At 61.1% G+C, this 112,628-nt stretch carries 112 protein-coding genes, 1 tRNA gene, 1 other RNA gene and 1 pseudogene (2 of these 115 only partly in view); 51 read left to right on the forward strand and 64 right to left on the reverse strand.

Features of this window, described 5'->3' with window-relative positions; genetic code table 11:
- The 16 genes from ELH03_RS17435 to ELH03_RS17505 form a co-directional block, all read right to left on the reverse strand.
- On the reverse strand, nt 1–260 hold the start of the coding sequence (locus ELH03_RS17435) for a hypothetical protein (RefSeq protein WP_130806727.1). It extends 1,681 nt beyond the left edge of the window; only the first 260 of its 1,941 coding nucleotides appear in the window; it begins with the start codon at nt 258–260; the stop codon falls past the left edge of the window.
- Nucleotides 248–2,440 carry a phage tail tip lysozyme gene (locus ELH03_RS37455; RefSeq protein WP_165447338.1) on the reverse strand — a complete coding sequence of 731 codons (2,193 nt, stop codon included), beginning with the start codon at nt 2,438–2,440 and terminating at the stop codon, nt 248–250. Before ELH03_RS37455 ends, ELH03_RS17435 begins: the two co-directional genes overlap by 13 nt.
- Nucleotides 2,440–3,441: a tail fiber domain-containing protein gene (locus ELH03_RS17445; RefSeq protein ID WP_130806729.1), complete on the reverse strand. Its 1,002-nt coding sequence runs from the start codon at nt 3,439–3,441 to the stop codon at nt 2,440–2,442. Before ELH03_RS17445 ends, ELH03_RS37455 begins: the two co-directional genes overlap by 1 nt.
- Entirely contained in the window at nt 3,416–3,823 is a 408-nt protein-coding gene (locus tag ELH03_RS17450) for a GNAT family N-acetyltransferase (protein WP_130806731.1), read from the reverse strand. Before ELH03_RS17450 ends, ELH03_RS17445 begins: the two co-directional genes overlap by 26 nt.
- Nucleotides 3,820–5,643, reverse strand: a complete 1,824-nt coding sequence (locus ELH03_RS17455) for a hypothetical protein (protein ID WP_130806733.1) — start codon at nt 5,641–5,643, stop codon at nt 3,820–3,822. Before ELH03_RS17455 ends, ELH03_RS17450 begins: the two co-directional genes overlap by 4 nt.
- Complete coding sequence (locus tag ELH03_RS17460) at nt 5,640–6,338, reverse strand: phage adaptor protein (RefSeq protein ID WP_130806734.1); 699 nt, start codon at nt 6,336–6,338, stop codon at nt 5,640–5,642. Before ELH03_RS17460 ends, ELH03_RS17455 begins: the two co-directional genes overlap by 4 nt.
- A 15-nt stretch (nt 6,339–6,353) precedes the next feature.
- Complete coding sequence (locus ELH03_RS17465; protein WP_130806736.1) at nt 6,354–6,917, reverse strand: hypothetical protein; 564 nt, start codon at nt 6,915–6,917, stop codon at nt 6,354–6,356.
- 60 nt (nt 6,918–6,977) lie between these two features.
- A complete protein-coding gene (locus ELH03_RS37460) occupies nt 6,978–7,142 on the reverse strand; it encodes a hypothetical protein (RefSeq protein ID WP_165422103.1) in 165 nt (54 codons plus the stop codon).
- 10 nt (nt 7,143–7,152) lie between these two features.
- The gene (locus ELH03_RS17470) at nt 7,153–7,938 is read right to left on the reverse strand and encodes a hypothetical protein (protein WP_130806737.1); all 786 of its coding nucleotides are present in this window, start codon (nt 7,936–7,938) and stop codon (nt 7,153–7,155) included.
- 22 nt (nt 7,939–7,960) lie between these two features.
- On the reverse strand, nt 7,961–8,935 hold the full coding sequence (locus ELH03_RS17475) for a phage major capsid protein (protein WP_130806739.1): 975 nt from the start codon (nt 8,933–8,935) through the stop codon (nt 7,961–7,963).
- A 16-nt stretch (nt 8,936–8,951) separates the two neighbouring features.
- Nucleotides 8,952–10,022, reverse strand: a complete 1,071-nt coding sequence (locus ELH03_RS17480; protein WP_130806741.1) for a hypothetical protein — start codon at nt 10,020–10,022, stop codon at nt 8,952–8,954.
- A gap of 35 nt (nt 10,023–10,057) precedes the next feature.
- Nucleotides 10,058–10,369, reverse strand: coding sequence for a hypothetical protein (locus ELH03_RS17485; protein ID WP_130806743.1), 312 nt, complete (start codon nt 10,367–10,369; stop codon nt 10,058–10,060).
- A gap of 11 nt (nt 10,370–10,380) precedes the next feature.
- Nucleotides 10,381–12,450: a hypothetical protein gene (locus ELH03_RS17490; RefSeq protein ID WP_130806745.1), complete on the reverse strand. Its 2,070-nt coding sequence runs from the start codon at nt 12,448–12,450 to the stop codon at nt 10,381–10,383.
- Nucleotides 12,450–14,021: a terminase large subunit gene (locus ELH03_RS17495; RefSeq protein ID WP_130806747.1), complete on the reverse strand. Its 1,572-nt coding sequence runs from the start codon at nt 14,019–14,021 to the stop codon at nt 12,450–12,452. Before ELH03_RS17495 ends, ELH03_RS17490 begins: the two co-directional genes overlap by 1 nt.
- Nucleotides 13,987–14,460, reverse strand: coding sequence for a terminase small subunit-like protein (locus ELH03_RS17500; RefSeq protein WP_130806748.1), 474 nt, complete (start codon nt 14,458–14,460; stop codon nt 13,987–13,989). Before ELH03_RS17500 ends, ELH03_RS17495 begins: the two co-directional genes overlap by 35 nt.
- 114 nt (nt 14,461–14,574) lie before the next feature.
- Nucleotides 14,575–14,811, reverse strand: a complete 237-nt coding sequence (locus ELH03_RS17505) for a spike base protein, RCAP_Rcc01079 family (protein ID WP_130749698.1) — start codon at nt 14,809–14,811, stop codon at nt 14,575–14,577.
- Between the two features lie 91 nt (nt 14,812–14,902).
- Between ELH03_RS17505 and ELH03_RS17510 the strand changes: the two genes are divergently transcribed.
- Complete coding sequence (locus tag ELH03_RS17510) at nt 14,903–15,388, forward strand: hypothetical protein (protein WP_130806750.1); 486 nt, start codon at nt 14,903–14,905, stop codon at nt 15,386–15,388.
- Nucleotides 15,389–15,417: 29 nt separating this feature from the next.
- Here ELH03_RS17510 and ELH03_RS17515 read toward each other — a convergent pair whose 3' ends face one another.
- Complete coding sequence (locus ELH03_RS17515) at nt 15,418–16,209, reverse strand: hypothetical protein (protein ID WP_130806752.1); 792 nt, start codon at nt 16,207–16,209, stop codon at nt 15,418–15,420.
- A 211-nt stretch (nt 16,210–16,420) separates the two neighbouring features.
- Here ELH03_RS17515 and ELH03_RS38605 point away from each other — a divergent pair, with 211 nt between their 5' ends.
- Nucleotides 16,421–16,555 carry a YHYH domain-containing protein gene (locus tag ELH03_RS38605; RefSeq protein ID WP_130806754.1) on the forward strand — a complete coding sequence of 45 codons (135 nt, stop codon included), beginning with the start codon at nt 16,421–16,423 and terminating at the stop codon, nt 16,553–16,555.
- 275 nt (nt 16,556–16,830) lie between these two features.
- Here ELH03_RS38605 and ELH03_RS17525 read toward each other — a convergent pair whose 3' ends face one another.
- Entirely contained in the window at nt 16,831–17,379 is a 549-nt protein-coding gene (locus ELH03_RS17525; RefSeq protein ID WP_130806756.1) for a hypothetical protein, read from the reverse strand.
- Between the two features lie 20 nt (nt 17,380–17,399).
- The gene (locus tag ELH03_RS17530; RefSeq protein ID WP_245511844.1) at nt 17,400–18,983 is read right to left on the reverse strand and encodes a bifunctional DNA primase/helicase; all 1,584 of its coding nucleotides are present in this window, start codon (nt 18,981–18,983) and stop codon (nt 17,400–17,402) included.
- On the opposite strand from ELH03_RS17530, the gene ELH03_RS37465 reads away from it, so the two are divergent.
- Nucleotides 18,973–19,203 (forward strand): hypothetical protein, encoded by a 231-nt coding sequence (locus ELH03_RS37465; protein WP_165447334.1) that lies wholly within the window; start codon nt 18,973–18,975, stop codon nt 19,201–19,203. The two genes, ELH03_RS17530 and ELH03_RS37465, sit on opposite strands and share 11 nt — an antisense overlap.
- Here the strand turns inward: ELH03_RS37465 and ELH03_RS17535 are convergent.
- Entirely contained in the window at nt 19,176–19,949 is a 774-nt protein-coding gene (locus tag ELH03_RS17535; RefSeq protein WP_130806758.1) for a DUF1376 domain-containing protein, read from the reverse strand. The genes ELH03_RS37465 and ELH03_RS17535 overlap by 28 nt on opposite strands.
- A 225-nt stretch (nt 19,950–20,174) precedes the next feature.
- A complete protein-coding gene (locus ELH03_RS17540; protein WP_130806760.1) occupies nt 20,175–20,513 on the reverse strand; it encodes a hypothetical protein in 339 nt (112 codons plus the stop codon).
- A 51-nt stretch (nt 20,514–20,564) separates the two neighbouring features.
- Here ELH03_RS17540 and ELH03_RS17545 point away from each other — a divergent pair, with 51 nt between their 5' ends.
- On the forward strand, nt 20,565–21,209 hold the full coding sequence (locus ELH03_RS17545) for a S24 family peptidase (protein ID WP_130806762.1): 645 nt from the start codon (nt 20,565–20,567) through the stop codon (nt 21,207–21,209).
- A gap of 137 nt (nt 21,210–21,346) precedes the next feature.
- On the opposite strand, the gene ELH03_RS17550 is transcribed toward ELH03_RS17545, so the two are convergent.
- The gene (locus tag ELH03_RS17550) at nt 21,347–21,706 is read right to left on the reverse strand and encodes an Arc family DNA-binding protein (RefSeq protein WP_197730643.1); all 360 of its coding nucleotides are present in this window, start codon (nt 21,704–21,706) and stop codon (nt 21,347–21,349) included.
- Between the two features lie 138 nt (nt 21,707–21,844).
- On the opposite strand from ELH03_RS17550, the gene ELH03_RS17555 reads away from it, so the two are divergent.
- The 8 genes from ELH03_RS17555 to ELH03_RS17590 all read left to right on the forward strand — a co-directional run bounded on the left by ELH03_RS17555 (nt 21,845) and on the right by ELH03_RS17590 (nt 27,000).
- Nucleotides 21,845–21,994, forward strand: a complete 150-nt coding sequence (locus ELH03_RS17555; protein WP_130806799.1) for an Arc family DNA-binding protein — start codon at nt 21,845–21,847, stop codon at nt 21,992–21,994.
- 100 nt (nt 21,995–22,094) lie between these two features.
- Nucleotides 22,095–22,424, forward strand: a complete 330-nt coding sequence (locus ELH03_RS17560) for a hypothetical protein (protein WP_130806764.1) — start codon at nt 22,095–22,097, stop codon at nt 22,422–22,424.
- Nucleotides 22,425–22,479: 55 nt separating this feature from the next.
- Nucleotides 22,480–22,788, forward strand: a complete 309-nt coding sequence (locus tag ELH03_RS17565; RefSeq protein ID WP_130806766.1) for a hypothetical protein — start codon at nt 22,480–22,482, stop codon at nt 22,786–22,788.
- Nucleotides 22,785–23,048, forward strand: a complete 264-nt coding sequence (locus tag ELH03_RS17570) for a hypothetical protein (RefSeq protein WP_130806768.1) — start codon at nt 22,785–22,787, stop codon at nt 23,046–23,048. Before ELH03_RS17565 ends, ELH03_RS17570 begins: the two co-directional genes overlap by 4 nt.
- Nucleotides 23,041–23,703, forward strand: coding sequence for a hypothetical protein (locus ELH03_RS17575; RefSeq protein WP_130806770.1), 663 nt, complete (start codon nt 23,041–23,043; stop codon nt 23,701–23,703). Before ELH03_RS17570 ends, ELH03_RS17575 begins: the two co-directional genes overlap by 8 nt.
- Before the next feature lie 128 nt (nt 23,704–23,831).
- A complete protein-coding gene (locus ELH03_RS17580) occupies nt 23,832–25,454 on the forward strand; it encodes a recombinase family protein (protein ID WP_130806771.1) in 1,623 nt (540 codons plus the stop codon).
- 802 nt (nt 25,455–26,256) lie between these two features.
- On the forward strand, nt 26,257–26,571 hold the full coding sequence (locus tag ELH03_RS17585) for an HNH endonuclease (protein WP_128402986.1): 315 nt from the start codon (nt 26,257–26,259) through the stop codon (nt 26,569–26,571).
- A gap of 114 nt (nt 26,572–26,685) precedes the next feature.
- Entirely contained in the window at nt 26,686–27,000 is a 315-nt protein-coding gene (locus tag ELH03_RS17590; protein ID WP_128402987.1) for a hypothetical protein, read from the forward strand.
- 71 nt (nt 27,001–27,071) lie between these two features.
- On the opposite strand, the gene ELH03_RS17595 is transcribed toward ELH03_RS17590, so the two are convergent.
- The 4 genes from ELH03_RS17595 to ELH03_RS17610 all read right to left on the reverse strand — a co-directional run bounded on the left by ELH03_RS17595 (nt 27,072) and on the right by ELH03_RS17610 (nt 31,664).
- Nucleotides 27,072–27,428 carry a hypothetical protein gene (locus ELH03_RS17595; RefSeq protein ID WP_128411996.1) on the reverse strand — a complete coding sequence of 119 codons (357 nt, stop codon included), beginning with the start codon at nt 27,426–27,428 and terminating at the stop codon, nt 27,072–27,074.
- Between the two features lie 222 nt (nt 27,429–27,650).
- Nucleotides 27,651–27,727, reverse strand: a tRNA-Met gene (locus tag ELH03_RS17600).
- A gap of 135 nt (nt 27,728–27,862) precedes the next feature.
- Nucleotides 27,863–29,062, reverse strand: a complete 1,200-nt coding sequence (gene mnmA, locus ELH03_RS17605) for a tRNA 2-thiouridine(34) synthase MnmA (protein ID WP_128411997.1) — start codon at nt 29,060–29,062, stop codon at nt 27,863–27,865.
- A gap of 448 nt (nt 29,063–29,510) precedes the next feature.
- Complete coding sequence (locus ELH03_RS17610) at nt 29,511–31,664, reverse strand: putative bifunctional diguanylate cyclase/phosphodiesterase (protein ID WP_128402990.1); 2,154 nt, start codon at nt 31,662–31,664, stop codon at nt 29,511–29,513.
- 163 nt (nt 31,665–31,827) lie between these two features.
- Here ELH03_RS17610 and ELH03_RS17615 point away from each other — a divergent pair, with 163 nt between their 5' ends.
- A complete protein-coding gene (locus ELH03_RS17615; RefSeq protein WP_128402991.1) occupies nt 31,828–32,091 on the forward strand; it encodes a hypothetical protein in 264 nt (87 codons plus the stop codon).
- A 158-nt stretch (nt 32,092–32,249) separates the two neighbouring features.
- On the opposite strand, the gene serA is transcribed toward ELH03_RS17615, so the two are convergent.
- The 14 genes from serA to ybgC form a co-directional block, all read right to left on the reverse strand.
- Complete coding sequence (gene serA, locus ELH03_RS17620; RefSeq protein WP_128402992.1) at nt 32,250–33,845, reverse strand: phosphoglycerate dehydrogenase; 1,596 nt, start codon at nt 33,843–33,845, stop codon at nt 32,250–32,252.
- Nucleotides 33,846–33,927: 82 nt separating this feature from the next.
- Nucleotides 33,928–35,106, reverse strand: a complete 1,179-nt coding sequence (locus ELH03_RS17625) for a phosphoserine transaminase (protein WP_128411998.1) — start codon at nt 35,104–35,106, stop codon at nt 33,928–33,930.
- A 189-nt stretch (nt 35,107–35,295) separates the two neighbouring features.
- Nucleotides 35,296–36,132 carry an outer membrane protein gene (locus tag ELH03_RS17635; protein ID WP_130766539.1) on the reverse strand — a complete coding sequence of 279 codons (837 nt, stop codon included), beginning with the start codon at nt 36,130–36,132 and terminating at the stop codon, nt 35,296–35,298.
- 263 nt (nt 36,133–36,395) lie between these two features.
- Nucleotides 36,396–37,748: a phosphoglucosamine mutase gene (glmM, locus tag ELH03_RS17640; RefSeq protein WP_018068990.1), complete on the reverse strand. Its 1,353-nt coding sequence runs from the start codon at nt 37,746–37,748 to the stop codon at nt 36,396–36,398.
- Nucleotides 37,749–37,989: 241 nt separating this feature from the next.
- Entirely contained in the window at nt 37,990–39,921 is a 1,932-nt protein-coding gene (gene ftsH, locus ELH03_RS17645) for an ATP-dependent zinc metalloprotease FtsH (protein WP_017989342.1), read from the reverse strand.
- 96 nt (nt 39,922–40,017) lie between these two features.
- Entirely contained in the window at nt 40,018–41,421 is a 1,404-nt protein-coding gene (tilS, locus tag ELH03_RS17650; RefSeq protein ID WP_130766540.1) for a tRNA lysidine(34) synthetase TilS, read from the reverse strand.
- A gap of 11 nt (nt 41,422–41,432) precedes the next feature.
- Complete coding sequence (gene ybgF / locus ELH03_RS17655) at nt 41,433–42,419, reverse strand: tol-pal system protein YbgF (protein WP_130766541.1); 987 nt, start codon at nt 42,417–42,419, stop codon at nt 41,433–41,435.
- 162 nt (nt 42,420–42,581) lie between these two features.
- Nucleotides 42,582–43,115 carry a peptidoglycan-associated lipoprotein Pal gene (pal, locus tag ELH03_RS17660; RefSeq protein WP_027683223.1) on the reverse strand — a complete coding sequence of 178 codons (534 nt, stop codon included), beginning with the start codon at nt 43,113–43,115 and terminating at the stop codon, nt 42,582–42,584.
- A gap of 152 nt (nt 43,116–43,267) precedes the next feature.
- Nucleotides 43,268–44,578 (reverse strand): Tol-Pal system beta propeller repeat protein TolB, encoded by a 1,311-nt coding sequence (gene tolB, locus ELH03_RS17665; RefSeq protein ID WP_130766542.1) that lies wholly within the window; start codon nt 44,576–44,578, stop codon nt 43,268–43,270.
- Between the two features lie 22 nt (nt 44,579–44,600).
- Nucleotides 44,601–45,047 carry a cell envelope integrity protein TolA gene (tolA, locus tag ELH03_RS17670; protein WP_128403000.1) on the reverse strand — a complete coding sequence of 149 codons (447 nt, stop codon included), beginning with the start codon at nt 45,045–45,047 and terminating at the stop codon, nt 44,601–44,603.
- Nucleotides 45,048–46,184, reverse strand: coding sequence for a cell envelope integrity protein TolA (gene tolA / locus ELH03_RS17675; protein WP_128403001.1), 1,137 nt, complete (start codon nt 46,182–46,184; stop codon nt 45,048–45,050).
- Nucleotides 46,185–46,192: 8 nt separating this feature from the next.
- Nucleotides 46,193–46,648: a protein TolR gene (tolR, locus tag ELH03_RS17680; protein WP_003542730.1), complete on the reverse strand. Its 456-nt coding sequence runs from the start codon at nt 46,646–46,648 to the stop codon at nt 46,193–46,195.
- Nucleotides 46,649–46,666: 18 nt separating this feature from the next.
- On the reverse strand, nt 46,667–47,386 hold the full coding sequence (gene tolQ / locus ELH03_RS17685; RefSeq protein WP_003552507.1) for a protein TolQ: 720 nt from the start codon (nt 47,384–47,386) through the stop codon (nt 46,667–46,669).
- A gap of 376 nt (nt 47,387–47,762) precedes the next feature.
- The gene (gene ybgC / locus ELH03_RS17690) at nt 47,763–48,218 is read right to left on the reverse strand and encodes a tol-pal system-associated acyl-CoA thioesterase (protein ID WP_012485098.1); all 456 of its coding nucleotides are present in this window, start codon (nt 48,216–48,218) and stop codon (nt 47,763–47,765) included.
- 119 nt (nt 48,219–48,337) lie between these two features.
- On the opposite strand from ybgC, the gene ELH03_RS17695 reads away from it, so the two are divergent.
- The 7 genes from ELH03_RS17695 to ELH03_RS17725 all read left to right on the forward strand — a co-directional run bounded on the left by ELH03_RS17695 (nt 48,338) and on the right by ELH03_RS17725 (nt 54,872).
- On the forward strand, nt 48,338–49,558 hold the full coding sequence (locus tag ELH03_RS17695) for an NAD-dependent epimerase/dehydratase family protein (RefSeq protein ID WP_128403002.1): 1,221 nt from the start codon (nt 48,338–48,340) through the stop codon (nt 49,556–49,558).
- A 267-nt stretch (nt 49,559–49,825) separates the two neighbouring features.
- The gene (locus tag ELH03_RS17700) at nt 49,826–50,650 is read left to right on the forward strand and encodes a glycosyltransferase (protein WP_128412040.1); all 825 of its coding nucleotides are present in this window, start codon (nt 49,826–49,828) and stop codon (nt 50,648–50,650) included.
- Entirely contained in the window at nt 50,647–51,564 is a 918-nt protein-coding gene (locus tag ELH03_RS17705; RefSeq protein WP_128403003.1) for an NAD-dependent epimerase/dehydratase family protein, read from the forward strand. Before ELH03_RS17700 ends, ELH03_RS17705 begins: the two co-directional genes overlap by 4 nt.
- 59 nt (nt 51,565–51,623) lie before the next feature.
- Nucleotides 51,624–52,331 carry a hypothetical protein gene (locus ELH03_RS17710; RefSeq protein ID WP_128403004.1) on the forward strand — a complete coding sequence of 236 codons (708 nt, stop codon included), beginning with the start codon at nt 51,624–51,626 and terminating at the stop codon, nt 52,329–52,331.
- 117 nt (nt 52,332–52,448) lie between these two features.
- Nucleotides 52,449–53,036: a 5-formyltetrahydrofolate cyclo-ligase gene (locus ELH03_RS17715; protein WP_027683214.1), complete on the forward strand. Its 588-nt coding sequence runs from the start codon at nt 52,449–52,451 to the stop codon at nt 53,034–53,036.
- 3 nt (nt 53,037–53,039) lie between these two features.
- On the forward strand, nt 53,040–53,864 hold the full coding sequence (locus ELH03_RS17720; RefSeq protein WP_011653409.1) for a TIGR00282 family metallophosphoesterase: 825 nt from the start codon (nt 53,040–53,042) through the stop codon (nt 53,862–53,864).
- 162 nt (nt 53,865–54,026) lie between these two features.
- Nucleotides 54,027–54,872: an MBL fold metallo-hydrolase gene (locus ELH03_RS17725; RefSeq protein WP_128403005.1), complete on the forward strand. Its 846-nt coding sequence runs from the start codon at nt 54,027–54,029 to the stop codon at nt 54,870–54,872.
- A 137-nt stretch (nt 54,873–55,009) separates the two neighbouring features.
- On the opposite strand, the gene ELH03_RS17730 is transcribed toward ELH03_RS17725, so the two are convergent.
- Nucleotides 55,010–55,513: a pyridoxamine 5'-phosphate oxidase family protein gene (locus ELH03_RS17730; RefSeq protein WP_018445919.1), complete on the reverse strand. Its 504-nt coding sequence runs from the start codon at nt 55,511–55,513 to the stop codon at nt 55,010–55,012.
- Nucleotides 55,514–55,654: 141 nt separating this feature from the next.
- Between ELH03_RS17730 and ELH03_RS17735 the strand changes: the two genes are divergently transcribed.
- Nucleotides 55,655–56,401, forward strand: a complete 747-nt coding sequence (locus tag ELH03_RS17735; RefSeq protein WP_003552534.1) for a YebC/PmpR family DNA-binding transcriptional regulator — start codon at nt 55,655–55,657, stop codon at nt 56,399–56,401.
- An 89-nt stretch (nt 56,402–56,490) separates the two neighbouring features.
- Here the strand turns inward: ELH03_RS17735 and ELH03_RS17740 are convergent, their stop codons facing one another.
- Both ELH03_RS17740 and ELH03_RS17745 read right to left on the reverse strand, forming a co-directional pair.
- Nucleotides 56,491–57,492 (reverse strand): LLM class flavin-dependent oxidoreductase, encoded by a 1,002-nt coding sequence (locus ELH03_RS17740; RefSeq protein WP_128403006.1) that lies wholly within the window; start codon nt 57,490–57,492, stop codon nt 56,491–56,493.
- Between the two features lie 126 nt (nt 57,493–57,618).
- Nucleotides 57,619–59,934, reverse strand: a complete 2,316-nt coding sequence (locus tag ELH03_RS17745; RefSeq protein WP_130766544.1) for a methyl-accepting chemotaxis protein — start codon at nt 59,932–59,934, stop codon at nt 57,619–57,621.
- A 244-nt stretch (nt 59,935–60,178) separates the two neighbouring features.
- Between ELH03_RS17745 and ruvC the strand changes: the two genes are divergently transcribed.
- The 6 genes from ruvC (at nt 60,179) to ELH03_RS17775 (ending at nt 64,542) form a co-directional block, all read left to right on the forward strand.
- Complete coding sequence (gene ruvC, locus ELH03_RS17750; protein WP_128403662.1) at nt 60,179–60,688, forward strand: crossover junction endodeoxyribonuclease RuvC; 510 nt, start codon at nt 60,179–60,181, stop codon at nt 60,686–60,688.
- Nucleotides 60,689–60,730: 42 nt separating this feature from the next.
- The gene (gene ruvA, locus ELH03_RS17755) at nt 60,731–61,345 is read left to right on the forward strand and encodes a Holliday junction branch migration protein RuvA (protein WP_128403663.1); all 615 of its coding nucleotides are present in this window, start codon (nt 60,731–60,733) and stop codon (nt 61,343–61,345) included.
- 83 nt (nt 61,346–61,428) lie between these two features.
- Nucleotides 61,429–62,469: a Holliday junction branch migration DNA helicase RuvB gene (ruvB, locus tag ELH03_RS17760; RefSeq protein WP_003552548.1), complete on the forward strand. Its 1,041-nt coding sequence runs from the start codon at nt 61,429–61,431 to the stop codon at nt 62,467–62,469.
- The gene (locus tag ELH03_RS17765; protein ID WP_128403664.1) at nt 62,470–63,372 is read left to right on the forward strand and encodes a metallophosphoesterase; all 903 of its coding nucleotides are present in this window, start codon (nt 62,470–62,472) and stop codon (nt 63,370–63,372) included.
- Between the two features lie 6 nt (nt 63,373–63,378).
- Complete coding sequence (locus ELH03_RS17770; protein WP_128403665.1) at nt 63,379–63,891, forward strand: NUDIX hydrolase; 513 nt, start codon at nt 63,379–63,381, stop codon at nt 63,889–63,891.
- An 87-nt stretch (nt 63,892–63,978) separates the two neighbouring features.
- Complete coding sequence (locus ELH03_RS17775) at nt 63,979–64,542, forward strand: DinB family protein (RefSeq protein WP_130659284.1); 564 nt, start codon at nt 63,979–63,981, stop codon at nt 64,540–64,542.
- A gap of 50 nt (nt 64,543–64,592) precedes the next feature.
- Here ELH03_RS17775 and ELH03_RS17780 read toward each other — a convergent pair whose 3' ends face one another.
- Nucleotides 64,593–65,975, reverse strand: coding sequence for a virulence factor family protein (locus tag ELH03_RS17780; protein ID WP_128403667.1), 1,383 nt, complete (start codon nt 65,973–65,975; stop codon nt 64,593–64,595).
- Nucleotides 65,972–68,575: a bifunctional lysylphosphatidylglycerol flippase/synthetase MprF gene (gene mprF / locus ELH03_RS17785; protein ID WP_128403668.1), complete on the reverse strand. Its 2,604-nt coding sequence runs from the start codon at nt 68,573–68,575 to the stop codon at nt 65,972–65,974. Before mprF ends, ELH03_RS17780 begins: the two co-directional genes overlap by 4 nt.
- 237 nt (nt 68,576–68,812) lie before the next feature.
- Here mprF and ELH03_RS17790 point away from each other — a divergent pair, with 237 nt between their 5' ends.
- Nucleotides 68,813–69,190 carry a DoxX family protein gene (locus ELH03_RS17790; RefSeq protein ID WP_065278036.1) on the forward strand — a complete coding sequence of 126 codons (378 nt, stop codon included), beginning with the start codon at nt 68,813–68,815 and terminating at the stop codon, nt 69,188–69,190.
- Nucleotides 69,191–69,196: 6 nt separating this feature from the next.
- Here the strand turns inward: ELH03_RS17790 and ELH03_RS17795 are convergent, their stop codons facing one another.
- The gene (locus tag ELH03_RS17795) at nt 69,197–71,254 is read right to left on the reverse strand and encodes a mechanosensitive ion channel family protein (protein ID WP_497006778.1); all 2,058 of its coding nucleotides are present in this window, start codon (nt 71,252–71,254) and stop codon (nt 69,197–69,199) included.
- On the opposite strand from ELH03_RS17795, the gene ELH03_RS37975 reads away from it, so the two are divergent.
- Nucleotides 71,145–71,414, forward strand: a complete 270-nt coding sequence (locus ELH03_RS37975) for a hypothetical protein (protein ID WP_233942496.1) — start codon at nt 71,145–71,147, stop codon at nt 71,412–71,414. The genes ELH03_RS17795 and ELH03_RS37975 overlap by 110 nt on opposite strands.
- A gap of 102 nt (nt 71,415–71,516) precedes the next feature.
- Here the strand turns inward: ELH03_RS37975 and gnd are convergent, their stop codons facing one another.
- Nucleotides 71,517–72,548 carry a phosphogluconate dehydrogenase (NAD(+)-dependent, decarboxylating) gene (gene gnd / locus ELH03_RS17800; RefSeq protein WP_130766546.1) on the reverse strand — a complete coding sequence of 344 codons (1,032 nt, stop codon included), beginning with the start codon at nt 72,546–72,548 and terminating at the stop codon, nt 71,517–71,519.
- Nucleotides 72,549–72,681: 133 nt separating this feature from the next.
- Nucleotides 72,682–73,164: an SRPBCC domain-containing protein gene (locus ELH03_RS17805; protein ID WP_018481020.1), complete on the reverse strand. Its 483-nt coding sequence runs from the start codon at nt 73,162–73,164 to the stop codon at nt 72,682–72,684.
- Between the two features lie 70 nt (nt 73,165–73,234).
- Between ELH03_RS17805 and ELH03_RS17810 the strand changes: the two genes are divergently transcribed.
- The 4 genes and pseudogenes from ELH03_RS17810 (at nt 73,235) to ELH03_RS17825 (ending at nt 76,993) form a co-directional block, all read left to right on the forward strand.
- Complete coding sequence (locus ELH03_RS17810) at nt 73,235–73,567, forward strand: ArsR/SmtB family transcription factor (protein ID WP_128403672.1); 333 nt, start codon at nt 73,235–73,237, stop codon at nt 73,565–73,567.
- A gap of 76 nt (nt 73,568–73,643) precedes the next feature.
- Nucleotides 73,644–74,179 (forward strand): annotated as a pseudogene (locus tag ELH03_RS17815) (helix-turn-helix transcriptional regulator).
- A gap of 97 nt (nt 74,180–74,276) precedes the next feature.
- Nucleotides 74,277–75,260 (forward strand): NAD-dependent epimerase/dehydratase family protein, encoded by a 984-nt coding sequence (locus ELH03_RS17820; RefSeq protein WP_130766547.1) that lies wholly within the window; start codon nt 74,277–74,279, stop codon nt 75,258–75,260.
- A 245-nt stretch (nt 75,261–75,505) separates the two neighbouring features.
- A complete protein-coding gene (locus ELH03_RS17825) occupies nt 75,506–76,993 on the forward strand; it encodes an esterase-like activity of phytase family protein (protein ID WP_130766548.1) in 1,488 nt (495 codons plus the stop codon).
- A 183-nt stretch (nt 76,994–77,176) separates the two neighbouring features.
- Here ELH03_RS17825 and ssrS read toward each other — a convergent pair.
- The 3 genes from ssrS to ELH03_RS17840 form a co-directional block, all read right to left on the reverse strand.
- Nucleotides 77,177–77,335: non-coding RNA, 6S RNA (ssrS, locus tag ELH03_RS17830), on the reverse strand.
- A 69-nt stretch (nt 77,336–77,404) separates the two neighbouring features.
- Nucleotides 77,405–77,782, reverse strand: coding sequence for a cell division protein ZapA (locus ELH03_RS17835; protein WP_128403676.1), 378 nt, complete (start codon nt 77,780–77,782; stop codon nt 77,405–77,407).
- A gap of 14 nt (nt 77,783–77,796) precedes the next feature.
- Nucleotides 77,797–78,072, reverse strand: a complete 276-nt coding sequence (locus ELH03_RS17840) for a DUF4164 domain-containing protein (protein ID WP_012758879.1) — start codon at nt 78,070–78,072, stop codon at nt 77,797–77,799.
- 333 nt (nt 78,073–78,405) lie between these two features.
- Between ELH03_RS17840 and tkt the strand changes: the two genes are divergently transcribed.
- The 8 genes from tkt to ELH03_RS17880 all read left to right on the forward strand — a co-directional run bounded on the left by tkt (nt 78,406) and on the right by ELH03_RS17880 (nt 88,538).
- The gene (gene tkt / locus ELH03_RS17845) at nt 78,406–80,379 is read left to right on the forward strand and encodes a transketolase (RefSeq protein ID WP_128403677.1); all 1,974 of its coding nucleotides are present in this window, start codon (nt 78,406–78,408) and stop codon (nt 80,377–80,379) included.
- An 82-nt stretch (nt 80,380–80,461) separates the two neighbouring features.
- Nucleotides 80,462–81,472, forward strand: coding sequence for a type I glyceraldehyde-3-phosphate dehydrogenase (gene gap / locus ELH03_RS17850; protein ID WP_026188518.1), 1,011 nt, complete (start codon nt 80,462–80,464; stop codon nt 81,470–81,472).
- Nucleotides 81,473–81,718: 246 nt separating this feature from the next.
- A complete protein-coding gene (locus ELH03_RS17855; protein ID WP_003552580.1) occupies nt 81,719–82,033 on the forward strand; it encodes a hypothetical protein in 315 nt (104 codons plus the stop codon).
- Nucleotides 82,034–82,299: 266 nt separating this feature from the next.
- Nucleotides 82,300–82,479, forward strand: coding sequence for a hypothetical protein (locus ELH03_RS17860; protein ID WP_128403678.1), 180 nt, complete (start codon nt 82,300–82,302; stop codon nt 82,477–82,479).
- A 493-nt stretch (nt 82,480–82,972) separates the two neighbouring features.
- Nucleotides 82,973–84,847 carry a potassium/proton antiporter gene (locus ELH03_RS17865; protein WP_128403679.1) on the forward strand — a complete coding sequence of 625 codons (1,875 nt, stop codon included), beginning with the start codon at nt 82,973–82,975 and terminating at the stop codon, nt 84,845–84,847.
- 70 nt (nt 84,848–84,917) lie between these two features.
- Complete coding sequence (locus ELH03_RS17870; protein ID WP_197729999.1) at nt 84,918–86,123, forward strand: phosphoglycerate kinase; 1,206 nt, start codon at nt 84,918–84,920, stop codon at nt 86,121–86,123.
- A gap of 323 nt (nt 86,124–86,446) precedes the next feature.
- On the forward strand, nt 86,447–87,472 hold the full coding sequence (locus tag ELH03_RS17875) for a class I fructose-bisphosphate aldolase (RefSeq protein WP_128403681.1): 1,026 nt from the start codon (nt 86,447–86,449) through the stop codon (nt 87,470–87,472).
- A gap of 157 nt (nt 87,473–87,629) precedes the next feature.
- Complete coding sequence (locus tag ELH03_RS17880; RefSeq protein ID WP_128403682.1) at nt 87,630–88,538, forward strand: PhzF family phenazine biosynthesis protein; 909 nt, start codon at nt 87,630–87,632, stop codon at nt 88,536–88,538.
- 47 nt (nt 88,539–88,585) lie between these two features.
- Here ELH03_RS17880 and ELH03_RS37470 read toward each other — a convergent pair whose 3' ends face one another.
- Entirely contained in the window at nt 88,586–88,750 is a 165-nt protein-coding gene (locus tag ELH03_RS37470) for a hypothetical protein (protein ID WP_164902126.1), read from the reverse strand.
- A gap of 172 nt (nt 88,751–88,922) precedes the next feature.
- On the opposite strand from ELH03_RS37470, the gene ELH03_RS17885 reads away from it, so the two are divergent.
- The 3 genes from ELH03_RS17885 to rcdA all read left to right on the forward strand — a co-directional run bounded on the left by ELH03_RS17885 (nt 88,923) and on the right by rcdA (nt 91,516).
- A complete protein-coding gene (locus ELH03_RS17885) occupies nt 88,923–90,221 on the forward strand; it encodes an MFS transporter (protein WP_128403683.1) in 1,299 nt (432 codons plus the stop codon).
- Between the two features lie 196 nt (nt 90,222–90,417).
- Nucleotides 90,418–90,609 carry a DUF1192 domain-containing protein gene (locus ELH03_RS17890; RefSeq protein ID WP_018243477.1) on the forward strand — a complete coding sequence of 64 codons (192 nt, stop codon included), beginning with the start codon at nt 90,418–90,420 and terminating at the stop codon, nt 90,607–90,609.
- A 391-nt stretch (nt 90,610–91,000) separates the two neighbouring features.
- Entirely contained in the window at nt 91,001–91,516 is a 516-nt protein-coding gene (gene rcdA, locus ELH03_RS17895; protein WP_128403685.1) for a protease adaptor protein RcdA, read from the forward strand.
- 187 nt (nt 91,517–91,703) lie between these two features.
- On the opposite strand, the gene rpmE is transcribed toward rcdA, so the two are convergent.
- Entirely contained in the window at nt 91,704–91,925 is a 222-nt protein-coding gene (gene rpmE / locus ELH03_RS17900) for a 50S ribosomal protein L31 (protein WP_003542805.1), read from the reverse strand.
- Between the two features lie 193 nt (nt 91,926–92,118).
- Here rpmE and ELH03_RS17905 point away from each other — a divergent pair, with 193 nt between their 5' ends.
- The 5 genes from ELH03_RS17905 (at nt 92,119) to ELH03_RS17925 (ending at nt 97,412) form a co-directional block, all read left to right on the forward strand.
- Nucleotides 92,119–93,921 (forward strand): ABC transporter transmembrane domain-containing protein, encoded by a 1,803-nt coding sequence (locus ELH03_RS17905; RefSeq protein WP_128412014.1) that lies wholly within the window; start codon nt 92,119–92,121, stop codon nt 93,919–93,921.
- A gap of 143 nt (nt 93,922–94,064) precedes the next feature.
- Nucleotides 94,065–95,057 (forward strand): Bug family tripartite tricarboxylate transporter substrate binding protein, encoded by a 993-nt coding sequence (locus ELH03_RS17910; protein ID WP_130766550.1) that lies wholly within the window; start codon nt 94,065–94,067, stop codon nt 95,055–95,057.
- 286 nt (nt 95,058–95,343) lie between these two features.
- Nucleotides 95,344–95,532, forward strand: coding sequence for a YegP family protein (locus ELH03_RS17915; RefSeq protein WP_017968150.1), 189 nt, complete (start codon nt 95,344–95,346; stop codon nt 95,530–95,532).
- 268 nt (nt 95,533–95,800) lie between these two features.
- Nucleotides 95,801–96,139, forward strand: coding sequence for a YciI family protein (locus tag ELH03_RS17920; RefSeq protein WP_105007303.1), 339 nt, complete (start codon nt 95,801–95,803; stop codon nt 96,137–96,139).
- A 7-nt stretch (nt 96,140–96,146) separates the two neighbouring features.
- On the forward strand, nt 96,147–97,412 hold the full coding sequence (locus ELH03_RS17925; RefSeq protein ID WP_130766551.1) for an RNA polymerase sigma factor: 1,266 nt from the start codon (nt 96,147–96,149) through the stop codon (nt 97,410–97,412).
- Between the two features lie 84 nt (nt 97,413–97,496).
- Here ELH03_RS17925 and ELH03_RS17930 read toward each other — a convergent pair whose 3' ends face one another.
- The 3 genes from ELH03_RS17930 to ELH03_RS17940 all read right to left on the reverse strand — a co-directional run bounded on the left by ELH03_RS17930 (nt 97,497) and on the right by ELH03_RS17940 (nt 100,547).
- Entirely contained in the window at nt 97,497–98,528 is a 1,032-nt protein-coding gene (locus ELH03_RS17930) for a peptidoglycan -binding protein (protein WP_018481040.1), read from the reverse strand.
- A 3-nt stretch (nt 98,529–98,531) separates the two neighbouring features.
- A complete protein-coding gene (locus ELH03_RS17935; RefSeq protein WP_130766552.1) occupies nt 98,532–99,635 on the reverse strand; it encodes a MotA/TolQ/ExbB proton channel family protein in 1,104 nt (367 codons plus the stop codon).
- Nucleotides 99,636–99,746: 111 nt separating this feature from the next.
- A complete protein-coding gene (locus ELH03_RS17940) occupies nt 99,747–100,547 on the reverse strand; it encodes an inositol monophosphatase family protein (protein ID WP_128405633.1) in 801 nt (266 codons plus the stop codon).
- A 218-nt stretch (nt 100,548–100,765) separates the two neighbouring features.
- Here ELH03_RS17940 and ELH03_RS17945 point away from each other — a divergent pair, with 218 nt between their 5' ends.
- The gene (locus ELH03_RS17945) at nt 100,766–101,344 is read left to right on the forward strand and encodes a TetR/AcrR family transcriptional regulator (RefSeq protein WP_128412017.1); all 579 of its coding nucleotides are present in this window, start codon (nt 100,766–100,768) and stop codon (nt 101,342–101,344) included.
- 74 nt (nt 101,345–101,418) lie between these two features.
- On the forward strand, nt 101,419–102,159 hold the full coding sequence (locus ELH03_RS17950) for a 3-oxoacyl-ACP reductase family protein (protein WP_130766553.1): 741 nt from the start codon (nt 101,419–101,421) through the stop codon (nt 102,157–102,159).
- 82 nt (nt 102,160–102,241) lie between these two features.
- On the opposite strand, the gene ELH03_RS17955 is transcribed toward ELH03_RS17950, so the two are convergent.
- From ELH03_RS17955 to ELH03_RS17990, 8 genes are all read right to left on the reverse strand, one after another.
- Nucleotides 102,242–103,339 (reverse strand): protein-glutamate methylesterase/protein-glutamine glutaminase, encoded by a 1,098-nt coding sequence (locus tag ELH03_RS17955; RefSeq protein ID WP_130766554.1) that lies wholly within the window; start codon nt 103,337–103,339, stop codon nt 102,242–102,244.
- Between the two features lie 60 nt (nt 103,340–103,399).
- The gene (locus ELH03_RS17960; protein WP_130766555.1) at nt 103,400–104,257 is read right to left on the reverse strand and encodes a CheR family methyltransferase; all 858 of its coding nucleotides are present in this window, start codon (nt 104,255–104,257) and stop codon (nt 103,400–103,402) included.
- A 29-nt stretch (nt 104,258–104,286) separates the two neighbouring features.
- On the reverse strand, nt 104,287–104,769 hold the full coding sequence (locus ELH03_RS17965) for a chemotaxis protein CheW (RefSeq protein WP_018072866.1): 483 nt from the start codon (nt 104,767–104,769) through the stop codon (nt 104,287–104,289).
- The gene (locus ELH03_RS17970; RefSeq protein ID WP_128412020.1) at nt 104,766–106,574 is read right to left on the reverse strand and encodes a methyl-accepting chemotaxis protein; all 1,809 of its coding nucleotides are present in this window, start codon (nt 106,572–106,574) and stop codon (nt 104,766–104,768) included. Before ELH03_RS17970 ends, ELH03_RS17965 begins: the two co-directional genes overlap by 4 nt.
- Nucleotides 106,575–106,734: 160 nt before the next feature.
- Nucleotides 106,735–108,657, reverse strand: coding sequence for a HAMP domain-containing methyl-accepting chemotaxis protein (locus tag ELH03_RS17975; RefSeq protein ID WP_128412021.1), 1,923 nt, complete (start codon nt 108,655–108,657; stop codon nt 106,735–106,737).
- Between the two features lie 265 nt (nt 108,658–108,922).
- Nucleotides 108,923–110,629: a methyl-accepting chemotaxis protein gene (locus ELH03_RS17980; RefSeq protein ID WP_130766556.1), complete on the reverse strand. Its 1,707-nt coding sequence runs from the start codon at nt 110,627–110,629 to the stop codon at nt 108,923–108,925.
- A 33-nt stretch (nt 110,630–110,662) separates the two neighbouring features.
- Nucleotides 110,663–111,175 (reverse strand): chemotaxis protein CheW, encoded by a 513-nt coding sequence (locus ELH03_RS17985; protein WP_018243494.1) that lies wholly within the window; start codon nt 111,173–111,175, stop codon nt 110,663–110,665.
- Nucleotides 111,172–112,628: the 3' portion of a chemotaxis protein CheA gene (locus tag ELH03_RS17990; RefSeq protein WP_130766557.1), read on the reverse strand. 586 nt of this gene lie beyond the right edge of the window; 1,457 of the gene's 2,043 nt are visible here — the last part of the coding sequence; its start codon lies off the right edge, out of view; the stop codon is at nt 111,172–111,174. Before ELH03_RS17990 ends, ELH03_RS17985 begins: the two co-directional genes overlap by 4 nt.

Consider the following 112,628-nt stretch of genomic DNA (forward strand, 5'->3'; position numbering starts at 1 on the left):
TCATGGATGCGATCCATGACCTGATCATAGGTCTCGTCCGAGAATGCCGCGAGTGTTGCTCCTGCAGCTCGCTCCGTCCAGTCGCGGATGATCGGCCCAGCGATAGGAATACCTTCGAGGAGTCCCCCGGCACCTGTTCTGGCGACTGAAATGGCGTCGTCTGCCGGTAGGCCTTGAGGCTGCTGCGGCTGCCTCTGAAGCCTCAGCCGCGCGGCTGCGATTGCCAGAGCCTGCTGCTGTTCGGGTGTCATTTCTGCCATAGCTTACGCTCCGCGGGTGTCATCGCGCCCCATACATCAGCTGGGATACCTTCCGGAGGCGCGCCCACATTCGCCGCCGGCGGCGGGCTCAGATTTGGCACTTCCGCAATATCGCCAAGTGTCGGCAGCACGTCTGCCTCGTTCATGCCGCGCCGGCCGATGATGCCCCGATACTGGGACATGTCGTTGTCCAACGCGCCGCGGTAGGCAGACATGCGGCTCCGCGCCTCATTGAGGATTGCCATTCTCGTTGCGGGCTCGAGCCGAGATCCACCGTTGACGCTGTTGATCGCGCCCTGCAGCCAGTCGGGCAGGCTCGAGGTATTGTTGACCATCACCATCTCGCCCTCACGGACCACCGAGTTCGGATCCATGATCTTGCCGAGGCCGTAGACGAGGTTCAGGTCGGATGCTTTCGAGTCCGTCTTCGCCGTGTCGACCATCGACGAATAAGAGGGAAGCGCCTGTTGATAGCTCTTGTAGGTTGGGAGGTTCTGGATTTCCTTCCGGAGGTTCGACACATCTTCCGGCTTGTAGCCGGTGCCCTGGTAGACGACGCGCTCCTGCCCTGGGCTGAAGAGTGTTTCGCCAGACTGCACGACCATCGGCTTGTTCTTTTCAAAGTCGAATTTATCCCGGTTGAGATCGACGTCTGCCTCATCTTTCGCGGTGAGTGTGTTCCGGTTTGCCTGCTCCTGCCGGAATTTTTCTCTTTCGAAGTCAAGCTTTGCCTGATCGGCCGGCGACATTTCCGACCGGTAGACAGGCGAGAGGGTGCCCGTTCTCGGGTCGGTCCGCAGGACGGTTCCGTCCGGAAGGACCTGAAACCCGTATTCCGGCGGTTTCATCAGGGTTTGTAGCGACTGCGCCGCCATTGCCTTCACCTGCGGCGACGCGTTCGGGTTCATCATCGCCTTGACGAGGGCTTGCGCGCGCGGGTCCGCCATAGGATTTGCTGCTTGCTGAGGAGAAGCACCGTTCAATGCTTGGGCAAGACGCGCCGGGGCTGGCTGCTGCTGATCAACAGGAGGCACACTGGCGACGTTCGGCGTCGGGCCGACCGTGGACGTGGGCAAAGACGACAACGCAGCCTGCGGGACTCCCTGTGTCGGCATGGGCTGCGCCGGAGCGGATGCGCGCATCTGGCCCGCCACGCCAGGCATGGGGATGCCGATCGACGGATCGAGGCTTGCGACGTCGCCGTGAGTGCCAGCTTGCGGCATGGGAGGTGCGTCAGGGCGCGGCGCTAACATTGGATCGGTATAGCCAGGCTGCGGAGCAGGCGCGGAAGGATTGACCGGCGGCGGCTGGATCGGCGATGCGGGCAGATCGAGGCTTGCTTCTTCTGCGCCGCCAGTCGCACCCTGAAAACGCGGCAGGTACGAATTTGCTAGAGAAAGGCGATGGGCAGCGTTCGGATTCCCCGGCTGGTCATAGCCCTTGAATGCCCATGCGTTGTTCATAATCTGCTGCGCTTCGGCAACGCTCTTGGCATTATTCAACTTTGCTATGAGACCAGGATTTTCCTGAAGGAAGAACTGGGCTTGCTGTTGAGGCGTGCCGTTAGTTCCACCGGCAAACTTTTGCAGGTTGGCGAGGCGAGGACCATTCCACGACATGATGCCACCTGCGTCATTGGCGCCATCGTTCCAAGTCCTGCCTACATTAGCCGGAGAAAATCCACTCTCTGCCTGTCCTGTCGCGGCAATAGCTGCAAGGCCATAGGGGTTCGTGACGGCGAGCTTTTGCCCATTAACATCATACCCACTTTTGACGGTATCGATGAAGCCGCTCGAAACGTCATTGTCGGTGAGCTTTGTCGGGGGAATGTTGCCGCCTGCATCAGCGGATGGCATCGAAGAGCCGGTAGCGCCGGGATTTGCCGCCTTGTTACCGCCGAAGATCGACGACAGGAACCCGGCCGGCTTCTCAGGCAGGGTGTAGGGTTGGCCAGTGATTGCGGAGATGAGCTGCGCGTCGGCGGCGCTCTGCAGCTCGCCCTGCTTGCGGACCGCGAGGCCACCCATCAGCGCCTGCGCCATGCGCGCGGCACCTTCCCAAGGCGATTGAATGGGGCTGGTGTCAGTGCCCTGCTGAAGCATCGCTGCAGCGAGACGCTTGCGCGCGTCGGTGACACTTTCCTGCGATTGGCCGGTGTCCCCACCGAAGATGAAACCCATCACAGAACCTCCGCGTAATTGACCATCTTGAAGCCGCCAGGACCTTCTGCGACGGCCTCAGGGAAGATACGCTCGACCTCATCGGCCATGACGCCAACCTGCCGGCCGCCGCCGAAGACATATTCGTATTCGTGGATTGGGATGCCCGCTTCCGTGACGCCGATTTGATGAACGTCGCGCTTCAGCCGGCGATCGGACATTGCCCAACCGCCAAGCAGAGCAGAGCCCAATCCGAATAGTCCGCCCATCGCAGCATTCGACTTCGACACCTGCGAATTGTAAGCACCCATCTGCTGATTGTAGTTTTCGTTGATGAGGCCAGCTTGGTCGACCGTGGGCAACTGCGTTGTCGGCGAATTGACGTAGCTAGGCTGATTGACCTGAGACCCAGACATCAACGCCGAAATCTCGTTCAGCGGCTGGTTTCGCTCGGTCAAGATCGAGTTCTGAGCGTTGGAATACATGTCGCCTAGATATTGGTCGGAGGCGGCCTGCTTGCGCGTGCTGAAGTCACGCAGCGCATTGTTATAGGCGGCCGAGCCCATCGAGATGCCCTTGTCGGCGAGGCTCTGATCAAGGCTTGCCTGATCGCGGTCCCACTGGTTGTCGAAGCCGGACTGCCAGTGATCGTTGACGTATTTGTCGACATTGCCGGCGCTCAGATCGACATTGGTGCCGAGGATGCCGGAAATCTTGCCGGTCTGCTGGTTGGCGAGTTTGGAAAGCCCGAGCTGCGTCTGTTGCGTCTGATCATAGATCGCCTGGTTCTGCGGCGAATAGCTCTGATATGCCGAATAGGTCGGCAGTTGGTAGCTCTTGCCGTTCTGGTCGGTCATCGTCTGGTAGCCGCTGACCTTGTATTCCAGCGAACCGTCCGGCGTGTACTGGTTGGTGTGGCTCAAGCCCGCATTGGCGATGGCGGTGTCCACGTTCGTCGCTGTCTGCGCCGCCGCGGTCTGCGTCGGGTCGGGTGCTTTAGGTGCCTTCGGCGTGGAGACCATAGGGAAAGTCCTCTTTCAAAATTCCATAGAGCAGCGCGTCGCAGTCGCCGAAGTAAGCCGTCTGCCGCCCTTCCAGGCGTGCGCCGAGCCTTTCGAGCGCCTGCTGGGCAGCGATGTTGTCAGCGCGCGTCCTGAACGTTGCTCGCCGGCAGCCAAGTTGGTCGACGACATATCGGAAGGCTGCCCGCATTAAAGTTGCCGACAGGCGATCGGCAGCGAGCGAGACCTCGACATCGTGTTCGGTCCAGACGTTGAAAACGTAACCGGCGATGATCCGGCCGCGCTCGATCTGGGCCATGGCCGTAAACGGCGGATGGAACGTCACTCCGATCTTGCCACCTACCCATGCCGCGATATCCTGGCAGGGCTCGGTGACGATCAAATCGGAGCGCCTTTCTCATAGAGAACCGAACCACCGACGACGGCCGCTTCAGATACTGACCCAGAAGAACCCGAGATCAGCGCCCGGATCGTCGGCGCGAGCGCCGAGCCGGCGCCACCTGCTGACGCAAATTTCCGAACGACCGCTGTACCGGGGAATTTCGAGACACCCCAAATCGCAGAGCCCCATTTTGCCGCCGCATTGTTTTCGATGGCCGACAGAAGCGCTGTCGGTATCTTCGTCTGGTAGTCGAACGACATGCCGGCATACATCAGCGTCGAAACACCGATCTGCGCCGTCACCCCGATCAGCTTCGAAAATTTGGTCGCCAAGTCTTCGCCGTAGCGGTTCCATGCCCCGACCAGGAGGGCGTCGATCGCCGCGCCGTTGTCATTTGCCCCTACTTCTGCTTCGTAAACTCTCCCGTCGGCCGCTCCGAAAAACAGCCGGTCCTGCCAGTTTCCCCAGCAGGAGGCGGGAAGCCCGACGAAGCGGCACCATGCCCCGGTTTCCGTGTTCATGACGTACTGATATGGCCCAAGAGACGACGGCAGGTTGACGATTGCCATCTGGCGAGCCGGGAAGCTCGAAAGCTGCCATTCGTCCGACGTGGTGCCGGCCGTCGCCACTGTCTCGCGCCAGGTTGGTCCAATCTTCGCTGTGATGGCTCCCAAGCTTGTTGCACCCCGATCGAGCTGCACGGCCTTGGTGATCGGCACAATGCCATCGGTCGTCATGATCGCCAGATCGGCGCCGACAGACAAAAAGCAGCGATCGGTTCCGAGCGGACGCCCGAGCTTGAACGTGCCGAGCAATCCCCAGTTCGTTGAACTGGACGGATCGGAACCCTGATAGACGATGATCTCGCCCTCGGAGGACATCAGCACCAGGCACTGCTGCAGGCCGGTGGAGACAGGGATGGTCCAGACACCGATCCCGACCAGCGTGCCGCCGTATTTCATGTTGCCGCCGACCGGCAGAACCGTCGCCGTGCCGCTGACGGCATCGGTGGCGAGATACCAGACGTTTGTCGAGTTCTTCTCGATGAACCAGAGTCGCGAGCGATATGCCGTCACGGCGATCAGCAGCGACGAATCCGGAATGCCGGTGATCATCGTCGACGAGACATAGGGCGTGGCCACCGCGCCAGTTTCCAACTGAGCATTGGTCACCGAACCGGCCACGGTGAGCGTCAACGTGCCGGCTGTCGGCGTGAACGTCAGCGTAACGCGGTTGCCAACGCCCGTCCCGTTCAACACGCCTGCGAAGGCGCCAGAAAGCGTTACAGAGCCGGTCCCGAAGAAGCTCAGAGTATACTGGACCGCCTTCACCGATACGTTCTGTGTGGCGAGAGTTGCCGTGCCGACTAGAATGTTGTTCGTCCACGTCGTGCCGTTGTAGAGCAGCGGCAGATCGACGCCGTTGACGAGGCGAAGATATTCCTGGCCGGCCGGGTTGGTGTATTGCTGGACTGACCATCGTGCACTGGTTAGGCCAGACACGACTGCTGCCCCCACGACACCGCCGGCCGTCACGTCGAAAATCTTGGCCCCGGCGGCGGCAAACAGACGATTGCTCACCCCGACATATGGGATGATCGTCTGCACGTTGGCAGCGAGACCCGTTGCGAAGGCGAAATTGCCATAGCGGGCGCGGACCCGGTTGGCCTCGGGAAAAAAGTTGTCGAGCTGGAAAGCAGCGTCTTTCGGCATGTCCGCCATCTCGACGTCGGTTCGCCAGCCCCCAGTGGGCGCGATCCAGTCTTTGCTTGGCGAAACGCGGCCGGTGCGCCCGTTCGGAGGGATGGGTTTTCTGGTCATACCGTGATGATGCCGGGCCAGTAATTGTCAGGGACTTCGCCGCGGTTCGGCATCGACAGGCTTATTGGCTGCGCGGCGCGATCGGCACCAACGGCAGCCTCTTTCGCACGCTCATAGTTTTCGAGCTCTTCGCCGTAGTCCAGCCCCTTCGCCCGCTTCCAGCGCCAGATCAGCGAAAGCTCGAGAAGGTCTTCGGAGAAACGAGCCGTATCGGTATCGTTCGACCAGTTTTCGGCATATGTCGTGCCGCCGTTGACCGCGATCCAGTATTTCGAGACGTACTCGTAGCGCAGTGTTTCACCGACATCATTCGGGAAGAACGCCAGCTTGCCGCCAAGCATGCGGTAGATCTGCGGGACCGGGTTGGAATTGAGGATGGTGTTCCGCTCCCAGGTCTGCGGCTCGACAGGGCCATTGAGCTGCCAGAGGCGGGATGTGTTCCAGACCACCGAATTGGCGGCGAAGCGCTGAAAGTCGACGGGCGGCTCGGCAGGCTCAGGGATTGCTCCGGTCGCCGCGAAATTCCTTGTGGTCGTCAGCACAGACCAATCATGATCTTTCAGCAGGTCCTTTCCCGCGCGATACGACAGGATCTGCAATTGCCTTATCTGTGGATCCGCAGACGACATGACGGCCGTCGGCGGATCGAGGTCGATTTCCGCGCATACGTTCTGGATGATGGTCAGGAGCGACATGCGCGGTTCTCCGGCTTAGGCAGCTGCGCGGCCGCGGCCACCCTGGCGTTCTTTTTCCATCGCCTCGAAGCGCGAGGCCATGTCCTTCATCTGATCCTGCAGGCGGCCGACTTCGTCCTTGAGACGCTCGTTCTCAGCGGCAAAGGCCGAAGCGGCTCGCGAGTCCTGCGCGGATGCAAGATAGCCCTGCGCCGCGGCGACCAGTTCGTTCGCGCCCATACCGATCTTCTGCTTGGCGGTGTCCGAGAGCGCGGCAAGCTGCTCAACGGTATAGATGTTGATCGCTTCCAGTTCCTTGATCTGGCTGGGCTTCAGGAAGGCCCATTGCGCCAGTGGAGTGCCGACAAGCTGCTCGCGAGCCTCTGCGCCCTCCTTGAACCGCTTATAGGCGTCAGAAAAGCGGAGTTTGTCGTTCTCCGTTACCTCGCGGTAGACTTCGGTGTGCTTGTCGCCGGCGATGAAGATGCGCACAAATTCCCTATCGGCGAAGATCGGGCGCCCTTCCTTCTCCGTCAGAAAGCTCTGCTCGACCGGTTCGAGGCTGAAGGAGGCATAAATTCCGGTGTTGCTGTCGGCCATGGTGCTGTCTCGCTGTTGATGGCGGGGAAAGGAAACGGGCGCCGGAGCGCCCGCCGTTTATCACTTGCTGGTGTCGGTCGACTTTGCGGGAGCTGCCTTCTTGGCGGCCGGCGGCTCGACCTTCTCGGCGATCATCAGAATGAGTTCCTCAATCACCGGGGAGATGTCGCGGCCGGCCTCGCGGTCGGCGGCGATTTTCTTGTGAAGATCATCCTTCAGGGACATGACAGCCTCCTTAGTTCACCTTCGACAGGAAGGGACGCATCAGCGTTGCTTCGAGCACGCCCGTTGCGGTGATGGTGATCCCTGTACCGTTCGCCGTGGCGTTGGCCGAGAGCGTGATGCTCTGGATGACGTTGTTCGGCGTGTAGGTGATGCCGCTGATAGTCGTGCCGCCGGGGATACCGGTGCCAGAGACAGCCGCACCGATGAACGGGCCTGCATTCGCGCTGAGACCGCCCAAGCTCGTCAGAACAGCCGAACCGTTTACAGTGGTTGCCGTAAACGTCTGATTGGCCGCCGCGAAATTGACGTTCGCGATAGCCTTGGTAGTTGCCGTGGCAGAGGCCGGAGCATTTGCGAGGCCTGCTGTCGTTGTGGTTTCGGCAACCACAAGGGCTGCGGTCGCCGTGGAGATCAGAGCCGGAGCCTGGCCATTGCGCTGCAGCCAGATGTAGTAAGTGCCAGCGGCGAGCGTGATGGCACCGATCGGGCCACCCGTGATGGTCGGGGGCTGGGCAGCACCCGAGAAGACGCCGCAACGCTGGCCGACGACGGCAGCCGCCGTGGTCAGCAGCGAGGCGACATAATCCTTGGTCCACTGGAACCACTGGCCAGGCTGAAGGGTGGTCTGCGAGGCCAGCACGAGCTGGCAATAGACCCATTCGGATTCGCGGTCCCCGCCGGCGACGGCGCCGAGGGAGAAGTTCGGGCCCGGAATACCGGAGCCGGAAACGATCGGGCCTTCGACGACGAACGGGTTCGCGCCAAGACGATCGGACTGGATTGTTGCGACCGACATTTGCTTTTCCTTTCGTTGACGATCAGGCGAACAACACGCCCTGCAGGAAGGCGTTGTTCATGGTGAGGTTGCCGGCGAAGCCCATGAGCTGCACGAAGGCGTCCTGGTTGGTGTTCATGCGCTCGTCGCCGATCGGAGCCATGTCGCGGTCGCGGTGCGGGCGGTAGAACAGATACTTGGTGTTCAGGAAGAACATCTGGTTGAGAGGCGCACCGCCGCCGAAGCCGCCATCGAAGATCACGTCGGCGCCCATGTACTGGAGCGACTGGAAGCCGGCCATGCCCTTGTCCGCCGAGGTGATGCGCTGGATTGCCTGCAGCGATTCCCAGTAGAGGCGGAAGAAGTTGTTGTCGGCGACAACAAGATCAGGCGCGTCGGAGCCGCGAACGCAGGACATGTAGAGCCGGTTCATGTAGCTCTGGATGTTGGCGTTCGAGGCGGCGGCACCACCGTCGGCCGAGGCCGAGAATTTCTGGTTGCGCCAGAAACCCCAGGTGGCGCGCGAAATGCCGCCGACGGTGCCAGACGTCGGAGAGGTCGAGACCAAGAGCTGCAGGCCGCCGATCTGACGCCCGCCATCGGCCGTGCCATCGGAATAGCAGTCGAGCGCGATGTTGTTCTTCAGCGTGGTTTCGGCGTTCTCGATGCGCTGCTCAAGCAGATCGAGGATCGCATCCTCGCCTGAGTTCTGCAGCTGTTCGAGGCCGGACATCGAGACGGCGACCGCGGCCTGCTTGAGGTCGTATTCGGCAGCCGTGATGACGTCGGAGGGCTGGACGTTGAGGATATCGTAGCCGGAATAGCGCTTGAAGGTGCTGTTTTCCTGGTACTGCAGTTCCTGAACGATGGTGCGGCCGCCGGAGATGGGCTTCTTGCGGCCGCGGCTGTTGAGACGAGAGAGAAGACCATTGTTCTTCGTCACGTCATCGGCGACCGTGCCGCTGCGGTTGCGCAGCGTCGTGGTCACGATTTCAGAGAGATTTGGCGAGATTGCCATGGATCACTTCCTTTGATCACACCTGACCGCGCGCAGCGTGCATAGCGCTGCGAAGCGAGTCGCGGATGGAGGTTGGTTGGTCGGCCGCCACGCCACGGGTCGGACCCGGTGCCGATGAGCCGGAGATGGAGCGAGATGCCTTGCGGGCTTGATCGGCCGCGGCGGCTCTCTGTGCATTCGGATCGATCGCGGGCTGCGCAGTCTGGCTGATCAACTGCTGACGAATGTCCGGACGCATCCAGCATGCGGCGTCGTAGGCGTCCTTGAGGTTCACTGCTCGCCCTGCGCTGATGAGGGCGATCATGTCGTCGAGAACGGCTTCGGCGTGCACGTTTGCTGGGTCGGAAATGAAGGCATTGACCTGAGTTTCAGTGTCTCGCTTCCGAAGTACCTGTTCAACAGTGGCCTCGACGTTGACGGGCTGAGGGCGCGGCTGTTGCTGTGCCTGCCGCGGCTGGCGCTGCAGGATTTGTTCCGTCTGACCATTGACGAGGGCTGAGAGGTTTACTCCGGCCATCTTGGCGACGTGAATAACTGTGTTGACGGGATCGCGGATAAGCGACTGTTCCCAGTCGATCGCCTTTCGCATGACATCGGCATGTGTCGTGCCGGCCTGCCTTACGATAGGCGTGAACTCCTCGAGCCCCTTGTAGTCCTGGAGAACACGGAAGCCGTTATCGACCTCCTGCTCTCTCTTCGAAATGGCTGCCTGCACCTCGGGTGGAAGCGCTCCGAACTGGGCCTTTGCCTCTGGCGCCCAGCCAGGCGGGACGCGGTGCGTGGTCGGGGTCTGCTGCTCTGCCGCCTGGGCTGGTGCCTGGGTAGCTTGCTGGGCTGCTGGAGCAGCGCCGCCGGCTGCGGCCGTCTTGTCTGCCGCTGCCTGTGGGGAGGCTGTATTCTTGTCTGCCTCCTTCGGGGCAAAGCGACCGTGTTCGTCGCGCTGTCGATCCGGGCTGCTGGACGCCGAGACGTTACCGTCAGCGCTGTCGATCGCAGCTCTGAGGCTGTCGCGGATGCTGATCGGCTTTTCGGCGGACGTGCCGAGGTCTTCGCTGCCGTTGCCGGCCTCGTTAATCAGGTCTTCCATGTCGGATGTTTCCTATTTCGGGGATTGATGCCCGTTCAGGCGTTGTATTCGGCGTGAACTCGCCGCAGTTCGTTCCGGATCGCCTTTCGATCCGTCTTCGGCGTCTCGATCGGCTGAGGCTTTTCATTGCCGATCTCGACCACGCCGGCCGCCCGGTAGGCGGAACGCAGCTTGGCCTTCGAAGTGTAATGCTGGCCGTCATGCATCGACTGGATATCGATGCTGTCGCTGACGAAATGCGGCGCCGGCAGATCCGACTGCGCAAGGTTCTGAACCGGCATGCAGTTGTGCGGCCATTTGTCGAGCTGGTGCCAGCCGCCGCAGACGCGGCAGTATCGTTCTCTCATGCTTCCCTCGTTCACTGGTAGGCTGGCGGCTGCTGCTGGAACTGCTGGAGTGCCTGCGCCGCCATGTCGCTGCGCGCCTGCTCCACCGTGGTCTGGTGCTCGATTTGCGCTTGGGCCACGCTGAGCTGGGCCTTCTTTTCCTCGGCGCCGGCCTTCACCTGTGCCGCCTTCAGATTGATCATCTGCTCGGGCGTGGGCTCCGGCGGAGGCTTGGGAGCGGTCGCGGATTGCGATAGCTGCGCACCTACCTGCTCCAGTGTGTTTTCGAGCTGGCGCCCTGCCCTGAAGCCGCGCGCGGCAAACAGCAGCGTCTCGACCATCACAGGCACCAGCACCGGCGTCTGCTGCGCTATTACGCCGGCCTGCTGCATGAAGCTGCCGACCATCTGCACGAATTCCATGCGGCGTTGCTTCTCCGCATCCTCGTCCGGCTCGATCGTCGAATCCGTCTCGATGTCGATCCGGAAGCCGCGCACACTGTCATTGCGGAGCAGTTGCACGACTTCGTCGATTGTCGGCTGCTCCATCATCTTCTGCATTTCAGGCGGCAACTGGGGAGGCTGCGGCGGTGGCGCCGGCTGACCCATCTGCTGAGCGCGCATTGCTGCCTGCTGCTGCGCCATCTGCTGCTGTTGCATCTGCATCTCGACCTGCTGCTTCTGCGCTGCGGTCGGGAGCTGGATACCGCTGACGAGCATCAACGTCTCCGGCTGGAACTGATCGCAGATGATCTCGCCGGCGAGGTTGACGATATCGCGCGCAAACCGTGCGAGTTCGGCCTGGCGGTCGCGAATGCGGATAGAACCCCACTGGCTTTTGATCCGCTGCGCCGTAGCCGTCTCCGACGCCTGGGTATCGCCCCGCACGATGTCCGAGATACCGGTGATCTGGTAGACATCCTCGACCAACTGCTTGCGCACCTCGATGCAAGCCACGATGACCTTCTGAACCTGATCGATTGGGAGCGTCACGATAGCGTTCGATCCGCCCTTATCGGTGAACGCGGCCCACTCAGGGATCGGCACCATCACCGTGTCATTGTCAGGCCGCATGGCCTTTTCGATGGCCGGGGATACCGAGCCATCACCGGACGGATAGAACACCTTCAGGCGGAGCTGATCGGTCAGCTTGTTGATGCGCTTCGTCAGAACGTCGATTTCGTCGCATTGGCCCTGGTAATAGACGTAGTCAGGCACCGGGATAAGCGAGCTGGTCGACAGTGTTCCGAATGCCGGCCGCGGGCACGGAAAGAAGCGCGCCAACTTCAGCGGCGGCTCCGATACCTCCAGAGCCACGGGCGAACCCTCGGCGATCCAGACGGTATAATTCTCGCTCTTGCACCAGATTTCCCAGACGTACGTCTTACCCTCGTTCTGAGCGCGTTCGGTCTGGTTGGTCCCGTGATTGGAGCCGGCGCCGTTTGCGGCGAGGCTTGCTCGTCCCTCTGGAAAGCGCTTGTCGAATTCCTCGTCTGTCATGGGCACGCGGCGCGCCACCCACGTTACATCCTTCCAGCGGCGAGCAGGCGAATGCAGGAAGTCCGACCAGTGGACGTAATCCATGCAGACCCGTTCATCGGTGATCTGTTCGGCTGGCGAGCCGCCGATATCCGCACCTGGAGCATTCGAAGGTTCTACGCCTATATCGAGCGGCTCGAAATCCGCTTCATACCGCAGCCACACCGTGCCGCGAGCGCAGAGCAGGAAGTCGTCGCGCACCGCCCGCATGAGGGAATCGAGATCCGCGTCATCCGCGGCGAACGCAAGATTGCGCTCGACCAGTTCCGACGCCATGCGCGCTACCGGCTGTGAATCCTTGAACCTACGCTCGACGACCGGCTGCGGCAACCGTGCATAAACCGCCGGCTGCAGAACTGAGACGTTCGCCCAAAGCATCGGGAACCGACGTTTCGCGCTCTGTTGGTCCGCCTGCTGCAGGTAGATCTTCTCAATCTTCGTGCAGCGATCCACCCATGACTTGAAATACCGCTGCCCGCGCTCAAGCTCCTGCTGCCAGTGCGCGCCGACCTTTGCCAAGTCGTACTGTTCACCGGCCGGCAATGTTGCGGCTTCGTCATCCATCAAACTTGCTCGCTATAGGTCGGTGTGGAGTTGACGAAATCGTTGAACGTCATGGTCTGGAACGTCGGTAGAGGTTTCGGTTGTGGCTTCAGCGGCTCCGCGGCCAGGCCCGTGAAGATGATCGCAAGGCCACCGAAAGCGTCGGCGCCGTGCGAAGCCCAATTGTGCAGGGGTACGTCGCGGAAAACGCTCAGATCCTCATCCCATTCTTTTCGGTAGTTCCTCAGGCACTTGATGCCTTGAGTGCATCCAGCCTGGTCGAACTCGATCTTTGCCAGAATTCGCCTGGTGCCGTTGATGCGGTCGTGAACATAGGCGCGCTCGATCTTGCGGACCGTTCCCAGGTTTCTCGCCTTGACCTCCGCAAGCATCACCTCGATGCGTGTTAGGCCGCCGCGGGTCCACTCCCTGACGCGGATGTCGTGCGGCATGTTGTGGACGCCATAGACATAGCCATGCTCGGCGCCGCGCCGCTCCAGCTCGTCGAGCATGCCGTCCATGCCGGTGCCGGTGTGCTCGAAATAACCGATCATTCGGACCCGGCTCGGCAGCACCTGGAACAGCCAGACGCTATTCGTGTCATCCATGCCAATGTCGGATATCGTGTGGACAGGGTAGCCGGCCACATGCGGATAGATGCCTATGCGGTCCTCGGCATCGGCCACCGCCATCTGATCCGAATAGTATGCGCCCTCAACGCTGGCTTCGAACGCTTCCGCCGGCGATGACGGATATTCACGCTTCATGTCGCCAAGCTGCGTTTCCGCTTTCTTGACGTACCAAGCCTTTTGGCGGTCCGTCAGTTCGATGCCTTGATCGGCCAGAGTGCGAAAGTACTTCGCGAACGCTTCGGTGATGATGACGCCCTCGGGCGCGATCGAATACTGCGGTTCCTTCCACCATGGGAAGAAATGGAATTTGAAGTCGAGCTCCGTCAGCTTCGACGATTGACGCTGCTTGACCTGGGCGTCTTCGCAGAGAGTGTAGAAATGACCTTCCTGCCCTTCTGCAGTGCTCTCGACGAAAACGAGCTGGCCGGCCTGCACTGTGTTCAGCGCACCCGTCCTGACTTCCCTCGCCTTGTCCGGGTACTTGGCGCAGAGCTTCCCGTACTCTGAGATATGAAGGTACTGCAGCGTGCCCGACCGCAGCGAGGTGCCTACGCGGATGCTAGAGTTATTCCCCAACAACAGTTCCGTCTGGTTATCCCTCACGATCGGGATCGCATCGCGGATACCCTCGGGCAGGTTGTCGTAAGGGTATTTCACCTTGTCTCGAAAGATGGTCTGCGCATCGCCCAAGGTGTGAGCAATCGTGCCCGCGCGAATGTCTCGATTGAAAACGCACGCGTCGAGCATGAAGATCTGGATAAACGTGGTCAGCCCGAGCTGGCGCGCCTTCAGCAGCACATTCAGATAGTGCATCTGCTCAAAGAACGTCATCTGAGCCCAGTTCATTTCGAACCGGACCCGTTTGCCTTCCTTGTCCGTGATCCAGTAGAGATTATTCAGACGCCAGCGCCAGTCCGAAAACTGATCAACTGCCGCTTGGAAGTCCGCGGGTCTTGCCATTGATAGCTTCCAGCAGCTGCGACACCTCGCCGGTCACGCCGTGTTCCAGCTCGACCTTGGCGCCATACTTTTTCGGCTTCAGCTTCTCGGCAATCCATTGCCGGGTTCCGATGCGGAGTTGCGAGCGCCTGATGGCTTCCCCGTTCTCCTGCCAGCCGGTCGTTTCACCGTCGGCGTTCTTCTTTTCCATCCAGTCGTTCGTGCCGTCGTCGGCAATCTCGACCATCTCGTCGACGAAGCCGTCGGCCTGGATTTCGCGCGCCTGCGCATACTTGGTCCGAAAAGCGTTCTTGTCGTCATCAGCCAGCCAAGCAAGCACTGTCGACTTTGCCGGCATGGCCTCATCCCTGCAGATCGATCGAAGGCTTTCGCCATCAGCGATGCGCTCACAGATGATGTCAGCAAGTGCCGTGGTGTACTTCGTCGGTCTGCCTGTCATGGTCCCCTGCCTTCTGATCGGCTGGATGCGTGGTGTTAAAGATGGGCTGCGATACCTTGGCGGCGCTACCCTGTATCCCGATCTCGTTCAGCGGGACGTTCTTGCCGCTGTCCATCAGAACAACGCGATGATGTTGGAAGCCGTGGTTCCGGTCAGCGCCACAATGGCCGCATGAACCGGGAGGATTGTTCCGGCCGGCACGCTCTTGAAGATGACAGGATCCATGTCCCGACGCGGCGCAATGGCAACATCGCCCGCCGTGCCGATATAAAGCGCGCGTGCACCGACAATGGCGGTATCGTTCGGGGTTACTGCGGTCGCTCGAGAAGCGGGAGCGATTGAGGGGTCCATTTTGGCACTCCGTCAGTATTGGTAAGGACTCGACTTTTAGTTGAAACAGTGTCTGTAATTATGTGCAGGGGAACTAGGAGGGGATCATTCGATGAACAATCAGTTTGTTTTTTTCGCAAGTAGCATTTGCCTTGCTGCGGGATCAGCGTTCTGTTTTATGCCCGCCGCGAGATATTGGCGTCAGATAGCCGTCGGGGGGTTCGGAGGAATCCTGGTCGTCATGGGCGTCGTTTTAATGACGACGTTCAAATGGACGGAGGTTGCAATCAAGATTAGCGGCCTCGAACTCAAAATCGCAGACGCAGAAAAAAGAGCCAATACCGCTCAACTGGCCCTTAGCGAACGGGATGCGTCTCTTGCCGGGGTCGTTGCAGCAGCAAGCAAGGATGGCCAGGCTAAGACCCTAGACGCGTTCTTCACCAAACTCGACAATGATCAGCAACAGCCGGTCACGACCGAATTCGTCGGCAAAGCGAAGCAGGCTTTGGAAGACGCAGGACTAGCTATTGTTCCCGCATCGACCATTCCTGACACCATGGTTTATCAAAAGCCGATAAATCCACCTCAGGGCGGCTAGTGAGTTGACCATAATAGCTGCGTCCATCGTCAATCAGTATCCGGGCGGATTACTTCCGTCACCTCCAGGACCCGATACATTGCCGGCTTCCCGCCTGCAGATCGGACTTCGACGTTAACCTGGAATACGCAATCGAACGGATTCTCATGGATGTCCAAGACGCGCCTTTTGGCTTCTTCAGTAGAGAACTGAAGCTTAACGGGCTTCGGATGAACACTCTCGATAATCCCCCGATCGCCAGATTTGGCCGCTGCTGCATTCTTTACCTGCTCCAGGACCATCAGCTGATCTGTCAGGAATTGAGAAGATGGCAACTGAGGGCCGAGGAAGCGAGATACACCGTTCTGAAGGGCGTTCGCTTCCATCCCGCCAATTTGGAAGTGGTTATGAACGTGAACAATCCCACCTTCCATTACATTCATGTTCATCTGCGAGCCGAAGTCTTTGGCTACCGGCTCAACAAATTGTGCAATGTACGTGGCTTGACGCGTCGTTGGCGCGGAGGCCGGCGCGAGCGTTTCCCGTCCTAAGAAGAAATTCACAAGATCGTTTGTGCTTGCGACGAAGCCGGCGAAGACTTCGGCATGCTCCATTATCCACTGCGCTTGCTGGGCAACCGCGATGAGATCCGCGATCACGCTGCCCGATCTGATTTCCTTCACATAAAGACGAAGGTTATCGGGACGCGGATCTCCCGTTCTGACATTAGCGTAATCCTTGAAGGATTCAGCCAGAGCTGTGAAGCTCGTCGTCAGATCAACGAGTTCAATCGGCTTGGTATTGTTGAATTCGATTCTAAGCATGGGATCATCTAGTTCCATCGGCGCGCCCTCATTTCGCTTAAGGAAAGCGCACAATCTAAGATTTGCCAATAGGAAGAACGCACTTCTGCTCAGAGCGGATTGCTGCTTATCCGCGTCGACCGGGCCGTTTACCTTGTCCACACAAATGAACACTTGTAGTTGAAAACAGCTCGACTGCGATACACGCCCATGCTCTACTGCGCGTGTAAAGGGATGGGGAACTCAACCAATGAAAACCATTAGAATCGCTCTTGCAGCGACCGTAATCGCATTGTCAGCAGCGAGCGCTTTTGCACATGGCGGTGGCCTCGATAAAAATGGCTGCCATACCAACCACAAGACAGGCGACTATCACTGCCACTGAAATCACCTTTAATCCGGCGTGGGGAACGCAATGGGAAATTTCCTGGGGTTTCTGCTCCTGATCGGCATTATGGCCGGCTGGCTGAATCATCTTTACGTCTGCTTTACCGAACAGATGTGGGGATTCCTAATAGCCGGGGCCATCTTCTTCCCAGTGGGAGTGGTCCACGGTTGGGGCCTGTGGCTCGGATTTTGGTGAGCAGCTGCGTGTCCGACTTGCGCAAATCACGACTGTAGATAATCTATACCCGCTTCGTTGTAACGGCGCAAGTAGCGTCAGGCGCTCTTCCGCCTGTCTCCCCGATTTTCATAGCCCCAGTTGCGGGCCATTTCATCGAGCCCATCCTTTAGATAATCTGCAAGCGTTGTGCGCTCCCGATGCGACTTTGCAAGCTCGCCGATCGCATAGCCTTGGCCGGCGACCTTGCTCATGATGTCATAGGCTTTGATGCCGAGGATTTCCCGGCAGCGCTTCAGCTCCTGGCCGGCGCGGATCTGCTGTTCCGTCAGCGGCTCGCGCGAGCCGCCGCCGTCGACCGGCTCGCGGCTGTAGTCGAACGATCCCGCCCCTGCCCCGCCCATGGCCTCATAGAGCGACCTGAAGCGTGTCGCCGCGGCAAGCTGCGCCTCGTTGATCTGCTTCCTGGCAGCAAGCGTGACTATAGCGCTCTCGCGGATATTCATCTGCGCCTGGATCTTCACCGGGTTGGCTCCGACGCCCCGGTGAGCCTTGGAATAGAACGGGTTGTCGATGGTGACCTTTTCGACCTTGATCTTGGGCTTCCATTCCAGTCCGCTCGTCTGCTTCTTGCGCTTTTCAGACATCTTTGTCCCTCGTATCAATTTCAAGATTCGCCGCCGGTAGATCTCTGGCGGTATTGCTGGTGGTCGGCCTGCGCTGCTTTCCAGAGCGGAGCAAAGCCATTCAGAGATCGATAGCCCTCAGTCTCCGGCAGGTATTCCAGCGTCACGTCACCCTTGCGGCCGGACCATGAGAAGCGGGCCTTCTTCACCCAGACCACCGTTTCGTGGAGATCTGGATCGGGGACATCGATGACGACGCCGTGGTCGGGTTTGTTGTACCAGGCTGCCGACCCCTCGATATCGTACAGGGTCGGAGTCCTGGATTCGCCGCCCTTGCCGAGTTCCTTGGTCGGATGTGCGACGACGATCGCCAGCACCCCGTATCTCAGCGCAAACTTACGGATCTGGCGGAGCGCCCGATTTATGTACTGCGTCTCGCTTTCACCCTTCGGCCGGTAATGCTCAACCTCGTTCCATGGATCGATGACCAGAACGCGGATCGAATGCCGCATGACGGCGTCCGCTGCGCGATCGAGAAGCCATTCCAGCGTCATGTCGTCGTCAGCCTCTCCAGTTGGATCGGCATCGATGAAGACGAAGTGCTGCTGAATGAAGACGTCCGCTTCCGCCACGTCGTCGCGCGTCCATTGCTTGGTGCCGAGCCCCGATGCAGCCAGACGGAGCTTGAAGCGCAGCGCCGGCACTGTCGGGATTTCGAACGACGCAACGCCGACGCGCCAGCCGTGTTTGCGGGCGAGGTTGACGCATAGGTTCATGGTCCAGGTGGATTTCCCGTGGCCTGGAATGCCGGTGACAACCATCAGCTCGCCGAGCCAGACCCGGAGATAATCGTCGAGGTCAGGCCATCCTGTCGAATAGGTCACCGGCTCGTCGAGCTCCGGGTAATCCGAGAGCAGATAAATGCCCTTGACGGGGTACGGCTTTGCTTCCGCGATGACGCGAACGACCGCATCCGGTCCATGCCGCATCTTCACGTCGTTCAGGTCTTTGCAGCCCGCCGGATAGGTCAAGAACGAGCATCGAGCGGCGCCGAGGCGCCTGACCAGCTCCGCGGCCAGCCTGCGTCCAGGAGGATCGTTGTCGACCGCCAGAATGAACCGCTTGATGCGCTTGATCCGATGACGGTTGTTGTAGACGAACTCGAATTTCCCTCGGCTGTCGTCGTCGGGAACGGCGTCGTCGAGCTGATCCGGATCTTCCCCATCCCTGACAGGAGGCGCGCCGTCCGGGACGCTGACCGTCGTGTGGAATCCGCAGTCGATCGCCGTCAGTCCGTCGATCTCACCCTCGGTGATGATCAGCGCCTTGTGCCCTTCCTCAAGCGCCGGATCATCCATGCAGTCCGCGTTCCAGAATGTTTTCCGGCCGCCCTTGCGCTGCCAGAACTTCTTGCCTGGCGCCCGGTATTTCTCACCGACGGGCCGGCCGCCGTCGATGAACGGAAAGACGACGATGTTGCCCGCAGCATCCGGTTCGACGGTAGTGCTACCATCAGCGCCGGTGACGGCTTTACCCGTATAGGCTCCGGAAAGAACGGCGACCTGAGGGTCGATCTGCCGGTTTTGGAATGCCAGTGCGCCCGCCGGGCCGAGAATGTTGGTCAAAGAAATCGCCTCCATGGAAGCCGCAATGGTGACAGTTGAACTGGACGCCTTCAGCATCGATCCGGACGGAGAGACAAGGCTCACGCTTGTTGCGCCGGTTCGACGAGCATTTCGGGCAGGTTGTTTTCTGGTTACCGGCGGCGACGCGCCTAAGCTGGATGCCGTTTTCGCGAAGGATCTGATCTATGGTTTTCATATTCGTGGATCAGCCCGCCGTTGACCGCCTCCTCGATCGCGAACCGCTGCGGCAGTGCTGACGCGATCGACCGCCGCTCTTTCTTTTTTCGCCAAAGCCCCGCTGACGGCAGTGAACCACTTCTTGCCCTTGGTGCCCGCCCATTCGTCCAGCGCCCAAAGCTCCGCCTCAAGCGCGACATGCGGGAAGGCTTTCCGCCACTGCTCCAGATTAGCTGCAGTCAACCTGATCGACTGCGCTTCGAAGGCAAAATCCTGAGAAATCGAAGGGGCGACGGCAACAACATCGTCAGATGTTGTTTTATCTTCTATTCCCTTCTCTTCCCTTCCCTTCCCTTCGTGCTCTGTTACAGAGTCAGTGACATTCTCTGTCATAGTGTCTGTCACAGAAGACTGACGTTGAAGTTCTCGCGCCTCCCGAGCTGCCGCAGTGCGCGATTTGTTCATGCGAAGCTTGCCGACAGCCTCTGTGGCAATCTCTATGACAGTGCTGTGCCAGACACGCCCGTCGCGTCGATCCCAGCCCTTGAGGATGTCATCTTTTAGCTCCTCCCACTTTTCCGGCGGGCACATGGCGGCATCGGCCAAAACGTCGTCGTCGTCCTCGATGCTGCCGGCGGGGATTTCATGCCAAGCGCGCATCCAGAGGTTCACCATGTAAAACGCGATTTCCGGATTTCGCTTGCAGCGCAGCCATGCCTTCGACTTGCGAAGGCGCTCGATCTGCAGCGGCATGTATGGCAGCCGTTGCACGTCAAGATCTTCGTTCATCGTGGCGTGATCCTCCTGAGCTACGGGCCTTGTGAGCTGGAAAGATCACGACTTTCCGATCAAGATCGACTGGCGGGGGCGCTGGATCGTTTGTGAAAACGTCAACGAACGCGCGCCAAGCCAAAGCCGCGGCGCGCCCGTCCTGGAAGCTATGGGAGCTATCGGCTCTAATCTTCGCCAGCCGGTAAGTTTCCCAGGTAGCGATTTGCTCTTCGGTCGTCGCCATCAAGCTGGCGCCCGTTCTGGAGATTGGTCCAGCAGCTTTCGAAGACTCACCTCCGCCAGCTTCGCAGTTCGACCGCTATGGGCGAGCCCGCTGCGCCGATCGTGTGCAATCCACGTACCGTCTTCGGTGCAGAGGACATTTAGCCTGTTCGCCTCGGCTTCGTATTCCTCCAGGAAGGCCAGAACCTTTGCGGCCGTCTCAGGCCAGCATCTCCTGCCGTCGCGCAGACGAAGCACGAAGTGAGGATCGTTCAGGGCTCGCAAGCCGATGGTAGTATCCGCGATCGGGACGCGTGCCTGGTAATCGCTGATCAGGTTGAGCAATTCATCTCTGCCCATATGCCGCTCCATTCTGGTCTATAGCCCATTTACCATTAGGCTATAAACCAGATGACGGCAAGGCGCTGTTTGGGCTATAAACCGCAAATGACACAAATTTGGAAAGAGCGACTGGCTAAAGCCCTCGAAGAGAAGGGCCTCAACATGCTGACCGCGTCGAGAATGGCGGGGAAAAGCGACACCTATGTTCGCGATTTGCTAAAGCGCGACAAGGAACCGACCATCGAGAATTTCATCAACCTTGCAAAGGTCGTCGGCAAGCCGGTCTCTTATCTGATAGGCGAGACGGACGAACTGAAGTCAATCATCCCGGTCATGGGGCTGATCGGCGCCGGCGCTGAAGTGATGCCGGACTTTGAGCAGGTGCCCCCGGAAGGACTTGACCAGATTGAGGTTCCCTTTGCGCTTCCAGACGAGATGATCGCTCTTGAGGTCCGCGGCAGCTCGATGCTCCCGGTCTATCGAGACGGCACCGCCATCATAGTTTACCGCCATCAACGCAAACCCCTGGCGAGCTTCTACGGCGAGGATGCGGCAGTTCGAACATCTGACGGCCGGCGCTTTCTGAAAACCATCATGAGGGGCGTCAACGATACCGTGAACCTTTTCTCATGGAACGCTGCCCCCATAGAAGGCGTCCACCTGGAATGGATCGGGGAGATCTTTGCCACAATCCCCAGGTCCTCCCGTCGGTGAAACTCTTACACTGAAAATGTGTCTATAGCCCATTGACATTGTGGGCTATAGACCATTAGCATTGCCTCACCAGTCGATGAGGCAAGCCATGACAGCAACGATGTTCGAGAGCGCAGTTTTGGTAGCTCGCTGTGCTGTCAGTCTTTTTTGTCGGACTTTTCCTTCGTCGCATAGGGATAGAATTTCACAACACCATCCCAAGCCGGGTCGACGGTCCAATGGTGCTTAGTCTTTGCGAAGGCATCGTTCACTGTCGCGATGTAGGCTGCATATCCCTCGTCGTCACTAAATCCAACAAGGGAGTCGAGGAATTCCGCGAGCAGCTTAACGTCCATCGACTTCGGAGGATAAATGGTTTCGAGAGTAGCGACTATCTCAGCGTTCATAGACCGATTGTTTTCATCGGCCACTGCTTTGATGCGATCACGCAAGCCGTCCGGCATGCGCAAAAGAAACTTATCCAACTCGTCATTCGGCGTTTTTGGCGATCTACCCATGATCATCTCCATACTGTCGTTTCGATATAAAGAAAATGATATCGAAACGATATATGTGAGTTGACATTTTTTGATATCGGAACGATATTAACGTTAACGGAGGGTACAGTGAGAGAAAGAAAAAACACCGCCGGGTTGATGGTTCGTCTCCCCGTAGAAATGAAGGCGTTTGTCGCCGATCAGTCGGAGCGAAACGGCAGCTCTCAAAACAGCGAGATCATTCGCTGTATCAGGGAGCGGATGGAAAAGGTCCGGCCGCAGGCGGCTACCGGGACCTCCCCAAACTGAAAACGGCGACCTAACGAGGCTGGAACCTCGATGATCGCCGAATTCGAAAGACTGCCGCCTGGAAGCGGAAATCAACGTCCACACCTTTGGAGATTTGGACATGGGAAGTCATAGCACAAAAAGTGCGACGTCTTCAATCGCCCTTACCGCCCGCAAAATCCACCTGATGGTGGCCGTGGCAGACAGCGCGATCGAACTCGACGCCTACGAAGCGAATGTCGGCACGAAGAAGCAGGTGCTGCGCGAGGCCTACGCCGACTGGAAAGAAACGCACAGCGTCGGTCGCGTCGAGCGAGACAGCGACCAGTGGAAGGCGATGATGAGCGACACCAACGCCGCCTATCAAAACCTCGTCTACGCCAAGAAGAACGAGGCCAACGCGCGCCGCCGTCTCAAGACTGCCGTCCGCAACTTCCGGAACTGCAACTAGCCAGCGACCGGCGCAAATTCGCGCCGATCTCCCAAACATCACTGGAGATACGATCATGCCGAACATGAAAACGGCCGCTGGCGAAGCTATGCCGAAAGTACCGCCTACTGACGCCGAGATCATCGGCGCCTTCAGAAATCTCGAGCACGAGATTTGCTGCCTCAACTATATGGCCGACATCCTTGCCGACCTTCTCGACGATCAACTGGTACCCATGGAGACCAGGGGCAACGAAGCGCTGATGATCATGCTGACCAAACACCAGCTCGAAACTCTGAGCTTTGCCTGGAATGACGTCTCCTTCCGGACGCAGCGAATCCGAGATGCGTTTTACGCCGCCGGTGAAGGGGAGACGATCCGATGAAGCCGACTGCAACCCTAGCACCGGACGAACTCGTCTATGAACTGATCGACCTCGAACACATCCTTGATGCCATCTACGACGTCCTCCACAACATGGAGTACGTGAAGTGCGATGGGAGCCGGAACGTCGAGCTTGATCGCGTTGCGGCCTTGCACCGTATCACCCGCTGCCACGTTGCGCGGATCGCGGATGCAACCCGTCATTTCGATGTTCCCGGCGCCTACGTTCCGGACATCGGCAAGGAGCAGGCCAATGCTTAAGTCTCCGCACCATGCGATCGACCTTTCTTTCATGCGGTTAAAGACCAAAGCGGAACGCGGCGGTGTAGATCATTGGAACGTGGTGACAGCCGGTCCATATTCCGAGCCAAGCAATTACACGCAGGACTACGATACCGGCCGCCGGATTGCTCAAGAACTCCTGAAATACATCGGCAAGCATCCCACCAACGGGAACGCCACCCTGCTTGGCTGCATCACGGTTGACATGATTCAGAAGCAGGTACCGAAGGGTCTGGTTCTCGGATTTATGTCCGCGGTCAATGAGTATGCGATGACCGTTGCTCGCATAGTCGCGGGCAGCACGACTTCAAGCGGCCAGCCGAGTCTTTCGATCACTGAGGCCATCCAAGCCTGGCGCGAAGCCGACAGGAAATTCAGCAACGAAGTGACACTGGATGCCCGCCGCGACCACGACGAACTATGGCAAGCAAAGGAAGACGCTGAGACGGCAATGCTGAAAGAGCCGTGCCGTTCCCTCGACGACATCCGAGCGAAAACAGAAATCGCACTGCGCGACGAAAACGTCTTCGACAGCATCGCCAACTGCACGATCGGCAGCGAACACGCGTTGCGGGTCTTCCTCCGGTCGCTGCTCGGCGAAGAGCCAGGGCCTGTGGATAGCGGGGGGAACTAGCCGATGGCGGCAGAAAGCCCCCTCATCGAACTGGTCAAGGCGCTCGCCAGGAGGCGGGCGCGGCTTGACGCAGTCCCACCAAAGCCCGCTAATGAGAACCTCTCAGAGGAAAAGCAGGCCACAAAACAATGAAACGCGCGGTGATCTACGCTCGCTACTCGACCGACTTGCAAAACGACAAGTCGGTCGAGGATCAATTCAGCCTGTGTCGTGACTTCGCGGCGCGGCTGGGCGCCGACGTGGTAAAACAGTTCTCCGACCGGGCGAAGTCGGGCGCGTCGATGTTCGGACGGCCCGGCCTTGCCGATATGATGACTGCCGCCGAGCGTGGCGACTTCGAAATTCTCATCACCGAATCCACCGACCGCGTATCACGCGATATCGCCGACCTGGCGCATGTCCACAAGGTGCTGAAGTTTCGCAACATCGAAATGCAATGCGTCAACGGCGGCCTCATGGATACCGTTCAGATCGGCATGTACGGCATCGTCGGGCAGATGCAGCGCGAAGAAGGTGCCCGCAAGGTGAAGCGTGGCATGACGGGCGTTGTTCGCTCCGGCCGCAACGCCGGCGGAAAGGCCTACGGATACCGGCCGGTGACCGGGAGAAAGGGCGAGCTGGAAATTGTCGAGCACGAAGCCAATGTCGTTCGCCGGGTTTTCGACATGTACGTCGCCGGCATATCGCCGCGCTCCATCGCCTCTACGTTGAACCACGACGCTGTACCGGCTCCCCGCGGCAAGCAATGGAATGCCTCAACAATTCACGGGAACGATCGACGTGGCAATGGCATCCTGCGAAATCCCCTCTACGTGGGAAAGCTCGTCTGGAATCGTGTTCAGATGGTCAAAGATCCGTCCACCGGCAAACGGGTTTCCCGCGCCAACGACGAAGACAAGGTCGAGACGATCGACGCCCCTCATCTTCGCATCGTCGACGAAGAGTTATTCCAGGCTGCCAGGGATCGTCTTGCTGCGCGGGGTGGCTCTCACGCCCATCACGCGCCAAGGAATAAGCGGCTGCTTTCCGGACTTTTGAAATGCGGTGCATGTGGCGGAGGTCTTGCGACCGTCGGTTCCGATCGCAGCGGCCCGCGCGTCATGTGCAGCACTTATCGCGAATCCCACAGTTGCTCGAACTACGGGAAATATTACGTCGAGAAGATCGAGCGCGACGTCGTCGACCGGTTGCAAAGAATATTCGCTGATACCTCCTACATCGACGCCTACGTCGAGGAATACAGAGCCGAGAGCAAACGGATCGCGACCGACCGGCGGAGCAATCGCGGCGCCAAGGAAAGCGCGCTGGAGAATGTGCAGAGGCAGATCGAGCGCGTGATCGAGCAGGTATCAAAGGGGACGATCGAGGAGGAGGATGTGCTGGCGATCCTCCCCGGCTTAAAAGCCAAGCGAGCCGCGTTGAGAACTGAGCTCGATGCCGAGCACCCGCCTGCCAACGTTATCGAGATCAAGCCAAGAGCGGTCACGAAATTCAAGGAGGATTTGGAAAGCCTCGCGAAGATCCTGGAGGATCGGGCAGCCGAGCCGACGCTGGCAATGGGAACGGCCTTCCGAGAAGTTGTTTCGGGCGTGATAGTTCACCCCCGTATCCCAGGGGAGCCGTATAGCTATGAAATCAAGGGGCTTCTGGCTGGAATCGCCGGACCGGAATTGTCGGCTGTATTGTTGGTAGCGGAGGAGGGATTTGAACCCCCGACACAAGGATTGCCGCCGCATCAAACGCAAGCATAGTAGTGCAGTTCAGCGACGTCGCCGGCCGCGATGATCTCGGTGAGTGGGACAACGCGGCCTTCCAGTTCACGCCGCTGTTTCCGGGCTACTATCAAATCGAGGCTCAGGTGCGTCTTAGTGGTCTTGCGACAACCGATGCGGTTGTGTTGCAAGCAGCTAAGCCAAGCGGCTGGCCAAGAATATCGATGGATTGGGGCGCTCTGACGGAGCGTGCACGCTCAACATATCTGCGGTGCTGTACCTAACGCCGGTCATCGGTGGAACGAGCGACTCTGTTCAGATTGTTGTTGCCCAGTCGCACGCTTCGGCTGTGCCAATCACGACGGTGGCTGCGTACACGAACCTGTCGATCAGGCGGGTTTAGGCGGCGAGAATGGTAAGGGCGGTCGAGAGGCTACCCTTACCTCAAAGATACGAGTGGAGCTGAATTTAATTAGTCTGGAGGCAATAAAGTATGAAGGCGCCTTAGACCGTTTCTTGCGAGGAATCGAGGTTCAAGTTCTGTCAGCCGCGCCGTCAGCACTTGACAGTAATCGCCTATCTCTTGAACGCTCTCAATGTCAGGCCAGATTTCAGGAAAAGGCTTACTAGTCATAGCGAGATAGCTAGTCTCCGCCTGCACCATCGTCCCGAATACAAAGTCATCGGGGTCGGGGATGCCCTTCTTCGCCGTGATGTCTCTAAATATTGATGAAGCGATCGCATGATCGGCTGACCGCTCCAATTACCAAGACCACCACAGCGCCCCACCGCCTCACCAGCGGTGGGTTTTCCGTCGTGGGGTGTGTGCTATGTTGCTCGCATGAAGACGTCAGTGAAACGACGATACATCCTCGTCCTGTTCGCTAAGCAGGAAGGTCGCCGTTGCTATTGCGACAGGCATGTCATCCTTTCCTATCGGTGGCGCGATCAGCAAAGGCCAGACGCGGCCACGATCGAGCACCTGCAACGGCGAGCCGATGGCGGCAGCGATCATCCCGACAATCTCGCGCTGGCCTGCAAAGAGTGCAACGAAGGGCGCCAAGAGCTAGATTGGCTCACGTACCGATCGCTGAAAGGCGGCGAGATCCATGAATACGTGCGATCCGTGGATCAGGGACCGAGGGCAGCGGAATGAGGCTGCATGTCCTAGGTGGCCGGCGCGCCGGCTGGTGTCTTTCTGGAAGCGCGGAGCCGTTCATCGGAGGTTAATGCTAATTAACCCAGAATCGCAGCCTGAAAGGATGCGCCGATGAATATGCTTTTTGCCCCAATTGCAGCCGTGGTCTTGGCTGCATCTTTCGCCCTGCCGCTAAACGCCGCGCCGATCGTGGTGCCGAACGCAGTACATATGCACACGTCCGACGTCGAGCAGGTCAAACACCGTCGCCACGGTAATGGACATGCGTATGGCCACTGGAAGAAACACCGGTACGCCTACCGCGACTGTCGGTATTACGGCTCGTGCTATCGTCCGCGGTATTACAGCAGTCGCGACTATTACGGTTATCGCGACCATTACCCCTATCGCCGGCGGTCAGGTGTGACTGTGTATTTCGATTTTTAGCCGGCAGTCCCAGGGCGGCGACGTTGGCGCCCCACAAGTGCGCCGTCGGCCTCACCAGCCGGCGGTTTTTGCTATTTTTCGCCAGCCGCCCTGTCCATGGACTCGCGCATTGCTTTCACCTGTGCCCTCACCCGTTTGCGAAGACGAATTCGTGCTTGCATATCCTGCAAGTACGCGTCGCCGGGCCTTTGAGTGATCGGAGCGTGGGTCCATTCGTCCAACAGTGCGAACTCATATGATGGATCGTCTTGCTCGGTAACATTAGCAAATAGTGATGGTGCAAAGTCTTCGATTTTCTTGTCTCGAAGGACGCCCGTTTCTTTGATGGCTTCAAAGAGCTTGAACGCCAAATCAAGTGCAGCGCGCGACCGGGCGTCAGCTATAGCCAAATCTGTTTCGAGTTCTTCTACCCTTTGCTCAAGGTTCACAGTCTGCATCCTCCAACGATTTGGGTCTAATGAAGCATATGAGACGAAGGTCCGCCAGCGAACCCGCGCGCCAACGGTGGGTTTTCCGTGTTGCATCCGTGTTGCAAGTAATAAACTGCAACACGTTGAAAACGCTGAAAATGCGATGTTTTCTGTTGCAACATGCAACACGCCAATTTGGTAGGACGTTTCTGATTTAGCTAATCAAATCAGCTATTTGATTGGTAGCGGAGGAGGGATTTGAACCCCCGACACAAGGATTATGATTCCTCTGCTCTGACCTACTGAGCTACTCCGCCACTGGTCAACGATACCCGCTCGCGAAGCGATGCCGGTTCGTGGGATGAGCGGCTTATAAGGTGCGCTTCGGCTTTGTGTCAAGCGCATGATCGAGAAAAACAGTGGGCTTTGCCGGCCGTCGTTACCTATGGGTTTCAGGCGGCCACGGGGCTGGCCAAAAGGGCCTTCAGGCAGGCTTCCGCCGAAGGTTCGCGCTCGGAACGTTCGATGAAGCCGCCGCCGAAGACGCGGGCGTTGTCGCCGGGAGCGGAATAAAGCGCGCAGGCCTGGCCGGGCGCGATGCCCGCCTCGCCGACTGTCAGATCGACATAGGTGCCTGTTGCATCGATATGCAGGACCGCAGGTGCCGGCGCTCGTGTCGAGCGGACCTTGGCGTAGCAGGCAAAGCCCTTGCCGGACGCGGCTTCCGCAAGCGTCTCATCACCCAGCCAGTTGACGTCGCGCAGGTAGACGCGGTGCGTTTCCAGCGCCTCCTTCGGTCCGACGATGACGCGGCGCGAGCGGGCGTCGAGAAAGACGACGTAGAGCGGCTCGCCGGTGGCGATGCCGATGCCGCGGCGCTGGCCGATCGTGAAGTGCAGGATGCCTTCATGGGTGCCGAGCACGCGGCCGTCGAGATGGACGATTTCGCCGGCGAGCGCCGCATTCGGCCTCAACTTGGTGATGACGTCGGAATATTTGCCCTGCGGCACGAAGCAGATGTCCTGGCTGTCGGCCTTCTTGGCAACGACGAGGCCCATCTCTTCGGCGAGCCTGCGGGTCTCGGCCTTCGGCAGGCCGCCCAGGGGAAAGCGGAGATAATCGATCTGTTCCTGCGTCGTGGCGAAGAGGAAGTAGCTCTGGTCGCGGTCGGCGTCGGCCGGGCGGAAAAGCGCGCGGCGGCCGGGATTTTCGGGCGAAGGGTTCGGTCCCGAGCGAATATAGTGGCCGGTCGCCAGCGCATCGGCGCCAAGCTCCTTGGCGGTCGCCAGCAGATCGGCGAATTTGACGGTCTGGTTGCAGGAAACGCAGGGGATAGGCGTTTCGCCCGCCACATAGCTTTCCGCGAAGGGGTTGATCACGGTCTCGCGAAAGCGTTTTTCGTAATCGAGCACGTAATGCGGGATGCCGAGCGTTTCGCAAACGCGGCGCGCATCGTCAATATCCTGGCCGGCGCAGCAGGAGCCGGCGCGGTGAACAGCGGCGCCATGATCGTAAAGCTGCAGCGTAATGCCGAGCACGTCGTAACCCTGCTGTTTGAGAAGGCCAGCGACAACGGATGAATCGACGCCGCCCGACATGGCGACGACGACACGGGTCTCTTCCGGCTTCTTGTCAAAATCCAGTGTGTTCAACGATGGTGCCAATTCTGCGCGGTCACGATCCGCCCTTGCGCTGCAATTGCGGCGGATTGCTGATCTCCGGCGGGATCGGCCGCCGTCTCTCGATGAGGCACCGATATAGAAAGGATTGTCCTTGGGCGCAAGGGGCAGCCTTCGGGCACCGCTATTTCGCATTCCCGCGTGAAGAGAAGGCGCAGCCAAAGCCGCGCCTTGGAAGCGGGGGTGCGGCTCAGGTGCCGATCAGCTTGTTGCAGGCGAATGCAATGCCCGGATTGGCGATGATGGCGGTTACGAGCGCCAGTCCGATCATCGAGAATGAAAAGCGTTTCATAAACATCCTCCTTTCCAGCCCACGACAATTATGCGGCTTCGCCCGCCTTTCTCAAAATGACGAATGCTTGATGGCATCCGGCGGCATGCATTTCCCCGGAGCCACTTCCCAGCTGTCGCTTAAGCGCTTCTATCTGCGTGACGAAGCCGTCTTCAGAGCGCGGCCGTGGATCAGCGCCTCGGCCTCGTGCTGCGGCATCGGCCGGCCGAGCAGATAGCCCTGCACCTCACTGAAACCTTCGGCGCGCAGCTTCTGCAACTGCTCTTCGGTCTCGATCCCTTCGGCCAGCGTCGTCGCGTTGAAGCCGGAACCGATGCCGACGACGGCGCGCACGATGGCGAGATTGCCGGCATCCGTCTCGATGCCCGAAACGAAGCTGCGGTCGAGCTTGATCTTGTCGAAGGGGAAGGATCTGAGATAGCTCAGCGACGAATAACCGGTGCCGAAATCGTCGATGGCGATGCGGACGCCGAGCTCCTTCAATGCGCGCAGCCGCGGCAGGCTTTGGTCGGCATCAGTCAGGAATACGGACTCGGTGATTTCGATTTCAAGCCGGTCGGCATTGAGGCCCGTCTCGTCGAGCGCCGCGACCACGGTCGAAAGCAGGCTCGCATGCCGAAACTGGCTGACGGAGAGATTAATGGCGATCCTCAGATGGGCGGGCCAGCCGGCGGCCGCACGGCAGGCTTCCCGGATCACCCAGTCGCCGATCGGCACGATGAGGCCGGTTTCCTCGGCGAGCGGAATGAATTCCATCGGCGCCACCAGCCCGCGCTTGGGATGGTGCCAGCGGATCAGCGCCTCGAAGCCGCCGATGCCGTCATTGTCGAGCTGCACGATCGGCTGGTAGTGCAGCTCGAACTGGCGCTTCTCCAGCGCCTCCCACAGTTCGGCGGTCATCACGTGCCGGCGCTCGGCGGCAAGCCGCATCTCCGTCTCGTAGAAACGATAGGTCGAGCGCCCACTCTCCTTGGCGGCATAGAGCGCCAGATCCGCATGCCGCATCAGCACATCCGCGCCACCGGCATGGTCGGGCGCCAAGGCGATGCCGACGCTGCAGGTAACATGCTCCCGGGCGCCGTCGAGATCGAAGGCACGGCTCAGCGCCTTGAGCAGCCGTTGCGCAAAACGCCCGGCCCGCTCCGGCTCGCCGAGCTCCAGCACGACGGCGAATTCGTCGCCGCCGAGACGGGCGACGAGATCGCCCTCCTCCGCCAGCTGAAGCAGCCGCTCCGACACCTGGCAAAGCAGCGCGTCGCCAGCGGCATGTCCCTTGCTGTCATTGATATGCTTGAAGTGATCGACGTCGATATAAAGCAGCGCGATCGGGCTGTCGGCGGTCGCCTCGACCGCCCGCCGGTTGATATGTTTGGAAAATGCCGCCCGGTTCGGCAGGCCGGTGAGCGGATCATGCATGGCGAGATGGGCAAGCTTTGCCTCGACGGCGCGCTCCTCCGTCACGTCCTGCGAGATGCCGAGCAGATAACGCGGCGCATGGCCCTCGGGCGTCGGCAGGGCACGCTTGACGGTGCGCAGGAGGCGCGGCGCACCGTCGGCGCGCAGCATGCTCTCCTCGAAGCTGATCGCCGTATTGGCTTCGAAGGCCCGGCGATCCTGCTCGCGGAAGGCGTCTGTCTGACCGGGGGGAAACAGCGCTCGGTCGGTTCGGCCGACCACGTGCTCCGCCCTCATGCCGACGATGTCGCCGCAGGCCTCGTTGAAGAGAACGTAAAGCCCGTCCGCTTCCATGTCCTTGACGAAGACGCCGACCGGCAGGTTGTCGACGATGCTGTCGAGAAGCGAGCGCGTATCGCTGATCTGGCGTCTGGCGGCATTGACCTCGGTGCGGTCCTGCACGATCGCCAGGATTGCGGCCCGGCCCTCGAAACGCACTTCTCGGCCATAGGTCAGCACTTCGAAGGTCTCGCCACTCGCCTTGAGGTGAACCCAACGCTCCGCCTTTTCCATGTCGGTACGGCCGCTGACGGCGTCGATCATCCGTTCCCGCTCATGCTCAGGGCGGATATCTAGAACCGTCATGCGCCGGTATTCGTCCGCGCCGTAGCCGTAAAGTGCTACCGCCGCCTCGTTGACGATGAGAAAGCGCAGCGATGTCGGATCATAGACCCACATCGGCGACGGATGCGTTGCAAACAATGACCGGAAGTCGTCGTTCGGTACTTCGGTCTGCTCGGTCTTCTGCAAGGGGGCCATGGAATTTCGCGTGCGGTTGATGCCGATGTCAGGGGTATACTGAGAAAAGTTAAATAAAATCAGAATCATACTCAGGGTTAAACTTTAGGCTTCCGCCTTCAGAATGTGCAAAGCGGCGGTCTGCCATCACGATCTCGCCCTCGATAAAATAATTTGGGCGTCATGGAACAATTCCGTCGATCGTGCGTTGCGGGCTGATCGATGTCGCATTCGAATTGCTGAGGAGGGTTTCATGGGCAGGTTCGGCACGACGACGGATTACAGCAGAATCAGACATTGGATCGAGGCGCGCGGCGGCCATCCCGCCCGTATCAAGAACGCACCGGACAGCGAAACCGTCCGCGTCGATTTTTCCTCGGAACCGGAAGAGATTTCCTGGGACGAATTCTTTCAGGGCCTCGACGGCAGCAGGCTCGCCTTCCTTCACCGCACGAAGGCTGAAGACGATGCCGCCCGTTTCGGCAAAATCCTCCGCCGGAAACGCCGGCACCACTAATGCATGTCGCCCAAAAGTGTGCAGCGGTTTTGGGATCACGACATGCATCAAATAAAGACTTAAAGCGCGACGCGCTTTAAGATTCATCGGTTCCTGACACGGAAAAAACCCGGCGCCGTTTCCAGCGCCGGGTTTTTCATTTCCTCGTGAGGAAAAACTCAGTCGATATTGAAGGTCAGCGGCTTTGCCTGGCGGATCGCCTGGTTGGCCGTCAACTCAGCCAGCACGGCGTCATCAACCTTGCCGTCGACATAGAGCAGCGCGATGGCGTCACCGCCTTGCTTGTCGCGGCCGAGCTGGAAGTTGGCGATGTTGACGCCAGCAGCACCAAGCGTCGTGCCGATGAAGCCGATCATACCGGGAACGTCTGTATTGGTGATGTAGATCATGTGCGAGCCGACATCGGCATCGAGGTTGATACCCTTGATCTGGATGAAGCGCGGCTTGCCGTCCGAAAACACCGTGCCGGCGACCGAGCGCGTCATGCTTTCGGTGGTCACCGTCAGCTTGATATAGCCGTCGAAGACGCCTGTCTTGTCGCGCTTGACCTCGGAAAGAACGATGCCCTTTTCCTTGATCATGATCGGCGCCGAAACCATGTTGACGTCGGCGACCTGCGGACGGATGAGGCCGGCGAGCACAGCACTCGTCAGCGCCCGCGTGTTCATGTTGGCGGTGATGCCGTCATAGAGGATTTCGATTTCCTTGATCGGCTCTTCGGTGACCTGGCCGACGAAAGCGCCGAGAACATCGGCAAGGCGGATGAAGGGCTTCAGGATCGGCGCTTCCTCAGCCGTGATCGACGGCATGTTGATAGCGTTGGAGACCGCACCATTGACGAGGTAGTCCGCCATCTGTTCGGCCACCTGCAAAGCGACGTTCTCCTGCGCCTCAGTCGTCGAGGCGCCGAGATGCGGCGTGCAGACGACGTTCGGCAGGCCGAAGAGCGGGCTTTCCTTGGCTGGCTCGACCTCGAACACGTCGAAGGCGGCACCCGCGACATGGCCCGACTTGATCGCTTCGGCAAGCGCTGCCTCATCGACCAGGCCACCGCGGGCGCAGTTGATGATGCGAACGCCCGGCTTGGTCTTTGCCAGTGCTTCCTTGTTGAGGATGCCGCGCGTCTTGTCGGTCATCGGCACATGCAGCGTGATGAAATCGGCCCGTGCGAAAAGCTCTTCGAGTTCGACCTTGGTGACGCCCATCTCCTCGGCGCGCTCCTTGGACAGGAACGGATCGTAAGCGACGACGTGCATCTTGAGGCCGATGGCGCGGGCACAGACGATCGAGCCGATATTGCCGGCACCGATGACGCCGAGCGTCTTGCCGGTGATCTCGACGCCCATGAATTTCGACTTCTCCCACTTGCCGGCCTGCGTCGAGGTATCGGCCGCCGGAAGCTGGCGGGCGACGGCGAACATCAGCGCGATGGCGTGTTCGGCTGTCGTGATCGAGTTGCCGAAGGGCGTGTTCATGACGATGATGCCGCGGCGCGAAGCGGCCGGGATATCGACATTGTCGACGCCGATGCCGGCACGGCCGACGACCTTGAGGTTCGTCGCCCCCTCGATGATCTTTTCCGTCACCTTGGTGGCGGAGCGGATGGCCAGGCCATCATACTTGCCGATGACTTCGAGCAGACGGTCTTTGTCCTTGCCGAGCTGCGGTTCGAAATCGACTTCGACGCCGCGGTCGCGGAAGATCTGGACGGCGGTTTCCGACAATTCGTCGGATACGAGAACGCGAGGTGCCATGAGGGCCTCCTTCAAAAGTGTTCAGCGATGGATGAATCAGGAATGCTGGGCTCCGCCCTGTGGCGGAGCCGATGCGATCACCTCAGGCGGCAGCCTGATTAAGCTGCGCCTTCTGCGTTTCGAAGGCCCAGGAAAGCCAGGGCATCAGCTTCTGCATGTCGGATGCCTCGATCGTGGCGCCGGCCCAGATACGCAGGCCGGACGGCGCGTCGCGGTAGTGGCCGACGTCATAGGCGACACCTTCCTTTTCCAGGAGGCCGACCAGAGCCTTGGCGAAATTCGCCTGGCCGTCGTCGTCGAGAGCTGCGATGTCCTTGTCGACGATCTTCAGGCAGACGGAGGTGTTGGAGGCCGTCTCCGCCTTGACGGCGAGATTGGCGATCCAGTCGTTTGCCGCAACGAAATCGTGGATGACCTTGGCATTGGCATCGGCACGGGCGATCAGCCCCTTGAGGCCGCCGAGCTGCTTGGCCCAGACAAGCGCATCGATATAGTCCTCGACGCAGAGCATCGAAGGCGTGTTGATCGTCTCGCCCTGGAAGATACCTTCCGTCAGCTTGCCGCCCGAGGTCATGCGGAAGATCTTCGGCAGCGGCCATGCCGGCGTGTAGGTGACCACACGCTCGACGGCGCGCGGCGAGAGAATGATGACACCGTGGGCACCCTCGCCGCCCAGAACCTTCTGCCAGGAGAAGGTGACGACGTCGAGCTTGGCGAAATCGAGTTCCTGTGCGAAAGCGGCCGAGGTGGCGTCGCAGATCGTCAGGCCCTTGCGGTCGGCCGGGATGAAATCGGCATTCGGAACGCGCACGCCCGAGGTGGTGCCGTTCCAGGTGAAGACGACGTCGCGGTCGAAATCGACGGCGGAAAGATCGGGAAGCTCGCCGTAACCGGCTTCGAGCTTGCGCACATCCTTGAGCTTCAGCTGCTTCACGACATCGGTGACCCAGCCGGCGCCGAAGCTTTCCCAGGCGAGCATGTCGACGCCGCGTTCGCCGAGCAGCGACCAGAGCGCCATTTCGACGGCGCCGGTGTCGGATGCCGGAACGATGCCGATGCGGTAGTCCGCCGGCACTTCAAGAATTTCACGGGTAAGGTCGATGGCCTGCTTGAGCTTGGTCTTGCCGACCTTCGCGCGGTGCGAACGGCCAAGGGCCGCGTCGGAAAGGGCTTCGAGCGACCAACCGGGGCGCTTCGAGCAAGGGCCAGAAGAAAAATGGGTATTGTGCGGACGGATGTCCGGCTTTGCGGTCTTCGCCATGATGCTATCCTCTCAGATAGAAAGCCCTTCGTTGGGGAAGGGTGTCCCGCCGCCGTGTGTATGGATCTGGCGCGTCATAGTCAAGATCGAAGTGTCGCGGGCGGAACATATTTTGCCGCAGGGCGGTAGGGCCGCAAAACGAAAAAGCCGCCCGGTTGGGGGCGGCTTTCAGATGTCTGGGGATTGGACTTACTTGTAGACAGGCTGCTGCAGCGGGATTTCCGGCGGCGGTTCGTAGCTCGCCTGGGCGCAGCCGCCGAAGAGATAGCGGGCGCCGACGCGGGCCTCGTGGGCGCTCAGACCCTTGTCGCGGCCCGGGCCGCCATTTTCGGCATAGCCGAACATGTTGCCGCCATCGATATGCAGGTAACGGTAGCCGACATCGGCCTTGATGTTGCAGGTCACGTCGATCGAAGCGCCGGCCATGAGGGCGTAGGTGAAGCGCCAGTTGCCCTTGCCGCCGTGGGTGACCTGGTCGTCGCAGAAGCTGCCGTCATCGGCGCAGGCGACGTTGCGCAGGTTCTTCCATTTCACGTAGGAACCACCGATACCGGCGCCGACATAGGGCGTGACGTAGCCGTAGGTGCCAAGATCGACATAGGCGTTGGCGAGCAGCGTATAGGCTGTCAGCGAAGAGCGGTCGCTCGAGGTGCAGTCCACCAGCGGAAAGCCGCACTGCCCGACTGTCGAGCCCTTGAAATCCGCCTGGGTGAGATAGTCGAAGGTCAGATCGGTGCGCAGGTAGCTGTTGATCTGATAACCGACACCGCCGCCGACCGTCCATGCGTCGTCCAGGTCGGCACGGTCGAAATCGACTTCCGTGGCGTTGCTGCCCTGGAAATAGCGGGCGCCGCGCAGATCGGTGAAGGCATAACCGACATCGCCGCGTAGATACCAGCCGGTCGCTTCGGTGACCGTCACCTCGGGCGGCTGCTCCGGGATAGGCTCGGCAGGGGCGAGGTCCGCGGAATAGGCGTTTGTCGCGATCAACAATGCGGCGAAGATGCCGGACAAGCTTCTTTTCATGGATCCCACTCCAAAATCCGTTGCGTCGGCAGGCTCAGTCGCTGCCAATCTGGTACGCTTCGTATGGATAATGAATGGGAAACGTTAAAAGCTGCTTAACCACGAATATTTACCTTGATGCCAGGCATCAAGGCGGCCCGAAACATAGATCGGTTTGGATCATGGGGATGGCTTGGCCGCGACGATCAGCTCAAAATAGTCAGCATGCATAACGAAAAAGCCGGCGCTTGCGCACCGGCTCTTGAAATTCCGTCCCTAAAAAATCAGGCGGCGGTCCGGACGTTCGAGATCGTGCCGATCAGCTCGTTGACGATGCGCTCGATCTGAGCGCGATCGTCGCCCTCGGCCATGACGCGGATCAGCGGCTCGGTGCCCGAGGGGCGGATGACGAGGCGGCCATTCCTGGCGAGTTCGGCTTCGGCATCGGCGATCGCCTTCTGCACCTGGATATCCTCCAGCGGCTTGCCGCCACTGATACGGACATTGCGCAGGAGCTGCGGCACCGGCTCGAAGCGGCGGCAGACCTCGCTGACGGTCCGGCCGGTGCGCTTGACCGCGGCCAGGATCTGCAGCGCCGCGACGAGACCGTCGCCGGTCGTGCCGTAATCCGAAAGCACGATATGGCCGGACTGCTCGCCGCCGACATTGTAATTGTGCTGGCGCATATGCTCGACGACGTAGCGGTCGCCGACCCGTGTGCGGGCAAGCGCCATGCCGCGCTCATCGAGGAAGCGCTCGAGGCCGAGATTGGACATCACGGTGGCGACGATGCCGTTGCCGCGCAGCTGCTGGCTCTCGGCCCAGCTTTCGGCGATGACGGCCATCAGCTGGTCGCCGTCGACGATCGAACCGTTCTCGTCGACGATGATAACGCGGTCCGCGTCACCGTCGAGCGCGATACCGATATCGGCGCGAACCTCGTCGACCTTCTTCTGCAGCGCAACGGGGCTGGTGGACCCGCAATTGAGATTGATGTTGGTGCCATTCGGCTCGTTGCCGATGGTGACGACCTCGGCGCCGAGTTCCCAGAGCACGGCGGGTGCCACCTTGTAGGCAGCACCATTGGCACAATCGATCGCGATCCTCAGACCCTGCAACGTCACGTCGCGCGGCAGCGTGCGCTTGGCATGTTCGATATAGCGGTCATGCACCCCGTCGACGCGCTTGGCGCGGCCGATGTCGTCGGATTTGGCAAGCTGGGCATTCAGATCCTTTTCGAGCAGATCCTCGATCTCGGCCTCGATGTCGTCGGACAGCTTGTAACCGTCAGGACCGAAAAGCTTGATGCCGTTATCCTCGTAAGGATTGTGCGACGCCGAGATCATCACGCCGAGATCGGCGCGCAGCGAGCGCGTCAGCATGGCAACAGCAGGTGTCGGGATCGGGCCGAGGATGAAGGCATCGAGACCAGCAGCCGTGAAGCCCGCGACCATGGCGTTCTCAAGCATATAGCCGGAAAGGCGCGTATCCTTGCCGATAACGACGCGATGGCGATGGTTGCCACGGCGGAAGATCGTGCCGGCGGCAATGCCGACCCGCATGGCGAGATCCGGCGTCATCGGGAAGACATTGGATTGGCCGCGAATGCCGTCCGTACCGAAATAGCGTCTTTTCATCTGCACTCCTGCGCTTTCCGCGCGCCATTCAAGGCAGCGCACCGTTCCAAGCGAATCCGGCTTCAGTGAATTGTCGTCAATCCACGAGCGTGATTCATGCTTGCCTCAATTCAGCGGAATGCCACAAAATGCGGCGATCAGCACGTAAATTAGCAAGAAAAATGATTATATCCCGTTACCAATAGAAAAGGCCGGATCTCCCACTTCGGAAATCCGGCCTTGTTCGGGTTAGTGCCGCTGTTCAATGCGGCTGCGGTTCGAGGCCGCCTTCGGGCTCATCACCCTTGGTGGCAGGCCGTGCGCCGGCCTTCGGAACAGCCGAGCCACGGCTCGGCGGCGAATCATCGCCGAGATCGCGAGAAGGCTTTTCACCGCGGATCAGCGCCTTGATCTCCTCGCCGGTCAGCGTCTCGTATTCGAGCAGACCCTCGGCAAGAGCGACGAATTCGTCGTGCTTTTCCGTCAGGATCGTGCGGGCCTGGGTATAGGCTTCGTCAATCAGGCGGCGCACTTCATTGTCGATCTTCTGCGCGGTTGCTTCCGAAACATTCTTCGACTGCGAAACCGAGTGGCCGAGGAAGACTTCCTGCTGGTTCTCGCCATAGGCGACCTGACCAAGCTGATCGGAGAAGCCCCACTGCGTGACCATGGCGCGGGCAAGCTTGGTGGCCTGCTCGATGTCGGAAGAGGCACCCGACGTGATGTTCTCCTTGCCGAAGGTGAGCTCCTCGGCAACGCGGCCGCCCATCATGATGCAAAGACGCGAGACCATCCACTTGTAGCTCATCGAATAGCGATCGCCCTCGGGAAGCTGCATGACCATGCCAAGCGCACGGCCGCGCGGAATGATCGTCGCCTTGTGCAGCGGATCGGCGACGGCGACATTGAGCGCGGTGATGGCGTGTCCGGCCTCATGGTAAGCGGTGAGCTTCTTTTCCGCCTCGGTCATCGCCGAGGAACGGCGCTCGGCGCCCATCATGATCTTGTCCTTGGCGTCCTCGAATTCCTGCATGGTGACGACACGCTTGTTGCGGCGGGCGGCCATCAGGGCGGCTTCGTTGACAAGGTTCATCAGGTCGGCGCCGGAGAAACCGGGCGTGCCGCGGGCGAGAATCTTGAGATCGACGTTCGGCGCCAGCGGAACGTTGCGCGCATGCACCTTGAGGATACGCTCGCGGCCAACGATGTCGGGGTTCGGCACGACGACCTGACGGTCGAAACGGCCGGGACGCAGCAGCGCCGGATCGAGCACGTCGGGGCGGTTGGTGGCGGCGATCAGGATCACGCCTTCATTCGCCTCGAAGCCGTCCATTTCGACCAGCAGCTGGTTCAGCGTCTGCTCGCGTTCGTCGTTGCCGCCGCCGAGACCGGCGCCGCGATGGCGGCCGACGGCATCGATTTCGTCGATGAAGATGATGCAGGGCGCATTCTTCTTAGCCTGCTCGAACATATCACGCACGCGGCTTGCACCGACGCCGACGAACATTTCGACGAAGTCGGAGCCCGAAATGGTGAAGAAGGGCACATTGGCTTCGCCGGCAACCGAGCGAGCGAGCAGCGTCTTGCCGGTGCCCGGAGGGCCGACGAGCAGCACGCCGCGCGGGATCTTGCCGCCGAGACGCTGGAACTTCTGCGGATCACGCAGGAATTCGACGATTTCTTCGAGATCCTGCTTTGCCTCGTCGACACCGGCGACGTCTTCGAAAGTCACGCGGCCATGCGCTTCGGTCAAAAGCTTGGCCTTGGACTTGCCGAAGCCCATCGCGCCGCGTGAGCCGCCTTGCATCTGCCGCATGAAGAACAGCCAGACGCCGAGAATCAGAAGCATCGGCAAAAGCGTGCCGAGATAGCTGAGGAAACCCGAAGAGCCGTCCGTTTCAGGACGGGCGGAAACCAGGACATTCTTCGACTGCAGGCGATCGAGCAGACTGTCGTCGATCACAGGCGAATAGGTCTGGAAGGTGGTGCCATTTTCAACATAGCTTCCGGAGAGACGGTTACCCGTGACCACGACGTCCTTCACGCGGCCCGCATCGACCTCACGCAGAAACTGCGAATAAGGGATTTCGCGGGAGCCCGTCTGCGCCGGCGCCGTCTGAAACATACTGAAAAGGGCGATCAGCAGAAGCGCTATGATCGCCCACAAGGCGAAATTACGTAAGTTAGGGTTCATTGAACTCCCCAGCATGGAACAGCCGCCTCATGGCGACCGTCTTATTCGTTTCTAACATAGGGTTGCGCCGCGCGATTGCCAAGGCGACACCCCAGGTCAGATGGTTTTTCCGTCAATACTTCTTAAAGGCAGCCTCGCATAGGGCGCCGTCGCGAAAACCGCCGAAAGCCTATTGGCAAAGATGAAGTCAAATCGTGTCAAAAAGCGGTCGAAGGGTGCGAAATAGGGTGTTAGTTCGACCATGCGGGCGGATTCCTCAGATAAAAGGCTCTCTTCGGCGGATAACGCCGGCGCCGAAGCGATAGCACGCTTCCATGCGCTCTTGGGAAGGCGCTGCACACACTCCCTCATTCCTGTGTTCGTCACCGGAATCCAATCACCGCGCGTCTCCGCGGTGATTAACTCAATAAAGCGTGAAGTGTCTTGCGTGTGTGCAGCGGCGGCCTGGATTTCAATTGATGCGGCCGACCCATTGCGCGCATAAAACCTGCCATCCCAAACCCCGGCCTCTCCCCGCCGCAATACCAAAGGCGATATCCCCCGGCTCTCGCGCGCCAAATAGAGCCCGTCATGCCGCAGGTCGAAGACTACCCTGCCAGCGGTCATCCGTCCCGGCTTGCTGCCGGTGGCAAATGCAAGGATACGCTCCATATGCCCCCTCCCCGGCGCAAACGGCTGCCCACCGAAAACGGCTGCCAGACGGGCGAGTGCATAATCGAGGACTGCGCGATCCTGCGGCAATCCATCAGGCATCACCTGCCCGAGCAGGCCGCCGTGAAGCCGGAAGTGACGATCCAGCCATTCGGCTCCTCTGGACGACAGTGCCAGCCGCTCCTCCCAAGCCGCGCTAATATCCTTCTCCATACCTGCATCGGCCGAAAGCTGCCGGCGCATCCGCACGCGCTCGTACTTCGTATCCTCGTTGCTGGGATCGTCGATCCACGGCACACCCCGCTCTTTCAGGAAAGCGCGGATATCTGCCCGGGTAGAAAAAAGAAGCGGCCGTAAAATCCAGAAACGCCGGTCAAAGAGCACCGCATCTGCAATACCGCTCGAAACCTGCTCTGTTCGCATCTCGCGCATCTGCAGCGTTTCGCGCTGGTCGTCGAGTGTATGCCCCGTGACGATGAGATCGGCTTTGATGTCTGTGGCGGCGGTCGCAAGCAAGCCATATCGTGCCTCTCGGGCCGCAGCCATGATGCCGGTTTTCGGCTTGTCGCCCTGCCAGATCACGATGGTGTGGGGAATGCCGAGCGATGCGCAGAGGGCTGCGACTTCACGCGCCTCGTCAGCAGAGCCGGCGCGCAACGCATGATCGACGGTTGCAGCGCAAAGGGAAATCTTGAGGTGGGGCACGGCCCTTACGGCTTGATCGAGAAGAAGAAGCAGGCCGGTGGAATCGCTGCCGCCTGATATCGCGACGAGAATGCGCGCAGGCCTTTGAAGCGACGTGAGAAACTGGTGGATCGCCAGTTGAGGCGATGTTGGTTCCGGAGACATTCCGGAAGACCTTAGCAGGCGAGGCGCTTCTGTTCGCTCGCAACCTTGCTTATGACGGCACGCGAAGCCTTCGGATAACGCTTCGAGACTTCGCGCAGCGTCGCACAGGCCGTCTCGGTATTGTCGAGGGCGGCAAGCGACATGCCGAGCTTCAGCAGCATTTCCGGCGCCTTTTCCGATGTCCCGTATTTCTGGTGCGCATTGAGGAAGGTCTTGGCCGCCTCATTGTACTTACCCTGCGAATAAAGCGCTTCGCCGAGCCAGAAATTGGCGTCCGCCGACCGCGCGCTGCTCGGGTAGCGGGTGATGTACTGCGTGAATTCCTGTTCGGCCGTGCTGTAATCGCCGGATAGTACGTGGCCATAGGCGGCCTTGTACTGATCGGCCTCGCTGCCGAGCGAGGCGGTCTGCTGCGGCGTTTTGGTGTTGGCATCGGGAATCGGCCCGGAACCGATTGTGGCATTTTCATCGACGCTTCCGCCGATCGGATTGCCGCTCTGATCGAAATCGATCGAGCCGAGCTCCTTCGGCGGCTGGCCGAGGCCGCTATTCTCAGGCACGCTGGTGGAGGGAGCCGTTTCGGCTCCCTGCGGTGCTTGGATCACCTTGGCGATGTCGTCGCCGCCGGAGGCGGCCGGAGCGGCATCGGTCTCGCTCTTCTTGACAGGAGCCTTGGCGGCACCGCCAGCACCCGTCTTTTCGAGCTGCTGGAAGCGGAATTCATTGTCTTCCTGCTGCTTGCGGATCGTCTCCTGCATCTGCAGAAGCTGAAAGCTCATCTCTTCGATCCGGCCGTTCAACTGCCGCAGCTGCTCTTCGAGCTGCTGCACGCGGACCTCCGCGTCGCCGCTCTGCACTTTGACAACGGGCGGCGCCGCCTGGTTTTCCGCGGATCGGCCGCCGAGATGTAGCCCGAAGAACGAGGCGGAATAGGCCACTCGTTCGCTTCCGGTCACAGCCGCGAGGCACAGCATGCCTGCCACGACAAGTTTCTTCATATGTATCGTCCTGTCCCAGTGATTCTTCGCACCTCGATGGCACGAACAGGAGATTTTTCCAATTGCTTTCAAAAAGCAACGGAGTCTGGCCAAAGTGTGGTCAAAAAGAAAAGGCGGCCCCTGATGGGACCGCCCGTCGAAAAAGCGAACTGTTGCCGGAAGTTACATGCCGGCGCCGCCGAGCACGGTAACCGCGCGGCGGTTCTGCGACCAGCAGGAAATATCGTCGCAGACGGCGACCGGACGTTCCTTGCCGTAGGAAATCGTCTTCAGGCGCTGCGCCGGGACGCCGCGCGAAGCGAGATAGTCCTTGGCGGCAGCCGCACGGCGAGCGCCAAGCGCGAGGTTATATTCGCGCGTGCCGCGTTCGTCGGCATGGCCTTCGACGGTGATCTGGTAGTTCGGGTAGCGACCGAGCCACTGGGCCTGACGGTCGAGCGTCTGCGAAGCATCGGCGCGGATCGACGAGGAGTCGGTATCGAAGAAGATGCGGTCGCCGACATTGACCGTGAAGTCCTGGGCCGAGCCCGGCGTTGCAGCGCCGCCAGCACCGGTGCCGAGGCCGAGGTCGCCGGCGCTGTTCGGCGGCTTCTTGGCGCAGCTTGCGAGCGCGAGGCCGGCGATAAGCGCGATCATGACGGGGTTGCGGGCGAAATTCTGCATGCGGCTCATTGCCGGGGTATGAATTCGGCTCATGGCCGGTCTCCTTGCGATTTCATCAGGGTTTCCGGACAGTAACCGCACTCGGTTAACCGCCCCTCAAAGATTATGGTTAACGATTTGCTGCTTTGTCCCTTGGTCGCTCGGTTCCATGACTTTGGGGCGACAAGAAGGCGGCAGCGCATCGCCTACTCCAGAAGCGGCGACCAGGCCGGGTCGGAACCGTAGGTCGGCGTCTTCACGAGTTGCTCGTTGTAACCGGTCAGATCGATCGAATAGAGCTGCGGACCTCCCGATCCCGCCGCCTGGCGGAAGAACATCAGAACGCGGCCGTTTGGCGCCCAGGTCGGCCCCTCATTGTGGAAGCCGGTTGTCAGGATGCGTTCGCCCGAACCATCCGGCTTCATCACGCCGATCGAGAACTTGCCGCCGGCCTGCTTGGTGAAGGCGATGAGATCGCCGCGCGGCGACCAGACCGGCGTTGAATAGGAGCCGTCGCCGAAGGAAATGCGGGTCTGGCCCGAGCCATCGGCATTCATCACATAAATCTGCGGCTTTCCGCCGCGGTCGCTCTCGAAGCTGACCCGCGCACCATCAGGCGAATAGGAGGGCGAGGTGTCGATCGCCGCCGTCGAGGTCAACCGCGTCGTCGTGCGCGAACGCAGGTCCATCGTATAGATATTGGAATTGGCATCCTGCTGCAGGCTCATGATCACCTTCTGACCATCAGGCGAAAAGCGCGGCGAAAATGTCATGCCGGGGAAATTGCCGACGACTTCGCGCTGCCCGGTTTCGAGCTGCAGCAGATAGACGCGCGGCTGCTGGTTGGCAAAGGACATGTAGGTGACTTCCTGCCGGCTCGGCGAGAAGCGCGGCGTCAGTACGAGATCACTGCCATCCGTCAGCATCCGCACGTTGAAGCCATCCTGATCCATGATCGCCAGCTGGCGCTTGCGCTGCTGCTTGGTGCCGGATTCGGAGACGAAGACGACGCGCGTGTCGAAATAGCCCTCTTCCCCGGTAATCTGCTTGTAGATCGCATCGGCAATGATGTGGGCGACGCGACGCCAGTTCTCCGGCTGCGTATAGAACTGCTGACCAGACATCTGCTGTCCGGCAAAGGTATCCCAGAGGCGGAATTCGGCGCGAAGGCGGCCGTCCGCTTCCTGGGTAACCCGTCCGGTGACCAGCGCTTGCGCGTTAATAACCTTCCAGTCCTCGAAACGTGGCGCAGCGTCGGGATTCGCAATCTTCTCGATGAAGGCGGTCTTGCTGATCGGAGCAAACAGGCCGGAACGCTGCAAGTCCGCGGCAATCACTTGCGAGACCTGGGCGCCCATGTCGCCCTGCAGGAAGTCAGTCACCGCAATCGGCAGCGGCTGGACATTACCCTTGTTGATGTTGATTTCGACGAGCGCGTTCGCTGGCGATGCAACAAGAGCGGCGGCAGCCATGCCGACGGCGACTACGAGCGCGCGGATAAGGGAACACTTGACCATATCAAACAAGCCTTTCAGCATCTTATTGCGTAAGAGCGCTGGTGTCGAAGTTCAAAATAACTTCCTTCCAGGCATCATATTTATCTTTTGGAAGCATCGTAAAAGGAGCTGCGCGACGAACTGCGCGAACGCCGGCATTGGTAATGCTTTTTCGCGTGCTCTCACTACCACCACTGGCCTCCACGTCAGGAACGCCTACGATCTGGCCATCTCTATCAAGCTTTAGATGAATCGTCATACGCACGCTGCCGATGCCTTCCAGCCTGGCATCGATATTGAACTGCCTCTGGATTGCATCTCGCATCGCGACAGCGGTAGCCGAGCTGATAGCGGATGCTTCCTTGCCGCCATTTACCCGATCAACCGTCTCCGCATTTGCTTCGAGCGGCAACGCCAAGCCAATCACGATCCCCATCAGCACCGCACGTATCCCGAAAGACTTCGCGAAATTAGACAGGCTCTTCAGCATCTAAATTCCTAGATCGCTTGGATCGAAGTTGACGACGACTTCGCTCCAGGCATCGTATTTGTCTTTTGGAAGCGACGAGAAAGGAGCCGATTTCATGATGGCGCGATAAGCGCCGCCGGCGAGTGCCCGACGCGTGGATTCGTTATCGCCACCGACCGCCTCGACTTCCGGTTCGCCGACGATGTTGCCGTCCTGATCGAGATTCATATGCACCTTGATGCGAACATCGCTCACGCCTTCCATGCCGGGAATGACAGACCAATTGCCGGCGATGGCGCTCTTCAGCGCATCCATCTCGCTCATCGAAAGCTTGGAGCCGCCATTGCTCTTCTTCGCACCGAGCGATGCCTCCTGCGTCGAGCGCTTAGCCCCGCCTGCTGAAGGATCGGTCTTGTTCAGCAACGCCGCGACCTCATCGGCATTGAAATCGCTCTTCATCGCCGAAGCGGATTTCGCCGTCTCCTGCTTCTGATCAGCCTTCTTCTTTTCGGTCGGCTTCTCGGCGGTCTTCGGCTGATCCGCAGTCTTTTCCGGCGGCTTTTCGACGGGCTTCTGTGGTTCCGGCGGCTTCACCTGCGGCTTGGCGACAGGCGTCGGTACATTGTCCGGCAGCGCCTCGGCATCGGGCTTCGGCGGCTCCTCCGGCTTGGCCTGTTCTTCCGGCGGTTTTTCCTCGGGCTTCGGCGGCGTCACTTCGACAGGCTTCGGCGGGGGAATGGAGGCGACCTCCTTCGGCTGCTCGACTTCCGTTTCCTCCTTGACGATCTCCTTCACCTCATTCGGCTTAGGATCGATCTTCGGCATCGGCTTGTCGCTCGAATTCGCCGCGGCAGCCTCCGTATTGCTGGGCTTGGCGTTCGGCACCGGAGGCGTTTTCAGGTCGACATTGTTGTCGCCGGCATTCTCGGCCGGTTGCGCGATCGGCGGCCGCGTCGTTGGCACAGGCGCGGAAGTCTCCTTCTTCGGAGCCTTCTTGTCGCCTTGCTGCATCTGGGTAATGGATTCCACCGGCACCAGATCGACCGGCATCGCCTCGAAATCCTCCACCTTGAAGGATTCCGGAGCGCCGAGCGACACCATCGCCCAGGTTAGCACCAGGCCGTGCAAAACAGCAGATGTGATGACACTGGCCTTCATTTTGAGCGCTATTGGTCCTTCTTCTGCTGCGTCACAAGGCCGATATTCTTGAAGCCTGCGCCCTGGATACGGGCCATGACGTCGGCAATGACGCCATATGGCGCTGTCGCGTCGCCGCGCACGAAGATGCGTTCATTATAGCCGGTGGTAGCGATCGCCTCGAGCTTGGCGGCGATCTCCGCCGCCGGGATCGGCGTTTCCTGCAGGAACACCTCGCCGTCATTCTTGACGGAGATGGTAATCGGCTGCGTCTCGGAATTCAGCGCCTTGGCCTGCGTTTCCGGCAGGTCGATCGGCACGCCGACGGTCATCATCGGTGCCGCGACCATGAAGATGATCAAAAGCACCAGCATGACGTCGACGAGCGGCGTCACGTTGATTTCGGAGATCACGGCCCTGTTCCGACCGCCACGACGGCGGCGTCCGCCGCCCCCGCCGCCATTGCCTCCAACAGCCATACCCATGTGAGAATACTCCGTTGGTTATTGAGCGGCAGCGCGCGGCTGCAGTTTCTCGTCGATCTGGCGCGAAAGTATGGCGGAGAATTCATCCGCGAAACCTTCCATGCGGCCCGAGAGCTTGCCGGCATCGGCAGAGAACTTGTTATAGGCGATAACGGCAGGGATAGCGGCGACGAGGCCGATCGCGGTGGCAAGCAGCGCTTCGGCGATACCGGGCGCGACAACCGCAAGGTTGGTCGACTTCGAACCGGCAATCGCCTGGAACGAGGTCATGATGCCGACGACCGTGCCGAACAGACCGATGAACGGACCGGCGGAGCCGATGGTCGCGAGCGATCCAAGGCGGGCGCCGAGAAATTCGGTTTCACGGGCGAGCGTCACGTCCATCGCGCGGTCGATACGCATCTGCAGGCCGATCGGCGAGCGGGCGCCGCGTTCGAAGGATTTCTTCCATTCGCGCATGGCGGCCACGAAGATTGCCGCGAGCCCTGTATTGCTGCGCTCCGACAGCGAGCGGTAGAGTTCTTCCAGCGACTGGCCCGACCAGAACACCTGTTCGAACTTGTCGAACTGGCGCCGTGCGCGGCCATAGGCCAGGTATTTGTCGATGACGATCGCCCACGTCCACACCGAGGCCGCGATAAGCCCGAGCATGACGAGCTTGACGACGATGCCGGCCTGCATGAAAAGCGACCAGAGGCTGACGTCCGTCGTTGCTGCTGCCAATCCTACTTGTTCCATTGGTCCAAAATCCCCGAATCCAAACGCCCGGTGCTGGACCGGGCGGCACAAACTGATCTCGCAAGAAGTGTCCGGCGGCCGCCGCCCAAAGCCCTGGTCAAACTTCCAAGCTCATCTTCCGCCTTCTTGCCGTCAAATTTGGTCAAAGGAAGGCGTGCACCGCACAAACTCCGACTTTCCCAGTAAGACACTATTATGGTTAATAGATCGTTAGTGCCGGACTGTGACAGTAAGCCTGTGTTTGGAAGATTTCGTTCCATGGATTACTTGACCGGAGCAAGGTCCGGCTGCCGAAAGAGCGCTCATCCTGCGGCGCGGGAATTCCTTCACATAAAGTTCAAGTTTTGACAAGGTCCGAATTTCAAGCGATGGCGGACTATAGCGGCGTGCTGCCTTCCAGGAATTTCGCCGCCAGTGTTTCCGGCAGCCGCCTCGGCCGCCCCCGGGCGTTGATGACGGCGATGATCACCTTGGCGGCGATCAGCAGCGTCTCGCCCGAGCGGATCTGCTGATTGAGCACCATCTTGGCGCCGCCGGCTTTTTCCGTGTGCGTCAGGATCGTCAGCACATCGTCCATGCGCGCCGGGCTCTTGAAGTCGATCTCCATGCGGTGGACGACGAAAACGAGCCCTTCCTCGTCGGCGCTGACGAGTTCGCGCTGCTCAACGCCGAGACAGCGCAGATAATCGGTGCGGCCGCGCTCCAGGAAATGCAGGTAGCGGGCATGATAGACCAGGCCGGAAAAGTCCGTATCTTCATAATAGACCCGCTGGACGAGGCGGTGTCCGGCTTCCGTCAGCTCTCCCGAAATGGAAAAAGGGCGTTCCGTCATAATTTTCTCCAAACTGAGGTGCCCTGTTTGGCGCAACGCTTCCGGACAGGCAAGCATTGAATGATTGTCACAATTCCTAACTATTCCCGATAATGAGCGACCAATCAGGAGACGATGCGATGAAGATTGCGGTTATGGGCGGAGACGGTTTCATTGGTTGGCCAACCTCGCTGCATCTCTCCGATGCCGGTCACGACGTCCATATCCTCGACAATCTCTCACGCCGCTGGATCGACACCGAACTTGGTGTTCAGTCGCTGACACCGATGGATTCGATCCAGGAGCGCACCCGCATCTGGCATGCCGAAACCGGACGCCGCATCCACTTCAATCTGATCGATCTCGCCAAGGATTACGAACTCCTGAAAAACTGGCTTTCCGAACACCGCCCGGATGCCGTCATCCATTTCGCCGAACAGCGGGCCGCGCCCTATTCGATGAAGAGCGACCGACACAAGAACTACACCGTCAACAACAATGTCAGCGCCACGCACAACCTGCTGAACGCGCTGACGGAACTCAATCTCGATGCCCATCTCATCCATCTCGGCACCATGGGCGTCTACGGCTATTCGACGGTCGGCGCGGCGATCCCCGAAGGTTACCTGCCGGTCGGCATCGAAACCGCCGGCGGCGAGACGGTCAACCAGGAGATCCTCTATCCCTCCAATCCGGGCTCGATCTATCACATGACCAAGTGCCTGGATCAGCTTCTCTTCCAGTTCTATGCTAGGAATGACGGTCTGAGGGTCACCGATCTGCATCAGGGCATCGTCTGGGGCACGCATACCGAGCAGACGCGCCGCCATGCGCAGTTGATCAACCGTTTCGACTACGACGGCGATTATGGCACCGTGCTGAACCGCTTCCTCATCCAGGCGGCGATCGGCTATCCGCTGACGGTGCACGGCACCGGCGGTCAGACCCGTGCTTTCATCCATATCCAGGATTCGGTGCGCTGCATCGAGCTGGCGCTGAAAAATCCGCCGGCGCGCGGCGCCCGCGTCGAGATCTTCAACCAGATGACGGAAACCCACCGGGTGCGCGACCTTGCCGAGATGATCGCCAGGATGAGCGGCGCCAAGATTGCCTGGCTGCCCAACCCGCGCAAGGAAGCCGCAGAGAACGAGCTGATCGTCCGGAACGAAAAATTCCGCGATCTTGGCCTCGACCCGATCACGCTGGAAGCAGGCCTGCTCGGCGAAATCGTCGACGTCGCGAAGAAATTCGCCTATCGCGTCGACCGCGCGCGCGTTCCGGCCGTCTCCGCCTGGACCAAGGACATCGCCGCGACGATCAATCACGATCCGGAAGGCAAGCGGCTGAAATCCGTCTCGTGAGTGCTGAGAGATGACGAAGGCTAGGAAGGCCGCGGCTTGCTCCCTCTTCTCCCCAGCGGGGAGAAGGTGGCCCGTAGGGTCGGATGAGGGGGCCACACGGCACGCCCTTCATTGCCCTTCGCTCGCGCTCAGCGCACTCGCTCCTGTTCTCGCTCGCCCCCTCATCCGCCTGCCGGCACCTTCTCCCCGCTGGGGAGAAGAGACATGCAGCAACGCCTTGCCGTCTCTCCTTCGCCGGAGCAAGATATACCGAGGCAGCGGAACCCGATGAACCGCTCGTCCGTCTTCGCCTACATCACCCTCGTTACCAACGTCGACTACGCCATGGGCGCGACCGCGCTTGCCCGCTCCCTGCGCCGAACCGGCACTAGGGCCGACATCGTCATTCTCCACACCGGCGGCGTCGATGCAGCCGCACTCGTGCCCCTGGAGGCCCTCGACTGCCGCCTGATCGAGGTCGAGCACCTGCCGCTGTCTGCGGCCTTCAACGAACGCCATGCGCGTGGCCAGCTCCATTCGGCAGCCCCTTTCACCAAGGGCCGCAAGCCGGATTTCCATTCGCCGCTCGACAATTTCTGCAAGCTCAGGCTCTGGCAGCTCGTCGAATACCAGCGCTGCGTCTTCATCGATGCCGACGCCCTCGTGTTGAAAAACGTCGACAGGCTCTTCCTCTATCCGGAATTGTCAGCCGCCCCCAATGTCTACGAAAGCCTCGCCGACTTCCGCCGCATGAATTCCGGCGTCTTCGTCGCCACGCCCTCGCATGACACATTCCGGCACATGCTCGAAAGGCTCGACAGGCCGGACGCCTTCTGGCGGCGCACCGATCAGACCTTTCTCGAGACGTTCTTCCCGGATTGGCACGGCCTGCCGGTTTATTTCAACATGCTGCAATATGTATGGTTCACCATGCCGGACCTTTGGGACTGGAAGAGCATTTCGATCCTGCATTACCAGTATGAAAAACCGTGGGAAAAGGATCATCCCAAGGCAGCGCGACTACAACCTTTGATCGATCTGTGGCACCGTTTCTACGATGGCGGCGATGTGCCTGAGATCACGGCGCTGGACAATCCGGAAGGGACAGCATGAAGGTACTGGTATCGGGTGGAACAGGTCTCGTCGGCCGGTATGTCGTCGAGGAACTGCTGGCCGCCGGATATCAGGTGATCGTCGGCGGGCGCCGCGCGCCGCTGCCCCGCCTCTTCTCCCGCCCGGTCGAGTTCGCAGCGCTTTCGCTCGACCCCGACAAGGATCAGATCGACGTCTTCGACGACGCCTATTTCTTCGTCCACGCCGCCTTCAGCCATGTTCCGGGCAAATATCGTGGCGGCGAGGGCGACGATCCGAAGACCTTCCACAGGTTGAACCTCAACGGCACCGTCCGGCTTTTCGAAGCCGCCAAACGCGCCGGCACGCGCCGCTGCGTCTTCCTGTCCAGCCGCGCCGCCTATGGCGAACATCCCGAGGGAACCGAACTGACGGAGACGATGCTGGCCAAGCCTGAAACACTTTACGGCCAGGTCAAGCTCGATGCCGAACGCGCGCTTGACCACCTCTCCACGCCGGGTTTTGCCGGCGTAAGCCTGAGGGCAACCGGCGTCTATGGCGCTCTCTCGCCGAACAAATGGGACGGCCTCATCGCCGATTACCTCGCCGGCCGGCTGGTTGTTGCCCGTCGGGGAACGGAAGTTCACGGCCGCGACCTCGGTCGGGCGGTACGGCTCATGCTGGAAACGGAAAGCACCCGCATCTCCGGCGAGGTCTTCAACGTCTCAGACATGTCGGTCGACACGCGCGATATCCTTTCACCCATCCGTCGCGAGACGGGTTGTCGGCACGCGCTGCCGACCCCTGCCGATAGCGCCGTGCTCAATCCCATGAGCACGGCGAAAATCCGTGCGCTCGGCTGGGCACCCGGCGGAGCGCCTCTCTTCGAGGAGACGATGCGGCAACTGGCCGCCGCGCTTCCCCAATCCCCAAGACACAGGTCCACGCAAGTCTGACGTTGCAGAATGCGCCCGAATTGCAATCGGGGGCCTGATTAAAAATCGGGGGATTGTCCATGCAGGTCGCAACTACGTCTGCCTCCATCATCTTGCGCGGCACGTCTTCGACGGCAGCCGTTTCAATCGGCGGAAACGAGACCGATCAAGGCGTGCTGAAGCTGCAGCGCGCCACCCAGGCGCTGCAGCAGATGCGCCAGACCTTGGCGAACTCGGGAGACGAGGCCAAGGCGAAGGCGCAACGCAAGCTCGAAGAGGCAAAGCAGCAGTTGGAGATGCTGCGCAGCTCCAACATGGCTCCTGAGGTGGTCGCCCGGTTGGCTGCGGAACTAGCGCGCAAGGTCGGCACCGCCGCCTCCGAATTCGCATCGGCTGTCGCGACCCGCAGCCCGGCAACAGCGGTTTCGATGGATGCAACCACGGGTGCAGCGGCCGTCGCAACCAGCGGGGCAGATGCTGCGCTGACGGATAACGCAGGAGAAACTGCGGCCGGCGAGACCGGCTCGCAGGAACCGGACGCTGCCACCAAGGCCCGCAACGCCTATGCGAGCGTCGCCGAGGATGCCCCGAAATTCTCGGGCATTTCGGCCGATGATCGCGAAACGATGGAAGAGTTCAAGGCGGTGGTGCGCGAACTCAAGCAAGTGCTCGACAAGGCGATGCGCGAGTTACGGCAGCAGGACCGGCAGGCCGGAGCCAATGCTGTTCCTGATATGGCAGGCTTCTCCATCGCCGCCACGACAATACCGACAAGCATCGTCATCTGACGATCCGCAGCCGCCGCCGGCGAGGTGTGAAACGCGCGTGATACCGTCGCATCCGGCATTTGCATCGGACATCCAGCCGTCTATGCTCGGGTAAATCTCTCAGAACCGGCAGATCGAATGACCGCGAAAGAATTGAAAGCGCAGCTGCGCAACGAACGGCTGTCCGCACGCGATGCCATCCCCGCCGAGAAACGCGCCTCCAAAAGCCTCGCAATGGCCGAACATGCTGGCGAGGCCGTCGGTTTTGCGCTGGGTACGATCGTCTCCGGCTTCCTGCCGATCCGTTCGGAAGCCGATCTCAGGCCGCTGATGGCGCGCTTTGCCGTGCGTGGAGCGCGACTCTGCGTGCCGGCGATCCTCGATCGGCAGACCATCGTCTTTCGCGAGCTGGCGGAAGGTGCACCCCTCGTCGATACCGGTTTCGGCACGGTCGGCCCCGGCACAGATGCCGCCATTCTTGATCCCGAGATCATGCTGGTGCCGCTTTCGGCCTTCGATGCCCGCGGCCATCGCATCGGCTACGGCGCCGGTCACTACGACCGCGCCATCAGCCGGCTAAGGCAAAAAGGCCTGCATCCGAAGCTAATCGGCATTGCATTCGACTGCCAGGAAGTGGCACATGTGCCCGCTGAGCCGCACGACATAAGCCTGGATGCCATCCTGACAGAAAGCGGCCTTCGCTTTTTTGCCTCTTGGATTGGATAGGGAATGCGGCTGCTTTTTCTGGGTGACATGGTCGGCAAGACGGGACGCACGGCGGTCTGGGACCGTCTTCCCGGCCTGGTTTCCGACCTCAAGCTCGATTTCGTCATCGTCAACGGCGAGAATGCCGCCGGGGGCTTCGGCATCACCGAGGACATCTTTCTGGAAACGATCAATGCCGGCGCCGATGTGGTGACGACAGGCAACCACGTCTGGGACCAGAAAGAAGCCGTCGCTTTTGCCGGCCGGCACGATCAGTTCCTGCGTCCCGCCAACTATCCCCAAGGCACGCCCGGCCGGGGCTCCGGCCTTTTCTATGCCAGGAACGGCGCGCGCGTGCTCGTCGCCAACGTCATGGGCCGGGTCTTCATGCATCCCGAACTCGACGACCCCTTCAAATCGGCGGAGGTCATCCTCGACGCCTGCCCGCTGAAGGAGCAGGCCGATGCGATCATCTTCGATTTCCATGCGGAGGCGACCAGCGAAAAGCAGTGTTTCGGCCATTTCGTCGACGGCCGCGCCAGCTTCGTCGTCGGCACCCACACGCATGTGCCGACGGCCGACGCACAGATCCTGAACGGCGGCACGGCCTATATGTCGGACGCCGGCATGTGCGGCGACTACGACTCCTCTCTCGGCATGGACAAGGAGGAGCCGCTCAACCGCTTCATCTCCAAGATGCCGAAGGGCCGCATGGAAGCCGCGAACGGACCGGCGACGATCTGCGGCGTCGGCGTGGAGATCTCGGATACGACAGGACTTGCAGAAAAGATCGCGCCGCTCCGGCTCGGACCGCGGCTGGCCGAAACGGTGCCGGAGTTCTGGCGGTAACAGGCGACGGGCGCCGTTCAACACGCAATTGTGAGAACCCGCCGTCTGGACCCCTGCGGCCTCATGCCGCATCCTCCCCGCCACTCGCGCATAATCCGGAAATCGGAATTGATTTTCGGGGTTATGCGCCGGTTGAAGGTGATAGAGCGCCGGAGGGGTGGCATGAAGCCGCGATATCTTATCCTCGCTATCGCATGCCTTGCGGCCTTCGCCGCGCCTAATCTTGCCGGGGCACAAGAGCAGCGGCCACCGGTCAGCCAGTGCCAGGCGATCGCGCAAACCATTCCCAAGGTGACCTTCGCAAGCTTTTCCGGCGCCCCACCGCTGATGCCTGCTATCTCCGAGGGCGAGGACGTCAAACTGACCTTCCTCGGCCATTCCACCTTCGAGATCGAGAGCCCGGGCGGCATCGTCATCGCGACCGACTATAATGGATGGTACAGGCCGGCCACGATGCCCGATGTCGTGACCATGAACAAAGCGCACACGACCCACTATACCCTGACCCCCGATCCCGGCATCAAGCATGTGCTGCATGGGTGGAGCGACATTCCGGGCGAAAAGGCCAACATCAATCTCGTCGTCGGCGATGCCTATATCCGCAACGTTACGACGGATATCCGCTTCAGCTACGGCCTCGGCGGCGCGCATGAGAACGGCAACTCCATCTTCATCTTCGAGATCGCCGGCCTGTGCATCGGCCATCTCGGCCACCTGCATTACGAGCTGACGGACGCCCACTATACCGAGATCGGCCGCCTCGACGTCGTCATGGTCCCCGTCGACGGTGGCCTGACGATGGGCGCCGACAGCATGAGCCGCGTCATCAAGCGGCTACGCTCGTCGTTGATCCTGCCGATGCACCGACGCGGCCCGCCGGTCGAAGCCTTCGTCTCGATGTTCGGCAAGGATTTCGACGTCGCCAATGCGCCCGATGCCAGTATCACCGTCTCCATGCGCACCCTGCCAAAAAAGCCGCTGATCTATGTACTGAAGGGCGTACAGTAAAAAGGCCCGGCGGTTTTCCTTCTACAGCGCCGCGCGTCTTTTCAGACGCGCAAAGGACGCTGTAGCACTTTGAATGGCTGCATAATTTCATCCTTAAATCGATTCCGATTTAAGGAATTATGCAGGGGGCCCGCGCGTCAGGCGAACTGCAGGTGACGCTTGATGCCGACATCCGGCATCTTGTCATCGTCGAGATTGGCCTTGGCGATCTCCCAGCCGAATTTCAGCTTGTTGCCCGTGGAAACCCAGATCTCGGCATCGTCGACATGGAGGGACAGCATGGTGAGCTTGGGGTCCTTCTTGCCGCCGTCATACCAGGCCGCGACGATCGAGCTCCAATATTCCTCGATCTTGGAAGGGTCAGGATGCACCTCGATCACACCTGCAAGGCAGGCGTGATAGTCGTGATCCTTGCCGACGACACAGAAATGCGCGCGGCTGCCGGGCTTAATGGCACGCACGATGTCGGCATCGGTCTTGGTGTAGAACCAGATGGTGTTGGTGGTGGGATCGGCATGTGGCGCCATCGGCTGCATGTGCATATCCAGTCCGGAAATTCCGAGCATGCCGGCATGAACATCGTTGACCTGATCCCAGAGCTGACGTGCTGGATGTTCCTGCGCCTCGCTGAGACTTGCCATGATCGTTCCTTTCCGTTGGATGGAGTTCGGTTGAAACGTCATCCCCTCGCCTTTGTTCCGAACTGCTTTTTCCTTGAACGGGTGCCATTTCGCTCTTATAAGGCGGCCCATTCCGAACAATGAGACGTGAACAGGGGTGCCATGGCTGGCCATTCACAGTTTAAAAACATCATGCACCGCAAAGGCCGTCAGGATGCCGTGCGGTCGAAAATGTTCTCCAAGCTTGCGCGCGAAATCACCGTTGCCGCCAAGGCCGGCCTGCCCGACCCGACGATGAACGCCCGCCTTCGCCTGGCGATCCAGAACGCCAAGGCCCAGTCCATGCCGAAGGACAATATCGACCGCGCCATCAAGAAGGCAGCCGGCGCCGACGGCGAAAACTACGACGAAGTCCGCTATGAGGGCTACGGCCCCGGCGGCACGGCGATCATCGTCGAGGCCCTGACCGACAACCGCAACCGCACCGCCTCCAACGTCCGCTCGAGCTTCACCAAGGCCGGCGGCGCTCTCGGCGAAACCGGTTCCGTTTCCTTCTCCTTCGACCATGTCGGCGAAATCACCTACAAGCTTTCCGTCGGCGATGCCGACAAGGTGATGGAAGCCGCGATCGAAGCCGGCGCCGATGACGTCGAGACCGACGAAGACGGCCACTACATCACCTGCGGCTTCGAAGCCCTCGGCGAAGTGGCGAAAGCACTGGAATCGAGCCTCGGCGAAGCCGAAACCGTCAAGGCCGTCTGGCGCGCCCAGAACAACGTGCCGGTGGACGAGGAAAAAGCCCAGTCGCTGCTGAAGCTCATCGACAGCCTGGAAGACGATGACGACGTGCAGAACGTCTATTCCAACTTCGAAGTCTCGGAAGAAGTGCTGGCGAAGCTCTCGGCCTGATCTCCTCAGGCAGGTGTCAAATAAAACCCGGCTGCAACGCCGGGTTTTTTCTTGCCGGTGGCGCCGTCAGAGTGCGCCGTGCGTCGATCCTAAGCGGCCGCCCGCATGAAATTTCCCAGCCCTGCGAATAGTTCCACCGATGTCAGCCGCGCCTCGATGTCGTGGATCGGCATCGAGATGATCACCTCGTCAGCCTGCGTTTCCCGCAGGAACTCCGTCAGTTTCGTCTCGGCCGTCTTTGGTGATCCCACCACGGCATAACGGAGCGTGTGTTCGACATTCATCTTCTCCATCGGCGACCAGAAGTCCCCCATATCGGCCACCGGACGCGGGAACGGGCCGCGGACATTGCGGCGCAGATTGACGAATTGCTGCTGGGCGGAGGTGAAATGGTAGTGCGCCTCCTCGTCCGTTGCCGCCACCGCGCCCATGACGCCGACCATCACATGCGGCTTGTCGAGCGTCGCCGAGGGCTGGAAGCGGTCACGGTAGATCGCGATCGCATCGAGCAGCATGTCGGGCGCGAAATGCGAGGCGAAGGCATAGGGAAGCCCGAGCATGGCGGCGAGCTGGGCGCTGTAGAGACTGGAGCCGAGCAGCCAGATCGGGATATGTGAGCCATTGCCGGGAACTGCAAGGATCGCCTGGTTCTCGACCGGTGTATCGAGGAGTTGCTGCAGTTCGACAACGTCGTTCGGGAAGCTGTTTGCACCGGCCTCGAGGTTGCGCCGCAGTGCCTGTGCCGTGCGCATGTCCGTTCCCGGCGCTCGCCCGAGGCCGAGATCTACGCGGCCGGGGAAGAGCGCCTCCAGCGTGCCGAACTGCTCGGCGATGACGAGCGGCGAATGATTGGGCAACATGATGCCGCCGGAGCCGATGCGGATGCGTTTTGTCGCAGCCCCGACATGGCCGATGACGACGGCGGTGGCAGCGCTGGCGATCCCCGGCATGCCATGATGTTCGGCGAGCCAGAAGCGCTTGTAACCGAACTCCTCGGCCTTCACAGCCATCCGCGCCGAGCCCTCGAGGGACTGGCGCACGGTGCTGCCTTCGGCAACGGGGGAAAGGTCGAGTATGGAGAAGGGAACCATGGGAAACCTGCCGGGCGGTTGAACGATGCCGTCTATGTAGGTTCGCGCCCGCACCATTCCAAACCATGCGCGCAAACAAAAAAGGCCGCGCGAGCGCGACCCTTGTGCAATGTGGAAAGGTGTAGCTTACCGCTGACGGCGCAGCACATGCACCTCGGCTCTCGGCTGGTGATGGCCATGCGGTAGCGTGAAATTGCCGAGCTGGCGGTCCATTTCCAGGGCTTCCGTCGCCAGCCGGTGGATCGCCGCCGTCGTCTCCTCGACCATCGAGGCGTTCTGCTGCGTCATCGTGTCGAGTTCGGCGACGGCGCTATTGATCTCACGCAGCGTGTTGGCCTCCTCGCGGGTCGCACCCATGATCTCGTTGATCTGCCCGTTGATCGCCTCGACATGGGCGCCGATGCCCGTCAGCGCAACGCCCGCTTTTTCCACAAGCGTAACGCCGCTTTCGACCTCATGCGTCGATTTCTGCAGCAGGCTGGAAATCTCCTTGGCCGCACTCGATGAGCGCTGGGCAAGCTCGCGCACTTCCATGGCGACGACGGCGAAGCCCTTGCCGGATTCACCGGCGCGCGCTGCCTCAACACCGGCATTGAGGGCCAGGAGGTTGGTCTGGAAGGCGATGTCGTCGATGACTGAGATGATCGTGTTGATCTGGCGCGAGGAGGCCTGGATTGCCTCCATCGCGGCGATCGTCTCGCGCATGATCTGGCCTGAGCCGGTCGTCTCCTTCTTGGCGTCGCGGGCGATGCGCTCGGCCTGTTCGGCTCGCTCGATCTGCCGGCGGACCGACTGGGTAATGGCGCTGATCGCATTCGCCGTCTCGGTGATCGAGCCGGCCTGGCGCTCGGTGCGCCCGGCAAGTTCGTCGGCGCCGGTGCGCATCTCCTCTGAGCCGGCGCGCACCGCCATCGAGTTGCCGCCGATTGCCGTCATGGTTTCGCTGAGCGTCGCCAGCGCCTCGTTGAAGTTGACGCGCAGGCTTTCGAGCTCGTTCGGGAAACGGGTATCGATCTGGTAGGCGAGATCGCCGTTCGCCAGATGATGCAGGCCCTCGTCTAGCGCCTCGACCACCTGCTGCAGCGTCTTGGCCTCGGCCTCGCGCTCGGCCAGATTCTGCTGGCGGTCGTGCTCGGCCTGCAGGCGCGTCTCTTCGCTGGCGGCTTCGAGCTCGCGGCTTTCGATCAGCGAGTGGCGGAAGCGGTCGAGCGCGTTGGCCATCGTGCCGATCTCATCCTTGCGGTTCAGGCTGTCAATCTCGCTGTCGAGCTTGCCGTCGGCGACCTCGCGGGTGACGCCGGCAAGCCGCGCAAGCGGCGAAAACAGGAAATTGGTGACGAGCCCGGTCGCGATCACCATGACGACGAGCACGCCGATGCCGATCATCGTGAGCAGGGTGGCGATCTCGATCGAGCCGGCATTGAGCTCGCTCAGAAGCACGCTCTCGACCACGAGGAAGCGGTCGCCGCGATAGTCGATGCCGCGGACATAGGCGCGGGCCGCGCCATCCGCCCGGCTGAAATCGGCAACCGTCATCGCCGAACTGGCAAGCGCGCTCTTGATGAAGGTGAAGGGTGTCGCATCGAGGGTCGCAAGCTTGCCGCTCGCGTCGAGACCGACGGCGGAGCCATCGCCGGAGACGATCGCCGCCCGCGCCGTGCTGCCCTGGACGATGCCCTTGGCGAGGATGCCGGTGACGATCTCGTCGCGCACCTTGAAGAGAATGATGCCCTTGGCCGCGCCAAGCTTGACGATCGGCACGGCATAGAAGATCGCCGACTTGCCGCTGCCGGCATCGACACGAAGGCCGGAAAAGCCTGTCGGCGCAGCATCATCGGTCGCCTTGGCGGTATTCTCGATCGCCTTGGCGAAAGCGATGCCGGCGCCGGTCCCCTTCCAGGCATCCGACTTCAGGTTCTCGGCGAAGTCGTCTTCCTTCTTATAGGAATAGAGAACGGTACCCTCGAGATCGACAATCAGCAGATCGCTGAAGGCGGTATCCTCGAGGTCGCGGGCGACTTCGCCCTGCGTCTTCTCGTGGCTCGAATAATAAAAGCCGCTCGGCCCTTCCGGCTTGATGAGCTTCTCGCGCTGGTCGGCGGGGTTGGGGTTGCCTGCTATGAAAACCTTCTTCAGTTCGGCGCGGGCATCGCCCGCGGTCTTCTCGATGGTCTTCCAGCCGCTCTTCAGATTGGTGATCGACATCTGCAGCGCCTCGATGCGCGCGATGGAATTGGCTTGGTTTTCAAGCTGCGTCAGCTGGTCCTGCAGCATGTCGCCGCGAAAAATCAGCACACTTTCCTTGGCCTTCAGCGCCTGCTCGTCGGAAATGCGACTGCTGGCGAAATAGGCAAGCACATCGATGACCGCGATCGACAGCAAGGTCATCAAAATGAACGTGACGATGACCTTGAAGGACAGGGACTGAAATCTCCGAGCCATGTACAACGAACCCCTTCTGAACGCGCCTGCCAGCGCGGGCACGCTGCGCATGCCTGATCAACTGACCTGTAAACAGAACATCGGAGGCTTAACTCTTTGCCAAAAGAAGCCCCTCTTGTGTTTGATGACTAGAATTCAGGCATCTGTTTTAATTCGCGGTAAATGACGCAGCCGAAATCCGGGAGTGTTTTTGTTTTGTTCACATATCGATGGCAGTTATTTCGCAGTCGTTATAGGTTGAACCATGCAAAATACGATTCGCATCGTCGGCATCGATCCCGGGCTTCGCCGCACCGGCTGGGGAATCATCGAGGCATCAGGCAATTCCCTGCGGTTTGTGGCATCTGGAACCGTGACCTCTGATGGAGACATGGACCTTGCATCCCGTCTCTGCCAGCTGCACGACGGCCTGGCGGAGATCGTCCACAGCTATAAGCCGGATGAAGCCGCCGTCGAACAGACCTTCGTCAACAAGGATGCGGTGGCAACCCTGAAGCTTGGCCAGGCCCGTGGCATCGCCATGCTGGTGCCGGCACGTGCCGGACTGCCGGTCTCCGAATATGCCCCGAACGCCGTCAAGAAGGCCGTCATCGGTGTCGGCCATGGCGAAAAGCATCAGATCCACATGATGCTGAAGATCCTGATGCCCAAAGTCGAATTCAAGGGCGACGACGCCGCCGACGCCTTGGCGATCGCCATCTGCCATGCGCACAATCGCGGCAGCAACCGGATGCGACAGGCACTGGCCGGATAATCTATACTTGACTTGTTCCCATCTGCTGAGAGACCCCGACCCATGATCGGCAAGCTGAAAGGCACCATAGACGAGATCGGCGAAGACTATGTGCTCGTCGATGTGCACGGCGTCTGCTACGTCGCCAATTGCTCGGCCCGCACCTTGTCCAAGCTCGGCTCGGCCGGCGAAGCCTGCGTGCTGTTTATCGAAACCTATGTGCGCGAGGACCAGCTGAGGCTCTTCGGCTTCACGACCGCGCTGGAGCGGGAATGGTTCAACCTGCTCCAGAGCGTCCAGGGCGTCGGCGCCAAGGTGGCGCTCGCCGTGCTCTCGACGTTGACGCCAGGCGAGCTCGCCAATGCGATCGCCCTACAGGACCGCGCCGCCGTCTCGCGTGCGCCGGGCGTCGGTCCGAAAGTGGCGATGCGTCTTGTCACCGAGCTCAAGAACCGGGCGCCGGCCTTTGCCGGCGAAGCGATTAATATCGCTCTCAAGCAGGAACTCGGTGAAGGTGTCGCGGCTGCGCCGGTCGCCGATGCGGTGTCCGCACTGACCAACCTTGGCTATTCCCGCGACCAGGCCGCGAATGCGATTGCCGCGGCAATGAAAACGGCAGGCGATGGCGCCGACAGCGCCAAGCTGATCAGGCTGGGATTGAAGGAATTGGCGCGGTGAAAAGCCGGAAAACCGACGATGGGATGTCGAGGCAGCCGTTTTTTGGTGTATTGGTGTGACAGGTTTCAAAACGGAATGAGAGCATGAGCGAACCCGCCCGCCTGATATCGCCGGAAAAGCGGGGCGAAGACCTTGATATCACGTTGCGCCCGCAATCGCTGGACGAGTTCACCGGCCAGGCGGAAGCGCGCGCCAATCTTAAGGTCTTCATCGAGGCGGCGAAAAACCGCGGCGAAGCGCTAGACCATGTGCTCTTCGTCGGTCCGCCCGGCCTCGGCAAGACGACACTGGCGCAGATCATGGCCAAAGAGCTCGGCGTCAACTTTCGCTCGACGTCAGGCCCGGTGATCGCCAAGGCCGGCGATCTCGCCGCCCTGCTCACCAATCTCGAGGAGCGCGACGTGCTCTTCATCGACGAGATCCATCGCCTCAATCCTGCCGTCGAGGAAATCCTCTATCCGGCCATGGAAGATTTCCAGCTCGACCTCATCATCGGGGAAGGCCCTGCCGCTCGCTCGGTGAAGATCGACCTGTCGAAATTCACGCTGGTGGCGGCCACCACCCGCCTTGGCCTGTTGACGACGCCGCTGCGCGACCGCTTTGGCATTCCGGTGCGCCTGAGCTTCTACACCGTCGAGGAGCTGGAACTGATCGTGCGCCGTGGCGCGCGGCTCATGAACCTGCCGATCACCGAAGAGGGCGCCCGCGAGATCGCAAGACGCGCCCGTGGCACCCCGCGCATCGCCGGCCGGCTGTTGCGGCGCGTGCGCGACTTTGCCGAGGTGGCAAGGGCAGAAGCCGTCACCCGCGAGATCGCCGACGAGGCGCTGACCCGCCTGCTGGTCGACAATGTCGGCTTCGACCAGCTCGACAAACGTTACCTCAACATGATCGCCGTCAATTTCGGCGGCGGCCCGGTCGGCATCGAAACCATTGCCGCCGGCCTTTCCGAGCCGCGCGACGCGATCGAAGACATCATCGAGCCTTACATGATCCAGCAGGGTTTCATTCAGCGCACGCCACGCGGCCGTGTTCTGACCGCAATCGCGTGGAAACATCTGGGAATGCAACCACCTAAGGATATGGAGGCTGCTCAGTTCCGACTGTTCCAGGAGGACAATTGAGTGATCACCCGCCGCGGATTTTTCAAGGTTCTCGGCGGCAGTGTCGCAGGCGTCATGTCGCTCGGTGGTTATGCTTTCGCCTATGAACCGCTCGCGCGGCTCGCCATCACCCGCTACCAGCTGACGCCGCCGGGATGGACGCCAGGGCTCAAGCTGCGCGTCGTCGCGCTCGCCGATCTCCATGCCTGTGAACCCTGGATGTCGGCAAGCCGCATTGCCGCGATCTGCCACAGGGCGAATGAACTCGAAGGCGATGTCACCGTCCTGCTCGGCGATTACGCCGCCGGCATGAACATGGTGACGCAGTACGTGCATTCGAGCCAATGGTCGAAGGCGCTCGCTACCTTGCAGGCCCCTCTCGGCGTCCATGCGATCATGGGCAACCACGATTGGTGGGAGGACAGGGCCGCTCAGAAGAACGGCGGGATGGAAACATTCGGACACCGAGCCCTCGCCGACGTGGGCATCCCGGTCTATGGCAACCGCGCCGTTCGGCTCGAAAAGGATGGCCGCGGCTTTTGGCTGGCAGGCCTCGAAGATCAGCTGGCGCTGCTGCCGGGCCGGAAGTGGGGCCGCACGCAGACGCTCGGCCTCGACGATCTCGATGGAACGATGGCTCAGGTGACGGACGATGCGCCCGTCATCCTGCTTGCCCATGAACCCGATATCTTTCCGCGCGTGCCGGAGCGCGTGTCGCTGACGCTATCGGGCCACACCCATGGCGGACAGATCCGTCTCCTCGGCAGTTCACCGATCGTGCCCTCGCGATACGGCAATCGCTACGCCTATGGCCATATGATCGAGCAGGGGCGTAATATCATTGTTTCCGGTGGCCTCGGCTGCTCCATTGCACCGGTCCGCTTCGGCGTACCGCCGGAAATTGTCGTGATCGATCTTGGATAGAATGCCATGACCAAGCGCACTCTCATCCGCCTGAATGCGGGCGCTGAGCGTTTCAACTATCGCATCGCCGGCCTCGGCTTTCGCGATGGCCACGTGCTCGTCCATCGCGCCGTGCATGAGCCCTTCTGGACCTTTCCAGGCGGCAGGGCGGAAATCGGCGAGACGTCGGAGGAAACGCTGAAGCGGGAGATGGTGGAGGAACTGGGCGTCGAAGTCATGGTCTCCCGCCTACTCTGGATCGTCGAGAATTTCTTCCGCTACAAACAACGCGACTGGCATGAACTCGGCCTCTATTATCTGATGGAGATCCCGCCGGAATTCCCCTTCCGGCCGGGCGAAATCATCCATCGGATCGAGGACGGCGACAACTATCTCGAATTCAAATGGGTGCCGGCAACGCGTAATGCCCTGACCGCACTCGACATCCCGCCCTATTTCATCGCCGATGAAATAGAGAGCCTGCCCGTTGCGCCACGTCATCTCGTCTGGCGGGACGGCGATCTCGACGGCAAAGACTGACGCAAGCAATTCAAAGTGCTACAGCGCCGCGCGCCTCAAAAGGCGCGCGGCGCTGTAGCCAAAAACGCTTAAAGAGGAGATGCGCCGATGCCGACCTTCGATCCTGTCAGGCCATTCCGCAAACTTGCCTATAACAACGCCCTTGCCAACCGCCGCCTGCTTCAGGCCTGCGCGACATTGAAGCCCGGCGAATTCGAAGCGCCGCGCACCAGCTTCTTCCCCTCGATCAAGGAAACCTTGAACCACATCATCACAGTCGACTGGTTCTATGTCGATGGCCTGGAAGGCGGCACGCTCGGGCTCAAGGCCTTCGAGGTCGACGAACCATTCGATGACGTTTCCTCGCTGGCTGAAGCGCAGGCGAAGGTCGATCAGCGCCTGGTGGCACTTTGCGAGGCCCTGACGCCGCAGAGGCTCACCTCGACCATCAGCCTCCATCGCGGCGCCCGCATCCAAGAAGAGCGGATGGAAGACGTGCTCGGCCACCTCTTCCAGCATCAGACCCATCATCGCGGCCAGGCGCATGCGATGCTCTCCGGCACCAGCGTCGCTCCGCCGCAACTCGACGAATTCATCGTTGCCGACGATGCGCGGTTTCGCGGCGCAGAACTCACTGCGCTCGGCTGGAACGAAAAAACGCTAATGCGCTGATTTCAAAGTGTTGAAGCGTGCTTAGCGCGTCCTATCGGACACGCTACGCTTTAGTCCTGCAGCCGTCTCTTCAGGCCGTCGATGATCGTCTTCGTGAGAAGGTCGTAATTCTCGTCGAAGTGATGATCGCCGGGCAGTTCGATGACCTCGGCGCCGCTATCTTTCAGCGCCGGACAGGCGACATCGTCATCGTCGTCCTTGCCGTAGATGCATTGCACGAGCTTCGGATCGATGTTCTTCAGATCGCCGACGGGATCGCCTCCCGCCCCTTCCGTCTTCTGGCCGAGCCAGCCGAGAACGGAGATGACGTAGTCGACTTCGTGCGAAAGCGACAGCAGCGACAATTGCGCCACCGCCGATTTTTCGGCTGGCTTGAGGAGCTGGTAGGTGGCGGGCACGACATCGGCACCGAAGGAATAACCGACGAGCAGCACATGCTTCACCTTCCACTGCTTGCGGTAGAAATCGATGATCTTCGAAAGATCGGCGGCTGTCTCCTCCGGCTTGCGCTCCTTCCAGAAATAGTGAAGCGAATCGACGCCGACGACCGGAATACCTTCCTTCTGCAGCGTGCCGCCGACCTCCTTGTCGATGTCGCGCCAGCCGCCGTCGCCGGAATAGATCACCGCCATCGTATCGAAGGCCGGCGTTGCCTCGAGCACAGCCAGCGGCAGGCCGAGCGGGTTGCCGAAGGCACCGGAGGCGGTGACGAGATCGTCGAGCGTATCGGCAAACGCCGTCTGCGCATCGTCGGTGGAATCGCGGATCTCGATCTCGTCATGGGCTTTCTTCAGCGCCTCGGCATGCGCCCGACCATCCTTGTTGGCATCAGGCGTGAAGACGGTAATGATCGGGTCCGGCAGGACGCCGTCGCTGAGGCCATATACGGTGCGTTCGCCGACCACCTGCTTCGACGCCGGCGTGCAAAGCTCCTTGGCAAGCGGAATGCCGGCGGCCGGATTAACGGCAAGTGTCTGGCCGATCGTCGCATCCGGCGTTTGCGCGGCGATCGCCAACGCTAAGGCCCCGCCCTCGCCGATACCGGCGACGATCGGCAGGTGATAGGCGTTGTTGCCGGTCGCGCGCTGCACCTGCTGGCTGAGCGATTCAATGTCCGACACCATGTAGACGCAGCCGTCGTTGAGACTGACGTCGTACCGGCTGAGCGCCTGGATATAGGATGGAAAGTCGACGCCAATGACGACGGCGCCTTCGGCGACCAACCTGTCGGCTTCGGCCTTCTCATAGTCGCCCCAGCCAGCGGCATCCGAGATCAGCATCACCGTGCCCTTCACCTCCCCTTCCGGCAGGAAGATGTGCGGCGACGGGATGAGCCCGGTTTCGAAGCTCTGCGTGGTTTCCTCGGCGGCATCAGCCGGTGCGGCCGCGAGCATGCAGGCGCATGCCGTGGCAAGAAGGATTGTCCTGATCATTTTCTCACTACCCCTTTCAATCCGCCCCCAATCAGAAATGTCGCGTCCATCAACGCGATCATCGGATTGCCCCCTCCAGAGACCGCAAGATAGCGCGGTTGCCAGTGCGGATGAAACTTGGATTTGAATGCCCGAAGGCCTTTGAAGTTATAGAAGCGCTCGCCGTGTTCGAAGACGGTGCTGCCGATGCGGTCCCAGACGGGCGCCGCTTCGCGTTTTGACATGCCGGAGAGAGGCGCCATGCCGAGATTGAAGTGGGTGAAACCCTGCCCTCGCAGATACTCCATGATCTGCACGAAGAGAAAGTCCATCGACCCCTTCGGCGCGTCCAGCGAGAAGCGCATGAGATCGATCGTGCCCTCCTGTCTGGATTCGGTCACGAGGATATTGGCGAAGGCGACGATCCTGCCGTCCTTTTTCAGGATGCCGACCGGCTGCGAGGAGACATAATCGGAATCGAAGGCGCCGAGCGAGAAGCCCTTTTCCTTGGCATTATGATGCTCGAGCCAGGCCGTCGAAACGGCGGCTAGATCATCGATGACGGAAGACACGTCCTGCGGTTCGACGACGGCGAATTCCAACCCGTCGCGCTGAGCGCGGCTTGCTGTCTGGCGAAGGTTCGCCCATTTACCGCCCTTCATCTCGAAGGTCCTGAGATCGGCCACCGCCAGTTCGCCGAGCTTGAAGGCGCGAAGGCCGGCATCGGCGCAATGGGACAGCAGCGCCGGCGATATCTGGTAAAACACGGCCCGGCAGCCGGCGGCACGCGCCGCTTCGACGAAACGCCAGACGAGTTCCTGCACGGCGCGATGGTCGCCGACCGGATCGAACAGCGCGATCCAGGAGCGGCCCTGCCGGCCATACATGATGAAGGCGTCGCCATTTTCCGAGAACATGATGCTCTTGTCGCCCATGCGCACCAGATTGGCGTCGGCATTGCCCTGCTTCATGACGATCTCGACGGCGCGCGCCAGCGCCTCGTCCGTCGCCTGCTCCGGCCGGAAGCTCGCCGGCCGGAGTAGGCTGAAGACGGCGATCGCCGACGAGATGATGGTGATGCCGAGTACGGCGCGTAGCCCGCGCGGCGCCTCGGCCGTGAATTCGAACTGCCACCAGAGCTGGTTGCTGTATTCGACGTCGCGATAGACGAAGAGCAGGATGACGACGGCGCCGACGACGATCACGGCGATCGCCATCAGCCAGGACGCCGTCAGCGCCTGGTTGAGCAGCGAAGCCTGGCGGGTAAAGAGCCGGCGGCTGACGAAGAGCCCGAAAATGAGGAAGGCGAGAAAAGCGGCTTCGACGAGCGCGATCGCTTTCAGCAGCGACAAAGTCAGCGCGGCAAGCGCCGAGAACACGGCAACCCACCAGGCGCCGTCGAGCCGCTGGCCGAGGCCGCGCGCGGCGACGACGAGTGCCAGCCCCAGCAGGCTGGAGAGGAAATGCGCGCCCTCGACCATCGGCAGCGGCAGATAGTTGGAGAGGAATTCGAGGTTCTGGTCCGGCGTCGGCGTGACGCTCGAAAACACCAGCATGACGCCGAGCAGCAGCGCGAGAGCCGACAGCAACTGCGGCATCAGCCGTCCGCCGATGCGCCGCATGCTGGAGGCGGCCGGATGGTCGACGAAACGACGCAACTCCGCCGCCGAGACCGCGAGCACGGCGATCAGCAGCGGCAGCACATGGTAGACCAGCCGGTAGAGCACCAGCGATCCGAGCACGGCGTCGATGTTCACCGCGCTGCCGAGCGAGGCGATGATCACGGTCTCGAACACGCCGAGCCCGGCCGGAACATGGCTGAGCACGCCGAGACCGACGGCGATCGCATAGACGGCGAGGAAGACCGGCCAGCCGATGGCCGTCTGCGGCAGCAGCACATAGAGCACGGACGCCGAGGCGGCGATATCGAAGGCTGTGACCAGGAACTGGCGCGACCAGGTGCGCGAATCCGGCAGGCGGATTGCCACAGGGCCAAGATCGAGCACACGCCCGTCACGGCCGATAATCATCACCGCGCCCAGAATGGCGACGATCGAACCGGCGATCAGCCGCAGAAGGAAGGGGCTCACGCCGACGAGCGGGCCGATCTCGTCTGCGATGACGATGAGGGCGATCGCCGCGACGCCAGCAAGACCCAATCCGAAGGATAGCGTGACGAAGGCGATGATTCGGCCGATATCCTCCGGCGAAAGCCCGAGGCGCGTATAGGCGCGGTAGCGGATCGCGCCGCCCGAAAGCGCGCCGAAACCGGCGGTATTGCCGACGGCATAGGCGCTGAACGCCGTCAGCGCCACATGCGGAAAGGGCAGCTTCTTGCCGATGTACTCGATGGCGTTGAGATCGTAGAAGATCAGCGAGAGAAAACTGAGCGCCGTGAAGAACAGCGCAAGCAGGATCGCGCTCGGCCTGGTCGCCGCCAGCGCACCGACGACGTCGTCATAGCGCACCTCGTTGGTGAGCTGCATAATCGCGTAACCGACGAGGCAGAAGACCACCAGTGACGCGGCTGCCATCAAAGGCGTTCTGTAACGCCTGAAAAGCCCGCGAAAAGAAAACCCGTCCGTTTCTTCCATCTCTTCCAAATTGCCGTGCCCCGACATTCTCGTACCCTGCTGCAACTGCCAGCTTGGCGGGAATCATTTCGAAAGACGTAACATGAGAGGCATATAAGCTCTATGAAGCCATGCCGCTGCTACCCCAGCCCCGCCGCCTGCGCCTCAATCATCCCCAATTGGGGCGAATTTGCGCAGACGGGCGTCGCAGCACATTGCATTTTCGTAAGCTTCGGAAGAGCCTTGCGCTCGACGGAGAGTTGAGACGCGGGAGAACGGTTCGATATGCAGGATGGTCCGGCCTTCGTGATGCTTGCCCTCGGACGTCTGCTGCTGGGCGGCCTCTATGTCGCTGGCGGCATTCATCATTTTTTTGTCATCGTGCCGCTGACCGAGGCGATCGAAACCCGCGGCGTCCCTTTTGCGAAATGGGTACTGGTCTTGGGCAGCATGTTCCAGATCGTCGCCGGCATCCTGCTGATGCTCGGCCTTTTTGTCGCGGCAGCGGCATTCGGTCTCATCATCTTCACGCTGGCCGCCACCGTCATGTTGCTGAATTTCTGGGACATGCAGGGAACGGCGCGCGACAGCGCGATCAATACCTGGAAAACCAACATGGCGATCATCGGCGGCCTGCTGATTGCAGCCGCCGGCGCGATGTGAGGCGGTTCATGCCGCCGGCTCGCCGCCCGCCCGCGCATGCGCGGCGTAGCGCGCGACGGCAGCATCCACCTCCGCGTCGCGGTCGCCCGCCACCTGCACCGTCGGCACGGCGAATTCGATACCGTTTTCCTGGAACGCATTGCGGATCATCGCCAGCGCATTGCGGCGGATGACGAATTGCTCGCCGGGCTTCGTCATCATCGACAGCCGGATTTCGATCGCGAATTCGCCGAACTGCTCGACACCCTTCATCTTCAGCGTCTCGATGATATGAGGACCGAATTCCGGATTTTCGAGCAGCGTCTGGCCGATCTGCTTAATCACCTTCTTCGCCTTGACGAGATCGGTGTCGTATTTGACGTTGAGGCTGATCTTGTCGATCGTCCAATCGCGATTGAGGTTCTTCACCGCGCCGAGTTCGCCGAACGGCACCGTCGTCAGCGGCCCGCGATGATGCCTGAGCTTCACCGAGCGTAGGCTGAAGGCCTCGACCACGCCCTTGTGGCTGCCGCTTTCGATATATTCGCCGATGCGGAAGGCATCGTCCCAGAGATAGAACATGCCGCTGATGACGTCCTTGACGATTGTCTGCGCGCCGAAACCGACCGCGACGCCGACGACACCGGCGCCGGCGATCAGCGGCCCGATCTCGATACCGAGGCCGGAGAGCACCATCAGAACGGCAATGACGGCAATGACGACGGCGAGAATATTGCGGAAGATTGGCAGCAGCGTATGTATCCGTGCGCGTTTGGCCCTTTCCTCGTCCGTTGCTCCGCCATCCACGGATGAATCGAGCAGCTTGCCGTTGATATAGGCCTTGATGACATGCCAGAGCAGATCGGCGGCAAGCAGGATGACGATGCCGCCGATCACGCCGCGCGCGATCTTGTCGATCATCGTTTCACCCGCGGCCATGGTATCGGCACCGACGCCGAGCATATGCCCAAGCCAGATGGCGGCTACGGCAATGATCAGCGCCCGCACGCCGCGGTCGAGCAGCACGGCTGCAATGCGGCGCGTGGCAAGGAAGCTCGCTTCGGTCTGCTGCAGCGATTTTACCGCAATCGTCGAGACCGCAAGCACGCGCGGCAGCAGCAGCACATAAATGCCGAGCCAGAGCAGCCAGTTGAAGCCCGCGACCCAGATACTCCAGAGCAACAGGAAATAGACGGTAAGCGCCCAAGAGGTCCCGTGACCGCGCTTCTCGTCCTTGTGCGGCCGCGACCAGACCGCCTCGATGGCGATCAACAGCAGGCCGATGCCCAGGATGTAGCCGACGAGGAGCCGCACGCTCGGGGAATAACCGAGCGGCTCCATCGACTGGATCACCGCCCAGCCGAAAATAAAATAGATGACGAAAGTCGCGCAGCGCCGATACCAGAAGAATGCGACCGCGCGCGCCGGCATGATCGGATCAGTGATACCCTGCCGTTCCTCCTCCACCCGCGCCAGCCCGATGAGATCGACCAGTACGCCGCCGAGGCAAATCGTGAAGCGCTGGACCACAAGCGCGACAACGCAAACGATCGCGATGCTCTGGCTGACCGGCGGCCAGCTGACGCTGAGAAGAGCAAGCGCCGTCGCCACAGCGAAGATCAGCGCCGGGATGACGCGCGGGGCGAGATGCATGCCCGCCATCTGCGCCGCTTGGCGGCGGCGGCGGAAGGCATAGCGGGCAATGCGCTCGACGATGGTGCCGAGCAGGAAAATCGCCAGAAACTGCGCCACCATGCGCGACCAGCCGGTGGCGGCGATTTCACCGAAGAACAGCGAGGAAGCATGGCCGACCTGCGAGGGCAGCGTCATCGCCGCATCGGAGACCATCGAGACGTGCCGGCGGGCGTGCTGGAGCAGACCTGACAGCACCGACATCTGATCGCTGGCCGCAGAATCGCTCACGGGCGCTGCAGCCATTTGCGTCGACATCCATTGTTTGACCTGAGGAGTCTGCATGAGCTCCATCATCTCACGCACCTCGGCCGGCGGGGTGGCCGCGGCCGGCACTTGCGCTGGCGGCGTCTGGGAAAAGCCAGGCGAAACCGCCGAAAAAAGCGCAAGCAATGCCAGTATGCCGAATATGACGGCCTTCAAGCCCCCTGCCATGCCACGCTCCATGACCGCCTCCAATGAAATGTCGGTCGCTTGTGCAAAGCAGCGCCGACATTTTGCAATGGATACTCGCGACCGTTGCCGCCAGCAAGCAGTAGGAAAACCATACTGATGGCTAGGAAAGGTTAACGTCGCCGCCTCCTCGAAACGAAACGCCGCGCTCGCTATTTCAGGATGACGACTTTGTCGGAACGGTGAGTGAAGTCGCTCGCCTTCAGGGTTTCGTGACCGGTTTTTCCACGTGGCCACCGAAGCCCGCGCGCATCGCCGACAGCACCTTGTTGGCGAATTCGTCATTGTCGCGCGAGGCGAAGCGGCCGTAGAGTGCAGCGCTCAGCACCGGCGTCGGCACGCTTTCGTCGATTGCCGCCATGATCGTCCAGCGGCCTTCGCCGCTGTCCGAGACGCGTCCGGCATATTTCGAAAGTGCGGGATCGGCATGCAGCGCATCGGCCGTGAGATCGAGCAGCCAGGATGTGATGACGCTGCCGCGGCGCCAGACTTCGGCGACATCCTGCAGATTGAAATCATATTGGAAATGTTCCGGATGGGCGAGCGGCGCGGTTTCCGCATCGGCCACGTGCGAGGCGGCGCCGATATTGGCGTGTTTCAGGATATTGATACCTTCGGCATAGGCGGCCATCAGGCCATATTCGATGCCGTTATGCACCATCTTGACGAAATGACCGGCGCCATGTGGACCGCAATGCAGGTAACCCTGCTCCGCAGTGCTGGCCGCAGCCGCTTCGGCACTCCGGTTCGGCGAGGCTTCCGTCTTGCCGACGCCGGGCGCCAGCGTCGCAAAGATCGGGGAAAGGTGCTCGACGATACCCTTCTCGCCGCCGATCATCAGGCAATAACCGCGCTCGAGGCCGAAGACGCCGCCGCTTGTGCCGACATCGACATAGTGGATGCCCTTGGTGATGAGGTCGGCGCCGCGACGAATGTCGTCATGGTAATAAGAGTTTCCGCCGTCAATGACGATATCGCCATTCTCAAGCAGCGGCATCAGGCTCGCCAGCACCTTGTCGACGATCGCCGCCGGCAGCATCAGCCAGATAGCGCGTGGATGGGTGAGCTTCGAGACGAATTCCTGGAGCGAAGTACTGCCGGTCGCACCGAGGCCCGCAAGCTCGGCAACGCTTTCCGGCCTGGCGTCGTAGACGACGCATTCATGACCGCCTCGCATCAAGCGCTGGACCATATAATTGCCCATGCGGCCCAAACCAACCATGCCAAGCTGCATAATGAATCTCCTGGAAACCGAAATGAAGTATCGAATCCGGAAATTAGCACCCGCAGTGTGACAGGCAAGCGAAGTCTCGGTGATATTGACGAATGCGACGATTGTGCCACCGATCCTTGAGACCGACGTCCTGTCAAATGTCCGGCGCGCTGGCCGGCTCACCCTTCATTTCGCTGAGGAACATGCCCTCGCGCAGATTGATGCCATATTCGACGAAAGCCTTCATGCAGCAGAGCATCTGCGTCCAGCCTTCGCAGTTGAGATAGGTGCCGCGCCGGCCGGCATCGTCTTCGCGCCAGCCGGTCTCGGCGATGGTCACCAAGGTGCCGCCGTCTTCCAACGGCTTGAAGTTCATCTCGACCAGCGTCTTGTATCTTGCCTCATCTTCGCCGGTGCCGCCATCCCAGCGCAGCACGATGCGGCTTTCCGGCACCAGTTCGACCACCTCGACCGGCGCATCCTTCCACCAGGTCACCGTCGTGCCCTTCACAAGCGGCGCGCTCGCCCCGCCGATCGTGGTGAAGTAGCTGCTGAGCTTCTTCGGATTGACGACAGCATCGAACACCTCTGCGACGGGACGGCCGATGCGGCCGGAAACGCGGATTCCGAGAGACATGACACTTCTCCTCTTCTCCATTGTGCCTGTTTCCGTTGTGCTTGGCTTCATTATGTTATAAAAACATAACATGTCAAGCGAATCAACCGATGATCCTGTCTTCAAGGCGCTGGCGCATCATCGCCGCCGCGAAATCCTCGACCTGCTCAAGGATGGTGCCCGAACCACAGGGACCCTTTGCGAGATGTTTCCGCAGATGGATCGCTGCACGGTGATGCAGCATCTGAAGGTGCTGGAGGAGGCCGATCTGGTCGTCGCCAGGAAGGAGGGCCGCGAGCGCTGGAACCACCTGAACAGCCTGCCGATCAAGCACATCTATGACCGCTGGATCAGCGCCTATGCCGGCCATGCGCTCTCTATCCTCGACCGGTTGAAAGGCGACCTGGAAGGTCAGCCCGAATAGTGACCCGTCGTCAAACCGCCTTGCCGCCCGGTCCGCTGAAGCCTGATGCTGGCAAAAACGGCACGGGACCAGGCAGATGACAATATCGGGAGCCGGCATACGCCGCATGCGGCTGCTGCGCAGCATGAAGCAGGAACATCTCGCCGAGCTCCTCGGCGTCAACCAGGCGACCGTCTCGCGCTGGGAGCGCAATCAGCTCGCCCTATCACCCGAACAGGCTGTCAAGCTGGAACGGATTTTCGCCTCACCGCGACATGCAGCAGTCGATGCGGCGCTGAAGCGGCTGGTCGAGGATTCTGTCCGGCCGGTGCATCTGATCTGCGACCGCACCCACCGGCTGCTCTCCGCCTCCCGCCCGCGGCAGGCGGAATGGCGGGCGCCGCTCGGCGCCTTTCTCGGCCGCTCTCTGTTCTCCTACGCTTCCGCCGAGATCGCCGTCGCCGAGCACTCGCTGGAGAAGCGCGGCTGGCATGAGGGCAGGCTCTCGTCGCTGACCCTCGATACCGGCGCCAACGGCAATGCGCTGCTGCCGATCGCCGCGGCCGCGTGACCTGGGAAAGGATCATGCTTTCAGATGGCAGCGCCGGCCGCCTCGTCACGACCATCGGCTGAGCCTGCAGCTTTCCTGCATTCCCATGCATAATTTATGCGTTGTCTGGAAACCTTAGTCTTTATAGCGTCCGCCGCCGAACGGTCAGGAGACGATGTGATGACGATACTGGTGACGGGAAGTGCCGGCCATCTCGGCGAGGCGCTGATGCGAACCCTGAGGGCGGAAAGCCGCTGGGTGCGCGGCATCGATATCAAGCCCTCGGCTTTCACCGACATGGTCGGCTCGATCAGTGATCGCGCCTTCGTCCGTCAGGCGATGTCGGGCATCAGCCACGTCATCCATGCCGCGACGCTGCACAAGCCGCATGTAGCGACCCACGGCAATTACGATTTCCTCGACACCAATATCGCCGGCACTCTGCATCTGCTCGAAGAGGCGACCGCCGCAGGCGTCGCAAGCTTCGTCTTCACCAGTACCACCAGCACCTTCGGCGCCGCACTGACGCCGGCCGCCGGCGAACCGGCGGCATGGGTGACCGAGGACGTGCTTCCCGTCGCGAGAAACATCTACGGCGTAACGAAACTCGCCGCCGAAGGCCTGTGCGAACTCTTCGCCCGCAAGTCCGGCCTGCCGGTGGTCATTCTCAGGACGTCGCGTTTCTTTCCCGAAAATGACGACGATCCTGACATTCGCAACGGCTATTCGGCAGAGAATGCCCAGGCCAACGAGCTTCTTCACCGCCGCGTCGATATTAGCGATGTGGTCGACGCCCATCTGCTGGCGCTCGAAAAGGCGCCGGCAATCGGCTTTGGCCGCTACATCGTCTCCGCCACGACGCCGTTTTCGGCAAGTGATCTTGCGGCGATCAGGCACGACGCGCCTCATGTCGTCGAACGACTGTTCCCGGGGGCAGGCGCCCTTTACGCGTCACGCGGCTGGAAAATGTTTCCGGCGCTCGACCGCGTCTATGTCAATGAACGCGCAAGACGGGAACTCAGCTGGCAGCCGCGATATGATTTCCGTTTCATGCTCGATTGCATTCGCGACAACAGGGAGTGGCGAAGTCCCTTGGCACTAAATGTCGGCTCCAAGGGCTACCACGACGAGGTCTTTGCCGAAGGGCCTTATCCGGTCGGATAGAGCCCGAGCTGGAATGCGGACATGCGAAAGCCCGACATCCTCTCCGGCATGGCCTTTTCGTTGAAAAGCGTCATCCAGATATCATGATCCCGTCATAGACCGTCTGCCGGGGATATGGGGCGACGAAATCCAAGGCGTGTTGTGCCATCGGGAAATCGAATCCAGGCCGGGGTGTCATTTGAAGCGGTGTCCAGCCTGCGGGCGGAAGCCGTTTCGAGAGCGCTTTTGACCGAGAGGGTATTTCCATGAAGAATGTCAGACCATACGCATCGCGGCTGTTCGCCGCGGTTCTCGCCGCATCCGCCGCCATTCCGGCCGTCGCAATGGCCGAGAATTCCGCCACCGTCGGTGGCCTCACCTTCGTCAACAAGGGCCTAGTCGGCATCGGGCGTATCCCGGCCAACCAGCGTGACAAATTCGGCGAGACCTTCGGTTCCGGCTCGGGCATGGCACTCGATCCCACCGCCTGGAGCCGCGACGGCGCCAGCTACAAGGGCACACTCTACCTGCTGCCCGACCGCGGTTACAACGCCGTCGGCACCGTCGACTATCGGCCGCGCCTGAACACCATCTCGATAGGCCTGACGCCGACCGCTCTGGGTGCGGCACCCAAAGCCGGCAAGGAACAGTCTGGCGTCGACGCAAAGCTCGTCGATTCCACACTCTTCGTCGATGACAAGGGTGGCGACATGACGGGTCTCGACCCGGAATCTGGCGTCCGCCCCGCTGCCGGTGATTTTCCGCCGCTGCCGCAGGCGACGAACGGCAAGATCGCGCTCGACAATGAAGCCATCATCCGCATGGCCGACGGCACCATGTTCGTCAGCGACGAATACGGCCCTTATATCTATCACTTCTCGGCCGACGGCCACCTGCTGTCTGCCACCCAGCCGCCGAAGGCGCTTCTGCCGACGCGCAAGGGCGCGCTGAGCTTCGCCTCCAACAATCCCGGCCCTGGTGCATCCGCGCCGGACCCGAAGGACCCGGAGACCGGCCGCCAGAACAACCAGGGTCTCGAAGGCATGGCGATGACGCCGGACGGCAAGTTCATCATCGCGGTGCTGCAGTCGGCGGCGCGTCAGGACGGCGGCGATTCCGGCCCGACCCGGCAGAGTACCCGCGCCATGATCTATGACGCCACCGATCCCGATCATCTGAAACTGGTGCACGAATATGTCGTAACGCTGCCGGTCTTCAAGGACGCCAAGGACAAGACGACGATCGCCGCTGAGAGCGAAATCGTCGCCCTGTCCGACAAGACCTTCCTGATGCTCGCCCGCGACAGCGGCAACGGCCAGGGCCTGAAGGGCGACACGTCGCTCTACCGCAAGGTCGGTATCGTCGATGTTTCCACCGCCACCGACGTCGCCGGCAGCGATTTCGATGACGGCAAGCCGATCGCGCCGAAGGGCGTCGTCGATCCCTCGCTGACGCCGGCGACGCTGACGCCTTTCATCGACCTCAACGACAAGGCCGACCTCGCCCGCTTCGGCCTGCACAACGGCGCGCCGAACGACAAGAACAATCTGTCGGAAAAATGGGAAGCCATGGGGCTTGCGAGCGTTCTCGACCCGAACCTGCCGGACGACTACTTCCTGTTCGTCGCCAATGACAACGACTTCTTGACGCAGGATGGTTTCCAGGTGGGTGCAGCCTACAAGGCTGACGGCGGTGCCGACGTCGATACCATGTTCCAGGTCTTTCAGGTCACCCTTCCAGGCCTGAAGAAGTAGTCGCGCACTGAAAAGGGCGGACGCGTTCTGCATAATTCCTTAAATCGGAATCGATTTAAGGATAAAATTATGCAGCAATTTAGAGTGCTACAGCGTCCTTTGCGCGTCTGAAAAGACGCGCGGCGCTGTAGCCGCGCGTTCGCCCGCCATATCCGGGATCCCTGCCGACAATAAAAGGGAAGGGTGCGATCCACGACCACCGATGGATGTTTACGATCCTGGGTGCCTACAAACGTAGGTGGGCGCCGTGTGTCCAGGCCCACGGGCCTGGCCAGGGACAGCTCCCTTTGGATCGAGTATGGCCCCAGGGATTGTGGTTCCTGTCGAGAGGCGCAGACCGCATGGCGATATATAAGGTTGTTTGCGCTGACGCGCCAGTGGCGACGGAAGGCCGCCCCTATTTAGTTGAGATCAATTCAATTCGGGAGCGGACCGGCCATTCAGCTTGTCAGTGATGCCGCGGATGCGGCTCGACACCTCGCTCAGCGCTGCCGCAAGATTTTCTTCGGTCCGGGCGGTCGCGGCAAGCACCGTATCGCGATTGCCGCGCAGCGACTCGAGCTCGGATTCCAATCCGGCGAGGCGGCGCGTCAGTTCGGCAATCTCGTCCACGATCATGATACCGGCCATGACGGTGATCCTGAGATCACCGATTTCCCCGAACTGGTCCTTGAGATGGCCGACATAGCGGTCAAAACGGGTGGCGAGATCGGTCAGGTGATCCTCCTGCCCTTCCTCGCAGGCCATGCGATAGGCCTTGCCGTCGATCGTTACCGTCACCTGCGCCATGCCAACTCTTTCTATCAGCGATCCAGAACTGCACGGATCGTTTCCATCGCCGTCACCAGCCGCCGCGATACCTCACGATTGACCTCTTCCAGCCGGTTGGCACGGAATTCTGCCTGATCGAGCTCCTGCGCCAGCCGGGAGCGGTCGGCGTGCACGCGCCGCACCTCGCCCTCGATCTCGCCCTGCTCGCGCTGCCGCTCGACACGCATGTCGACGGCGTTTTCGAGGCTCGAAATCGCCTGTCTCAATTCGTTGAGCGCTGCTTCCATGGTTTTGCCTGTGGGCATCATGTCTTTCCGATTCCCGCGCAGGATCCGCGAATCGGCACGCCGCGCCGATCCTGCGATTTCAAAAGGATATGCAGCTCGCCGACGGCCCGTCAATAAATCCTGTCACTTGTCCGCCAGCCTATCCTGTGGATGAGCGTTTTCCACATGCTCGTCGTATCAGATTCGTCATTTGTACAATCCCGCGATCAAATGTCAAAAATCGCCACTGCCAGCCCGGATTTGGCCTGCCATTTATTGACTTGCCCGTCCCAACTGCTATGTCTCTGCCGCTTTCACTCGATGGTCTTGGAGGCTCGAGGCCATCCCCCGACACCCGGAACTTGCGGAAAAGCCATGACCTCTCCCGAACAACACGACCGGATGGCGAATGCGATCCGTTTTCTCGCCATGGACGCCGTTGAAAAGGCGAACTCCGGCCACCCGGGCATGCCGATGGGCATGGCTGACGTGGCAACGGTCCTGTTCACCAAATATCTGAAGTTCGATCCGAAGAAGCCGCACTGGCCGAACCGCGATCGCTTCGTGCTGTCGGCCGGCCATGGCTCGATGCTGCTCTATTCGGTGCTGTATCTGACCGGCTATCCTGACATGACGATCGAAGATCTGAAGCAGTTCCGTCAACTCGGTTCGAAGACCGCCGGCCATCCGGAATATGGTCACGCGACCGGCATCGAAACGACGACCGGTCCGCTCGGCCAGGGTATTGCCAATTCTGTTGGCATGGCGATTGCCGAACGCAAGCTGCGCGAGGAGTTCGGTTCCGATCTCCAGGATCACTATACCTATGCGATCTGCGGCGACGGCTGCCTGATGGAGGGTATCAGCCATGAAGCCATCGCGCTCGCCGGCCACCTGAAGCTCAATAAGCTCGTTTTGTTCTGGGACAACAACTCGATCACCATCGACGGCGCCGTGTCGCTGTCGGATTCCACCGATCAGATCGCCCGCTTCAAGGCCGTTCACTGGAACACGATCGAGATTGACGGTCACGATCAGGCCGCCATCGCAGCCGCGATCGAAGCTGCCCACAAGTCCGACCGCCCGACCTTCATCGCCTGCAAGACGATCATCGGCTTTGGCGCCCCGAACAAGCAAGGCACCCACAAGGTTCACGGTAACCCGCTCGGCGCCGAGGAAATCGCTGCCACCCGCAAGGCGCTGAACTGGGAAGCCGAAGCCTTCGTCATCCCGTCGGACGTCCTTGACAGCTGGCGTGCAGCCGGCGCCCGCTCCGTCGAGCTCGTCAAGTCCTGGGAAGACGGCCTCGCCAAGGCTCCGGCCAGGGCCGAGTTCACCCGCCGCATGGCAGGCGAGCTGCCGGAAGGCTTCGACGCCGCAATCAGCGCATACAAGAAGAAGCTCGCCGAGACCAAGCCTACGGTTGCGACCCGCAAGGCTTCGGAAGACGCGCTCGAGGTCATCAACGGCTTCCTGCCGGAAACGCTCGGCGGCTCCGCCGACCTGACGCCGTCGAACAATACCAAGACCAGCCAGATGCATTCGATCACCCCGACGGATTTCGCCGGTCGTTACATGCATTGGGGCATCCGCGAGCACGGCATGGCGTCTGCCATGAACGGCATTGCGCTGCATGGCGGCCTCATCCCCTACAGCGGCGGCTTCCTGATCTTCTCGGATTATTGCCGCCCGCCGATCCGCCTTGCTTCGCTGATGGGCATCCGCGTCATTCACGTCCTGACGCATGACTCGATCGGCGTCGGCGAAGACGGCCCGACGCACCAGCCGGTCGAACAGCTCGCCGGTCTGCGCGCCGTCCCGAATCTGATGGTCTTCCGTCCGGCCGATGCCACGGAAACGGCGGAATGCTGGCAGATCGCCATCAAGACGCACAACCGTCCTTCGGGCCTTGCTCTGACGCGTCAGAACCTGCTCGCAGCCCGCACCGAATACAGCGAAAAGAACCTTTGCGAACAGGGCGCCTATGTGCTCGCCGGCAATGCCGACGCCAAGGTGACGATCTTCGCCTCCGGCTCCGAAGTCGAAATCGCCGTTGCGGCTCGTACGGCGCTCGAAGCCAAGGGCGTCACCGTCCGCGTCGTATCGGTTCCCTGCACGGAACTGTTCTTCGAGCAGCCGGAAGCCTATCGCAAGGAAATCCTCGGCAACTCGCCGGTCAAGATCGCCGTCGAAGCCGCCGTTCGCGAAGGCTGGGATGCGTTCATCGGACCGGAAGGCACCTTCATCGGCATGAAGAGCTTCGGCGCTTCCGGCCCGGTCAAGGAAGTCTACAAGCATTTCGGCATCACCGCCGACGCCGTCGTTGCGGCCGCGGAAGCAAAGCTTTAATGAGGGCGCCTTGAGGCGCTCTCCATCTCCTCAATTCCAGGCCCTCACGTATCGGGCCCTACTCTATCGGGAGTGAATGAACATGACAGTCAAGGTTGCCATCAACGGTTTCGGCCGCATCGGCCGCAACGTCCTTCGCGCCATCGTCGAATCCGGCCGCACCGACATCGAAGTCGTCGCCATCAACGATCTCGGCCCGGTTGAAACCAACGCCCACCTGCTGCGCTACGACTCGATCCACGGCCGCTTCCCGGCAACGGTGAAGGTCGAGGGCGACTCGATCATCGTCGGCAACGGTAAGCCGATCAAGGTCACGGCGATCAAGGATCCGGCAACGCTTCCACACCGCGAACTCGGCGTTGACATCGCGATGGAATGCACCGGCATCTTCACCGCCCGCGACAAGGCTGCGGCTCACCTGACGGCCGGCGCCAAGCGCGTCATCGTCTCGGCGCCCGCCGATGGCGCTGACCTGACGGTCGTCTTCGGCGTCAACCATGACCAGCTCACCAAGGAGCACTTGGTCATCTCCAACGCGTCCTGCACCACCAACTGCCTGGTGCCGGTCGTGAAGGTTCTCGACGACGCCGTCGGCATCGACCACGGCTTCATGACGACCATCCACTCCTACACCGGCGACCAGCCGACGCTCGACACGATGCACAAGGACCTGTATCGCGCCCGTGCGGCCGCCCTTTCCATGATCCCGACCTCGACGGGCGCTGCCAAGGCAGTCGGCCTCGTTCTGCCGCATCTGAAGGGCAAGCTCGACGGCACTTCGATCCGCGTTCCGACCCCGAACGTTTCCGTCGTCGACTTCAAGTTCGTCGCCAAGAAGGCGACCAGCGTTGGCGAAATCAACGAAGCCATCCAGGCTGCTGCAAACGGCAAGCTGAAGGGCATCCTCGGCTACACCGACGAGCCGCTCGTCTCCCGTGACTTCAACCACGACAGCCACTCCTCGATCTTCGCAACCGATCAGACCAAGGTCATGGAAGGCAGCTTCGTGCGCGTCCTGTCCTGGTACGACAACGAGTGGGGCTTCTCCAGCCGCATGTCCGACACAGCAGTCGCTTTCGCCAAGCTCATCTGAGCGCTCTTCAGGCATCGACATGCGAGCGGCCCGGGAAACCGGGCCGCTTTTTGTTGCCGTGCCTCCAAACGAAGCCGCCCTCCGGCATTGGCATCTTTTCGTCCATTGCCCGGATGAGATCTGCTAGAATACGTCACCCTGGACATTCGAAATGCCCAGTTTCCTCGCGCATTGGCCATCGGCCAGGCGTGGCCACGCCAATACCGTGCGGCAGCACTGTCGCCCGCATGAAAATGAGAGAGATGGATGGATTACTTTACCGTTGAAATCGCCGGCCGCGCCGTTGCTAGTTTTCGCTCGGAAAATCACGAGGAAGCGACGCATTTCTTCGAGGCGGAAGACTTTCGCGACGATCTGACCGTCCTGGAATCCGAAGGCAAGCCCCTATGGGACCGCAAAGCGGCCCTGAGCTTACGCAAGGCGACCACCGAGGAAGCAAGCGAAGTCGAGCACGCCTATGAATTCGATGATGATCCCGAACGGACCATCGAGGACGAGTTCGTCGTGTTCCTGGTTCCGGTCGCGGATCTGACCGACGAGGGCGAGGACACAGAAGACTGACCGGCGATCCGGATCTTTTTCCGGTTTCGAAGTCATATCGAAGCGGCGGGTTCGATATGACACCGCCGTTCGCAGGACAGGATGGCGGTGCAGTTGATGCTGCCTCGGGTTCGAATTCGATAGCCGCCCCTGCGCGAAACCATCGTCGACGAATTCCCTGGCCGCAAGGATGGATCACGGGTTGGCAATCCGCTGGCCAAGCGTGCTAGATTGAGGAAATGCACAGCGCTGCCCAATGGCTAAAATGAGCCAAGTGGAGGTGATAAATGGTAGAGGCACAAAAACGCTTGTCCCACACCACCCTCAAACGGCGGCAGCGGTTTCACCCTAAGCGGGACGTCAGACCTTCCGTGCTGGCAAAGGCAAATCGTCTGGTCATCTGGGTTGCCGCGTTCATTGGCCTCTCGTTTCTCGCCATCGTCCTACTTCAGGCAGTGTTGGGATAGCAGAGCAAGGGCCGGCCGCTTTCGCCACAAAACGACAGCCGGCTGCTCTCGCTGGGCGGCCGGCATTTCCTACCCGATATCGAAAAATCTCCGCGTTCATTTTCCGTGCTCTCCGCATCCGCGCCTGCAATCCATTCTTCCCGTCATTGGACAAGGCAAACGGACCGCGTGAACGGAGGAGCGTGTTTTATCCTGTTGCCATTCGCAGATACCGGCAGGAAAAATCCGTGCTTGTCTCTTTTGCCCTGCTCTCGCCTGATTTTCCTATACATTCTTTATAGAGAGTTTCTCCCGTAGCATTCCGTGTCGGTTGGCCGTCCGGCAGCCGTTCAGCAGCATGAAGCAGCATCACGACGAGGTTAAGCCGCAAGGCCTACCCTTCTCTGACGTTTTGCCGTTTACTGATGGATCGCGCGCGTGAGGGAGGGTTTGAAATAAGGCGGATCGGCCGGGGCGGCTGTGTTCGCGAAGCAGTCGATGGAAAGGGGTGGGCATGGAAGCGTTCTATATCGTGGTGCTGGTCTCGACGGCGCTCGTGCTTCTTGCCGCTTTTTCGAGCCTGCTCGCCTTCCGTTTCGGCGCCCCCCTGCTGCTGCTCTTCCTGATGATCGGCCTTGCCGCCGGCGTCGACGGCCTCGGCATCGAGTTCAGCAACAATTACCTTGCCTATATTCTCGGTTCCATTGCGCTGGCCGTGATCCTCTTCGATTCCGGCTTCGGCACGCCGATGCAGGCCTTTCGGCTGGCGGCCGTACCCTCTCTGGCGCTGGCCTCGGTCGGTGTGCTGATCACTGCCTCGCTCTTTGCCTTCGCCGCCATGTGGCTGTTGAACTTCACCTGGCTGGAAGGTCTGCTGCTCGGCTCGATCGTCGCATCGACGGATGCCGCCGCTGTCTTCTTCCTGCTGCGCATCGGCGGCATCAACATCCGCGACAAGGTGCGCTCGACGCTGGAAGTGGAATCCGGCACCAATGACCCGATGGCGATTTTCCTCACCATCGCCCTTGTCGAGGTGCTGGCGAGCGGCGAGCGTTACGCCGGCATCAATATCGGCATGCTCGCCATGTTCGTGCAGCAGATGGGCCTCGGCGTCATTCTCGGCCTGCTCGGCGGCATGATGATCGTGCTGATCGTCAGCAGGCTCGATACCGATCGTGGCCTGACGCCGATCTTCGTGCTGGCGCTCGCTCTTCTCGTCTTCTCCTTCACCGGCGCGGTCGGCGGCAGTGGCTTCCTCGCCGTCTATGTCGCCGGCATCTACGCCGGAAACCGCAAGATGCAGGCGATCGGCACCATCAAACGCTTCCAGGACGGCATGACCTGGCTGGCGCAGATCATCATGTTCCTGGTGCTCGGCCTGCTCGCCACGCCGTCGCAATTCCCTGTCATCATCGTGCCGGCCATCCTGCTCGCCCTCTTTCTGATCTTCGTCGCCCGGCCGTTGGCAGTCTGGCTGTCGCTGCTTCCCTTCGATTACACGCAGCAGGAAATCGGCTTCGTTGCTTGGGTCGGCCTGCGCGGCGCCGTCTCCATCCTGCTTGCCATCATGCCGATCCTCGGCGGGCTCGAGAACGGACAGATCTATTTCAACACCGCCTTCATCATCGTGCTGGTCTCGCTGCTCCTCCAGGGCTGGACGATCAAGCCCGTCGCCAAGAAGCTCGGCCTGATCATTCCGCCGCGCATCGGCGCCGTCGACAAGGTCGAGGTCGACCTGCCTGGGGCGGCCAACCACGAGCTGCTCTCCTACCGCGTCATCAAGGATAGCCCGGTGCTGCGCGGCGAGCGTATTCCGCGCTGGGCGACACCCTCGCTCGTCATCCGCGACGGCAAGTCGATGCGCTACCAATATGCAGGGCGGCTGCGCGAGCACGATCTCGTCTACCTCTTCATCGTGCCCAGCTATTCCCGCCTGCTCGACCGGCTCTTCGCCAGCCGGGCGCCGGTGGATGACGACGATGCCGAATTTTTCGGAGCCTTCGCGCTCTCCCCCGCCCGCCCCGCCGCCGATCTCGACGCCGCCTATGGCCCCGGCCTGCTCAACGAATCCGAAAAGGGCCTGACAATCGCCGAATTGATGCGGCAGCGCCTCGGCGGCAAGGCCGATTATGCCGACCGCGTCCGCCTCGGCTCGATCATCCTCATCGTCCGCGATCTCGACGAGCACGACCACATCACCTCCGTCGGCATGTCGCTCGAAGCAGTCGAACCGGCGATCACCCTGCCGATCTTCATCAATCTCAAGGACATCACCCAGCGCATCCGCGACCGACTGAAGGGACGCCGGATCCGGGAAACCAAGACCTCCGAAAGCACGCCGAAAGCGCCGGCCGGACGCGACGAAGGCACACACGAAAACGGCCGTTGAACGCCTTGCGTCTCGAATGATCCTTGCTATGTTCGGCGCAACTTTCGCCAACCACGACAGGATCCTCCCCATGCCTTCTTTCAAGACCCTCGACGATCTTTCCGACATCCGCGGCAAGCGCGTTCTCGTCCGCGTCGACCTCAACGTCCCGGTGAAAGACGGCAAGGTCACCGATACGACGCGCATCGAGCGTGTGGCGCCGACGATCCTGGAATTGTCCGAAAAGGGTGCCAAGGTGATCCTGCTGGCCCATTTTGGCCGGCCGAAGGAGGGCCCTTCGCCGGAGCTGTCTCTGTCACTGATCGCCCCTTCCGTCGAGGAAGTGCTTGATCATGCCGTGCTGACGGCCTCCGATTGCATTGACGAGGCCGCCGCCTCCGCCATTGCCGTGATGAATGACGGCGATATCCTGCTTCTGGAAAACACCCGCTTCCACAAAGGCGAGGAAAAGAACGACCCCGACTTCACCAAGGCGCTTGCCGCCAACGGCGATATTTATGTCAACGACGCCTTCTCGGCCGCCCACCGCGCCCATGCCTCGACCGAGGGTCTTGCCCACCACCTGCCGGCCTATGCCGGCCGCACCATGCAGGCCGAGCTGGAGGCCCTGGAAAAGGGTCTCGGCGATCCGGCTCGCCCTGTCGTCGCGATCGTCGGCGGCGCCAAGGTCTCGACCAAGATCGACCTCTTGATGAACCTTGTGAAGAAGGTCGATGCGCTCGTCATCGGCGGCGGCATGGCCAATACCTTCATTGCCGCCCGCGGCACCAATGTCGGCAAGTCGCTCTGCGAACATGATCTCGCAGAAACCGCCAAGCAGATCATGATCGAGGCCGCCACCGCCGGCTGCGCCATCATCCTGCCGGAGGATGGTGTGATCGCCCGGGAATTCAAGGCGGGCGCCGCCAACGAGACGGTTGATATCAACGCCATTCCCGCCGATGCCATGGTGCTCGATGTCGGCCCGAAATCCGTCGAGGCCATCAACGCCTGGATCGAGCGCGCTGCAACCCTGGTCTGGAACGGCCCGCTCGGCGCCTTCGAGATCGAACCCTTCGATGCCGCAACCGTCGCTGCCGCGAAATACGCCGCTGGGCGTACTGCGGCCGGCAAGCTCACCTCCGTTGCCGGCGGCGGCGATACGGTCTCGGCGCTCAACCATGCCGGCGTTGCCGACGATTTCACCTATGTTTCGACCGCCGGCGGCGCCTTCCTCGAATGGATGGAAGGCAAAGAGCTTCCCGGCGTCGCGGTCCTCAACGCTGCTGCTGCATAATTCCTTAAATCGGAACCGATTTAAGGACATAATTATGCAGCCATTCAAAGTGCTTCAGCGTCCTTTGCGCGTCTGAAAGACGCGCGGCGCTGTAGGTAGTCCGCAAGACTGATTTCGCAGATTTTACATGTGGATAGACCGCGGAAGAAGAGAAGCTTCTGCGGTCTTTTGCTCAGAGGACGAAAAAAATCCCAACTTTCAAACGATTGAATTGAATTCAATCGTTTCAATGACTTAGCCTTCCATTTTCCTCCCTATAAACTTCTGTTATCCGCGTTCTATATTCCTGAAGTGCCGATGTTTATTGTTGTGGAGAGAACGAAATGAGCGAACGACTGGAAGACATTGCAGTGCAGATGGTTACGGGCGGCCGGGGGCTGCTCGCCGCCGATGAATCGACCTCCACCATCAAGAAGCGTTTCGACGCGATCAATCTCGAATCGACCGAAACCAGCCGGCGCGACTATCGCGAAATGCTCTTCCGCTCCGACGAAGCGATGAAGAAATATATCTCCGGCGTCATCCTCTTCGAAGAGACCCTGTTCCAGAAGGCCGCGGACGGCACGCCTTTCGTTGATATCATCCGCGCTGCCGGCGCCATTCCCGGCATCAAGGTCGATACCGGCGCCAAGCCGATGGCCAAATATCCCGCTGAAACCATCACCGAAGGCCTCGATGGCCTCGGCGAGCGACTTGCCAGATATTATGAAGCCGGCGCCCGCTTCGCCAAGTGGCGTGGCGTCATCGCCATCTCGTCGACCTTGCCGACTCGCGGTTCCGTCCGCGCCAACGCTCAGGCGCTTGCTCGTTATGCCGCACTTTGCCAGGAGGCCGGGATCGTTCCGATCGTCGAGCCGGAATGCCTGATGGACGGCAAACCGGGCGACCACAATATCGACCGCTGCGCCGAAGTAACCGAGTTCACGCTGCGCATCGTCTTCGAGGAACTCGCCGATGCCCGCATCAACCTCGAAGGTATGATCCTGAAGCCGAACATGGTGATCGACGGCAAGAACGCCCGCAAGGCCTCGGTCGCTGAAGTTGCCGAACGCACCGTCAAGGTGTTGAAGGCGACCGTTCCATCAGCCGTTCCCGGCATCGCCTTCCTCTCCGGCGGCCAGACGACCGAAGAAGCAACAGCCCACCTTTCGGCGATCAATGCCACCGGAGACCTGCCCTGGTTCGTCACCTTCTCCTACGGCCGCGCCCTGCAGGACAGCGCGCTCAAGGCCTGGAACGGCAAACAGGAAAACGTCGCCGCCGGCCAGCGCGAATTCACCCACCGCGCCGAGATGAACAGCCTCGCCGCCAAGGGCAACTGGAAGAAGGACCTGGAAAAGGCCGCCTGATTAACAACGCTTAGGACTGGGCAGGGGCGGCAAAAGCAGCGTAGCCGCCCCTGCCCATTCCCTCTCTCCTTCCTCCCATTGTCACGGCGACAAGAAACCGCTTCGTTCCGCGAAAAACCGTGATTACTCATAGCGGCCTGTCACAACAGGAACCGCTATGAACACCCTCTCCTACGTCACCGTCGATGTCTTCACCTCCACCCGCTTCGAGGGCAATCCGCTTGCCGTCATTTCCGATGCCCGCGGTCTGAGCGATGCGGCGATGCAAAAGATCGCCACCGAGTTCAACTATTCCGAAGTCACATTCGTCCTTCCGCCGGAAGACCCTCAGAATTCCGCCCGCGTGCGCATCTTCACCCCGACGATGGAAATACCCTTCGCCGGCCACCCGAACGTCGGCACCGCCTATGTGCTCGGCCAGCAGGCGGAGATCTTCGGCAAGTCGGTCGGCGATACGCTGCGCTTCGAGGAAAAGGCTGGCATCGTCGAAGTCAGCCTGAAACGCAGCGGCGCCGCCATCCGCGCACCGCAGCCACTGGCGATCGGCGATCCCATTGCCGAGGAAACCGTCGCCGGCTGCGTCTCGCTCGACCCTGGCGTCATCGTCAGCACCACCCATGCCCCGGTCTTTGCCTCGGTCGGCCTGAACTTCGCCGTTGCCGAGCTGAACGGGCTCGAAGCGCTGGCCGCCGCCCGCCCGAACCTTGCCGGGTTTCAGGCAGCTGCCGGCCGCCAGACGACGAGCGGCCACGACTTCTCGCTCTTCCTCTATGTCAAGACAGCCGAAAATCCATGGAATATTCGCGCCCGCATGTTCGCGCCGCTCGATAACGTACCCGAAGATCCGGCAACGGGCAGCGCGTCAGCGGCGCTTGGCGCCTATCTCGTCTCGCTTGCGCCGGAGGCCGATATGAACGCCCGCATCACCATTGAACAGGGCGTCGAAATGGGCCGCCGTAGCGTCATCACCCTTGATGTCGTGAAGTCCGGCGGCATCGTCACCGATGTCGTCATCTCGGGAGGCTGCGTTTCCGTCATGCGCGGAGAAATAAGCTTGCAGGATTGACGATCCCGGATCGGATCGTCGCCCCTGGGTTATACGTAATCCAGGGGCTACATCATGAAGTCGCGCGAAAGCAGAGCCAATGCCCAGACGGCGAAAGCGATCAGCGCGATCTTCCAGAAATCCATCCGCCGTCTGAGGCCGGGAAGCCCGAGCGGCTTGATCACCTGTATCGCCATGGCAAGGATGAGCAGCAAGGCTATCAGCTTTGTCATGCTTTATTTTTTCCGTTTTTCGGAATGTCACAGGACGGACATTTTTCCGCGCGAACACAGGATCTCGACACGCCGTAAAGATATTCCGGGGCACAATCAATCATCTTGAGGCTGGGCTGACGCAGGTCCTGCCTTATGTCCATTGCAAATCGCTAAGACCGAGTCTGGGGAAATGAAGAGAAATCTGCTGTCCGTCGCCGCGCTGCTCTTTGGCACACTCTTCCTTTTCATGGGCAACGGCCTGCAGGGCATCCTGCTTCCCGTGCGCGGCAATCTCGAAGGCTACGCGACGACGACGCTCGGCCTGCTCGGCACATCATGGGCGGGGGGCTTCGTCATCGGCTGCCTGGTTGCGCCGAAGATCGTCCGCCGCGTCGGCCATGTGCGTGCTTTTTCGGGCTTCATCTCGATCATCGCCATCATTGCGCTGGTCAGCGGTATCATCATCGATCCGATCTGGTGGGTGGTCCTGCGCGCCGTCACCGGCTTCTCCACCGCCGGCACGTCGATGATCATTGAAAGCTGGCTGAACGAGCGCGCCAGCAACGAGAGCCGCGGCATGATCTTCTCGCTCTATATCGGCATCACACTCATCGGCGTCGTCGGCGGCCAGATGATGATCCCGCTCGAGGATGTGCGCACGCCGGTGCTGTTCATGATCTGCGGCATCTTCTATTGCATCGCCATGCTGCCGACGACGCTGTCGACCGCCGCTTCGCCGCAACCGCTGAAGGCGGTGCGCCTCGACCTGCCGGCGCTCTATCGCAACTCGCCGGTCTCCTGCCTTGGCATCCTGCTCGTTGGCATCGCCAATGGGGCCTACGGCACGCTCGGCGCCGTCTTCGGTGCCGGCGCCGGCCTCTCCGACACCAGCATCGCCGTCATGATGAGCGCCACCATCTTCGCCGGGGCGGTGATGCAGCTGCCGGCCGGCCGGCTTTCCGATCGCATCGACCGACGCTACGTGCTCGCCGCCATGTCGGGCATCGCCGCCCTTGCCGGCCTGTTGATCTTTCTGCTTCACCCGACGTCGCCCGCCTTGCTGATCGGGCTCGTTGTCCTTTACGGCGCCGTGGCAAATACGCTCTATCCGATCGCCGTCGCCCACGCGAACGACTTCGCGGCGTCGGAGGATTTCGTCAAGGTCTCCGGCGGCCTGCTGCTGCTATACGGCATCGGCACGGTGATCGGCCCGACGATCAGCGGTCCCGTCATGTCGGCGATCACCCCGCATGCGCTTTTCCTCGTCACCGCCATCGCCCATGTGCTGATCACCGTTTATGCCATCATCAGGAGCCGCATCCGCGCCGCCGTGCCTGCCAGCGACCGCGACGCCTACACGACGATCCCGACCGGCACCTCGCCGATGCTGACACCGCAAAGCATGTCGCTTGCCGATCGCGGCACCGGCAAACCTCCCGAAACCGGAAAGTCTCCCGAAAGCGGCGATCCTGCTGTAAAGTTCGGCTAGAACAGGATCATTTTAAGCCGGGTCGGCCCAAAATCTGAATCCTGTTCTACATTATATAGTGAGAGCATGATGTCGCCCGAAAACCGCTCACACTCTCCGGCATCATGCTCTGGAGCAATTCCAGCAAAAGTGCGCATCGGTTTTGCGTTCCCGAATTGCGTGAGAAAAGCTATAGGCAGCGAACGGAGGAAGAACCATGAGCTTCATCGATGATGACCGGCCGCAGAAGAAGGTCGCCCACGAGATCGGCGCCGATCTCTCCATGCTTTCGGTCGACGAGTTGAAGGCGCGGGTGGAATTGCTGAAGACGGAGATCGCCCGTCTCGAGGCCGAGGCCGGTCGCAAGGCCTCCGGGCGACAGGCGGCGGAAAGCTTCTTCCGCTCGTAATCTGCTAAAAACCCCGAAAAACAAGGCTATAGGCGGATAAAATAGCCCGCCTCAAGTCTTAATTCGGCACAATGTTAACAAAATATTAAGCTTTATAAGATATTACTATATTCATCCGGATTTTCTCTGGATCTCAGACAGTTTTCCAAGCGGTGAATTGGTCTGATTTTTCTCCCTGTTTTACCTTGAGAGCCGCGTTTGCGGCTCTTCTTTTTCCTATGGCCGGCGCACTTCCACGAAACTGTGGAGATTAACCCTTTCTTAAGAAACGGCTTGCGCATTTGGGCTAATGATACCATCTTAAAGTCATAAAGACCCGGCCTGGAAACTTTTCCGTCGGTGCCGGCGTTACCTGAATATATGTAGCTGCGTGCAAACAGGGACTATTGCGATGTCGGAAGTTGGGTTGAACACGATCAGTTTTGCAGGCCGCGCCGCTGCATCCTCGCAGTTCAAGGGACTTTACGCGGAAGGCATGTCGCTGGTCGAAGAGACTGCCGCCTACCTCGACGGCCAGGGCCGCGCCGCCTCCAAGGTTCTGCCGCGGATGGCCTCGGTTCTCTACGCCGCGGAATCGATGCGTCTGACCACCCGCCTCATGCAGATGGCCTCTTGGCTGCTGTTGCAGCGCGCCGTCAACAATGGCGAAATGTCCCGTGACCAGGTGCTCGCCGAGAAGAACAAGGTTCGCCTCGACGGCTTCAACGTCGACCGCGCCGCACCCGGCTGGGGTGACCTGCCGGAATCCTTCCGCGACCTCGTCGAACGCTCACTGCGTCTGCAGAACCGCATCGCCCTGCTCGACCGCGAGATCTACCGCCCGTCCGAAGCGGTGATCATTCATGATAATCAGAACAGCGTCCAGGCCCAGCTTTCCCTGCTGCAGACCGCCTTCGGCAACAACTGACCGGATCCGCAAGAATTCGATAAAAACCGGCTGCGTCTTACGCGGCCGGTTTTTTGTTGCCGCTGAACACCACCATTCCTACAGCGTCCTTTGCGTGTCTGAAATGACGCGCGGCGCTGTAAGCCATTGCAAACGCAAAAAGCCCGGCGAAACCGGGCTCTCTTCGAATTCCATCGAGCAAAAGCGCTTAGAGGCCGAGACCGCCGAAACGCTTGTTGAACTTGGAGACGCGGCCACCGCGGTCCATGAGCTGCTGGTTGCCGCCGGTCCAGGCCGGATGCGACTTGGAATCGATCTCGAGGTTCATGACAGCGCCCTCCGAACCCCAGGTCGAGCGGGTTTCGTATTCGGTGCCATCGGTCATGACTACCTTGATCATGTGATATTCGGGATGGATGCCTGCCTTCATAACAATCTTCCTGCGATACCGGAGTTCAATTTGCCGCATGCAGTTGCGGCCAACGAACCGATTGAATAAATGAAGCCGCAGTCGTGATGGCTACGGCTTCCCATTAGGATGCGGTGCCTATACATGAAGGACGCCTAGATAACAAGAGCCTACAGGCCGCATTGCGCGGGTCCTGCGGGCGATCGGAGACGATTTGGCAGAGCAGGCACGGGCTGAGGAAAACAAAAGGCGGTCGCTACAGCCGCTCGGCAGGCTGACGCCCTACGTCATGCGTTATCGCGGCATGGTGGCGGGTGCGCTGATGTCGCTGGCGCTTGCCGCCATCACTTCGCTGGCGCTGCCGCTCGCCGTGCGTCGCATGATCGATCATGGCTTCACCCAGTCCGACGGCCGCTTCATCAACAGTTACTTCGCCATGCTGATGGTCATGGCCGTCGTGCTCGCGATCGCAAGCGCGCTGCGCTATTATTTCGTCATCACCATCGGCGAACGCATCGTCGCCGATCTTCGCCGCGATGTCTTTTCCCATGTGACAAGGCTGTCGCCCTCCTTCTTCGACGTCAACCAGTCTGGCGAGATCGTCTCGCGCCTGACCGCCGATACGACGCAGATCAAGTCGGCCGTCGGTGCCACCGCCTCGGTGGCGCTCAGGAACCTCATCCTCTGTATCGGCGCCATGGGCATGATGATCGTCACCTCGCCGAAGCTTTCGAGCCTCGTCATCGGAGCGATCCCGCTGATTGTCTTCCCGCTCGTCGCCTTCGGCCGCTCGGTGCGCAAACGTTCGCGTGCCGCCCAGGATACGCTCGCCGATGCCTCCGCCTTCGCCAACGAGACGATCGCCGCGACCCGCACCGTCCAGGCCTTCAATGGCGAGGATGCCGCGGCGACGCGTTACGGCACCGCCGTCGAATCCGCCTACGAGGCCGCCCGCGCCGCGATCCGCTCGCGCGCGCTGCTGACGGGGATCGCCATCACGCTGATCTTCGGCAGCGTCGTCGCCGTGCTCTGGGTCGGCGCCCATAGCGTGCTTGCCGGCACGCTCTCGGCCGGCACGCTCGGCCAGTTCCTGCTCTATGCCGTCATCTCCGCCGGGTCGCTCGGCGCGCTGTCGGAGGTCTGGGGCGAACTTTCGCAGGCAGCCGGTGCTGCCGACCGGCTGACCGAACTTCTCGATGAAGTCTCGCCGATCACAGCTCCCGCCAGCCCGCAGGCTCTTCCTTCGCCCAGCCACGGTCGCGTCGAATTTTCCGGTGTGCATTTCGCCTATCCCTCGCGCCCCGGCAAATCGGCACTGCATGGCTTAAGCTTCGCCGTCACGCCAGGCGAGACGGTCGCCATCGTCGGCCCTTCCGGTGCCGGCAAGAGCACCGTCTTTTCGCTATTGCTGCGCTTCTACGACCCGCAGCAGGGCAGCGTGAAGATCGACGGTGTCGACGCGCAGCTGACGACGCCCGACGAGCTGCGCCAGCGCATTGCCATCGTGCCGCAGGATGTCACCATTTTTGCCGCCTCGATCCATGACAACATCGCCTTCGGCCGCCCCGGCGCCTCGCGTGACGAGGTCCGCGCCGCAGCCCTTGCCGCGCAGGCCGACGAATTCATCGCCCGGCTGGACCAGGGTTACGAGACCGAGGTTGGCGAACGCGGCATCACGCTCTCCGGCGGCCAGCGCCAGCGCATCGCCATTGCCCGCGCCATCCTGAAGAACGCCCCCGTGCTGCTGCTCGACGAGGCGACCTCGGCGCTTGACGCCGAAAGCGAGACTCTGGTGCAGAAGGCGCTCGACGGTCTGGTGGACGGCCGCACGACGCTCGTCATCGCCCATCGCCTGGCCACCGTGCTGAAAGCCGACCGCATCCTCGTCATGGACCAGGGCCGCGTCGTCGAGGAGGGCACGCATCAGAGCCTGATCCGCCATGGCGGCATCTATGCGCGGCTGGCGCGGCTGCAATTCGACGCCGCCAACGAGGATGTACTCGCTGCGGCGAAATAGCCGGCGCGCACTTCTCCCGCCAATAGCGACTAAAGTCTGAACCCGCTGCGCCTCTCCGCGGTTGTCTTTCGCGCGTCCCGCCCTAACCTCTTCATTCCCCGGGGTGGGGATATTGCTGCTGAAATCCTTGGGAGGAGATAGGAATGGCGCTTTCCGATATAACGCGACGTACGGGCCTTGCGCTCGGTTTCGGTGTGCTTGCGGCCTTTGCCGTCGGTGCGTCTGCCGCTGCTGCGGATTTTCCCGATCGCGCGATCACCATGGTCGTGCCCTTTGCGGCCGGCGGCTCGACCGATGTCGTCGCCCGCATAGTCGCGCAGAAGATGTCGGAGGATCTCGGCCAGCAGGTGATCGTCCAGAACGTCGCCGGCGCCGGCGGCAATCTCGGCGCCGGTAACGTCGCCCGCGCCGAACCGGACGGTTACACCATCCTGATGGGCACGGTGGCGACCCACGCCCTCAATCCGCTGATTCTGAAATCGACCCCCTACGATCCCGAAAAGGATTTCGCGCCGATCTCGCTGCTCGTCGTCGTGCCGAACGTGCTGGTCGTCAATCCGGAATTGCCGGCAAAGACCGTGCAGGAGCTGATCGCCCTGCTGAAAGCCGAGCCCGACAAATACAGCTACGCCTCGTCGGGCAACGGCACGCCGCTACATCTTTCCGGAGAGCTCTTCAAGTCCATGGCCGGCGTCAGCATGCAGCACATTCCCTATAAGGGCGCCGGCCCGGCATTGAACGACGTCATCGGCAACCAGGTGCCGATCATGTTCGACAACCTGCCCTCGTCGTCGAGCCACATCAAGGCCGGCACCCTGCGGGCGCTGGCAGTGACCACGGCCGAGCGCGCGCCCTCCTTCCCCGACGTGCCGACCGTCGCCGAGTCAGGCATTCCAGGTTACGAGACCTATACCTGGAACGCGCTTTTCGCCCCTGCCAAGACGCCGAACGAGGCGGTGATGCGCCTCAACGCCTCGGCTAAAAAGGCGCTTGCCGATCCAGCCGTCGCTGAACGCATGAAGGAATTCAGCGCCACCATTGTCGGCTCGACGCCGGAGGAACTCGCCACCCATGTGAAGGCCGAGCTCGCCAAGTGGGGGCCGGTCGTCAAGGGCGCGAACATCCAGATGGAGTGATGCCGGAGCATGATGCCGAAAAGTGTGAGCGGTTTTCGGATGACATCATGCTCTACGCTTTAATTGAGAACAGGATTCAGATTTTAGGCCGACCCGGCCTGAAATCATCCTGTTCTCGAGGCATAGGCGCTGACGCCCTCATTCGCTTGCACCCAATGGAAACGGTGACAATTGGACGCTAAGCAACCCAATCCTGATTAAGGCAGTGGAAAAGCTCGCCATTTTGATCTAGCCTCCGCTAAGCTGATGGTTGCAATTCAGCGTTTTGGGATTTCGGGAGACATCTATGTATAAATTCGAAGTCTATAAGGATAAGGCCGGCGAGTTCCGCTTCCGCTTCAAGGCATCGAACGGGGAAGCTATGTTCTCGTCTGAGGGCTACAAGGCGAAGGCGTCCGCCATGAGTGCCATCGAATCCATCAAGAAGAACACGCCAAGCGCCGAGGTCGTCGACCAGACGAAGGCCGAGTCCTGAGCAGACCGGCAGCGGCGGCGTGATTGCCGCCCTGCCCTTTCGCACCCTTGAGCAGCGCCGGCGCCCTTGAGCCCGGCCCGCTTGCGATTTTGGGTGCCATTTTTCTTTTTCGTATATTTTTTTTGAAAGCCATGTCGAAACGACCGGTGGCCGCGCCTCATTGTTTCGGAACGGCCGCGCCGCTCCGCCGGGCTTTACGGTTTTCGGGATCTCGATCCCCGCTATCGGCATGCCCGGATCAACGCAACAACGAGATCAGGAGTTTTCCATGCAATATGCTCTCATCATTCGCGAAGCCGCCGAAGATTTCGCCCGCCGCGACGATCCCGCCTATCGCGACGGCTGGGTCGCCTACAGCAAGGCGCTTGCTCAGGCAGGGATCATGACCGGCGGCGCCGGGCTGACCGGCCCGGAAACCGGCACGATCGTGCGCCGCAAAGGCGAGGAACACGATGTTCAGGACGGCCCCTATCCGGAAGGCAAGGAACAGCTCGGCGGCTTCTATCTGATCGACGTCCCCGACATCGACACTGCGCTCGAATGGGCGACCCGCGTCCCGATCTCTGACAAGGGTTCGGTCGAGGTGCGCCCGCGCCTGCAGATGTGAGGCGGCAATGCCGCCCGATGCCGGACGCGCTGCCGAAAAGGTGGCGCGTCAGTCCTACGGCAAGCTGATCGCCTTCCTCGCCGCCCGCTCGCGCGACGTGCCGGCAGCAGAGGATGCATTGTCGGAAGCGCTGGCGTCGGCGCTTCGCGTCTGGCCGGAGCGCGGCATTCCCGGCAATCCGGAAGCCTGGCTGCTGGTGGCCGCGCGCCGCAACCTCATGCAGGCGGCTCGCCACCGCACCGTCGAGGCCAATGCGCAAACGACGATAGCGGTCGCCTTCGAGGAGGCGGAGGAACGCATGAACGAGGCCGGCAACGCCGTCTTTCCCGATGAGCGGCTGAAGCTGCTCTTCGCCTGCACCCATCCCGCCATCGACAACTCCGTGCATACGGCGCTGATGCTGCAGACCGTTCTCGGCATCGAGGCGAGAACCATCGCCCGATCGTTCGTCGTCTCACCGGAGGCGATGAGCCAGCGGCTGGTGCGGGCCAAGATGAAGATCCGCGATGCCGGCATTCCCTTCGCCGTCCCGCCTCGCCCCACCCTGCCAGAGCGGCTTGCGGCGGTGCTCTCGGCTATCTACGCCGCCTACGGTCTCGGCTGGGACGGTCTCGACGGAGAGAACGAACGCCCTTCACTTGCCGGCGAGGCGATCTGGCTCGGCCGCGCGCTTCTGGCGGTGCTGCCGGACGAACCGGAAGCGGTCGGGCTGCTCTCCTTGATGCTTCACTGCGAAGCCCGCCGCAGCGCCCGGCGCGACAGTAGCGGCCGATATGTGCCGCTGGACGAGCAGGATACGGCCGCGTGGAACGCGATCATGATTGCCGAGGCGGATGCACTGCTGCGCAAAGCCGGCGGCTTCGACCGTTTCGGCCCCTTCCAGTGTCAGGCGGCGATCCAGTCCGTGCATGCAGCGCGCCGGCTGTCGGGAACGACCGACTGGCAGGCGCTGACGACACTCTACGCGGCGCTGGTGATGATGAAGCCGACGCTGGGTGCGCGCGTCAGCCAGGCTGCGGTGATCGGCAGGGCCTCGAGCGCCGCTGCCGGGCTGGAGCAGCTCGACAAGCTCGATCCGCGCGACGCGGCAGCCTATCAGCCTTACTGGGCGGTGCGTGCCTATCTTCAGGCGCAGGCCGGCGACAATGCCGCCGCAGCCGACGCCTATATGACCGCGATGGGCCTCAGCGACAGCCCCGCCGTGCGCGATTTCCTCGCCGGCCGCCTGAAGGGCGCGCAGCAGGGAATGTCAGGCCACTGCATAGTTCCCTAAATCGGAATCGATTTAAGGAATTATGCAGCAATTCAAAGTGTTACAGCGTCCTTTGCGCGTCTCAAAAGACGCGCGGCGCTGTAATCATTTCTCGGTCAGCTTCAGCTCGATGCGGCGATTGGTAGAGCGCGCATCCGGCGTATCGCCTGGCGCGATCGGCTGGAACTCGCCGAAGCCGGCGGCAACCAGCCGGTCGGCCGGCACGCCCTGTGCGATCAGGAACTTGACGACCGAAATCGCGCGCGCCGAGGAGAGCTCCCAATTGTCGCGATAGCGACCCGTTCCGGCAAGCGGCACATTGTCGGTATGGCCATCGACCCGCAGCACCCAGTTGATCTCCGGCGGAATTTCCTTGGCAAGATCAAGAAGGGCGGCGGCAAGCTTTGCCATCTCGGTCTGCCCCTCCGGGTTGAGATCGGCACCGCCCGAAGGAAACAGCACCTCCGACTGGAAGACGAACCGGTCTCCGACGATGCGGATATTCTCGCGGTCCGAGAGGATCTCACGCAACCGGCCGAAGAAGTCGGAACGGTAGCGGTTCAACTCCTGCACGCGTGCGGCGAGCGCCACGTTGAGGCGGCTGCCGAGATCGGCGATCTTGGTCTGCGAGACCCGGTCTTTCTCCTCCGACGCCTGAAGGGCTGCTTCGACGGCGGCGATCTGGCTGCGAAGCGCTGATATCTGCTGGTTCAGCAGTTCGACCTGGCTGAGCGCCCGTTCGCTCACCTGCTTCTGCTCGTCGAGCTCCTGCGTCATCGAGCCGATCCGCTTCTGCGCCGCATCTTGGCCACCTGAACCGGCATTCAGCAGCGCCTGCAGCCGCGAACGGTCGCCCTCGGCACTGGCAAGCGAGGCCTGCAGATTGGCGACAGAATCCTGGAGATCCTGGTTGCTGCCCTTTTCGAGCGCGAGAAGTTGCGTCAGCTCGTTGATCTGGCTGTTCAGGCGATTGAGCACCTCATCGCGTCCGGTGATCTCGCGGCTGAGGATGAACTGCCCGACGACGAAGACCGTCAGCAGGAACATGATGGAGATGAGCAGCGTCGACAGCGCATCGACGAAGCCCGGCCAGTAATCCACCGTGCGTTCGCGGCGCCGGTTGCGGGCAAGAGCCATGGCTTACTTGCCCTCGCTCTTTTCTACCTGGCTGGCGCGGTCGCGCATGCGCTCGCCCCTCTCGCCTGCGCGCTCCTGCACGCCGATACGTTCGGCAAGCCGGTCGAGCGTGCGGCGCATTGCCTTCGCCTCGTCCTGCTGTGCCTCAATCCAGTCGCGCAGCATCTGCTGCTCGTTGCGCATGTTCTTGACGAGGCCCTGAATACCTTCGGCAAGGCTCGCCATGGCGGCGACGGAGCGCTGGCTGCCGGCGCCGCCCTCTTCGGAGACCTTGCGCAGATAATCGGAGAGCGCGCGCATGTCGTCCGAGGAAGCGCCGGAAACGGCCTCGAGAGCCGGGGCAAGATCGGAGCCGACATCCGTGACCGAGGAAAGCCAGTTTTCCAGCTCCATGTAGAAGCGGTTTTGCGCGCGACCGGCCTGCAGGTCGAGGAAGCCGAGAATGAGCGAACCGGAAAGGCCGAGCAGCGAGGAGGAGAAGGCCTGGCCCATGCCCGAAAGCGGCGTGGAAAGCCCTTCCTTCAGCGCCGAGAGCACGTCTCCGGTGCCGTTCGAGCCGGCATCAAGGGACTGAATGACAATGCTGATCGAACTGATCGTGCCGATGAGGCCCCAGAAGGTGCCGAGCAGGCCTAGGAAGACCAAGAGGCCGATCAGGTAGCGTGAAACATCGCGCGATTCGTCGAGGCGGGTGGCGATCGAATCGAGGATCGAACGCAGCGCCGTCGTCGACAGCGCCACTGAGGACTTGCGGCTGCCGAGCAGCGCCCGCATTGGCGCAAGCAGCCGCGGATTGCGGTTGACCTTGTCGACGCTGCCAGCGGCGCGGAACGAATTAAACCAGCGCACCTCGGGGCGAAGCGCCAGTACATGGTTGAAAACAAGGATGATTCCGACCCCGAGAACGCCGACGATTAGGCCGTTGAGGCCCGGATTGTGCATGAAGGCGGTTTGCGTCTGCCGGAAGAGGATGGCGGCGATAAAGCCGACGATGACGAGGAAAAGCAGCATCGTCCAGAGGAAGGGCATGGGACTCGAAAGCCTGTTGGCATAAGTGCCAGCCGTCTTTTCGGTGGAGCCGATCTCCGCCACATTCACATTTTCCATAGGGTCGCTGCCTCCGGAGTCATTGCTGGCGGAGACTAGAGCAACATTGTGCCGAATTGAAGTATGCCGGGGCGAAAACCGTGACTTTACAACAGCCAGATTTTCGTTCGGTCACTTGGCGGGAACCGGCCGCTTGACGACTTCGATCAGCGCCTTGTGGATGATCTCGTTGCCGGCGACGATCGCGCCGCTCTCCAGCATCGTTGCGCCACCGTCCCAGTCGGTGGCGAAACCGCCGGCTTCGCGGATGAGCAGGATGCCGGCAGCCATGTCCCACGGCGCAAGCTCCGCTTCCCAGAAACCGTCGAACCGCCCGGCAGCGACATAGGCAAGATCGAGCGTCGGCGAACCCAGACGGCGGATGCCCGCCACTTCGCCCATCACGTGGCGAAGCTCGACCAGGAACTTGCCGTGATTGCGCTTGCCGAGCGCCGGCACGCCGCAGCCGATGACGCAATCCGACAGTGCGCGGCGCGCAGCGACGCGCAGGCGTCGGTCATTGAGGAAGGCGCCGCCACCGCGCTCGGCGGTATAGAGCTCGTCGGTTGCCGGATTGAAGACGACGGCGGCAACGATCTCGCCGTTGCGTTCGAGCGCGATCGAGACAGCAAAGGCCGGGATGCCGTGCAGGAAGTTCGTCGTGCCGTCGAGCGGGTCGACGATCCAGCGATGCGCGCCGTCCGTACCCTTGATTTCCTCGCTTTCCTCACCGAGGAAGCCATAGGTCGGACGCGCCTTGAGCAGCTCTTCCTTGACGATCTTTTCGGCCTTGCGATCGGCGGTGGAAACGAAGTCGCCCGGTCCTTTTACGGAAACCTGCAGGTTCTGCACTTCGCCGAAATCACGCCCCAGCGATTTTCCTGCCTTGAGGGCAGCCTGAACCATGACATTGAGAAGAGCTGAACGGGCCATCGGCGCATTTTTCCTTGGGACTGATACGAGGCGCGCGCGCTGCCAGGGCCGGGAAGTGTCCCTGAACATGCATGACAGGCAGCGCTGCGAAGATTGGCGGCCTCAAGACCACAAAATCAGGGAAATTTCAAGGGGAGGCACGCATGGCTGCCCTGCGGTGCCGGAAACCATTAATTTTATTCTGGACAGATCAGTCCAATAAGAGTAGAAGCCTAGTCATGGCACGACACAAGGAATTCGATCGCGACATCGCCCTTCATGCCGCCATCGGCGTATTTTCCGAGCACGGCTATGAGGGCACTTCGACCGAGGAATTGCTGACGGCGATGAAGATCAGCCGGCAAAGCATGTACGATACCTTCGGCGACAAGCGCGGCCTCTATCTGGAAGCGCTGAAGCGCTACAATGTGGAGAGCATCGACAAGATCATCGCTGATCTTCGCCGCGAAGACCGGCCGATCGAGGCTCTGGAAGGCGCTCTCGTCGCCTTCGCCTCGCGTCCCGCTGCCGAGGCCCGGCGCTGCTGCCTCGGTGTCAGCGCCATCTGTGAATTCGGCCGCACCGATGCCGAGATCGCAGCCCTTGCCGACAGCGCCGGCCACGCGCTTCACGCGGCGATTGAGAGCCTTCTCGCTGAGGCTCGCAGGACCGGAGAACTCGCAACAGATATCGATATCACCGACGCCATCCCGTTTCTCGGCGCTGCTTTGTCGGGCATGAAAGTTAGCGCCCGAAACGGCGCCCCACCCGAGACGCTCCGCGGTATCGCACGCATGGCAATCAGAAGCCTCCGCTGACGAAGGGATAATTCCGAACCGGCCTTTCCATGGACAATTATAGACTGATCAATCCAAAAACAAAGGAAGCATAAATGTCTCAAACCCTTTCCACCAAGATCGCCCTCGTCACCGGCGGCTCGCGCGGCATCGGTGCCGCCATCGTCCGAAGGCTCGCCGCTGACGGCGCCGCCGTCGCCTTCACCTATTCCAGCTCGGAGCACAAGGCGAAGGCGATCGTCGCTGAGCTGGAGGCTGCCGGCGGTAGGGCGCTGGCAATCCGGGCCGACAGCGCCGATGCGAGGGCCGTACAGGATGCCGTCGCGTTGACAGCCGGGCATTTTGGCGGTCTCGACATTCTCGTCAGCAATGCCGGCATTCTCATCCTCAACCCGCTCGACGACTATTCGCTCGAAGATTTCGATCGGATGTTCGCCATTAATGTCCGCGCTGTCTTCGTCGGCATCCAGGCAGCGGCAAGACATATGAAGGAAGGCGGCCGCGTCATCACCATCGGCAGCGTCACCGCCGATCGCAGCGGCTTTCCGACCTCCGCGGTCTATAGTATGACGAATGGCGCGATCGCCTCGATGACCCGCGGCCTCGCCCGCGATCTCGGCCCACGCGGCATCACCGTCAACAACATCCAGCCCGGCCCGACGGCGACCGACATGAACCCCAATGAAGACGATCATGAGCGCCTCAAGCCGCTGATGGCGCTTGGCCGCTTGGGTGAGGACCGCGAGATTGCCGGCCTCGCCGCCTATCTCGCCAGTGCCGAGGCCGCTTTCGTCACCGGCGCCAGCCTGACGATCGACGGCGGTTACCTCGCCTGAATAGAGAGCCTGCAGGGCTACAACCAAAAACCGGCGGCATCCTGCGATACCGCCGGCTTCGGTCTGGCTGTTTAAAGAGGTCCTAGAACTTCTGTTGCGTCATCAGCACTTCACGAGCGATCTGATCGAGCGGCAGGATCCGGTCGACGCCGCCTTTGGCGATCGCCTCCTTCGGCATGCCGAAAACAACGGAACTCGCCTCGTCCTGCGCCACCGTGTAGGCGCCGGCCTCGTGCATTTCCAGCATGCCGCGCGCACCGTCGTCGCCCATGCCGGTCATGATGATGCCCATGGCGTTCGAGCCGGCCGAGCGCGCCGCCGAGCGGAAGAGCACGTCGACGGAAGGCCGGTGTCGCGACACCATCGGCCCGGTCTTCACGCTCACATAGTAGCGCGCACCCTGGCGCTCGAGCAGCATGTGCTTGTCGCCTGGCGCGATCAGCACATGGCCGCGCAGCACCGGATCGCCATCGACGGCTTCCTTGACCTCGACCTCGCAGAGCCCGTTCAGCCGCTTGGCGAAGGCGGCGGTGAATTTCTCAGGCATATGCTGGACGATCACCATGCCAGGCGCATTGGCCGGCAGCTCCTCCAGGAACTCGCGCAGTGCTTCGGTGCCGCCGGTGGAGGCGCCGACGCACACGACCATCTCCGTCGTCTTCGCCATGGCTCGCCCCGTCGGTGGCGGCAGCATCACATCCGCCGTCAGTTTCTTGGCCGGCCCCTCCGCTGAAGCGGAACGGATGGTTCCGGCGGCGCGGCGGACATTGGAAAGCCGTGCATGCGAGGCGCTTTTGACGACTTCGCGAATACGCATCGCATCGTCGGCAAGGCTGTCGGCGGCCCCGATCTTCGATTTCAGAATGACGTCGACGGCACCGGCCTCCAGCGCCTGGATCAGGGTCTCCGAACCCGCTTCCGTCAGCGACGAGCACATCACGACAGGGATCGGCCGCTGCGCCATCAGCTTGCGCAGGAAGGTAATGCCATCCATGCGCGGCATCTCCACGTCGAGCGTGATGACATCGGGGATCTCCTCCTGCAGCTTCCGCGCCGCCATGAAGGGGTCGGATGCGACCGCCATGATCTCGATATCGGGATCCTGCTCCAGCACATGGGTCAGCGTCTGGCGGACGCTGGCGGAATCGTCGATGATGAGAACGCGGATTTTCTTAGCCATGAATGCCTCTAATGCATGCCGTCCAGAAGCGCGCAGCGGTTTTGGGATGACGCGATGCGCTTAGATACGCTGAAACACCGTATTCGAGACCTGCTTCAACGGCAGATCGAAGCCGGTGATCGATTCAGAATGGCCGATGAACATGTAGCCGCCCTTCGCCAGGCAGTCGCAGAGGCGGTTGAGCACGCCGGCCTGAGTCTGCTTGTCGAAGTAGATTAGCACGTTGCGGCAGAAGATGACGTGCATCGCCTCGCCGATCTGGTATTTTTCGTCCATCAGATTCATACGGGCAAAACCAATCTTGCTGCGCAGTTTCGGCGTGATGCGCACCTCCCGCCGATCCGGCTGCTTGGCCGTCAGCACGTATTTGCGCTGTAGATCGCGCGGCACGGGCGCGATGAGGTCTTCCGGGTAGATGCCCCGGCGCGCCGTCTGCAGCACGTCGGTGGAAAGGTCGGTGGCCAGAACGCTGTAGGAGACGTCGTTGCGGCCTTCGGTGAATTCAGCCAGCACCATCGCCATCGTGTAGGGTTCCGCCCCCGTCGAGCAGGCCGAACTCCAGGTGCGGATCGTCCGCACGCCGCTGCTGGCGATCGCCGGCAGCGCTACCGTCTGCAGATAGTCGAAATGCTTGGCTTCGCGGAAGAAGTCGGTCTTATTCGTCGTCACCACGTCGATCAGGTAGACGGTTTCTTGGTCGAGCCCGTCGTGATTGAACAGGAAGTCGCAATAATCGTCGAAGGTCGCATGGTTGGTTGCGCGCAGGCGGCGCCTCAGCCGCCCTTCGAGCATCGTCAGCTTGGTCGGCGGCATCTTGATGCCACTGTAATCGTAGATGAACCGGGCAAGCTTGTCGAAATTGCGCTTGCTGATCCGGTCGCCCGGCAATTGGGTTTCCACCGCTGCTGCCATACTCATAGAACGCAGTACTCCGAGTTGATTCGCGGTCAGGCTGCCGATTGCAGTGCCGAGGCGTCCTCGCGCGACAGCAATCGTGCAAGATCGATGATGACGACGAAGCCGTTTTCACGGCGAACGACGCCGGCGATATAGTCCGAGCGCCAGCGCACGCCGATGTCAGGCGCCGCCTCGATCTGCTCGCGCCGGAACGGCGTGACCTCGAAGACGCGGTCGGCGACGAGGCCAAGCGTCAGCAGCCGGCTTTCCATCGGCACGTCGAGGACGAGCACGCGTGTATGCGGCGTCGGCACCGTCTTCGTCATGCCGAGCTTCAATCGAAGATCGATCGTCGGCACGCCCTGCCCGCGCACGTCGCGCAGGCCGAGCAGATAGTCGGGACCATTCGGAATCTTGAAAGCTTCCGCATAGTCGAGAATTTCCCGTACCACTTCAACCGGCACGGCGAAAATCTCCTCGCCGAGGCTGAAGGTCACGAATTGCGCTTCCAGAGATGTCGTGGCCATGATCATGCGCTTTCCTTGAATTCGGCGTCCCCATCGTCGGGACCGCCCATGGAGAGATCGAGAGCGAAGCCTTTTACCCGCGCCTGCTGGCCGGCAACACTGTTGGCAGCCGGCTTCCTGGTGCTGGGCTTGCGACCGGCGGCCGGCGCCGGGCTGCGGACCGTGACCTTGGCGGCCGGCGTGCGGGACTGGCGATTGCTTGCTGTATCGAGCTTGAAGAAGGCAATCGAAGCCTGCAGCTCTTCCGCTTGGGTCGCGAGCTCTTCCGAGGTCGCCGACATCTGCTCGGAGGCACCGGCATTCTGCTGCGTCACCTTGTCGAGCTGCTGGATCGCTTCGTTGATCTGCGAAGCACCGACATCCTGTTCGCGGCATGCGGCGCTGATCTCGGAGACCAATTCCGCCGTCTTGCGGATATCGGGCACCAGCCGGCCGAGCATGTCGCCGGCTTCCTGAGCGGCCTTGACCGTATCGCCGGACATAGAGCTGATTTCGGCAGCGGCCGACTGGCTGCGTTCGGCAAGCTTGCGCACTTCCGAGGCGACGACCGCAAACCCCTTGCCGTGTTCGCCGGCGCGCGCCGCTTCGACGGCGGCGTTGAGGGCGAGAAGGTCGGTCTGGCGGGCGATTTCCTGGACGATACCGATCTTCTCGGCAATGGTCCGCATCGCCTGTACGGCGCGCGTCACCGCATCACCGCTCATCTCCGCATCCTTGGCCGACTGACGGGCGATCTTCTCGGTCTGGGCGGCGTTATCGGCATTCTGCTTGATGTTGGCGGCCATCTCCTCCATCGAGGCGGAAGCCTCTTCGGCCGAAGCCGCCTGTTCGGTGGCGCCCTGCGACACCTGCTCGGAACTCGAGGACAGCTCCTGGCTGCCGGCCGAGACATTTTCTGCGGCAGCAGCAGCATCGGAGACGACGCCACGCAGGCGCTCGACCATCTGTTCGAGCGCGAGGCCCAGCGTATCCTTGTCGGAGAGCGGCTTCGGAGACACCGTCAGGTCGCCGTTCGCGATCTGGTTGGCGATACCAGCGGTGCTGCGAAGGTTATCCGTCATGACGTTGATCGTGTTGACCAGATCCTTGATCTCGTCGTTGCTGTTGATCTCGACCTTCTGGTTCAGGTCACCGATGGCGACGGCGCTGGCAACGTTCATGATCTTGCGCAGGCCGCTGTTGACGCCGAGCGCGATCCACAGTGCAGCGGCGAACGCGATGACGGAAGCCCCGATAGCGATACCGATCAGCATGTTCTTCGTCGAACTATAAAGAACGTCTGTGTCGTTATCGGCTTGCGTCATCGACTTCTGCTGAAGCGTGACGAGCGTCTCGAAAACATCTTCGAGTTCCATGACGAGAGCGCGAACCTCTCCCGAGGAAAGCGCCGCTGCCGCTGCCCTGTCGCCGCTTTCCTGGATGGAAGCGACTTTGTTGGAGCCCTCACTGAAACGTTTGGCCAACTCGACCAGCCTGTCCCAGGTGGGCTTGCCCTCGGCAGTTGCGAGCTGTTGGCCGCCTGTGGCGAAGACCACCATTTCATCCAGGCTCTTCGCCGAGTTCTGGTAGTCCTTCCTGGCCACTTCGGGATCCATTTCCAGAAGGGCATTCTTCTGCCAGCGAACGGCATTAAGCTCCGCAGTCTTTGCCTCCAGAGCCAGTTCCAGCCTCTTTGCCGGACCCGAAATAAGGTTGCCGACAGCATCGTTCAGGGAACTGAGGCTGATGATTCCATAGACCGCGCTGCCCACCAGCAACAATATGACAAAGCCGAATGCGGCTGCGAGCTTAAGTTTAATCGTAATACGCATCTCAATACACCTCTCCGAGAGCGAAGCAATAAATGTGGACTAGGGGGCGCGGCATCATGCAGCAAAGAAATTCCGGTAGGCGAAGCGTGCGTCGCGGGCCATGCTGGCTGGCCCACGATATTGCGAACGGGAGCGGTTATGCGCTCTCCCCAGGGGAGCGCTATGCGCTCTCCCTAAACTCGTCATCGGCCGTGTCGGGACCGCCCATCGACAGGTCGAGGGCAAACCCTCTCACGCGAGCCTGCTGACCGGCGATCGTATTGGCGGGCGCCTTGCTGACCGGTTTGCGCGGGGCCGCCGGAGCCCGGCTGCGGACGGCGAGTTTTGCGGCCGGCGCGCGATCGCGGCGCCCGCCCGCCATATCGACCTTGAAGAAGGCGATCGACGTCTGCAGTTCTTCGGCCTGGGAGGCAAGTTCCTCGGAAGTTGCCGACATCTGCTCGGAGGCGCCGGCATTCTGCTGCGTCACCTTGTCGAGCTGCTGGATCGCCTCGTTGATCTGGGCAGCACCGATATCCTGTTCGCGGCAGGCGGCGCTGATCTCGGAGACCAGTTCCGCCGTCTTGCGAATGTCGGGCACCAGCCGGCCGAGCATGTCGCCCGCATCCTGGGCGGCCGTCACGGTATCGCTCGACATCGCGCTGATCTCGGCAGCAGCCGACTGGCTGCGTTCGGCAAGCTTGCGCACTTCCGAGGCGACGACCGCAAAACCCTTGCCGTGTTCGCCGGCGCGCGCCGCTTCGACGGCGGCGTTGAGGGCGAGAAGGTCGGTCTGGCGGGCGATTTCCTGGACGATACCGATCTTCTGGGCGATCGTGCGCATGGCTTCGACAGCGCGGGAAACCGCCTCGCCGCTGGCTTCCGCATCCTTGGCCGACTGGCGGGCGATCTTTTCGGTCTGGGCCGCGTTGTCGGCGTTCTGCTTGATGTTGGAGGCCATCTCCTCCATCGAGGCGGAAGCCTCTTCGGCGGAAGCCGCCTGTTCCGTGGCGCCCTGCGACACCTGCTCCGAGCTTGCCGAAAGTTCCTGGCTGCCGGAGGAGACGTTCTCCGCGGCCGAGATCGCGTCAGCGACGACGCCGCGCAGGCGCTCGACCATCTGTTCGAGCGCGAGGCCCAGCGCATCCTTGTCGGAGAGTGGCTTCGGAGACACCGTCAGGTCGCCGTTTGCGATCTGATCGGCGATCCCGGCGGTGGTCCGCAGGTTGGAGATCATGCTCTGCATCGCGATGCCGAGCACATCCTTATCCGAGAGCGGCTTGGCATCGGTGCTGAGGTCGCCCATGGCAATCTGATCGGCAAGGGCTGCCGTGGCGCGCAGATTGGCAGTCATCGTATTGACCGTGTTGATGAGATCCTTGATCTCGTCATTGGTCTTCACGTCGACCGTCTGGTTAAGGTCACCGATTGCGACGGCATTTGCGACGGTTGTGATCTTCCTCAGGCCGTTGTTAATACCGAGCGTGATCCACAGTGCAGCACCGAGCGCCACAAGCACGGCGATGCCGGAAGCAGTACTGAGGATCAGCTTGGTCGAGTTATAAAGATCGGTGTTCGACTGATCGGTCGCCTTCATGCCCTTGCGCTGGATCTCGATGAGTGCGGCAATCGCGTCACCCATGTCGTTGGTCATCGTGCGCAGGTCGCCGAGCGACAGCGCCAATGCGCCGGCTTGATCGCCCCTGGCGTCAAGCTGCTGCAACTCGGCGGATCTGTCGCGGAATTTCGCGCCGATCGTCTGCAGCTTTTCCCAATAGGGTTTGCCTTCCGGCGATGCGATGGCGTGGCCGGCATCGACGGCGTCAAACATGGCCTGCAAGTTCTGGTCGGCCTCCTTGTAGAAACCGGCAGCGGTGTCGGGATCCGTGGAAAGCAGTGCGTTCTTCTGAGCGCGGATGGCGTTGACTTCGGCGACATTGGCGGTCAGTGCCAGTTCCAGGCGGCGCATCGGGCCGTCGATCATCTTGCCGCTGGCGTCGTTCAAGGTGCCGAGGCTCATGCTTCCGTAGATGGCGATGCCGATCAGCAGCAACGTCATGATGCCGAAGGCAAGCCCCAGCTTGAGTTTAATAGTGAAACGCATGTGGTATCCCCTCTATGCGGTCAAAACGAATGGATAGAAACGCGTCCCATCGGCGGGACGTCGAGCTTGAAAGTGATGTGTCTGAAAAGGGGGAAAGCGACTACATTCACTTCCCGGCAGCCGGACATCTATCGATCGCAGCGCCAACGCCTACATGCGTTGGGGGATATTCCCGTCTCGGGCCGCCGGAGCAGCCCGAGGGATCAGTTTGAGGCGAAGGCGCATAAGCGCTTTCCCCGGGACAGCTAGCCTCTCCCAGGAGCGCTTATGCGCTCTCCCTGAAATCGTCGTCGCTGGCGTCCGGACCACCCATCGACATATCGAGAGCAAAGCCCTTGAGACGCTGCTGCTGAGCCGAAATCGTCTGGCCGCGGCCTTGGCTATGGGCCTGCGGGGCAGCCTTGCGGACAGCGGCCGGGGCCTTCACCTTGGCCGAAGCTTTTGGCTGCGCTTTGTGGGCGCCGGGCCGTGCACTGCCTGCCGTATCGACCTTGAAGAAGGCGATCGAGGTCTGCAGTTCCTCCGCCTGGGAAGCGAGTTCCTCGGAGGTTGCCGACATCTGCTCGGAAGCACCGGCATTCTGCTGCGTCACCTTGTCGAGTTGCTGGATCGCTTCATTGATCTGCGAGGCGCCGATATCCTGTTCGCGGCAGGCGGCACTGATCTCGGAGACCAGTTCCGCCGTCTTGCGAATGTCGGGCACCAGCCGGCCGAGCATGTCGCCCGCATCCTGGGCGGCCGTCACGGTATCGCTCGACATCGCGCTGATCTCGGCAGCAGCCGACTGGCTGCGTTCGGCAAGCTTGCGCACTTCCGAGGCGACGACCGCAAAACCCTTGCCGTGTTCGCCGGCGCGCGCCGCTTCGACGGCGGCGTTGAGGGCGAGAAGGTCGGTCTGGCGGGCGATTTCCTGGACGATACCGATCTTCTGGGCGATCGTGCGCATGGCGTCGACGGCGCGCGTCACCGCTTCACCGCTGGCTTCAGCATCCTTGGCCGACTGGCGGGCGATCTTCTCGGTCTGGGCCGCGTTGTCGGCGTTCTGCTTGATGTTGGCGGCCATCTCCTCCATCGAGGCGGAAGCCTCTTCGGCCGAAGCCGCCTGTTCCGTGGCGCCCTGCGACACCTGCTCCGAGCTTGCCGAAAGTTCCTGGCTGCCGGAAGAGACGTTTTCGGCGGCCGACAGTGCGTCGGCGACGACGCCGCGCAGGCGTTCGATCATCGTGTTGACGTTGCCCAGAAGTTCGCCGATTTCGTCATGGCTGGTGATATCGGCCATCTTTGTCAGATCGCCTTCCGACACTTCCCGAACCACGGTGTTGGCACGGCTGAGGCCCTTGCTGATCGTGCTGGCGATCCAGAAGGCGGTAAAGGCAGCAATCAGCAGGGCTACCGCGGCGACCGCAACCATCATTGTCCGTGTCGTCGTGTACTGCGCTTCGGCGCCGTCGTCAGCAGCCTTCATGCGCTGCTTTTCAAGTGCCAGGATCTCACTGAGCGTCGAGTCGATGTCGTTGGCAGCGGCCCGCGCCGTCGTGACGGAGATGGTATTTGCGCCTTCGGAATTGCCGGCCTTCACATATTCGCGGATCTGATCGTCGGCTCCATTGAAGGTTTTGGACAGTTCGGCGATGCGCGCCCAGCGCGCCTTGCCTTCTTCCGTTGCCAGCGCCAGCACCTGGCTGAAGGCGTCGGCGAATTCCTTGCGGGCCTGATTGCCCTTGGCGATTGCCCCGGCCGTCTCGTCTGCGCTGCGGGCGGTGAGCAGGTTCTTCTGCTGGCGGATCGCCTCGAGCTGAGCGATGTTGATCTGCTGCGCGAAATCCAGGCGGGCTGCCGGGCCGGCGAGAAGCTTATCGATCGTGTCGTTCAGCGATCCAAGGCTGAAGACACCGTAAGCGGCGGTGCCCACGAGCATTACAATGATGAAGGTGAACGCGGTCACCAGTTTCGTCTTGATTGTCAGTCGCATGGTCCCCAAACCCCTCGTTGAATTCATCCAGCGTCAATTAGCGGCTCCCGCCGCGTCGTGCCTCGATGAAAAAATCGCCTGCAGATTAGGAAGAATGATGAATTCTCCGCCCCTCTTCACCAGGCAGTTGATGTAGTCGGCGCGCCAGCGCATGCCGATGCTCGGCGGCGCCTCGCTCGCGGACTTTGCAAGTGTCGTCACCTCGTTCACCTTGTCGGTTCTGAGGCCGACGAGCGTCTGCTCGCCCTGCAGGTCGATCTCGATGACGATGATGCGGCTGTCGATTGTTGCCTCTGCTGCTTCCATCCCGAAGGCGAGACGCAGGTCGGCGAGCGGAATGACCTTGCCGCGGAAGTTGATGACGCTGGCGACGAAGGGCTGGCTGCCCGGCACCGCGGTCTCCGGAAGCAGGTCCAGGATTTCCTGGACGATGACCGCTTCCAGCGCGAAGGTTTCGCCATTGAGATCAAAGGTCAGGACCTCGACTTCCTCGGCATAGCTCCAGTGATTGTCGAATCGTTCGGCTGTTGCTGCTGTTGCACTCATCCTGCTACACGCAATTGCGCCTCCTGTTGCTGACCCGCGGCAACCAGGTGCCCGACGTCGAGAATGAGAGCGACGCTGCCGTCGCCGAGAATGGTGGCGCCCGAGAAGGTCGCAACGTTATTGTGCAATTTCGACATCGACTTGATGACCGTCTGGTGGTCGCCGATGATCTGGTCGACGACGAGGCCGACGCGCTCCGTGCCGGTCGAGATGACGACGACCTTCTGATGCACGTCGGGCTTGGTGCCGGTGCGGAAGAGGTCGCGCAGGCGCAGGAACGGCACCAGGCTGTCGCGCAGCGAGATGAAGCTGCGGCCGCGCGAGCGGAGATCTTCCTCGAGCGACAGTTCGAGGCATTCCTCGACCGCCGAGAGCGGGATGACGTAACGGCCGGAACCGACGCGCACCAGCAGGCCGTCGATGATGGCAAGCGTCAGCGGGATGCGCAGCGACACTTCCGAACCCTGTCCCGGCACGCTGACGATGTCGATCGCGCCGCGGAGCGCTTCGACCGTCTTCTTGACCACGTCCATGCCGACGCCGCGGCCGGACAGATTGGTGATCGCTGCTGCCGTCGAGAAGCCGGGGGCGAAGATCAGCTGCAGCAGCTCGGAGTCGGAAAGCGGCTGGCCGGGCTGGATAAGGCCGGAGGATTCGGCCTTGGCGCGAACCCGTTCACGATTGATGCCGCGGCCGTCGTCCTTGATCGAGATGATCACCTCGCCGCCGGCCTGGCGGGCCGAAAGCGTCACCGTCCCGGCTTCGGTCTTGCCGGAGGCAAGGCGATCGGCGGGCGTTTCGAGGCCATGATCGATCGAGTTGCGCACCAGATGCACCAGCGGATCGGCCAGACGCTCGATGACCGTCTTGTCGACTTCGGTGCTCTCGCCCTCCGTCACCAGCTCGATCACCTTGCCGGTCTCGCGGGCGAGATCGTGGACGAGGCGGCGGAAGCGGGAGAAGAGGGTGGCGACCGGCACCATGCGCAACACCATCATCGTGTCGCGCAATTCGCCGGAAAGGCGTTCGATTTCTTCCGAGACGGAGCGCAGCGCGATATCGGCACTGGCGCTGGCGAGCTGGCTGAGGCGCGATTGCGCGATGACGAGCTCGCCGACGCGGTCCATCAACTCATCGAGACGTTCTGCCGGAACGCGGACATTCTCGGCCGCCTTCGCCTGGCTGACGGCGGCGGGCACCTCGCGCTTGGCCGGAACCGCCTCGACAGGACGGAATTCCGGGACGGCGGCGGCCGATGTTGCAGCGACAGGGGCAGCTGCAGCCTTTTCCTCGACCGGAGCGGCGGTTGCCGCTGCCGTGCCGCTGATCTCCTCGACGCTGAGTTCCATATCGTCGAGCACGAAGATGAAGACGTCGTCGATCGCCGAACGGTCCTGCTCGCTGGTCAGCGTCACGTCCCAGGAAATATGGAGCTCCGTCGGAGCCAGTTCGT

The sequence above is a fragment of the Rhizobium beringeri genome, assembly GCF_004306515.1.
Lineage (GTDB): Bacteria > Pseudomonadota > Alphaproteobacteria > Rhizobiales > Rhizobiaceae > Rhizobium > Rhizobium beringeri.

Coding starts and splice junctions, on each gene's coding strand:
- ELH03_RS37455 (WP_165447338.1), bottom strand. CDS start 2,440: ATGGGTTTCATCTTCGGTGGGGACACCGGCCAATCGCAGGAAAGTGTC.
- ELH03_RS17445 (WP_130806729.1), bottom strand. CDS start 3,441: ATGGTCTCCACGCCGAAGGCACCTAAAGCACCCGACCCGACGCAGACC.
- ELH03_RS17455 (WP_130806733.1), bottom strand. CDS start 5,643: ATGACCAGAAAACCCATCCCTCCGAACGGGCGCACCGGCCGCGTTTCG.
- ELH03_RS17460 (WP_130806734.1), bottom strand. CDS start 6,338: ATGTCGCTCCTGACCATCATCCAGAACGTATGCGCGGAAATCGACCTC.
- ELH03_RS17465 (WP_130806736.1), bottom strand. CDS start 6,917: ATGGCCGACAGCAACACCGGAATTTATGCCTCCTTCAGCCTCGAACCG.
- ELH03_RS37460 (WP_165422103.1), bottom strand. CDS start 7,142: ATGTCCCTGAAGGATGATCTTCACAAGAAAATCGCCGCCGACCGCGAG.
- ELH03_RS17470 (WP_130806737.1), bottom strand. CDS start 7,938: ATGTCGGTCGCAACAATCCAGTCCGATCGTCTTGGCGCGAACCCGTTC.
- ELH03_RS17475 (WP_130806739.1), bottom strand. CDS start 8,935: ATGGCAATCTCGCCAAATCTCTCTGAAATCGTGACCACGACGCTGCGC.
- ELH03_RS17480 (WP_130806741.1), bottom strand. CDS start 10,022: ATGGAAGACCTGATTAACGAGGCCGGCAACGGCAGCGAAGACCTCGGC.
- ELH03_RS17485 (WP_130806743.1), bottom strand. CDS start 10,369: ATGAGAGAACGATACTGCCGCGTCTGCGGCGGCTGGCACCAGCTCGAC.
- ELH03_RS17490 (WP_130806745.1), bottom strand. CDS start 12,450: ATGGATGACGAAGCCGCAACATTGCCGGCCGGTGAACAGTACGACTTG.
- ELH03_RS17495 (WP_130806747.1), bottom strand. CDS start 14,021: ATGGCAAGACCCGCGGACTTCCAAGCGGCAGTTGATCAGTTTTCGGAC.
- ELH03_RS17500 (WP_130806748.1), bottom strand. CDS start 14,460: ATGACAGGCAGACCGACGAAGTACACCACGGCACTTGCTGACATCATC.
- ELH03_RS17505 (WP_130749698.1), bottom strand. CDS start 14,811: ATGGACCCCTCAATCGCTCCCGCTTCTCGAGCGACCGCAGTAACCCCG.
- ELH03_RS17510 (WP_130806750.1), top strand. CDS start 14,903: ATGAACAATCAGTTTGTTTTTTTCGCAAGTAGCATTTGCCTTGCTGCG.
- ELH03_RS17515 (WP_130806752.1), bottom strand. CDS start 16,209: ATGGAACTAGATGATCCCATGCTTAGAATCGAATTCAACAATACCAAG.
- ELH03_RS38605 (WP_130806754.1), top strand. CDS start 16,421: ATGAAAACCATTAGAATCGCTCTTGCAGCGACCGTAATCGCATTGTCA.
- ELH03_RS17525 (WP_130806756.1), bottom strand. CDS start 17,379: ATGTCTGAAAAGCGCAAGAAGCAGACGAGCGGACTGGAATGGAAGCCC.
- ELH03_RS37465 (WP_165447334.1), top strand. CDS start 18,973: ATGTTGGTCAAAGAAATCGCCTCCATGGAAGCCGCAATGGTGACAGTT.
- ELH03_RS17535 (WP_130806758.1), bottom strand. CDS start 19,949: ATGAACGAAGATCTTGACGTGCAACGGCTGCCATACATGCCGCTGCAG.
- ELH03_RS17540 (WP_130806760.1), bottom strand. CDS start 20,513: ATGGGCAGAGATGAATTGCTCAACCTGATCAGCGATTACCAGGCACGC.
- ELH03_RS17545 (WP_130806762.1), top strand. CDS start 20,565: ATGACGGCAAGGCGCTGTTTGGGCTATAAACCGCAAATGACACAAATT.
- ELH03_RS17550 (WP_197730643.1), bottom strand. CDS start 21,706: ATGGGTAGATCGCCAAAAACGCCGAATGACGAGTTGGATAAGTTTCTT.
- ELH03_RS17555 (WP_130806799.1), top strand. CDS start 21,845: ATGGTTCGTCTCCCCGTAGAAATGAAGGCGTTTGTCGCCGATCAGTCG.
- ELH03_RS17560 (WP_130806764.1), top strand. CDS start 22,095: ATGGGAAGTCATAGCACAAAAAGTGCGACGTCTTCAATCGCCCTTACC.
- ELH03_RS17565 (WP_130806766.1), top strand. CDS start 22,480: ATGCCGAACATGAAAACGGCCGCTGGCGAAGCTATGCCGAAAGTACCG.
- ELH03_RS17570 (WP_130806768.1), top strand. CDS start 22,785: ATGAAGCCGACTGCAACCCTAGCACCGGACGAACTCGTCTATGAACTG.
- ELH03_RS17575 (WP_130806770.1), top strand. CDS start 23,041: ATGCTTAAGTCTCCGCACCATGCGATCGACCTTTCTTTCATGCGGTTA.
- ELH03_RS17580 (WP_130806771.1), top strand. CDS start 23,832: ATGAAACGCGCGGTGATCTACGCTCGCTACTCGACCGACTTGCAAAAC.
- ELH03_RS17585 (WP_128402986.1), top strand. CDS start 26,257: ATGAAGACGTCAGTGAAACGACGATACATCCTCGTCCTGTTCGCTAAG.
- ELH03_RS17590 (WP_128402987.1), top strand. CDS start 26,686: ATGAATATGCTTTTTGCCCCAATTGCAGCCGTGGTCTTGGCTGCATCT.
- ELH03_RS17610 (WP_128402990.1), bottom strand. CDS start 31,664: ATGATTCTGATTTTATTTAACTTTTCTCAGTATACCCCTGACATCGGC.
- ELH03_RS17615 (WP_128402991.1), top strand. CDS start 31,828: ATGGGCAGGTTCGGCACGACGACGGATTACAGCAGAATCAGACATTGG.
- serA (WP_128402992.1), bottom strand. CDS start 33,845: ATGGCACCTCGCGTTCTCGTATCCGACGAATTGTCGGAAACCGCCGTC.
- ELH03_RS17625 (WP_128411998.1), bottom strand. CDS start 35,106: ATGGCGAAGACCGCAAAGCCGGACATCCGTCCGCACAATACCCATTTT.
- ELH03_RS17635 (WP_130766539.1), bottom strand. CDS start 36,132: ATGAAAAGAAGCTTGTCCGGCATCTTCGCCGCATTGTTGATCGCGACA.
- glmM (WP_018068990.1), bottom strand. CDS start 37,748: ATGAAAAGACGCTATTTCGGTACGGACGGCATTCGCGGCCAATCCAAT.
- ftsH (WP_017989342.1), bottom strand. CDS start 39,921: ATGAACCCTAACTTACGTAATTTCGCCTTGTGGGCGATCATAGCGCTT.
- tilS (WP_130766540.1), bottom strand. CDS start 41,421: ATGTCTCCGGAACCAACATCGCCTCAACTGGCGATCCACCAGTTTCTC.
- ybgF (WP_130766541.1), bottom strand. CDS start 42,419: ATGAAGAAACTTGTCGTGGCAGGCATGCTGTGCCTCGCGGCTGTGACC.
- pal (WP_027683223.1), bottom strand. CDS start 43,115: ATGAGCCGAATTCATACCCCGGCAATGAGCCGCATGCAGAATTTCGCC.
- tolB (WP_130766542.1), bottom strand. CDS start 44,578: ATGGTCAAGTGTTCCCTTATCCGCGCGCTCGTAGTCGCCGTCGGCATG.
- tolA (WP_128403000.1), bottom strand. CDS start 45,047: ATGCTGAAGAGCCTGTCTAATTTCGCGAAGTCTTTCGGGATACGTGCG.
- tolA (WP_128403001.1), bottom strand. CDS start 46,184: ATGAAGGCCAGTGTCATCACATCTGCTGTTTTGCACGGCCTGGTGCTA.
- tolR (WP_003542730.1), bottom strand. CDS start 46,648: ATGGGTATGGCTGTTGGAGGCAATGGCGGCGGGGGCGGCGGACGCCGC.
- tolQ (WP_003552507.1), bottom strand. CDS start 47,386: ATGGAACAAGTAGGATTGGCAGCAGCAACGACGGACGTCAGCCTCTGG.
- ybgC (WP_012485098.1), bottom strand. CDS start 48,218: ATGACGGAACGCCCTTTTTCCATTTCGGGAGAGCTGACGGAAGCCGGA.
- ELH03_RS17695 (WP_128403002.1), top strand. CDS start 48,338: ATGAAGATTGCGGTTATGGGCGGAGACGGTTTCATTGGTTGGCCAACC.
- ELH03_RS17700 (WP_128412040.1), top strand. CDS start 49,826: ATGAACCGCTCGTCCGTCTTCGCCTACATCACCCTCGTTACCAACGTC.
- ELH03_RS17705 (WP_128403003.1), top strand. CDS start 50,647: ATGAAGGTACTGGTATCGGGTGGAACAGGTCTCGTCGGCCGGTATGTC.
- ELH03_RS17710 (WP_128403004.1), top strand. CDS start 51,624: ATGCAGGTCGCAACTACGTCTGCCTCCATCATCTTGCGCGGCACGTCT.
- ELH03_RS17715 (WP_027683214.1), top strand. CDS start 52,449: ATGACCGCGAAAGAATTGAAAGCGCAGCTGCGCAACGAACGGCTGTCC.
- ELH03_RS17720 (WP_011653409.1), top strand. CDS start 53,040: ATGCGGCTGCTTTTTCTGGGTGACATGGTCGGCAAGACGGGACGCACG.
- ELH03_RS17725 (WP_128403005.1), top strand. CDS start 54,027: ATGAAGCCGCGATATCTTATCCTCGCTATCGCATGCCTTGCGGCCTTC.
- ELH03_RS17730 (WP_018445919.1), bottom strand. CDS start 55,513: ATGGCAAGTCTCAGCGAGGCGCAGGAACATCCAGCACGTCAGCTCTGG.
- ELH03_RS17735 (WP_003552534.1), top strand. CDS start 55,655: ATGGCTGGCCATTCACAGTTTAAAAACATCATGCACCGCAAAGGCCGT.
- ELH03_RS17740 (WP_128403006.1), bottom strand. CDS start 57,492: ATGGTTCCCTTCTCCATACTCGACCTTTCCCCCGTTGCCGAAGGCAGC.
- ELH03_RS17745 (WP_130766544.1), bottom strand. CDS start 59,934: ATGGCTCGGAGATTTCAGTCCCTGTCCTTCAAGGTCATCGTCACGTTC.
- ruvC (WP_128403662.1), top strand. CDS start 60,179: ATGCAAAATACGATTCGCATCGTCGGCATCGATCCCGGGCTTCGCCGC.
- ruvA (WP_128403663.1), top strand. CDS start 60,731: ATGATCGGCAAGCTGAAAGGCACCATAGACGAGATCGGCGAAGACTAT.
- ruvB (WP_003552548.1), top strand. CDS start 61,429: ATGAGCGAACCCGCCCGCCTGATATCGCCGGAAAAGCGGGGCGAAGAC.
- ELH03_RS17770 (WP_128403665.1), top strand. CDS start 63,379: ATGACCAAGCGCACTCTCATCCGCCTGAATGCGGGCGCTGAGCGTTTC.
- ELH03_RS17775 (WP_130659284.1), top strand. CDS start 63,979: ATGCCGACCTTCGATCCTGTCAGGCCATTCCGCAAACTTGCCTATAAC.
- ELH03_RS17780 (WP_128403667.1), bottom strand. CDS start 65,975: ATGATCAGGACAATCCTTCTTGCCACGGCATGCGCCTGCATGCTCGCG.
- mprF (WP_128403668.1), bottom strand. CDS start 68,575: ATGTCGGGGCACGGCAATTTGGAAGAGATGGAAGAAACGGACGGGTTT.
- ELH03_RS17790 (WP_065278036.1), top strand. CDS start 68,813: ATGCAGGATGGTCCGGCCTTCGTGATGCTTGCCCTCGGACGTCTGCTG.
- ELH03_RS37975 (WP_233942496.1), top strand. CDS start 71,145: ATGAGCTCCATCATCTCACGCACCTCGGCCGGCGGGGTGGCCGCGGCC.
- gnd (WP_130766546.1), bottom strand. CDS start 72,548: ATGCAGCTTGGCATGGTTGGTTTGGGCCGCATGGGCAATTATATGGTC.
- ELH03_RS17805 (WP_018481020.1), bottom strand. CDS start 73,164: ATGTCTCTCGGAATCCGCGTTTCCGGCCGCATCGGCCGTCCCGTCGCA.
- ELH03_RS17810 (WP_128403672.1), top strand. CDS start 73,235: ATGTCAAGCGAATCAACCGATGATCCTGTCTTCAAGGCGCTGGCGCAT.
- ELH03_RS17820 (WP_130766547.1), top strand. CDS start 74,277: ATGACGATACTGGTGACGGGAAGTGCCGGCCATCTCGGCGAGGCGCTG.
- ELH03_RS17825 (WP_130766548.1), top strand. CDS start 75,506: ATGAAGAATGTCAGACCATACGCATCGCGGCTGTTCGCCGCGGTTCTC.
- ELH03_RS17835 (WP_128403676.1), bottom strand. CDS start 77,782: ATGGCGCAGGTGACGGTAACGATCGACGGCAAGGCCTATCGCATGGCC.
- ELH03_RS17840 (WP_012758879.1), bottom strand. CDS start 78,072: ATGATGCCCACAGGCAAAACCATGGAAGCAGCGCTCAACGAATTGAGA.
- tkt (WP_128403677.1), top strand. CDS start 78,406: ATGACCTCTCCCGAACAACACGACCGGATGGCGAATGCGATCCGTTTT.
- gap (WP_026188518.1), top strand. CDS start 80,462: ATGACAGTCAAGGTTGCCATCAACGGTTTCGGCCGCATCGGCCGCAAC.
- ELH03_RS17855 (WP_003552580.1), top strand. CDS start 81,719: ATGGATTACTTTACCGTTGAAATCGCCGGCCGCGCCGTTGCTAGTTTT.
- ELH03_RS17860 (WP_128403678.1), top strand. CDS start 82,300: ATGGTAGAGGCACAAAAACGCTTGTCCCACACCACCCTCAAACGGCGG.
- ELH03_RS17865 (WP_128403679.1), top strand. CDS start 82,973: ATGGAAGCGTTCTATATCGTGGTGCTGGTCTCGACGGCGCTCGTGCTT.
- ELH03_RS17870 (WP_197729999.1), top strand. CDS start 84,918: ATGCCTTCTTTCAAGACCCTCGACGATCTTTCCGACATCCGCGGCAAG.
- ELH03_RS17875 (WP_128403681.1), top strand. CDS start 86,447: ATGAGCGAACGACTGGAAGACATTGCAGTGCAGATGGTTACGGGCGGC.
- ELH03_RS17880 (WP_128403682.1), top strand. CDS start 87,630: ATGAACACCCTCTCCTACGTCACCGTCGATGTCTTCACCTCCACCCGC.
- ELH03_RS37470 (WP_164902126.1), bottom strand. CDS start 88,750: ATGACAAAGCTGATAGCCTTGCTGCTCATCCTTGCCATGGCGATACAG.
- ELH03_RS17885 (WP_128403683.1), top strand. CDS start 88,923: ATGAAGAGAAATCTGCTGTCCGTCGCCGCGCTGCTCTTTGGCACACTC.
- ELH03_RS17890 (WP_018243477.1), top strand. CDS start 90,418: ATGAGCTTCATCGATGATGACCGGCCGCAGAAGAAGGTCGCCCACGAG.
- rcdA (WP_128403685.1), top strand. CDS start 91,001: ATGTCGGAAGTTGGGTTGAACACGATCAGTTTTGCAGGCCGCGCCGCT.
- rpmE (WP_003542805.1), bottom strand. CDS start 91,925: ATGAAGGCAGGCATCCATCCCGAATATCACATGATCAAGGTAGTCATG.
- ELH03_RS17910 (WP_130766550.1), top strand. CDS start 94,065: ATGGCGCTTTCCGATATAACGCGACGTACGGGCCTTGCGCTCGGTTTC.
- ELH03_RS17915 (WP_017968150.1), top strand. CDS start 95,344: ATGTATAAATTCGAAGTCTATAAGGATAAGGCCGGCGAGTTCCGCTTC.
- ELH03_RS17920 (WP_105007303.1), top strand. CDS start 95,801: ATGCAATATGCTCTCATCATTCGCGAAGCCGCCGAAGATTTCGCCCGC.
- ELH03_RS17925 (WP_130766551.1), top strand. CDS start 96,147: ATGCCGCCCGATGCCGGACGCGCTGCCGAAAAGGTGGCGCGTCAGTCC.
- ELH03_RS17930 (WP_018481040.1), bottom strand. CDS start 98,528: ATGGCTCTTGCCCGCAACCGGCGCCGCGAACGCACGGTGGATTACTGG.
- ELH03_RS17935 (WP_130766552.1), bottom strand. CDS start 99,635: ATGGAAAATGTGAATGTGGCGGAGATCGGCTCCACCGAAAAGACGGCT.
- ELH03_RS17940 (WP_128405633.1), bottom strand. CDS start 100,547: ATGGCCCGTTCAGCTCTTCTCAATGTCATGGTTCAGGCTGCCCTCAAG.
- ELH03_RS17945 (WP_128412017.1), top strand. CDS start 100,766: ATGGCACGACACAAGGAATTCGATCGCGACATCGCCCTTCATGCCGCC.
- ELH03_RS17950 (WP_130766553.1), top strand. CDS start 101,419: ATGTCTCAAACCCTTTCCACCAAGATCGCCCTCGTCACCGGCGGCTCG.
- ELH03_RS17955 (WP_130766554.1), bottom strand. CDS start 103,339: ATGGCTAAGAAAATCCGCGTTCTCATCATCGACGATTCCGCCAGCGTC.
- ELH03_RS17960 (WP_130766555.1), bottom strand. CDS start 104,257: ATGAGTATGGCAGCAGCGGTGGAAACCCAATTGCCGGGCGACCGGATC.
- ELH03_RS17965 (WP_018072866.1), bottom strand. CDS start 104,769: ATGATCATGGCCACGACATCTCTGGAAGCGCAATTCGTGACCTTCAGC.
- ELH03_RS17970 (WP_128412020.1), bottom strand. CDS start 106,574: ATGCGTATTACGATTAAACTTAAGCTCGCAGCCGCATTCGGCTTTGTC.
- ELH03_RS17975 (WP_128412021.1), bottom strand. CDS start 108,657: ATGCGTTTCACTATTAAACTCAAGCTGGGGCTTGCCTTCGGCATCATG.
- ELH03_RS17980 (WP_130766556.1), bottom strand. CDS start 110,629: ATGCGACTGACAATCAAGACGAAACTGGTGACCGCGTTCACCTTCATC.
- ELH03_RS17985 (WP_018243494.1), bottom strand. CDS start 111,175: ATGAGTGCAACAGCAGCAACAGCCGAACGATTCGACAATCACTGGAGC.